Here is a 106,145-nt window from a genome sequence, read left to right as displayed (position 1 = left end):
CAAGTGCATAAAAAAGACCTGGCGCTTTCGCACCAAGTCTTTCATTAAAACCGTCAACCTATTTCAGGACGGGACAACCCTAATATCATAGGGCTTCAAATTATTATACCAAAAGAGTAAGTTATACTTTGCGGTGCATTATTTAAGAGACACTTAAAAGCGATACGTTACAGACGCACCAAGCGTTTGAGGGTTAACAACAGCCACATAGCCTGTTGGGTAACGCCCGCTTGCAGGTTCTACCGATGTATATTCCTCTTCATCAAACGCGTTGTTAATATAAGCGCTCATTAACCAATGCTCACTATCGTAACTAATTGTGGCACATGTAATTGTGTAACCACCGGCAATACGCTCTTGTGTATTAGTTAAATCACCATAATATTCATCCACATAATTAGCACTTACATTAACTTTTAAGCTATCAGTAAACCAATGCGACAACCCTAAGCTAGCTGTAAGCTCTGGTGCAGAGTTAAGCTCGTTGCCAACTGCATCGCTGTACGTGGCCGATTCATCTATTTTAGTTTTAAGTAACCCAAGCCCTGCATGGAGTTGCCTTTGCTCACCTAACATACTGTATGCTTCAAGCTCTAAACCATAGCTATGAGCATCATCAATATTAGTGATTTTTCTATCTGAACTTAACGCTTGATACCCGCCAAAGTTATTATAAAAAATGTTCGCACTAATATTAATATCACCATTATGAAGTACACTGCGCGAGCCTAGCTCGTAGGTGTTTACTGATTCTTGGTCGTAGTAGTAATACTCTTGTGCGGTAAAATCTAACGCGCCGCCACCCGAGTTATAACCTCTACGGGCGCTGGCCGATAACGTTGTTTCATCTGTAATTTCGTATTGAATCGCTAATGTAGGTAATTTTATAGTGTTAGAGTCATCTAATTGCTCAACTAACCTACTCCCCCCAAAAGCCATATCAAAATTACGAAGCTGCTCTTCGCGCTCTATTCTAAGCCCTGCGGTGAGCGTAAATGCTTTAGTTAACTTAAAGCTTGTTTCTGAATAAATTGCTTTTGAGTCACTGCTGTCGTCACCAAAATAATCTGTTGCGCCTACACCTTTAAAAAAGGGACTCGGCACGCAAGTTATTGGGGATTAGTTAGCCTTGCAGGTTTGTGCTTTTGCATGGCGGGCTCTACCCTATTACAAGCCTTGTTAACAGAGCACTATTTTAAATATTATCAAAGTATTACTGTTGATTTTAGTGCGGTAGTATTTGCACTTATATTTTACTTTAGTGCCAAAAAAGTAAAAGCAAAATCTGCTCACAATACAAGTACGCCAGTATAGTTTTACAACGGGGTTTAAGCTAACAAATTAAACCCCTTTTACTACTTTGCCCCTTTACAAAACGTCAGCGCTAAACACGATACAAACCGATATATCGCCCCCTGGTAATTAAGCTTTGGTTTAAGCTGTTATTCTATTCTTGATTAAGCTGGTCTAACCAGCTACCATTTTTAAATTGAGCATTTAAAAAAGCAATAATAAGTAATGAACACAAACGCTTCAAAGCACGTCACTATAACCTGTAACGACAGGCAAACTCTAAGCGCACACCTATTTACACCCACCAGCCCTATTAAAGGTGCGGTGATGATTGCCCCTGCAACCGGTATAAAGCAGCAGTTTTATGCAAACTTTGCTACTTACTTACAGCAACATGGCTTTGGCGTTATTACGTTTGATAACAGTGGCATTGGCCAATCGCTTAACCGCAGCATTAAAAAAAGCAAAGCCAGTTTACAAAGTTGGGGTGAGCAAGACATGCCTGCGGTACTTGAGCATTTGCAAAGGGTATTTCCTAATACGCAGTATCATTTAGTGGGTCATAGCGCCGGCGGGCAATTAGTGGGGCTAATGCATAACGCTAACGAGCTAAACTCCGCGTTTAATTTTGCTTGCTCGTCGGGTAAATTAACTAATATGAGCTTAGCGTATCAGGTTAAAGCGCACTTTTTTATGAATGGGGTTATACCCTTTAGTAATGCCTTGTTTGGTCATACTAAATCGCAGTGGTTTGGCATGGGCGAGCCACTACCTAAAGGCGTAGCTAAACAATGGCGAAAATGGTGTAACGCCCAAGGGTATGTGCAATCAGCATTTGGTGATACCGTATTCCAACACTGTTACAACACGCTTTCTATGCCCTCAATATGGGTTAATGCTACCGATGACGATATTGCTAACAATGCAAATGTTGCCGATATGCTCTCGGTTTTTCCTAAATTAAAAGCACAAACCCTAACCTTAAACCCACACGACTATGGTTTAAAGGAAATTGGCCATATGAAATTTTTTAGCAAAAAATCTGACGGATTATGGCCACTTGCGCTTAATTGGCTAAACAAACACAGTTAAAAAAGGATGCGTTTACACCGTTAATTTACGGCGTTAATTTGCTTTTTAACTGGTTTTTCACGCGTTACGAAATAGCATACGAGTGAGCCGCCAGTTACCATTATTACTCCTTGCCAAAACGAGGCACTAAGGGTAATAGATAAATAAAGCGCCGAAATAATCGCTGAAAAAACCGGCGTAAAATACGAAAGCGTACCAAGCAACATTAAGTTACCGCCAATAATAGCTTGGTTCCAAAGAGCATACCCGCTGCCAACAACCACACCAGCTAGCACAAGCGTTACGGTCGCGTGCAGTGTAAAGGTCATTTTTGGCTCGTCACTTAATCCATACAACACCCATAAGCTTAGTGCTGTGGCGATAAAAAACAGCACAATGGCATTTTGCCCATTGCTATTTTTTTGAGTAATTACACAGTAAACAGACCAAATAAAAGGCGCTACAAACGCCAATAAGTAGGCCGTTGGGTTACTGGCAAAATTGCCCATAATACTATTAAGTGATAACCCACTATCGCCACCAACGCACCAAGCCACACCAAAAAAAGCGAGTAGCATACCGGGGTAAATCCAAACACTTACTTTACTACGGTTAACCATAATACTGAGCAAAATGGTAAGTGTGGGCCATAAATAATTTATAACTGCCATTTCTACCGCTTGGTGGCGATTATTAGCAAGCCCTACAAACAGCGCTAAACACACCTCGTAAAGTGCAAATAAAGCAGTACCCCAAATAATATAGCGCTTATTAAACCCAGCAAACTTAGGCCGTCCCATTACCAAAATTAAAAACAGCGCGCTTACACTGTACATAAGTGCCGCCCCACCTATAGGGCCAAATAACTCCGAAACATCCCTGAGCAGAGCCACTAAACAACTCCATAATAAAATAGCGGCAATGCCATAAAGCGTGTATTTATGATTAGAAAAAAAGTCCATTAACTACCTAAAAGTACTACTTACGTTTGACGTTACGCTAACAGTAATTAGTGGGTTAAACAATTGTTGCTCATCATTTATTGTTATAAAGATGTTTTTGGCCTGAACTTAAGTGTTTGACCTTTTGGTCAGTAAAGTTACAATCATTCAACACGTTAAAAACAGCATCGCCATAATGAGCACACAAACAAAGCCAAATAAAAAAGAACTCACCCGAGTAAAAAACCAAACATTAATACTCGATGCCGCCGAGCAATTGTTTTCTCAGCTTGGTTACGATGGCACCAGTATGAGTATGGTTGCCAAAGAAGCAGGCGTTCCTAAGGCCAATATTTTATATTATTTTAAAAGCAAAGACGGCCTATACGAAAACGTAATAGACCGCATTATTGCACACTGGAACTTAGGCTTAGATAACGTAACCCCTGAGGACGACCCTGCGCATGTGTTGTATCACTATATTAAAAGCAAAGTCATACTTGCCGTAAACCAGCCGCTGCAATCACGTTTATTTGCCAGTGAAATACTGCGCGGCGCTCCTTATTTGCAAAACTACTTTAGAACCAACACACGCCCGTGGGTAAAACAAAAGGTAGATGTGTTTCAGGCCTGGATAGATGCAAACAAAATGGATAATGTTGACCCTTACCATTTATTATTTACCATTTGGTCAACTACGCAGTACTACGCCGACTTTCAGGCCGAAGTGTTACTGGTAATGAACAAATTAGAATACGACGAAACCGATGTGGCACAAATAACGCAATCAACTGCCCACATAATTTTAAAAGGTATTGGTTTAAAAATACCTGAGCACAGTGAGGCTTAACCCATGGATAACTTTACCACCCCAGACTTATTTGACGATCACCGCAATAGCGTACAAGTAGCCGACAGCGGCCTGCGCCACTTTGGTAAAAAAACCACATTTAGTGGCCAAGCAGTTACCGTTACCTGCCCAGACGATAACTCGTTTGCCGCCGACATACTGCATGAAAACGGCAAGGGTAAAGTACTGGTTATTGATGGCTTCGCTAGCAAACGCTTTGCTTTTATAGGCGATATTATGGCGGAGCGCGCGTTAAAAAACGGCTGGGAAGGCGTGATTATTAACGGCTGTTGCCGCGACATTGAAATACTTGCCACAATGGATTTACCGGTTATGGCACTGGGCTCAACCCCGCGCAGTACATTAAAGCGTGGCTTTGGAGATAAAAATCAAACAGTGACCATGCTTAGTACCACAATTAACCCTAACGATTGGCTATACGCCGATGTAAATGGCTTAATTATTAGCCCCAACGCATTACTATAAACGCCATATTTGCAACCAAGTTGGTGCAATCACGCACCAACTTGGTGTGTTTTCACCTCTAAATTACGCCTTCTTTAATACTTATATTTTTATAAATATCTGCTAAACCCCATACAAACCAAACAAAACCTGACCGAACGGACAACTTTATTGCATTTGGCATTGCTTTTGCTTAGCTTTTAGGCAATATAATAGCTAACCGATTAAAAAGCGGATCAGGCTCTGTAAAATAAAAATAAGATGTTACGCAGTGGGCTAAAAAATAATAATAACTAATTCGTCTTTTTAATCATCCTAAATCTGATTATAACCAGTTGGTCAGATTTACTTTATAACGAGTGGTGATATGAGTACCAAAACACATAATAATTTTACCGGTATTTTTTGTGACCATGGCCCTAACGCATGGCAAATACAAACCCACGGCAAACTTGTAAATAAGCGCCTTGCGGTAAAAGATGTATTTGCTGTTAAAGGCGAGCGCAACAGCGCAGGTAACCCAAGCTGGTTTAAAGCAGCAAAACCTGCACAGCAAACAGCAAGTGCCGTAAACAAACTAATGAATGAAGGTTGTCGCTTTACAGGCTTTACCCATACCGATGAGCTGGCCTACAGCTTAGAGGGCAATAACATTCACTATGGTGCAGCACAAAACCCAAAACTTAAAGGCCATGCAAGTGGCGGCTCAAGTATGGGCTCGGCAGCAGCTGTGGCGGCTAACCTAGCCGATATTGGCTTAGGCACTGATACTGGTGGCTCTATAAGGATACCTGCAAGTTATTGTGGCTTATTTGGTATAAGGCCAAGCCATAACGTAATTGAAAAAGATGGCCTAATACCGCTAGCGCCCCCATTTGATACCATTGGCTGGCTTACGCAAAATGCAGAGCTGCTAAGCGATGTAGGCAATGTACTGTTACCAAATCAAGCTATTAATAACGTTGATACTTTAGTTATTTGCGAGCCATTATTTGAGCTGGTTGACCCTGCATTACAAGCCCCACTTAAACAACTGCTTGAAAAAACCAAACCTTATTTTAAACACCATAAAGAATTTGAACTGCCTAACAGCAGCTTATTAAGCGAACTGGCTGACAGCTTTAGAATACTGCAAGGGCGAGCAATCGCAAAAACGCATAAAGATTGGCTTCAATTGCCAGGGCAACTTCCCCAGTTTGCTCCGGCAATTGCGGCACGTTTTAACATGGCGCTTGCCCTAACCGCCCAAGAAGAGCAAGAAGCACTAAATGTACAAACCCAGTGGCAAACACTAATCGCTAAAAACCTAAACACAAACAGCTGTTTATTTTTGCCAACCACACCCACAACTGCACCTAAATTGGGCGCCGACACAAGCGCCTTACGCATGCAAATAATCACCTTATCGGCCATTGCGGGCTTGAGCCGCTCGGCGCAAGTACACTTACCATTGGCTAATTTAGAAAATGGCCACCCGTATGGGTTTTCATTAATGATGAGCCACGGCAACGATAAAAGCCTACTTGCCTGCGTACAACAATTAGCTGCCCACTTTAAACAGGACACTCTTGCATGAGCACACACAACATTGCCTTTACTGCCCCGCATTTTGCAGCAACCGAGGCAGGCACCTTAATACTAAAACATGGCGGTACAGCCACTGAAGCCATGGTAGCGGCAGCGGCTGCTATTAGCGTGGTATATCCGCATATGAACTCAATTGGCGGCGACAGTTTTTGGCTTATTGATAACCCAAACCAAAGTATACCCACTGCCATTGATGCCTGCGGGCGCGCACCAAACGATATAAGCGCCTATAGCAATGAGCCACACATACCAGAGCGCGGCGGTTTAAGCGCGCTTACTCAGGCTGCAACACTTCGCGGCTGGCAAAAAGCCCTTGCGGTAGATGAGCACGCAGCTCTTTCACTAAGTACTATTTTAGCCCCAGCCATAAAGCTCGCGCGCGATGGCTTTACAGTATCTAAAAGCTTGCAAGCAGGCTGCGAAAAGCTTGCTACCGCTTCAAACACTAATGCTGCCTTTAAAGAGCTTTACATACCCAACGGTAAACCGTTGCAAGCGGGCCAACATTTTAAAAACCCAAAACTTGCCAATACCTTTGAGCACTTAGCCGAGCATGGCTTAAACGCCTTTTACCAAGGGCCTTTAGCAGAGTCGTTTGCAAACGATTTAGCTGCCGCAGGCAGTGCAATTACACGCGCTGATATTGCCAATACGCAGGCCGATTTAGTAACGCCGCTCAGTGCTAATTTATCGGGCATACAGTGTTATAACTTACCCGCCCCCACACAAGGCGTACATTCTCTGCAAATAATTGGCGCTGTTAATAAACTAAAACATTTAGCCAAAACAGAGGCTGATTGGATGCACTTAATTGTTGAGGCAACCAAACAAAGCTTTACTCACCGCCCTACACTTTGGGCCGACCCAGACGCGCTTGGCGATGATTATAAAAACGCATTAACTGATGAGCGCTTAAGTGCGCTTGCCAGCAATATAGATATGAGCCAAGCCAAGCAATGGCCATTTAATGCAGAGCCAGGCGATACCGTTTGGATGGCCGCACGGGATAAAAACGGCCAACTAGTAAGCTTTATTCAAAGTGTTTACTGGGAATTTGGCAGCGGCATTTTGATGAGCGAAGGCGGCTTTGTGTGGAATAACCGCGGTTTAAGTTTTAGTTTAAATAGCAACGATGCCAATGCCTTAAAAGCGCATAAAAAACCGGCTCATACACTCAACCCTGCTTTAGCAAAATTTGACGATGGTAGGCGCCTTGCCTACGGCACCATGGGCGGCGAAGGCCAGCCACAAACACAAGCTGCTGTATTTAGTGGTTACGCATGGCGTAATAAATCAATTACCCAAGCAGTAAGCGATCCGCGTTGGTTATTAGGGCGCACCTGGGGCGATACAAGCACAAATTTAAAGGTAGAGCAAAGCTTAGTAATTCAAGTTAAACATGAATTAAATCAACGTGACCACGACTGGGTAAGCGTTGATAATAACAATGAAATGATGGGTCATGCAGGTGCCATTTTAGATACGCCTACCAGCCTTGAAGCAGCCACCGATCCTCGTTCAGATGGTCGCGCAACAGTAACTACAGCAGGAACACAATGACAGAAATAATAAATCAATGGCCGATTATAGCGGCCTTAATAGCAACCGGTATTTTTGCAGGTATTTTAGCAGGCCTGTTTGGTGTAGGCGGCGGCATAGTAATTGTGCCTGTGCTGTACTTTTTACTGCAAGGCTTTGGCGTAAGCCCTGAGTCGGCCATGATGATAGCCACAGCGACATCGCTTGCCACCATAGTGCCTACTTCTATTTCGTCGATTCGCTCGCACCATGCAAAAGGCAATATCGACCTTGCTTTAATTAAATACTGGGCCCCGTTTATTTTGGTAATGGCCGTGATATGTAGCTACTTAGCTCATTCTATACGCGGTAATGCATTGGTACTTATGTTTGCCTGTATTGCCATTTTAGTAAGTTTAAACATGTTATTTAGAGCCGGCGCGCCTGCCCTTGTTAGTAAATTACCAGGTAAATTTGGCCAAGGCATTATGGCAAGTATTGTCGGTGGTTTATCGGTAATGATTGGCATAGGTGGCGGCACTATTGGCGTACCTATGCTAAACGCGTTTAACGTACGTGCTCATGTTGCCGTTGGCACCGCTGCTGTATTTGGCTTATTAATCGCGTTACCGGGCGTTATTACTTTATTAAGTATTGGTACTACACCCACCGATGCGCCGCTTGGCACGTGGGGCCTTGTAAACCTACCTGCTTTTATACTTATTATTCCGCTTACTATTTTGTTTGCCCCTATTGGCGTAAAAATTGGTAGCAAGCTAGATCAAAAACAATTAAAACGCGCCTTTGCCGTTGTATTAATGATAACGGGCATTCGTATGCTTATTCAGACTCTGGGAGCCTAAAACATGTTTAGCGACACGCAAATTCAAACTTTAAATCCGCCACAGCGATTACTCATGGGCCCAGGCCCAATAAATGCAGATCCACGCGTGCTACGTGCTATGTCGGCGCAGCTAATTGGCCAATACGACCCAGTAATGACCGGTTTTATGAACGAAACCATGGCTCGCTATCGCGAAATTTTTAAAACCAAAAACGAATGGACCATGTTAGTTGATGGTACATCGCGCGCAGGCATAGAAGCCGTTTTATGCTCTATTTTACGCCCAGGCGATAAAGTACTGGTGCCCATTATGGGCCGCTTTGGCCACTTGCTTGCTGAAATAGCCGAGCGCGTAGGCGCAAAAGTACACACCATAGAAGTTCCGTGGGGCGAGGTATTTACCCCCGAACAAATAGAAAAAGCCATTGTTGATGTAAAACCCCATGTACTTGCTATGGTACAGGGCGATACCTCTACAACCATGAACCAACCCCTTGAACACATTGGCGATATTTGCCAAAAGCACGACGTATTATTTTACTGCGATGCCACCGCTTCGATTGTAGGTAACGATTTACCCGCCGATGAGTGGAAGCTCGATGCGCTTTCGGTTGGATTGCAAAAATGTTTAGGTGGCCCGTCTGGCTCTGCCCCTTTAACACTGAGCGATAAATGCGCCGATTGGATCCAAAAACGCAAAAAAGTAGAAGCGGGTATTCGTACCGCGCAGCATACCGATGGCACCGAGCCATTTGTACGCTCAAACTACTTTGATTTAGGCATGATCATGAATTACTGGGGCGAAGAGCGCCTTAACCACCACACCGAAGCCACCAGCATGCTGTATTGCGCATCAGAATGTGCTCGCATTGTTATTGAAGAAGGCGTTGATAACTGCGTTGCCCGCCACAAGTTACACGGCGATGCCATGCTAACGGGTATTCAAGCGCTGGGCTTAAACGTATTTGGCGACTTAAACCATAAAATGAACAACGTAGTGGGTGTTTACATACCCGAAGGCATTAATGCTGACCACGTACGCGGACAAATGCTAACCGACTTTGGTATTGAAATTGGCACCTCGTTTGGGCCGCTGCATGGCAAAATTTGGCGTATTGGCACCATGGGTTACAACGCCCGTAAAGATGCCGTATTACAAACATTGGCAAGCCTAGATGCCTGCTTACACGCCAACGGCTATAAAGGCCCTAAAGGCGAAGCCGCTATTGCCGCCCTTGCCCATTATAAATAAAAAAGGATTTAGCATGACGATTGCAAGCCCCCTCCATGAGCCATTATTAAACAGTGAGCTGGCTAATAAATTTGCCGCGCGCGCGTTATTGCGCTGTAAAACGCTCAGTGGCCTATCGCAAATGCAAGGTGGCATTCACCGTGTGTATTTATCTAAAGAGCACAAAGAGTGTAACCGTGTCACTGCTGAATGGATGGCTGAGGCGGGCATGCAATCGTGGCAAGACGAAGTCGGCAATTTATGGGGGCGCTTAGCATCATCTAACCCAAACGCTAAACGTTTAATTATTGGCTCACACCTAGACACCGTACCAAACGCCGGTGCATTTGATGGTATTTTAGGTGTGCTACTCGGTATTGAAATAGCCGCCCTTGCACACACGCTTAAGCTTGATTTACCATTTCATTTAGATGTAGTGGGCTTTTGTGATGAAGAAGGCACTCGCTTTGCCACCACGTTAATTGGCTCAAAAGCACTGGCGAACGAATTTGACCCCCAGTGGTTAAATATACAAGATACAAACGGCATTAGTATGCGCCAAGCCATGCTTGATTTTGGCCTAAACCCTGATGATTACGCTAAAGCCGCCCTTAACAAAAACGAATTACTCGGTTATTGGGAAACCCACATAGAGCAAGGCCCAGTGCTTGAATCGGTAAACCAGGCGCTAGGCGTAGTAACCGCTATTGCTGGCGCCAAACGCGCTATGATCACCCTAACAGGCCTAAGCGGCCATGCAGGCACTACGCCAATGAACTTACGCCAAGATTCGTTAGTTGGCTGCGCCGAGCTTACCCTTGCCATAGAGCAACTAGCAAAAAACGCGAGTAATGGTGAAGTAGCCACCGTAGGGCAAATTCATGCTCGCCCAGGCGCTACAAATGTTATTGCCGGTAAAACGACCATAAGCCTAGATGCACGCGCACAAAATGATGCCGACCTAGCAGTATTACTTAATGCAATACATACCCGCGCCGATCAAATTGCTACATCGCGTAATTTAACGCTTGATTGGCAATGGACACATGCGGCCGACGCCGTAGCGTGCGACACTCAGATTCAACAATTGTTTAGCAGTGCCTGTAAATTGAATAACCAAGCCTCGCCTTCACTTGCCTCTGGCGCTGGACACGATGCCATGGCTATTGCCCCTATTTGCCCTGTAGGCATGCTATTTATACGCAGCCCTGGCGGGATAAGCCATCACCCCGCAGAAGCTGTTATTGATGAGGATGTAACAAAAGCCCTTAGCGTAATGTACAGCGCGCTCATGCTGTATGTAAAAGAGTTAGAAAAGTAACTAACGGTTATTAAGCGCAGGGTAGGCTATGTGTTGTTAGCTTAGCCCTGCGTATTAAACGGGGCTGTGGTTATTAATTAAAGCCAGTATTTAAAGTCGGAGTTTAAAACTTAATTAAGGCTTAAGCCAAGCTCATTTAAACTCGCTTCAAAGCGCTGCCATTTTCTATTTATTTTACGCTTAGCCGATGAGCTCACGTAATTACTAATAGGAAAAAACTCAGTATTACCAATATCATCAACAACAACACACCGCTCAATGGTGCCGTTATTATTAACACACGCTATATTGCGTGGTTTTATTTCTTTGGTGATCACTAAATTGTGTAATAAATAATCTTTTAAGTTTAATAGTGGCTCGGCTAAGGCTTCACTATTTGGCTGATTTAAATAATATTCTAGCGTTTTAGCCGGCTGATTATTTGCATCAATCACTAAGTCAAACACGTACCCTGTGCCAATATTGGTGTGTACCGTACCATGGTATCGCGCTAACAACTGCCACTGAATGTTCCGGTTACTAAGTCGCTTATAATAAGCCAGCTCTTGATCTTGCTCCTGCGAAAACCCTTCATGGCTTACTTTTATACATAAATTATGTGCCTCAGGATGCCTGTAACACGTTCTATGCGCCCCTTTACCTACAATTAAATCGTCGTTCAATGAGATCAAACCAATTTTCGTCCTAACGTAAATTTACAAATACCAATTCGCTTAATTAAGTAACCTGTTTTGAGGATTGGTATAAAACGAGGTAAATAACACGCCTTAAAATCGCACGCTTAGTATTTACATCTATTAATGCAGCTTTTATTACTATGTCAGTAATAAAGTAGGTACATTCGTTAAATAAGCCGGCCATTTTAACTATAAATTAGGGTTTATCAAGGTAAATTAAGAAAGCAGTGGGTATACAAGCGACTAAAATAGCCTTATGAAATAAGTATCACACTAGACTGGGTAATAATTAAATAAACTAAAAGTGTATGCAGCCATACATTTGTTAATTAGCGCGCTTCGTCCTAATAATAAGCATTCATAAATAGCTTAATAAAAAACGAATACGTATACTTTGATATTTTGGAAATGGAGAACATAGGATGTTAAAAAATATTTTATTTTTAATAGGTTGCATACTAATAACTATTGCAGCATGGCTTGTTTTTCAAGCTTTTGGTCAACACACTTTTTCAATAATGCTAATAATTTCTGCTGTAGTAATTTTCAAAATTGGCTGGACTAAACTTAAGCATCGAAAGTAATCTCTCGTCTATTTTGCCATTCAACATGCTTACTAAGGTTTGAATGTTAATGGCTATATACCGCACAACTATATAGCCATTTGCTTTACTTAAGCTTATTAAACCTTAGCTTAGTTACTCAATCGTTACCTTTGCATCACTTACCCATGTTTCGGTTATCGCCTCTTCGTTTTTATCAACCAAATACGCGCGTATGCTTACGGGGTCGTTATTGCTCTGTTTGTAGTCAAATGCTAATCTCCATTGGTTGGTTCCCACTATTGGGTAAGCACCAATTGGCTCCAGTATTTCGCCGTTACTGGCTTCAACAATAGGCTTTATGCCACTTTCTCTATCTAGGCCTTTAAACACTGGCCCTTCAAAATCAATCACCATTTTGTTTACGCCCTCAGGTATAGGCTGGCCAGGAATTCCGCCCTGCCCTTGGCGAGTATTAACAACACTTGCCAGTGTTTTTGATTTTGGATCGAGTGGACGCCACTCAATATCATAAGAAAAGGTAAACTCATCGCCTTTACGTACCTCTTTTTCAGGCACCCAATAGGCAACAATGTTATCAAACGTTTCATCTTTGGTTGGGATTTCGATTAGCTGCACAGCGCCTCTCCCCCAATCACCCGTAGGCTTGATCCACGCTGATGAACGCTTATTGTAAAACACGCCGTCGTCTTGGTAGTTATTAAAGTCACGGTCTCTTTGGATTAAGCCAAAGCCTTTAGGGTTTTCATCAATAAAGCTATTGGTCGACACCGACTGCGGATTATTTAACGGTCGCCAAATATACTGGCCCGACCCAGTATGAATCGCTAAGCCATCGCTGTCGTGAATTTCTGGGCGCCAGTCTTTCGCTACCGTTTTATCTTTTTCTGAGTACCAATACATGCTGGTTAGCGGCGCTATACCTAAGCGCTCTACATCGGCGCGCATATACAAATTAGCACTTACAGAGGTAACATGCCCTTTGGCCTCTTTGTTATCTTTACTTAAACCAAACCGATAAGCACCTGTAACAGAGGGCCCCTCAAGCAAAGCCCACACAGACATGCTCTCACCTTTATTTTCTGCAGGGCCTAGCCAAAATGCCGAAAAGCGTGGAAATTCTTCTGGCTCACTCATACCGGTATTAATTGCAATACCGCGAGCCGACAACCCATATTGCCCCTGAGGGCCATCAGTTCTAAAATAAGACGCCCCCAAAAACGATATCCAATCTGGTTTTATATCGGGGCGCATAATTCTAAAGCCTGCAAACCCAAACCCTTCTGGCAGGTCGTGGGCTGGGCTGTCGTCAGGCATATCAAAAAGTGCATTATTAAAAGGCAGTTCTTTAACATTGTTTTTATCATCTCTGATGAAAATACTTACCGGCTCAGGAAAATATCGCCCAGGGTAAAATAATTGTACCGGTGCCTTTTTGCCATTTGGGTAGAGGGTTTCATCTTCTTTAAAGCGTATTTTCCAATGTTCGTCATAGGTAATTTTATCGATAAGCTCAGGGGCTGGCACTTCCACAGGCGTATAAGGCTTTTTGGCAGAGGCTTTTGCCATTGCTTTTAAATCTTCAAAAGTAAACTTAGCACTTGCTTGTGCTTGCGCCGCGTGAAACGACACAGAGGAGGCAATAATAGCGGCAATAAATAACTTTAACTTCATAAAAAGTATCTCTAATAAAGGGAGTCTAAAAATAAGCGCCCAGTACGAACGCCTAACTTAAAATGCGTGTAAAGATATTACACACCGCAATATGAACTCGCGTTTACTAAAATAACGTTATTTGGCGAAGCTTCTATGCTTAGCTGTGTTTGGGGGGGTTGTGTTTGAATAGTTGTGTTTGAATAGCTGTATTTAATAAATGCGGCTGATATAGCTTTTACTTAGTTAAAGCCAGTTAGTGCTTTAAAATCGAAATACTGATCTGTGCGTCGCTGCTACGCTTAGTATAACTACCTGATTAATGCAGGCTTGTGAACAAGAACTGAGAAGTCGAGTAGCATATTCAATCCTTTTTTAGCTTATAACACCCACTTAAAAGTGTTAAGCGTGAGGAATTGCCATTACATTGGTTTGCTATGTATTAAAGGCCACCACATAAGTCTAAAAAATTCCCTGTCGAAAACGATGACTTTGCTGATGAAAGCCAATAAATAGCTTCAGCCACCTCCTCAGGTTCACCTCCACGCTTAAGAGGAATAAGCTCCTTTAACCTTTCTACTCTTTCAGGTTCACCACCATCAGCGTGCATTTGCGTATTAATTAGCCCAGGACGCACACAATTAACTCTAATTCCTTCACAGGCAACCTCTAGTGATAAACCTTTAGTGAGTGTATCTATAGCCCCTTTTGAGGCAGCATAATCAATATATTCATTCGGTGAACCTGAACGAGATGCCCCCGATGAAACGTTTACAATAACACCACCTTTTCCGCCATGGCGTGTAGACATACGCTTTATGGCCTCTCGACAGCATAAAAAGTAACTAGTCACGTTGTTTGCTAAAATAGTATTAATTCTTTCAGCTGTTAAATCCTCCAAACGCGACTGCTTACGTAAAATACCAGCGTTATTAACAAGTACTGATAAAGGGCCTAGCTCGGCATCAATTTTTTTAAACAGCCTTACCACATCATTCTCAACCGAAACATCTGCTTGGACTGTAATACAACGATTACCTGCAGCCCTAATATCGCTTGCGACAGCTTCGGCCGAAGCTAGATTAGACTTGTAATTGATACAAACCGCATACCCTTTTGATGCAAATAATTTAGATGTTGCAGCACCAATACCTCGACCTCCGCCCGTTATTAAAACCACTTTTGTGTTATTCATAAGTCATCCTTAAATAATGATGGAGGAATATAAAATGCTTTGCTAAACAATAAGTTGTTGGCATAAATTAGCAATACAGGAGTCAAACCAACTGTTTACGTTCTGCTTTACAATTTTTTATTATGCTTAATTTTCTTACTACGTAATTGAATACCAAGTTGCGTGCCTAATAAAACAGCCATTACATGCAGCAAAGCTGGAATCAAATATATTAAAGGCTCCATTGATATTTCTATCAAAATAGATAGTAAGGCACCGACACTTAAGTTAATAAACCAATAAACAGCCGCAACTAAAAGGCGTATTTATAAGGCCTCACTGTTTGCTTGTACCCTAAGTAACAATAAACAATTAAAGAGGTTCCAAACCCGAGGACGTAATGAGTATAAATGTATGATGTGCTTTGAGTCACCTCATCAAAGCCAACAATCAACGTTGCTATTGTTGATAAAGCAATTAGTAATAAATACAAGCCTACTGAAAAGAGTACAATCCTAGAGTATTTCACGATAATCCTTGAGCAATATAATTAGGCTGTAGATTTGAATGCTAACGCCTCAAGCTTCGCTGGCGTCCTGATGACTTGATTTGTGAGGCATTTTTTCAACGAAGGTTGCCTTAACCCTTTTAGATAAAAGCAAATACGGTACCCAGATTATTCCGCCTATCAGAACTCTGAAAAATTCTTTAGCAGTTTCTGGGTCCCAAAAGGGCTCATCAGGCATGGCAAGCTGTACTAGCCATGAGTCTAAGGGTATAAAAATCAATGAAATCACCACTATTAATATGTAAGTGAAGGGAAACCTATAGTTCTTGGAGAAAAATAGAAATGCTAAATATATTAGTGCAGCAAACATTGCTACGTTATATACAATTTCACCAATTATAAGTGGAGCCCAAAATGGACTGTATGCTTCCGAGCCAACGGTCGTTAAAGCTTCCCACGTACCATCACTAAATATTGGTTGGAATAAAGGAAAGGTTGTAGCAAAGAGCCTGATTGGGCCCATTACGACTCCAATACCAACTAATATAAGCCAACCGGACAGCCCTTTAAGTTCTTCATTATTACTCACGGTATCTCCTTGATGCCTAACAGCTTATTGAACACCACTTTGGGGGTTTATAACGCCCCAAAGCGGCGCATATTACATTGCTCAATAATTCCACTAAATAACTGTAATGTAAACAAGCAATTAGACAGTAGTGAAAAAGCCTTTGTTATGTTGCCCCAAAACGACTTTTAATAATGTTATTGGACAAAGTCAGAATAACTGTTTATATGCACAGTTTACTCTAAAGGTAAATTTTGCCTTTGTGCATTCAGCACGTAATTAGCTAAAGCACTAGTTAGATAAGTGAGCCTTAACATAATAATGAAACAGGCCCGCTAAAGTGTTTATGATAAAACGAATGGGTTAGTGATTTACTTTACATCAAAGTTCACATGGTCAAAGTAAGGATTACTCTCACGCGCTTTAAGTACACTAATTGTAGTGAGCACAATAAGCTTTAGCTCGCCATTTACGTTAATGGCAATGCACTCTTGTTTGAGTGCATTGCGTTTTGTATCAGTTGCTACACCACATACACTATCACCATTTTTTAAAATAAGCTCAACGCTTAAATGGTGCATACAGGCAATTTCGATGTAATCGTAATGGTTGCAACTGATCATAACGTCCTCTTTATATATTATTTAGCAGGTTTAAGTAGCATTAAAGTGGCAATAACAATTAAGTTACCTACATACCATAAATCTTTAATTACAAATTGCCCTAAACGCTCTAATAACGTGCTTGAGCTAAACGCGCCGTTTGCGGTAATTAAAAATGTTTGGGTCATTAAAAATACGCTTAAACACGCTAAGCCACTAACAATAATAAGCTTTTTATTATTAAGTAAAATGCCTATGCCAAGTAACACTGCAAATAATACATCAAACCCACCAATGATATTTGATGCGCCTTGTACGCTAAATACCGTGTATAACCACGACATAAACGGTGAGGTTTCTACTAGGCCTACAATGGCTTTGGCTTCAAACTCATAAAATTTCATGCCGCCAATCCACAGTAACACCATAGCAACCGGTATAAAGTTTAAAAGTACGTGTTGTTTGTCTGTTAGTTTATTTTTATAAAACAAAAATAAATACAAAGGGATGATAGCAAAGTATTTAATTATGCCTTGCCCACTGCCAATAATTGGAAAGCCGCCTAACTGTGCCATCCAGCGGTTACTGGCAAATAAGGTAAGCAAAGGCACTATGCTAACAACTAATGCGAGTATAACTGCAGGCACAGGCTTTATTAATTTTAAATGCGCAGCTAAGGTGGTGACTGCCAACGCAATCATCGCGGTGCCCGTGAGCAAACCTAATGTATTGTTACTGAGTAAGGTATCAAGTTCATAAAAACTAAAGGTAGCTGAGAGTGTGTTTGGGTTTGCACCTAAAGCAAACGATACACCAAGTAATGCAAAGCTGAGTGTAAGTAAAAAGGTGAGTGCGTTATTTGTGTGTGTTATGTTCATTGTGTGCCCATTAAATCTGTAATGGCTAATAAAGACCTAATTTTTACAAAAAGTGATTCAACTAAAGTTAAATTTTTTAATACAAGGAAGGGCATTTTGGTTTTTACGTTTACAAAAGCCACGCGTGAAAAGCGCGGTTATTAATTATGTCTTAGAAAACTTACTATGGTAGAGCACCTTGAGGTGGCCGGGTTATTTTTAACTGAGCAACAGCATAATGAAAGGGTTGACGAGCAATACGATTGCTCTCATCTTATACAGTTTAATGGTGAAACTATAGGTACGCTAAAGTACAAAATATGGGGTAGCCACATTGAAATAATGCAATTACAAATACACCCCAACCATCAAAATAAAGGCTACGGCAAAGGCGTTATTGAGCAAGTAATTAAAACTGCAAAGTTAAAGCCTATCAAACTAACAGTACTTAAAAACAACCCTGCTAAAGCACTTTATACTCGACTAGGCTTTAAGGTCACTGGGGAAGATAACTATGAGTACCATATGCAAACCCAGCCTATAAATAACTAAGAGCTACTCTCTTTGATCTTTAAAATCTTTTTTTCTGAAAATGGTTAGGTGCCAGCCCCATTTAAGCGAGCCTAATCTTAAAAATACAGTGGTAAAAAGTGAGCCTAAAATACACCAAATGTAATCGACTTCTATGGTAAACAGCGCAGCATAAACTAGGCCGCCTACTAAACAGGCTGAAGCATAGGGCTCGTTTCGCATAACTGAGGGTACTTCGCGGCAAATTACATCTCGTATTAGGCCGCCAAAAATCCCTGTGGTGATCCCCATTGTTATCGCTATTACCATACCTGTACCGCTTATTAAGGCTTTTTCTATCCCCATAATATTAAATAATGCCATACCTATAGCATCGACTAATAAAAAGTAATAGTTATTTACATGAGGTAAGTAACGCACAAAAAATATGGTGGCAATAATAGCGGCGTAAGTTGAGTATAAATACTCAGGCGTAGCTATCCAAAATATAGGTTTATCTAAAAGTATGTCTCTTAGCGTGCCGCCACCTAAAGCTGTAACAGTTGCTACCACCACTACACCAAAACCACTTATGCTTTTTTCATAGCCGAGCAATGCACCTGCTACCGAAAAAAATGCCACCCCAAGCAGCCCCAACACCATAAAATATTCAGCGGTCATGTGCAGTCCTTTTAAAAATTTATAAATGAGTGCATCAACTTATGTGCCAAAAATAATTAGCAAAAGCGAAAAGTGGATTTAAAAATATTATTTAAAAACAATACAGTAGTAAACGTTTAACGCGGTTGTAGGTCAGGCTTAATAAAATGTAATATTTAAAAAGGTAATTATTTTAAAAGTGAGTAGTTTTTACACATTTTTTGTTTTTAGCTGTTCAGCCTTTTTAAGCGCCCACCAGCCAATTGTTAGGGTCTGTTGACCTTTCAAGGTTAAATTTGCAGCAGCCTGTTTGGTATTTAGGCAAGGCAGAGCCTATGTGGTGTGGTTATTCCCCATAAGTAGGCGATAACGTAGCATCAATGCCAAACAGGCGCTGCCCTTCGGGTTCTGCCTAGGGACAATTTACTCTTTGTTGCTCGGTTTTTACTTAGCCCACTAGGTTACAAACCTCGCGCCGCGATTAAATCGCCCCTAGTTTGAACAAATTTAATCGGCAAGGGTCAACAGACCCTTGGCTCATTAATATACGTACGGGAAAGTAAACAACAGCAGGAATGCCAAATAACCAATTGGCAAAGCCTTAGGGCATGACATAAAACGCAACCTGCTTCACCCAATATCTAATACCAACCCGCAATAATACTTAATCATTTTTAGGGGCTAAACGTGTCGCTATCTGCGTTAAAAAATTCTCATTTAGAACAACTAAATAACGAATTTTTTGCCTAGCTATCAACACGTTTACCTATCCTCAAAATAGATCACTTAATTAAGCGGATTGGTATAAACTCTACATACTGCGCTAAAAAGTCATTAAGCGATAAGCTTAAAAATGCTAAATTATTACTGATTAAAACCCAAAGCGCATATACACCGAGCAGGCCATCGCCCACACTGCCAATATAAGATGAGTAACCAATAAATAATAACAAGCCGCGCATGGTAAGTCCCTGTTAGCTGTATCGTTAAGTTAAATAATAAACTCGCTTAGTTAATTACAGCCTTTGTTGGTTTTAGCAAGCAGAACGTCATGCACACTTGCATGTGCACCACAGTAAAAAATATAGTTAGAACAATGGTAGTTTTCATCCTTAATATTTAAACCATTCTCATCAAATTCTAACTCAAACTTACAGTTAATATCGTATTCGGGCTCTTTCTCTTCAAACACCAATTTTTTACCCTTTAGGGCTAAAGGTAATGGTTCTTTCGTCCCCTCTAGTGGGGCAGTGATAGTGCAAATATGAAAGTTAAAGCCCCAGATAAGGCCTTCTGCAAAGTATTTATCTTCTTTTTTAAATACATTTACATAGCTCCTTTTTAATTTAAAACGCTCATTACTTTTGCTTCCATCGTCGTTAAGCATAGGGATCGCGCTCGTTATTTTATCCGTTGTGGAATAACATCCTTCAAATGAGCTTGCATATGAATATCCACTAAAGATGACACTTACTAGCATCAAAAATATTAAAACCAGTTTGCTCACCACTGCTCCTTGCTGCGCTGTTAATCTTCGTCAAAAAAACGGCCACTATCATCTGTCATTTTTACTGGCAGGCCGTTATCTACCATAAAATAGTAAAAACGTAGGTCGTCAATTAAATCTGGGGCGGTTATTTCAATATCTTGGTATGTCGCGTTTTTAAACTTAAATCTTAAAATATGCTCAAAACGCTTAGTTTGGCAGTACAGTACTTCTTCAAGTTCATGTACTTTGATCGTTATACCTAATACTTCAAGCTCGCCATCAACAATTTCAACCGCATGGCATTGTTCTTTTTTCATATAATGCCATTGTAAAAATACCCTCAATAGGACAAATGCAAATAAGTATAAAAATTGATGCAGCAAAGGTTGTTCAATAAATACCTCTACCCAAAATAAAATAATAACGGCGATGAACGTATTACACCCAAGCGTCCAAAGTAGTTTTGCGCTGGGTGCTTTTTTGTACCTTGTCAGTTTTTTCATAAATCCCTTTAAAGTATTATCCTTCGCTGAGCATTGCTCATGCTAAATATTACTTACTTTTGTTCCCGCTATATGATCGTGTAAACAGCGTTTATCTTTTCCTAATATAAATGCAGGGTTTACAAATCCAGCAATAAACTGACCTACCGAAGGGACTAGTGATAGCAGCTGCATAGGTAACATGCGTTTAAAGTAAATAGTTGTAAAACTTGCTTGTGTGCCGTCTAGGTTTTCTATACGAATAGACATGCAGTATTTACCAATAGTTTGTCCGCGGTGATACATAAGGTAACCATGAAGCACTAACATAGAAAACACACCGAAGCCCCATAAAAATGCCGTTAAACTCAGATTTGGTTGGCTTAAACTTTCAAAACCGATATACATTATTACAGGTATAAAAACCGCTATACCTAATAGGCCGTCAATAATAGCAGCAACAAGCCTGTCCCCGCGTGATGCTTGTTCACCCGCTATTTTTAGGTCGGCATTGTGTGCGGGTTCTTGCGCTTCTCGGGTTTTTATAAGCTCGTCTATTTCTTTTGCTCGCTCAGGAAAGCGTTCTCGGTCAATGACTTTTGCGCTGGAGTAAAGTTCATCTAATGTGTACGTAGAAAAGTCTATTGGGGTATCCATGCTTGGGGGGATTCCTTTACGTAATTTATCTCAAAGTAGCATAGCTTTAGTAATTTATTCAATATCTTAAATTAAAGACTGGCGTAGCTTTTAGCCTTTAGTTTTTAGCCTTTAGTTTTTAACTTTTAACTTTTAACTTTTAGCTTTTAGCTTTTTGAGCATAAAAAATGGCGCTAAAAAGCGCCATTCAAAAAACAATTAAATTAAAGCGCTAGGCTTAAAATTTTCTTCGCTTTAGCTATGTCAATATCGCCATGCTCGCCAAGGGCTGTCATGCCGTTACGCTCTAGGTTGTTGGCAACGGCTTCAACCGCGTCTTCACCTAGGTCGTAATCGCCAAGTTTTGTTTTAATGCCCATTTGCTCAAAAAAGTCTTGAGTATGTTTAATGGTTGCATCAATCAGCTCGTTTTTGTCTTGCATATCAAGGCCAAATACACGCTCACCTAACTGAATAATTTTAGCGCGTTTTTGCTCTTGCTGAACAAACATTAGCGGTGGTAATACAATTGCAAGTGTTACAGCGTGATCTAAGCTATAAAGCGCTGTTAGCTCGTGGCCAATCATATGCGTAGACCAATCTTGCGGTACGCCTTGGCCAATTAAGCCATTTAGTGCCATCGTTGCCGACCACATTACGTTTGCACGAACATCGTAATCTTCTGGGTTTTCAAGGGCTTTAGGGCCTTGCTCAATTAGCGTAGATAAAATGCCTTCAGCAAAACGGTCTTGCAGTGGCGCATTAACTGGGTACGTTAAGTATTGCTCAATAACATGTACAAACGCATCAACTACACCGTTAGAAATTTGGCGAGTTGGCAGTGAGAATGTATACGTAGGATCAAGCACGGCAAATTGCGGTTGTACAATTGGCGTACCAAAGGCACGTTTTTGCTGGGTTTCTTTACGGGTAACAACTGAGTTACCGTTGCTTTCTGAGCCAGTAGCCGGAAGCGTTAATACCGCGCCAATAGGTAATGCACTTTTTACTTCTGCACCATTAACTAAAATATCCCAGCCGTCGCCTTCGTATTTTGCTGCTGCCGCTACGTATTTAGCGCCGTCGATAACACTACCGCCGCCTACAGCTAATATAAAGCTAACGTTTTGCTCTTTCACAATTTCTACAGCTTTAGAAAGTGTTTCGTAAGTTGGGTTTGGCTCAACTCCCGAAAACTCCACAAAGTCCACACCTTCAAGTGCCTTTACTACATCGTCATATACGCCGTTCTTTTTGATCGAACCGCCACCGTATAAAAACATGACCTTGCCTTGGCTTGGTACGCGGCTTGCGATCTCATTAATTTGATCTTTGCCGAATAAAATCTCGGTGCGGTTTTTAAATGCAAAATTTAACATATTTGTACTCTACTTGGTTACGGGGCTCAGCCCCTGGTGCTCATTGCTTTATAAAATGGGAATTAATAGTTAACTTTCAAGTAATTAATTACCTATTTTATAAATTAAATATGAAAACGGTTAATGTCTAACTGAACGAGCGCAAGTGTACGCCCACTTTACAATAACTAGAATTCAGTTAATCTTGCTTTACCCATCGGATTTCTGATACCTAATGTTTTATGTCTTATTTTGTACAATTACGCACCTTTGTTGAGGTATATCGTTGTAAAAACATCTCTCGGGCTGCTAAAAATTTGGGGCTGTCGCAACCAGCTGCAACCGCGCATATACAAACAATGGAGTCGGTGGTAGGTAAATCGTTATTTGAGCGGCGTCACCGAGGCGTAGAACCAAGTAATGCCGCCCACGATTTAGCAGGCCAAGTGGCAAATCACCTTGATGCTATAGAGCAAAAAGTCGCCTCGGTACGCACCCGTTCAAACGATGTGAGCGGGACGATTACACTAGCCGGGCCCGCCGAATATATTAGTTATGTTGCCTCAGCACAGCTGGCAAATTTGTTACAAGCAGGCAATGTTGATGTGGTCGTGCTGCCTGGTAATCGTGAGCAAATTTATACAGCGCTCGATACTGGCGTTGCCGATATGGCTATTACAGCCTCCCTGCCCGATAACAAAATTTATGACTTTGAAGTGCTCGACAGCGAAGAGCTAGTACTAGTGGCGCACCGTTTATTAGCGCAAAGCTTAGAGGGGCAAACCATTACGCCAGCACTTTTAAATACGCTGCCGGTGGTTAGTTACGACAGTCAATTACCGCTTATACGTCAGTATTTTGATATTGTATTTAAGCAAAGCTGTACGTCAAAAATAATTGCCCGCTGCCCCGACATACGCGCGCTCGCCGGCATAGTAAGAACCGGTGTAGGCTATACCGTGCTGCCTGATTATATATGTCATGACGATATTCAATCGGGTAGATTAATTAAACTTGGTCCGCAAGGGCCGGAAAACAATTTGTACTTAGCGTGGCGTAAAGGGGCGCTTGCCCACCCGCGGCTTAATTATGCCCGCGATGTGTTAATGGCTTTTTCTAATATTAATAAATACGCAAAATAGTTTTTTAACTTATACCAATCCGCATAATTAAGTGATCTATTTTGAGGATGGGTAAACGTGATGATAGCAAGGCAAAAAATTTGCTATTTAGTTGTTCTCGGCAATTGCTCCTGCATTGCTCTACCTTCTGCATCCATGCAGTCGTAAATGAGAATTTTTTAACGCAGATAGCGACACGTTTAGCCCCTGAAAATGATTATGTATTATTACGGATTGGTATTGAACGCTGGTTATTTTATAAAATAGCCAACCGCGCGCCATTGCCCACTGCTTTTACTTAATGTAAGGGTTTCAACCGCAAGCCTTGCTGAAAATTGCGTTTTAAATTGCACAATAAGGTATTTACCTTGCGGGGCACCAGGTAAAGATGAGTAAGCATTAGCACTTATTTGTTCTCGCGTAGCCACTTTACCTAGTGGCGCCCGCACTGTGTTTAGGGCGCTTTTCCAGTTTGCTTTACTTAATTGCGATTTAAATAGCGCATCGGCTTGTTGCCAACTTTTTGTGTATTCACCCGCATCAATTAACTGTAACCAGTTTATTGCTACGGGCATATTTTTAGTGGTTTCGGCCCACACTGAGCAGCTTATAAACAAGCATAAAATTAAAATGAGGGGTTTCATCATTCTTCCTTTTAATCTGGCGTTAAAAGTAAATATAGATACTCCAAATTACAACACATTGGTTAAATGGTTAACCCCTAATATTAAAAACTTTTGCAAATAAGTGCCTTACTCTCCTTTAATTTTTAAAACCTGCGCGTATGTGCAATCGCTTAACATAGAAAAACCATGCGAGGCTTGCTCTTGGCCTATTACAAATGGATGCGCCGCCTCGGGGGCTCTATTTTTAAGTTGCTTTATGCGCTCATACGAACCATCGCGTTTAGGGTGATTTGATATAAACACATCTACACCGGCTTGCATTGCCAGATTGCCAAAACGTTTAGCGGCGACACTGTAAGCGCTAATTCGCTCAATATCAGGCCCATAGTTTAGCCCAGTCCCTCCCCACAGGCTTAGCATATGTTTTTTGCCGTTATCGTATACTGGGAACAACAACGAAATAGTGCCAGGGGTGTGTCCAGGCGTTAAATGAACGCCAATGCTGGTATCGCCAAGCGTAATTGTATCAGCCACTTTTGTGCTTATATCTCTTGTTGGCCGTTTGCCCCAACGTGGGCTTTCAAAATCAAGCTTTGGTTGTTCTAAGCGTCGCCACTCAACCTCACTCATAACAACACGCGGTTTGTATTTATTAACTAAGTACTCTTGCCCACCGTAATGATCACCATGCCCATGGCTAATAATTAAATACTTAATATCTTCGGGGTTTAAGCCTAGTGTGAGCAAACCTTTTTCAATGTAATTTTTAGCTTGTTCGTTGTTATTTAGCGCATCAATAACAATAAGCCCTTGTGATGTTTTAACTACCCAACTTGCCACTCCACCAGTACCTACATAATAAAGGTTGTCAAACACTTGTGTAGGTTCAATCGTTGATGAGCGCCGTTTACTACCCAACTTTTTACTGCGCTTTTTACCTTCATTATTAGTGCGAACACGCTTTGTTAAATCACGTAACGGGTTTTGTATATCGCATAGGCTGGTTAACCCCGGAAACTCATCAGCGTACTGCATGCCTTTTTCGACATAATCTTGCGCTGTTAATTGTGTATTTTGCGCAATAGCTGGGTGCGTAGCTAAAAAGCTGAGTACCACAGCAGAGAATATAAATTTTGGCATAAACACCCCTTATAGTTTTGTATCTATAGCTAGCCAGTAGCGTCGGCCATCTTCTACATAGCCGTATTCATCGTAGCTGGTTGCTTTATCAAATATATTGTAAATACCAAACATAACTTTAACGTTACCGTTTACTTGCCACGCACTGCCTATATCTGCTGTTGCAATAGAAGGGGCTGAGGTTAAACGGCTAGTTATAGAGGCTGCTTCGGTTTCTTTACCGCGGTAATTAGCACGTGCCCACGTATTAATGTTATCGCTTACATCCCAGTTAATATTTAGCGTTGCTAAATGTTTAGGTATTTGCGTAAGTGGCTGGCCTTTATTGTCGCCACTGCGTTGCTCAGAAAACGTATAGCTGTAGCTAGTTGCAAGGGTAATATCTGCACTTAACATTGTTTCTATATTTAGCTCAGCCCCATAAGTTACCGCTTTATCAATATTGATGTTATAGCGGTCGGTTTCATCACCACACACTGTGATAGGACATAAAACGGTGTTAATTTTGTCTTCAAAGCTATTATGAAAAACCGTGATATTAGTTTGAAAGTCACTGTTAGCATAATACACAGCCGCTTCTTTACTGACGGATGTTTCGGGCTCTAGGTCAGCATTTCCATATAAGTCGCCACCGCGGCTGCTTTGGATCCAATTAGGGCTAAGCTCGCGTAAATCTGGCGCTCTGTAACCGGTAGCTACGCCCGATTTAAAAGTCCATGCCTCATTAATATTCCAAACTCCGTACAGGCGTGGACTCAAGTGCGAATCAAACTGCTCGTTATCATCAACTCGTAAACCCGTGGTAAGGGTAAAATCGGGGTGTAAGCTCCACTCATCTTCAGCAAATAGCGACCATTGTTTGTTATCTATTTTAGTAATAGTGGCTGCGTTTGTTGTTTTGTCATCAAGCTTTTCTTGTTCAAATGCGCCGCCTAATGTTACATGGTGGTTTTCAAGTGCAATTGACCACTGCGTATTTGCTAAGGTATTTTCGATGGTTATTTCACGGCCTTCGTTTTCAACCGACTCTTGTTGAATATACGAATGCGCAGCGCCCCAACTATAGCTACCTTTATGTGCTAACGACCACGTGCTGCGGTTATTGTTCGTTTCGCTAGAGCTATTTCGATTAGGTAACGATAGCCCCGAGGTAGAAATACGTTTTTGATCGTGTTCGCTGTATTCAAGCGATATCACATCGTGCTGGGTGGCTGTTAAATGCAGTGTACCACTGTAGCTTGTCAGCTCTTTTTCACCGTAACCGCGCTCAATTTCATCTTCTTCACGCTCTTGGTAAAGAGCCGAAAGGTTAACGCTTAATAAATCTTTTATTAATGGCCCCGCTGCATATATTTGCCCTTGGTATTCATCACCCGAATTACTGTTTTCTTGCTGTGTGGTTTCTAGGCGAACATTAGCATGCCAATTGTCGTAATTTTTACGGGTTATAACATTAATAACGCCGCCAATTGCATCCGACCCATACAACGTAGACATAGGCCCACGCACAACTTCAATACGTTCAATAGCGTCTAGTGGTGGCAGCCAATCTTGCTCAAAGCCACCGCTGCCGCTTGGTTGTGATTCACGCCCTGACTGCTTTTTACCGTCTACCAAAATAGCAGTGTACTGCGCTGGCATGCCACGCACGCTTATATCTTGTCGCGAGCCACCACCGGTAACCGTAACCCCTACAACATCGTTAAGTGCATCGGTTAAGTCTTTATAAGCGCGGTTTTCTAGCTGCTTTTTGCTAATTAAAGTAATAGAAGCTGGCGCTTGCGCTAAGGTTTGTTCAAAGCCAGAGGCGGTCACTACTATTGTTTCTATATCATTGTTAGCGTTAGCCAAAGTGTAAAATGGCGCGACAGCAATTAGAGGCAGAGCTAAAGTGTTTTTCAGAGTCATTACGTGGCATTTAATTAGTTATTTTACGTAATGATAACAATTATCAATAACCTCAGCAATTAACATTTCATTAATCCACAATAAAACTTAACCGATTAAGCTGCAGTTACTCCAGTGCCATTATTAACAATAAGCCAATTTTATTGCGTTTAATGTACAAAAAAGGCTGCATTAACTAGCAGCCTTTTTTGTATTCTGTAACGCTTAAAGTTTTAAAAATGCCATTTAACCATTAGGTTTGGGTTGTGCTCTGTTTGACCATCTACACCAAACTTATTTTTCCAATATACGTATTCTATACCTACATCAAGGCGACCTGTGTCTAGGCCAAGCATAGGAGCAATGTTGTATTTAAGTTGTGAGGTAAAGTTAAAGCCGCCTTCGCTTTTACCAAACATAGTGTCGGTACTGTCAACAATATCTAAAAAGCCATCGTATCTAAAGTTACCCTTGTTATAGCCCCACGTTACGGTTATTTGGTTGTTATCTTCACGCTCTATGCCAATATCGTCCTGAAAACGACGGTAATAAGCCACATTAAAATATTGAAACCCTGGTACATCTAACGATACGCCGCCACCTAATAAGTAGTTATTTTGATCGGTATCGCCCGAGCCATATTCTGTTTGTAGGCCTAAAAACACCCCTTTAACAAAGCTGTTTTGTGGCTTGTAAAGCGTTGGGTTTATGTTTAGCTCTCCGTATACTTCATCTGGGTTACTTAATCTATCCATAAAAAAGAAGGTACCGCCCCATGTATGCCCCGATGCATGCTCAATGGTTACTACGCTTCTGTCATCTTCCTCCCCCGAGAACGGCTCGAGGTAATCGGCGCCGGTCATGGCGGTTATACTAAAATCTGACCACAGCTCTTTTGCCGACACACTACTTGAACACACCGCGATAGCACTGACTAAGGCTAATTTTTTAATCGTTGTAATTTTCATTGTTAATCCCTTTGTTATAATTTTATTAGTCTAGTTAAGATGATCTGTACTTGCTGAATAATTTTCTGGTAAAACAAGCGTCATAACGATGGCGGTTAAACCCGATACCGTTACAGCGCTGCCAAAAATAGCGGTTACCAGCTTAGGCGCATTTATAAACATTTCGGGCACAAAGCTAACCCCTAGCCCCATACCTAAGCTCACCGCAATAATAAGTAAGCTACGACGATTTATTTTTTCGCTTGCAAGAATTTTTACCCCTGCGGCTGCCACTGTGCCAAACATGACAAGCGTTGCACCGCCTAGCACTGGTTTAGGAATATTTTGTAGCACAGCACCAATCACCGGAAATAACCCTAAAATAATCAAAATTACACCAATCCACAGGCCAATGTATCTACTTGCTACACCGGTTAATTGAATAACGCCGTTATTTTGGCTAAAAGTAGTATTAGGAAACGTATTAAATGCGGCAGCAATCATTGAGTTAACCCCATCGCCTAAAATACCGCCGCGTATACGCGCTAAATAGCTTGCGCCTTTTACCGGTAATTTAGACACCGCACAATTTGCGGTTATATCGCCTGTGGATTCAATGGCGGTAATTAGGTATAAAAAGCTAAAGGCAATCATGGCGCCAAAATCAATGTTAAAACCATATTTAAACGGTAGTGGCATGGCGATTAAATCAAATTCGCCCATTTTAAATTTGGCTATACCTAAAATAAGTGCAAGTAACCACCCTACTAACATGGCAACGACTACAGCGGTAAGCCTTACCCACTGATTTTTGCTAGCATTAAGTAATACCACCAGCGCCACCACCGAAAAGCCCACAATTAAGTTGCTTGGCGAGGCAAACTTTTCAGGCATATTAGTTAATAACCATTGCCCGCCGCCTATGTCGGTCATGCCTACTTTAATAAGGTAAACCCCAATGGTGGTGATCACCACACCGGTCACTACAGGCTTAATTACTTTGCCAAGCTTTTCTATAAAAAAGCTAATAAATATCTCTACAAAGGCTGCTAAAAAACACACAGCAAAAATGGTGGCAAGTATTTCATCGTTTCCGCCTCCAGTGGCTTTTACGGTAAAACCGGTTGCCAAAATAGTGCCTAAAAACGCAAAGCTGGTGCCTTGTACGCATATAAGCCCTGAGCCAATTGGCCCCACACGGCGAGCCTGAATAAATGTACCAACCCCCGATACAAACAACGCCATACTAATTAAATACGGTATTTCGCTACCAAGCCCCAACGCACCACCAATAATAAGCGTGGGCGTAATAATACCTACAAAACTTGCCAGTACATGTTGCAGGGCAGCAAAAAAGGATTCGGTCAGCCCTGGTTTATCATCTACTGCGTAAATTATGTCTTCTGAGATTGCTTCTTGGTTTGACATAGTCAACATCCTTTTAGCGCTTTAATATGGGCAAGGTATAAATGCCTTGCCCAAGTTTTAATTTAAATACAGTGGCGCTTATTTAAGCTGCCCTTCAACACCCTCTACATAAAAGTCCATTCCCAGTAAGGTTTTATCATCAATTGTTTGCCCGGCTTTAGTTACCAGCTCACCTTGCTGATTGTTAATTGGGCCACTAAATGGATGAAACTCCCCATTGGCAATTTTGGTTTTAATCGCCTCTACCTCGGCAACAACATTGGCAGGAATATCTTTACTCAGTGGCGCTAAGCGGGTCATACCGGCATCTATGCCTTTCCATACATTTTGCGATTCCCATTTATCATCAAGCACTTGCTGCACGCGCTCGGCGTAAAACTCATCCCAATGATGCACAGGCGCCGTAAGGTGCGCTTTTTTACCATAGCCGCTCATATCTGAGTGGTAACCAATCGCGTATATTCCAGCGGCTTCTGCGGCTTGAAGTGGGGCGGGTGAGTCGGTGTGTTGGGTAATAATATCAACACCTTGGTCGATTAAACTGTCGGCAGCTTCGCGCTCTTTACCAGGATCAAACCAGCTATTAACCCACACTACTTTTACTTTTGCGTTAGGTTTTACTGAGCGCAGGCCTAAAGTAAACGCGTTAATACCGCGTATTACCTCAGGAATAGGAAACGCGGCAATATAGCCAATACTGTCAGATTTACTCATGTGCCCAGCAATAACACCGGTTAGGTAGCGCCCTTCGTAAATACGGTCAAAATAAGTGCCCACATTTTTAGCGCGTTTATAACCGGTTGCATGCTCAAACTTTACATTAGGAAAACGTTTAGCCACTTTAATGGTCGGGTTCATGTAGCCAAACGAGGTGGTAAATATTAAATCGTGCCCGCTTTTGGCTAGTTGTGTAATAACTCGCTCGGCATCGGCGCCCTCTGGCACGCTTTCTACAAAGGTGGTTTTTATTTTTTCGCCAAATTTATCCTCTAGGTAGCGGCGGCTTACATCGTGGGTGTAAGTCCAACCAGCTTCGCCAATCGGGCTTACATATACAAACCCTACTTTTACGCTGTCTTTTGCCAGTACACTCGCGCTTAACCCTAAGCTAAGTGCTACGCCAAGCGCTGTTATTAGTTTTTTCATTGTTATTCTCCGTGTTGTATTTTTAATATCCTGTTGAAGGCTTATTGTTACTCTTTGTATAAAATTTTTAATGGCCCTTATGCCAAGGCTTACCTAGCCACATGGGTTCGTACATTTTTAGTTTTTGTTTATTTTTACTTAGCATAATCAGTACTATAAGCGTTGCACCATAAGGCAGCATGGCCAGTAAATTAGAATCCACCGCTAAGCCAAGCGCCTGTGCCACTAAGTGCATAATGCTGGCAAAACCAAATAAATAAGCGCCTAGCATTACCCGCTCAATTCGCCAACTTGCAAATACCACTAAAGCCAGTGCTATCCAGCCACGTCCCGAGGTCATGTTTTGTGTCCAAAGGGGTGTGTAAGCAAGCGACAAGTACGCCCCTGCAATACCCGCCATTGCGCCGCCAAACATCACCGCTAAATAGCGAGTACGCATTACAGGCAAGCCTAAGTTATTACCAACGCCTGGGTTTTCCCCAATGGCGCGTACCGCAAGCCCTGCCCTGTGGTATTTAAAAAATAAATAAGCACCAAGTACTAATGCCCAACTTAAATACACAATGGCATCTTGCGAAAACAGCGCTTTGCCCAGTAGCGGAATATGCTCAAACCCTGCAATTGCTAAAGTAGGTAAGGCATTAATGGTTTTGCCCTCGTAATCAACACCTAAAAATGCCGACAAGCCCGTGCCAAAAATAGTTAGCGCTAACCCGGCAGCCACTTGGCTAGCATTTAAATTAAGTGCTACAAACGCAAATACTAACGACGCCATAACCCCCACAAGCGCAGCCACGCTGAAGCCTATAAAGAGGTTGTCGCATTGGTACATGGTTATAAACCCTGCCACCGCGCCTAATAACATCATGCCCTCTTGCCCAAGGTTAAGTGTGCCGCTTTTCTCGCATACCATTTCACCTAGAGCCACCAGCAATAAAGGCGTGCCGGTGCGAATAGTGGCGTATAAAATATTTGTGATTACCTCTAAATCCATGTTTAAGATTCCTGTGCGATGGGTGTTAGCTGCGTTTTTTGTTGTTTAAATGGCAGTAACAATTTAATGCGATAACCAATAAGCACATCGCACGAGAGTAAATAAAACAGCATTAAGCCCTGAAAAATGCCGGTAATGGCATTGGGTAGGCCAATTTCTATTTGCGCCATTTCGCCGCCCATATAAATAAGCCCCATTAACAGCCCAGCCAAGGTGATCCCAAGCGGATGTAAGCGCCCTAAAAAGGCCACAATAATTGCAGCGTAACCATAACCGGGTGATATTTGCGGCACTAATTGCCCTATAGGCCCAGCCACTTCGCCAGCCCCTGCAAGCCCAGCTAACCCGCCACTAATCACTAATACACCAGCAATTAAAAGCGCACGTTTATAGCCCGCCATTTTGGCCGCCGATGCATCAAGCCCAAGTACTTGTATTTGAAAACCCACAAAGGTTTTACTAATAAACACCCAGGTGGCACACAGCGCTAATAGCGCAAATGCAAGCCCTAAATGAAGGCGAGTACCCTCAAATAAAACCGGTAGTAAGGTGCTATCGCCAAATAAGGCGCTTTCAGGAAAGTTATAGCCGTATGGGTCTTTTAATGGCCCGTGTACTGACCACAGCAACACATTAACGGCAATGTAATTGAGCATAATGGTGACTAAAATTTCATTGGTGTTTAAACGTAATTTCATAAAGGCAGCTAAGCCTGCCCACAGCATGCCACCGGCAATACCTGCAAGTAATGTAAGCCCTAATGCAAAGGAACTTGTAGAGTCAACAAAGTTAACAGCTACGGCACTGGCGCATACGCCGCCAATCAGTAGCTGCCCTTCAGCACCTATATTCCACACCGACGCTCTGTAGCACAGCGCTAAACCATAGGCACATAATAAAATTGGAATGGTCATTACTAATAGCTCGGTAACGCCGTACCAATCAGAAATAGGCGCTATGAGTAAGGTATATAAGGCATTAATCGGGTCGTGCCCTAATAAAGCAAACACCACATAACCTGTTATTAAAGTGAGTAAAATGGCTAAAACAGGAGAGAGATAACTCCATGTGTTTGAGCGCTCTACGCGGGGTTCAAGCTTTATCATGCCAGCGCTCCTTGCGGTATTATTTTTGCTGTGTTGTTTTTAAGGTCGTGATTAAAATCGCCCGCCATCCACTGCCCTAATTGCACTAGTGGTACACAGTCGGTATTTAAAATAGGTGAGAGCTTACCATCGCAAATTGCACCAATACGGTCACAAATTTTATAGAGCTCGTCTAAATCTTCTGAAATAACCAGTACTGCACAGCCTTCGTCGCGCAGCGTTAAAATAGCCTCGTGAATGGCAACTTGCGCGCCAATATCTACACCCCAAGTAGGGTGCGACATAACCAGCAATTGTGGGTTTTGCTCAACCTCTCGGCCAATAATAAACTTTTGCAAATTACCGCCCGAAAGGCTTGCTGCGTGAGTACGGTTGCTGGGGGTTTTTACGTTGTATTTTTTAATGATTTTGTCGGCGAGTTGGCTAATTTTTTGTTTTACTAAAAAGCCTTTCTTAACTAAACCACTATCAAAACTGGTAAGGAGTGCATTGTGCGCTAAGTCCATATCGGGTACTGCGCCGCGCCCTAGCCTGTCCTCGGGTACGCATGCAAGCCCGAGCCTGCGCCTTTTTAGAGGGCATAACGCATCAACAGCGGTATTTTTAAATTTTATTGCGTTGCTATTTTTTTGCGGCTCCTCTCCCGAAAGCGCTTTTAATAGCTCCTCTTGCCCATTACCGGCAACCCCTGCAATACCGACTATTTCGCCTTGTTGTACGGCAAAGTTCACGTTTTTAAGCGCAATATCAAATAACGCCTGCGCACTGGTTGATAAGTTATCGACTGTTAAAAAATCACCTGTGCCAGTCGCTCTGCGTGTTTGGTTACTTATTGGCGTGCTGTCGCCTACCATTAAGCGAGCTATTGATTCGCTGGTTTCGTTTTTAGGAATGCAATGCCCACTTACTTTGCCGGCGCGCAAAATAGTGGCGCTGTCGCAAAGCGCAATAACTTCATGCAACTTATGGCTAATAAACAACACCGAGCAGCCTTCTTTTTTAAGCGAATGCAGGGTTTTAAACAGTGCATCTACTTCTTGCGGGGTGAGTACCGAGGTGGGTTCATCTAAAATAAGCAGTTGAATATCTAATAATAAACACCTGACTATTTCTACTCGTTGGCGCTCGCCTGTTGAAAGCGTAGAGACCAACCTATGCGGGTCCAGCGGCATGCCGTACCTAGCCGATGTTTTACTAATTCTGCTGGCAAGTGTGCTGCTATGCCCTGCTAAATCGCCCAGCGCTAACGCGATATTTTGCGCAACTGTTAGGGTTTCAAATAACGAAAAATGCTGAAACACCATACCTATGCCTAATTCGCGGGCATCGGCGGGTTCTTTTATGTCCATTTTGCGGCCATTAAAAAACATGTCCCCTTGGTCAGGTTTAACCACACCGTAAAGCATTTTCATTAACGTGCTTTTACCTGCGCCGTTTTCACCAAGCAGGGCATGTACCTCACCATGTTTTATTTTTATTGTTACGCCGTCGTTGGCTATACATCCGGGGTACTGCTTTGTCATTCCCTGCATAGTAAGGCGGTATTTATTGTCCATTATTTAAACCTTTCTTTGTGCTTGTTGGTTAAATAAGCTAGCCTAGAAACTTAGCTGACCAAGCGGTCAACAATGGCATGGTATCTGCAATTAACTTACCAAGATGAAAAAGTTTTTTTCTTACCTGCTTAAAAACAACAAGAAAAAATATACGCCAAGCCTTTACATATCAGGGCTTTATAAAAGTTAAGGGGGTCTGTGTGATTACGTTTTTATTAAATGACACGCCAATAGAAGTAGAAGAATGCGCGCCGAATCTCACCATTTTGGACTGGCTTCGCACCAAAAAAGGGAAAATGGGCACCAAAGAAGGGTGTGCAACAGGCGATTGTGGCGCATGCACAATTTTAGTTGGCGAAGAAAAACTAAATTCAAACGGTGAGCCAGTTTGGCACTATAAAACCATGAATAGCTGCCTGCTTTTATTAGGTAATGCACACGCAAAACACATAGTAACCGTAGAGGCTGTAACAACTGGGCTTTACCCTACACTTAACGATTTACACCCAGTGCAACGCGCATTGGTTGAGTGCCATGGTTCGCAATGTGGTTTTTGTACCCCTGGCATAATAATGAGCATGTTGGCGCTTTATATTAATAACCCGAGTTACCCAGGTAAAAAAGCCGCTATTCATGCGCTAGGGGGTAATTTATGTCGTTGTACGGGTTACAGCCCTATTTTACTTGCCGTTGAAAAAGCTTATAGCTATGAGCGCAAAAATGAGCCTTACTCTGCCATGGCGGCACAATTTAAGGCATCACTAAATATAGGTGATGACATTCCTTGTTTAAAAAATGGACCTTGTACGTTTTATTTACCACAAAGTGCAGCGCAACTTGTTGAGCTTAAAGCGCGTTACCCGCAGGCACACTTGGTTGCTGGTGGCACCGACTTTGCCATTGAGCTTAGCCAAAACATGCTATTGCCCGATATTATTATATCGCTTAGCCAAACCAGTGAACTGTGCACTTTAACCGATAACAGCGGCGAGCTACATATTGGTGCAGCACTACCTTACAGCCAATTTATTGAAGCGTTTTACACTTACTACCCTGAGTCTAAAGAGCTGTTTGAGCGCCTTGGCTCTAACCAAGTACGTAACAGTGGCACCTTAGGTGGCAGCATAGGAAACGCCTCTCCAATTGGCGATCCTGCCCCTTTACTCATTGCACTTAATGCCACTTTAGATTTATTAAGCACAGCAGGCACACGTACCATAAACGTGGCCGACTACTTTGTTGATTACAAAAAAACAGTCATTAAAAGCGATGAAGTCATTAGCAAAATTACCGTACCTAAACGCCCAGACTCGTTAAAGCTTGCGTGTCATAAAATTTCAAAACGCTTTGAAGATGATATATCTACTGTGTGTTTAGTGCTGGCTATAGAGCAAACACAAGGCGTAATTAGCAATGCCCGCTGCGCCATGGGCGGTATGGCTGCAATACCCAAACGCGCCGTAAACATAGAGCAAAAACTTAATGCTCAGCCCTTGCAAGTAAGCACCTTTATAGATGCCGCTAGTGCTATAAATGATGACTTTGCTCCCATGAGCGATGTACGCAGCAGCGCGCATTACCGCACTACGGTAAGCAAAAACTTACTACAGCGTATTGGTATTGAGTTTTGCGGTGCACAGCCAAGCAGTAAAAATAATAACAACATTGCCATTACGAGGATTTCACATGCGTCACTTTGAAATGGATAAACTAAAAGCCCAAGGCGGAAGTGTTGGCCAATCTAATTATCACGAAAGCGCAATAAAACAAGTATGTGGCAATGCAAACTACGCCGACGATAACCCTGAGCCCCATGGCTGCTTGCACGCCTACCCTGTGCTTGCGCCTATTACCAGCGGCTTTATTAAATCAATTGATACAAGTAAAGCGCTTGAAGTGGCAGGCGTTAAACGTATTTTATCGGCCGATGATGTACCCGGTAAGCTTGATATTGGCCCAGTATTTCCTGGGGATGTGCTATTAACCAATCACGAAATTCAATACCACGGGCAACCTGTGCTGGTAGTGGTTGCCAAAAGCTACGCCATTGCGCGCCGCGCTGCTCGCTTAGTGGTTATAGAGTGCGAGCAAACCACCCCCATACTTGATATTAAAGAAGCGATTAATAAAGAGCACTGGGTAAGACCGCCACATTCACTTAACCGCGGTAATAGCGAGCAAGCAATAAATAATGCAGCCCACCAACTTAAAGGTGAAATACACATAGGCGGGCAAGAACACTTTTACCTTGAGGGGCAAATAGCACTTGCTCAGCCCGATAACGATGGCGGGATTCATGTTCAATGTTCTACCCAGCACCCAACAGAAGTGCAGCACTTAGTTGCTAAAATTTTAAAAAAGCCATATAGCTTTGTAAACGTAGAAACCCGCCGGATGGGCGGAGCCTTTGGCGGTAAAGAAACCCAAGGCGCGCCGTGGGCTTGCCTTGCAGCCCTTGCAGCTTACTACCTTGGCTGCGCCGTTAAAATGCGCCTAGCCCGCAGCGACGACTTTAAACTTACCGGTAAGCGCCACCCATTTTATAATCAATACCATGTAGGGTTTGACGAAAATGGCCTAATTGAAGGCGCTGATGTAACCGTAAATGGATTTTGTGGTTATTCGCCTGATTTATCTGATGCCATTGTAGACCGTGCAATGTTTCATGCAGATAACGCTTATTACTACCCAGCTGCAACCATTAAAGGGAATCGCTGTAAAGTAAACACCGTAAGCCACACCGCCTTTAGAGGATTTGGTGGCCCGCAAGGCATGATCATGGGCGAGCTAATAATGGACGATATAGCCGCTAAATTGGGTAAAGATCCGCTTGAGATCCGAAAGCTTAATTTATACAAAAAAGGCCGCGACACCACGCCGTATCATCAAACAGTAGAGCAGCATATTTTAAAAGATATGATAAGCCAGCTTGAGGAGTCGGGTGATTACTGGGCGCGAAAAAAGGCAATTAAAACCTTTAACGCATCATCGCCTATAATCAAAAAAGGCCTTGCGATGACGCCGGTTAAATACGGTATATCGTTTACCGTACAGCACTTAAACCAAGCGGGTGCATTAGTGCATGTATATAGTGATGGCTCGATACATTTAAACCATGGCGGCACCGAAATGGGCCAAGGGCTTAATACAAAAATAGCGCAAATAGTAGCCCATGGCTTTGGCGTTGATTTTGACGCAGTAAGCATAAGCGCTACTCGTACCGACAAAGTACCAAACACCTCGCCAACCGCCGCATCAAGCGGAACTGACCTAAACGGCATGGCGGCGCTAAACGCGGTAAATACCATAAAAGAGCGTTTAATAAACTTTATAAGTGAGCACTTTGAAGTAGACAGCCAAAGTATTGTATTTAAAGATAACCTCATTACCTTTAGTAACGGCGAAATTAGCTTTAGCGAACTTGCAAACCTTGCTTACATGAATCGTATATCGCTTTCATCAACCGGTTACTACGCCACGCCTAAAATTCATTACGATAGAGCGAAAGGCGAAGGCCGGCCATTTTTTTACTACGCGCATGGCGTAGCACTGAATGAAGTAGAAGTAGATACGCTAACAGGCGAAAACACCGTAACCCGCGTTGATATACTGCACGATGTGGGCAGCTCAATTAATCCTGCACTTGATATAGGCCAAATTGAAGGGGCTTTTGTGCAAGGTATGGGCTGGCTTACCACCGAAGACTTACAATGGAATGATAAAGGCCAGCTTGCAAGCTTTGGCCCAGCTAACTATAAAATTCCTGCAATTGGCGATACCCCAGCCGAATTTAATGTAAATTTATATAACTCGGCCAATCCAGAAACCACGGTATTTAGATCAAAAGCGGTTGGCGAGCCACCGTTTATGTTGGCCTTTAGCGTATGGAGCGCTATTCGAAATGCCATAAGCAGTGTGGCTGATTACAAATACATCGCCCCACTAGACACACCTGCCACACCTGAGCGTGTATTAAATGCAATTGAGCAAACCGCTAGCTGGTTTAAGGAGCAGCAACATGGCTAATTCAAATGAGTCGTTCCAGGGTTTTCATACGCAAAATTGGGCGCAAGCTATAAACGAGCACGAACAAAGCGGCACTAATTATGTTATTGCCACTGTGCTTGGCACCAATGGCTCAACCCCACGTGGCACGGGCTCTAAAATGGTAATAAGCGGCGAGCACATTTACGACACCCTTGGCGGTGGACACCTTGAATACGTAGTTATAGAAAAAGCCCGCGAGCTACTTGCCAAAGGCGAGGCAGCGCAAGTGATAGAGCAATTTAACCTAAGCGCAAATTTAGGCCAATGCTGCGGGGGAGCTGCCACCGTTATGCTTGAGTGCATGCAATGCGAACGCTTTACCCTCGACATATACGGCGCAGGCCATGTAGCACAGGCGCTTATTGGTATATTGGCGCAATTACCTATGCGTATACGCTGGATAGATAGCCGCGCCGATGTATTCCCGCAAGTTATTCCTAATAACGTAATAAAAGTGGTTGATGAAGAGCCAACAGAGCAAGTTAAACGCGCGCCAAAGGCTAACAATTACTTAATATTAACCCATAACCACCAGCTCGACTTTGCGCTTACACAAGCCATTATTAAACGCGCTGATGCCAATTGGCTTGGTGTAATTGGCTCAGATACCAAAGCAAAACGCTTTAAACAGCGCTTAGCCCATCGCGATTTTACCACCGAGCAAATAAAGCAAATGACCTGCCCTGTTGGGCTTGAAAATGTTACGGGCAAGCTTCCTATGGAAGTGGCAATATCAATTAGCGGGCAGTTAATTGGCCTTTATCAGGCTATGCAAACCCATGCGCCCAAACGCCAAGGCCTGCAATGGCGTGCACTTAAAAATGCCTTAATTAGCACCACGCACGAGGAAGAAAACGCATGAGTAGCTTAAAAATTAATAACCTAAATGCAGCGCAAGCTCATCAAGCATTAGAGCATTGTTGCGCCGCCCCTAACTGGGTAAGCGGTATGCTAAATATCATGCCATTTGAAAATAAAGAGCACTTATTTAACAGCGCTCAAAGCGTATGGGATAGCCTAGGCGAAAGCGATTATTTAGCCGCTTTTGAAGGCCACCCGCAAATAGGCGATTTATCAACTTTAAGTAAAAAGTACGCCGCTACAGCGCAAAAAGCGGGGCACGAACAATCAGGCATGAGTAAAGCAAACGAGCAAACCCTAAAAAAAATGATTGCGCTAAATAAACAATACCTCAGTAAATTTGGCTTTATATTTATTGTGTGTGCCAGTGGTAAAAGTGCTGAGCAAATGCTTGAACTTATTGAGCAGCGTATACACAACACCCGCAGCACAGAGCTTAATATAGCCGCGGGCGAACAAGCCAAAATAACAAAAATAAGATTGGAGTCATTGCTATGAATAAAAGCCCTATTACTACCCATATTTTAGATACCAGCACGGGCAAACCGGCTGAAAATGTAGCTGTACAATTGTTTGTATACGCTAATAACGAGTGGCAATTAATTGCTCAAGGAAAAACAAATAGCGACGGGCGAATTACCGACTGGCTCAACACAGACGTAGAATTTGCAACCTATAAACTGGTTTTTGACTTAGATAGCTATTATGAAAGCCAAGAAACACCTGCGTTTTACCCTGAGGCGCAAATTACCTTTAGATTACAAGATAAAAAACACCATCATATTCCGTTATTGCTTAGCCCATTTGGCTACTCAACGTACAGAGGCAGCTAATTATGAGCACGCAAAATAATAATAAAATGACCGTAATTTGTGCCAACATACTCGATTTTGTTGACGACCCAGCCATTGCAGGCGAAAGCGCCCATCGCTATTTTGAAAAAGGCGCGTTAGTTATTCAAAGCGGCAAAGTCGTTAACCTTGGTTACGAGCAAGACATACTGCCAAGCATTGATAAGTCAGCCACTATTATTCGCCACGATGGTAAATTAGTAATGCCCGGCATGATAGACACGCACATACACTTACCGCAAACCGAAATGGTCGGCGCGTATGGCGAGCAGCTTTTAAGCTGGCTTACCGAATACGCCTTCCCCACTGAAAAAAAGTTTACCTGTGAGTATTATTCAAAAGACATATCTAATCGCTTTTTAGATGAGCTACTGCGTAATGGCACCACTACCGCATTGGTATTTGGTACTGTGCACCCGCAATCGGTGGATGCGTTTTTTAACGAATCTCAAAAACGTAATTTACGTATGATTGCCGGTAAGGTAATGATGGACAGAAACTGCCCAGATGATTTATCAGATTGCGCGCAAACCAGCTACGATCAATCAAAAGCACTGATAGAAAAATGGCACAATGTGGATAGGTTAAGCTATGCAGTAACGCCACGTTTTGCGCCCACATCTACCCCAGAGCAACTACAAAAATGTACTCAATTATTAGAAGAATACCCCGACACCTACCTGCATACCCACTTATCTGAAAACAAAGACGAGTGCGAATGGGTAAAAGGGTTATTCCCAGAGGCTGATGATTACTTAGGCGTTTACGAGCAAGCTAAAATGGTGCGTAAACGCTCGGTATTTGCCCATAGTATTCATTTATCTGAGCGCGAGCTGTGCTGCCTTGCCGATAACAACGCGGCTATATCGCACTGCCCTACCTCTAACTTATTTTTAGGCTCGGGCCTTTTAAATTTAAAGAGATGTGAAGAGCATGGAATAAATGTGGGTATGGGTACCGATGTTGGCGCAGGCACAAGTTTTTCTATGCTACAAACAGGTAACGAAGCGTACAAAATTCAGCAGCTACAGGGTCAAAAGTTTTCAGCATTTAAAGGGTTTTATTTAGCCACCCTAGGCGGCGCGCGTGCCCTTGATTTAGAAGGCACCATAGGTAACTTTAATGAAGGCTGCGAGGCCGACTTTATTGTAATGGATTACGCGGCCACCTCCTTTTTAAAGTTCAGAATTGGCCATGCCAAAACCCTTCACGAACAGCTTTTTGCCATGATGATGCTAGGCGACGACCGCTGTATTGAACAAACCTACATTATGGGTAAAAGCGTGTATAAACGCGACGAACAAGCCCAGTTTGCACCCACACCCGATTTAGAAGAGGCATAACCCGATGGAAAACTATTTATTTGAGCTTGCTCATTTGGTGTTTAGATACTTTCACGTGGTAGCAGGTATAGCGTGGATAGGCGCCTCATTTTATTTTGTGTGGCTTGATAATAACTTACAAACACCACCACAATGGAAACAAGATAAAGGCATAAAAGGCGATTTATGGGCTATTCATGGCGGCGGCTTTTACGAAGTGGCTAAGTATCAAAATGGCCCAGAACAAATGCCCTCTACCCTACATTGGTTTAAATGGGAGGCCTACACAACCTGGATCAGCGGCGCGCTGTTATTTACGCTGTTATATTATGTGGGCGCAGATGTGTATTTACTCGATGCCAGTAAAAGTGAGCTCAGTAAGTTTGCAGCTATTGGTGCATCACTTGGTTTTATAGGCTTAGGCTATGGTGTTTATCGGTTATTGTGTAAAAGCCCGCTTGTTGAAAATGGCAAGGCATTTATTGCCCTAGGTGTAGGCTTTTTAGCGTTATGGACGTATGGGGTTGATCAGCTATTTAGTGACCGCGCAGTGTATATTCATGTTGGTGCATTAATTGGTACCTGTATGGCCGGTAATGTATATCACATTATTATGCCTGCACAGCGCTACATGGTAAGCGAAGTAGAAGCTGGGCGCATTCCTGATTCAGCGCCGGGCTTAAAAGCAAAGCAGTGCTCAGTACATAATAACTACGCCACCCTACCCGTTATATTTATTATGCTAAGTAACCATTTTTCGTATACCTATAGCCATGAGTTTGGCTGGTTAGTGCTTATTGGCTTTTTTATTATTGGTATGTGGATACGCCACTTTTTTAATTTAAAGCACCAAGGTGTTAATAAGCCTTCAGTGCTAATAAGCGGTATTGCCGCGTTTTTTGCGTTAATGCTAGCCATAGCACCGTGGCCAAGTAGTTCTGTAAACGCGAATAATGAGCTACAAGCAAGCATAAGTGATGCGCAAGCATGGGATATTATTAATAAACACTGTACACAGTGCCACAGTGAAACCCCTACATCGAAGCTTTTTCAAACCGCGCCGCTCGGCTTTAAGCTCGACTCACTTGCTGATGTAAAAAAAGCCAGTGCACTTATTCATACTCGCGCCGTTATTACCAAAGACATGCCATTGGCTAACATGACAAAAATGACTGATACAGAGCGTGAAATGCTTGGCACTTGGCTTAGCGCAGTAAAAAAGGAGCAGTAACATGAGCGAGCAATTTAAACATTACCCGCGCGATTTAATTGGTTATGGTGCACACACTCCGCATGCCAATTGGCCTAATAAAGCCCGTATAGCCGTGCAAGTAGTATTAAATTACGAAGAAGGCGGTGAAAACTGTGTACTGCATGGTGATGCAGCAGCCGAAACGTTTTTATCTGAAATAGTTAGTGCCCCGCATGTAGAAGACCGCCACATAAGCATGGAGTCTATTTACGAATATGGCTCGCGCGCAGGTGTGTGGCGCTTACTTAAACTCTTTAAAAAATACGATATACCGGTCACCATTTTTGCTGTGGCAATGGCCCTTGAGCGCCACCCCGATATAGCTAAAGCCTTTGTTGAAGCTGGGCACGAAATTGCAAGCCACGGCCTGCGCTGGATTAATTATCAACATATAGATAAACAAACCGAGCGCGAGCACATGCAAAAAGCCATTGAAATCATTCAAACGCTTACTGGTAAAAAGCCCACAGGCTGGTACACCGGGCGCACAAGCCCTAACACAGCAGCCCTTGTGGTTGAAAATGGCTCGTTTTTATATGATGCCGATGACTACAGCGACGACTTACCCTTTTACAGCATTAAAGAAGGTAAGCCACAGCTAATAGTGCCCTACACGCTTGATGTAAACGACATGCGCTTTGCTGCAGTGCAAGGCTTTAATGCCGGCGATCAGTTTTATAATTATTTAAAAGATGCCTTTGATACGCTTTATGAAGAAGGCGACCCACAAGGTGAAAACGCCCCTAAAATGATGTCTATAGGGCTGCATTGTCGCTTAATTGGCCGCCCTGGGCGCATTAAAGCCCTTGCACGGTTTTTAGAATATGCTAAATCGCATGAGCAAGTGTGGTTTGCAACGCGCGAGCAAATAGCCGAGCACTGGCTTAAAACTCATCCGTATAATACCAATCCGCAATAGTACTTAATCATTTAGTTATGCGCATTGGTATAATAAAGCCTAGATGTGAGCCGTTAAAACTAAACTCTAAGAGCTTATTAGATTTATCATAAAACAAAAAAAGCCCAGCAGTGCTGGGCTTAGTCACTTTAGGAGTAGTGGTTTACTTAGCCATAGGTAATAACACCGATATGTAACGCTGAGCCCAATTTGCTAATTCAACACGGTTACGAGAATTGGTTTTTTTAAAGGCACTGTACAAATGCGTTTTAACGGTGTGGTCACTTATATTAAGTTTATCGGCAATGGCGTTATTGCTCGCCCCTTGAGCAATTAAGTGAATAACCGATTTTTCACGTTTAGTAAGGTGCGCATAATCCCCTTTTTTTGGGGAGATATCTTCTTGTAGGCTATTAAACGAAGAGGCAACCGAGAGAATATCTGAAAACGCTTTTGATATAACCTTTCGCGTAAACCATAACTCGCCTGAGGTTATTCTAACTAGCCCTTTAAAAATAGTTTCTGGTGCATCTGATTTATAAAACACACCATTGAAATGATTTAACAGTAGATTTTTTTCGCACACGGCATTGGGCTCTACATTAAATAAGACAACTTTGTACTTTTTAGCGAGGCAAATTAAGTCGGCAGGCAGCAAATCTAACCAGTTATTTTTATCGCCATCAATTAAAAATAAATCAAACTTATCCCTTTTCTCGTTTTTAGGGATCACGTCGTCCATTTTAATATCGCCAAAAATGGCTTGCATGGTTTTTAATATAGTTGTGTAGCTTTCACTGTGAAAAGAAGATTGAAACGTGGTTTTTACAAAAACGGCGTGTGGTTGTAGCATAGATTTCGTCCTTGAAATGTTTACACCACACTACCGAATTTATTAATCACTTACAATGCACCTGGGCATTATTCATACACGGCATAAAACAATCACCAATAATATTTAGTTAATAGTTACAATAACTTAATGAAAATTAGTGAATTATTTTCATATAAAACACTGCTCTGATCAGTCTTTACATAACGTATAAAAGCGTGAGGTAACCCCGTTAGTCCAGCCGAAACCTTGCTGTACTACGTATTCTCCGCCCCCTGCTTTTAATTGAGGCACGCACACATTGTATTTTTCTAGTAGGCACTGATTAACAGAAAAGTCGCTTTCTACCATTGTTAGCCAGTTTTGCATTATACGTTTACTAAGATCACTAAAACCGTAATTATTAAGCCCTTTAACAGCAAACCACTGCAGCGGAGCCCACCCATTAGGGCTATCCCATTGCTGTGATGTAGAGGTAACGGTAGTAACTATGCCGCCGGCCTTTAAAAAGTCGCGGCTTAGTCGCTCGGCAATATGTTGAGCTTGTTGCTCAGACGCTACGTTAAAAAATAATGCAGTACTTGCGGCAGCGCTTAACACCTTAGATTGACTCGCTTTGTGATGATTATAATCAACAAAAAAGTGTTGTTGCTCACTCCACATGTATTTATTAATCAGTGTGCGGCGAGCTGCTGCGTAGTCGCTAAATAAATCGGCTTGTTGGCTATTACCTAGCAGCTTATTAAACTTACTAAGCTGTTTTTCTAGGTTATAAAGCAAACAATTAAGATCAATGGGTAATATATCGGTCGTTTGTATAGAGCTAAGTGAACTAGGCTCAGCTAGCCAGCGAGAACTAAAGTCCCAGCCAGATTCACACGCTGCACGTATATGTCGATAAAAGTCGGGCTTTTTATGCTCAGCTAAGCCCTCTGCGAGTGCCAGATCTTCTCTCAGGGATTCTGCCCTAGGGGCTGCTTCATCGTCCCAATAACGATTTAACTTGCCACCGCATGGCATTTTTACAACTCGCCTTAATGCCGTTTTCTCGTTAGTAAGCTCTTCTGCGCCTTGCATCCAAAACGCATACTCTTTTTCAAGCGCATTAACACATTTTTCAAGCCATGCTACATTATTGGTTTTACTGTGCTCGCGCTGCCATAGTAATTCAACCATAAGCGCTAAAATAGGTGGCTGTGAACGCGATAAGTAGTAACTGCGGTTGCCATTTGGAATACACCCATAATCGTTTATAAGGTCGATAAAGTTTTGCAGCATATCTTCAACAATCTCGGGTTTATTAGCATCAATTAAGCCGAGCGCTGTAAAGTAGCTATCCCAGTAGTATATTTCCTGAAAACGCCCACCAGGCACAATGTAGCTATGCTTTAATGCTAATAAAGAATCGGCTTTAGGTTTATCAGCCGCCCGTCTCAAACCATGCCACAAAGAGTTAATATAGTGCTTAACGCTTGCGGTATCTGGCTCACTTTGCATACGTAGTAAGGGAGTCGTAATAAAGTGAGCATTTACAAACTCTTTTAATTGGGCTTGATTAAGCGGTGCTACTTGCTCATAGTGTTTACACGCACTTTGCCAGCTGGTTCGTGCAGTTGCATCTGCAAATGTTTTACAGTCATCAAAAATATGTTGGGTCTGTACATCTTTAAATAACTGGCTTTCAAAAAAATTCATAACAATCCTAAATCAATTATATGCTGGCAGCGTGCTGAGAAATGGCGCGGGTGCGCTGTTTAAAAATAATCACGCTTATAAAAATTAAGCTAATGGGAATTAACGACAGGTAAAATGCGTGCTGACCACTAAAATGCTCAAATACGTAGCCTGTGATCATTGAACCAGTTGTGCCTCCAAGTGCTGAAAACACAACGATTAACCCTGTCATGGCTGCATGCTGGTGCTTTTCTAATGCGCTGAGTATTACCGAATTTAACACTGGATAAATTGGCGCCATAAAAAAGCCAATGAGGGGCAAAACAAATGCGGCCAGTGGTGCATCAAATAGGCTAGTGATTGCTGTATTAGGTAGGTTTTCAGTTAGGGGTAACGTTATAATAATAAGTAATGCCATGGCGACTAAGCATCCGCACAGAACAAAAAACCAATTAACGTGCTTAAGCACCTGCCCCGCAACTAAACGACCAAACGCTAACGCCGCTGCAAAAATACTCGCTAACTGAATACTTATAGCCACTGGCAGTTGTAAAACTTGGTTATTAAAGGTTGGCAGCCAAGTGCCTACGCCTTGTTCAATAAGGACATATAAAAATGCACTTATAATAAAAATAAGCACCAAGGGCTGATATGTTAATTTAAGCATGGCTATAAAGTCATTCAAACTAGAGTCAGTTTTATTTTTATCAATTGCAGGCGCAATCGGTGCAATAACAACACTTAGTAATACAATTAAAGTAAGCGCAGCCAACGCGTAATAAACATTGAGCCACGCATTGCTTTGGCTTGGGTCTATAAAGGCGGTAAAAATCCAATAACCACTTAATACACCCACCATAAAAATGCCTTCGATGGTGTTTAAAAGTGACGAGTGACTATTAGCATCTTCGGTTACTTGGCCAATAATAGAATAAACAGAAACTTTGACTACCGCAAAACCACAGCCTATCACTGCAAATAGCACTTTAAACATATAAAATTCGCTGATCAGTGCGGTGCTTAAGCACGCTAATGCAACGACCGCTAAAGACCCTAACACTGCGAGCTTATACCCTAATCTAGGAATGAACGAGGCAACAACAAAAGACATTACCGCAATTGATAAGTCTTTAAACCCTTCCAAAACAGACGCCTCAGTTTTGCTAACGCCCAGTGTGTTTATTGCCTGCAAAATGACTGTTCCTACGCTATTTAATAATATTGCGAAAATAAAATAGCTTGCAGCAATTGCTAGTGTGATTTTTGTTTTACTCATAGCTTGCCTTACTTATAACGCAGTGCGCCATAACGATTAAAGCTAACACCTTTGGGTAATTAGCGTGTGTGTTTGTGTCAGTGAACGTTGAGTTTAGTGTAGAATAAAAATCAATGCAATCGTTTGCATTTCAAGTTTTAAAATTTGTATCTATCATTCATAAATCAGCGTTTACTCGATTGGCGAGTTATTAATTCTATATCAATAACTTGAGATTCAACTTTTTGACCCATAAATTGTTGCATAAGCTTTTTAACTAAAAGTTCAGCCGCTAATTGAGTATTTTGTTTAATTGTTGAAAGCGACGGATGGCTAATATCTGCCATTGCTATATCGTCAAAGCCCACCAATGCAACATCGTTAGGGATACTGACATAGCGCTCTTTTAACGCCTTCATTGCACCTAAGGCAACCATGTCGCTACAAGCCATTATTGCATCAAAGTAGAGCCCTTTTTCGCGTAATAGACTATTAATTTCTTGATACGCCGAACTACTCGTAATATCAATAGAAACAACGTGCTGCTCTAGTTTATGCGTAGATAGCGCAGCTGCATAACCACGGTGTCTTTCGCTAATTTCACCGTGCTCTGGGTCGCCTAAAAATAAAATATTTTTTGCACCATGTTCGATTAAGTGCGCAGTGGCTTGCATTCCACCTAGGTAGTTATCACTGCCTACAATAGGGTAATTACTGGGTGTTTTAGGGTCTCCCCACACAACCAAAGGGATCCCCGCTTTAGCAGCCGCCTCTATATTGCGCTGATCTTTACCTTGCCCAACCACAATAATGCCATCGGCCCTTCGGCCATTAATAAAGTAATTAGCCCAATCATGCTGCGCCATTATTGAATTAGACAATAAAAGCTCTAGCCCTTGTTGATTAAGTGCAAGATTAATTTCGCTAACCACTTTAAGTAAAAATGGATCGCTAATCGATTGTTCGGTTTGTTCATCTAAGTTAATGATAACAGCAACAACATTTGTTTTTTGCGTTCGCAAGCGGCTTGCAGCGGTGTTTAAACTAAAATTATGCTCTTTAGCGAGTTGTTTTAATTTATCGCGTGTTTCTTGTTTTATTAACGGGTTGTCATTTAAAGCACGCGAAACCGTAGAGGTAGACACCCCTGCCAGCTTTGCTAAATCAGCTAATTTTATTTTTTTGTTATCCATGAAAACCCTGAGCCGCGTTGTATTAACTAATGTTTAATGTAACTAGCTGACAATATAGCATTATTAATTTTTTCTGGCTTGCCTCACAGGCTAAAAAAGCCATACCTAGGCTTTTACGCTCAATATTTCTACAAATATAATTCATAAATAATTTACAAATAAATATTGCAAACGTTTGCATTAATCTTTAAGGTTTCATCATATACAGCCTGTTTACATAAAAACTTTGTATGCAGCGCAGTAAAACACACACTGTTTAACACACTAAAAGCGGGATCACACATGACATTCAATAAAGCAAAAAGTACATTAGCGTGCGCTATAACTTTAGCCTTGAGCTCACACGCCACCTTTGCACAAGAGCAAGCACAAGAAACCAAGGTAGAGCGAATTGTTGTTTCAGGCACACCTACCGGGGTCGGCATCAGAAAAATAGATGCAGGCTACGCTGTTACAAATATTGATAGCCAGCAAATTATTAAACTTTCACCTAAAAGCACTGCCGATCTGTTTAAAGCCGTACCTGGGGTTTGGGTAGAAAGCTCAGGGGGTGAATCTGGTGCCAATGTATTTGTACGTGGTTTTCCTGGCGGCGGTGACGCCCCATTTTTAACCTTAAGTATTGAAGGGTCACCCGTTTACCCAGCCCCTACATTATCGTTTTTAGAAAACTCTTCACTTTTTAGAATTGATGAAACGATTGAGACCATGGAGGCTTTACGCGGTGGGCCGAACCCTGTTTTATCAAATGGCCAACCGGGTTTAACAACTAACTTTAGGCTAAAGCGCGGTGGTGAAGACACCGAAGGCTTATTTAAATACACAACATCTGATTACGACCTACAACGAGTAGATGCTGTTATTAGTGGTGAAATTACTGACGATTTATACTTTATGGTTGGCGGGTATGTAAAAAGCTCTCCGGGTATTCGTGATGCAGGTTTTACCTCTGAGAAAGGCAGCCAATTTACCATTAATATCACTAAAGATTTAGATAACGGCGAGCTTAATTTTTATACCCGTCAAACAGATGACCATGGTGCATGGTACTTACCTACCCCACTTAATATTGAAGGGATTGACGCAGAATATACTCAACTTGGCACATTAAACCGCCAAGCAACAATATTCACAGGCCCTGATGCACAAGCACATGATATTGACTTAGGGGATGGCCGAGGTTGGGACGGCCACGTAACAGGCGGTAGCATTAAACTAGATCTTGATAATGGTTGGCAATTTTCTGACCGCTTCAATATAACTAAAGGGGATGCCAATACATACGGGTTGGTGCCAAGTGGCTCAGCAACCACGGTTGGTGCAGTTGCCGATAACGGGCAAACCGCATTTGGTGCAGTAACCAATACTGAGTACGCAAGCGACACCCCAATACAACAACTTGGCCGCTGGGTTGTTTTAAAAGAAATTAGCTCATTTACAAACGATTTAGCGTTTTCAAAGCAATTTGATGATTTATCAGCCACGTTTGGTTACTACACAGCCAGTACATCGGCAAACGATTGGTGGAGTTTAGGTAATACGGCTTACCACGTACTAGAAGCAGGCGGCGAGTCGCTAACTGGCATTGAGTGTAATCAAAGCACTGATGGCTGCGATTTTAACCACGATATTAGCTCAACAGGTGATGCGCGCACCAATGCGTTTTATGTAACAGCTCAATACAAATTTGCCGAGGACTTTACCTTAGATGCAGGCGTGCGCCACGAAAGTCATGAAGTAGAATACAGTGTTGATGAAGGCCTTGATGGAATTATTACCAAAACAGTTAACTATGATGAAAGTAAAACATCGTGGACCACGGGGATTAACTATTCAATAAACGATGACATGGGTGTATTTGCACGCGTAAACCGTGGTTATAAAATGCCTTACTTTGACGACTTTAGAGATAACTTTAGCGCTTATGAAGGCGGCGAAAAGCTAATTAAAGAAGTAACCCAAGGCGAATTTGGCTACAAGCTAATTTCTGACTCTACAGACTTTTACGCTACCTTGTTTGTTAACGAAGTAAAGGGCGATACATTTGTACGCCGCCCAGGTGTACCTGCAGAAATTTTAACAAACGAAGCGTACGGTGTTGAGCTTGATTATAACTTTAATCATCAGTCGGGTTTTTCGGTTAATTTAAATACCACACTACAAGAAACCGAAATAACGCAAAGCCCAACCAATGAAGGAAATGAATCTCAGCGTCAGCCAAAGTGGCAAGTGCGTATCACACCTAGCTACGACTTTGAGCTACAAGGTATGTATGCCACGTTATATGGCACACTGTCGGCTGTTGATGACCGCTTTGGTAACAACGAAAACACGGTGACTCTTGATGGCTACGAAAAAGTAGACTTAGGTTTAATTTTAGAACCTATGGAAGGCATAAAACTACAACTGGCCATTGATAACTTAACGGATGAGCAAGGTATAACAGAGGGCGACCCACGTAATGCCGATGCCCCAAATGGCCGCTATATTATGCCACGCACTACGCGCTTTAGTGTAAGTTATGCGTTTTAAACACACTTAATACTAAAGGGAGCTTGGCTCCCTTTATTTTATTTTTTCTTTAAGTGTATTAAGCGCCTCTACCGAAAAGCCCCTATCGTAAAAATGTAAAATTTTACCTTTGCTATCTATTAAAACAACGCGAGTATTGTTTGGGTTTTTATTACCTGTAAATTTTTGCACAGCTTCACCATCTTCATAAATAGTGATTACCCCGCCCCACAGCTCTTTTGGAATGCCCTTGCGCATACCGCTGTCTATAAATGTACTAAACATACGCGGGGCCATACCTGCTATGGTAGGCAGTTCGTAAGTGGGTAATGTAACCCCTGTCATGTCTAAGCCAATTAACCAACGGTCTATGTCAAATTGGCTATCTTGTTTATAGCCAATGAGTAACAAGGTTTTATCGGCTTTAAAATCACTCGGTATGGTTACGCTTTTCTCATCTAGGCTTTGGCCGCTAATGGTTGGAAACTGCTTACCGGTAATTTGCTGATTTGGGTATTGAGCTGAGCACGCACTAAGCATTAACACCATAAATGCGCTGGCTATTATTTTAATCATTTTAAAACCTTACACTGTTATAAATATCATACTCATACGTGTATGAGGTAAAACACGTTTAAACCGTTTGCAATTTTAAATACGCTTTAAACTCTCGAAGTGCCATGGGCTTGGCATATTTCCAGCCTTGGCCATAATGTACGCCAGCTTGTTTTAGTATGGCTTCTTGCTCATTTGTTTCTATGCCTTCTGCTACACAGGTGTAGTTAAACTTACGTACCAACGCCATAATATTGGGGATCATTGAGGCCTTTAAGCCTTGTGTTGTTATGTCTTGTACAAAGGTGCGGTCAATTTTAAGTTGATGAAAGCTCAAGTTTTGTAGATTTTTTAAGTTAGAGTAACCCGTACCAAAATCATCTATCGATAAATTAAAGCCCGCCTCAACCAGCCTTTTAAAGTGGGCATGGGCAACTGTTGAGTCTAAGTATTCGTCTTCTGTTATTTCTAAACAAATAATAAAGCGCGAATCGGTGAGTGCCGGTATGTCTTTTAAAAGCGCAATATTGCCTGTTTCTACATCGTAGGGAAAAATATTAATAGAAATTTTAAAATTGCGCGGTAATGCCTCAACGGTGGTTAGCTCATGTAGTACTTTTTCAATCATGGCTTGGGTAAAGCGCCACGTTAAATTGGTTTTTCTGATAATAGGAATAAATTGATCAGGAAATAAAACCCCGTATTTATCTTCAAAACGGGCCAATGCCTCACAGCCAACCACTTTACCCGTTTGCAAACAAATAATGGGTTGGTAGGTCCAATAAAATGAGCCCTTTTTAAGGCCTTTGCGCACACGCGTGATAGTTGAGCGCCTAGCCGCTAAGCTATAGTCAATTAACAGTCCACTTGATACACCCGCTAACGAAATTAAAATAAGCGAAATAATCAATAAAAATTGATTATCAGCAAAAAATTGGCTCCACGGAAGTTGTGCGGCTGCGCAGTACCCGGGGTTATTAGTACTGCATTTAATAATTGATTCATAAGATAAAAATGAGTGATTTTTTACCTGCTCATAAACCCCTTTAGCCCCCGCTAAATGAAACGTCTCGCGCGTATTTTTATAAAGTACTTCCCACTGAGGAGAAACAATTACTTTATCATTAAAAGCGCGCGTATCGACTATTAAATTGTAATTACCTTGCCTTACAATTATCACTTCCATTGCACGGCCACTAAACAAAAGTAAATACAATTGTGGTTCGTACCTTACGCGCACAGGTTTATTATCGTATTTATCAATTCGAATGTAGTCGGGAGGATTATCGGTAATTGTAGCTGCCAGCTTTCCTGCCCCGGTGGTGCAAACCAGCTCATTATTTGTAAAAAAGCCAATATCTATCACGTATTGTGCATCAAACAACGCGCGGCGCATTTCTATCAATGTATTGTTATTACATTGTTTAGCGTTTGCGTTATTTAGGCGGGTTAAAATTTTTCTACGTTCTGTTGCGGCAGCATCTATGTGTTGAACAATATAATTTGAATCTCGCGCTAACTGCCTACTTAGCTTTTGTGCAGCAAAGTACATCAGTGTGCTAGCACATATAATAAAAACCACGACACCGCTTAATACTGCAATTAAAGACCTACGTTGATATTGTTTCATAACACCTTTTTAAAGAAGCTGTGTGTGAGTCAGGTGCAATAATAATTGCATATCTGGGCATAAAAGCAATCAAGCTTGTAAAATAATTAAAGCAAATTACGTTTTTAATTTATTGATTTGTTTGCATTATAATTGCAAAACCAGGTGGCTGAGTATACCGCTAAGCTGCTTATGGCCTTGGCTATTTAAATGTATACCATCGCTCCCTAGGGGGGCGTTAAGGTGTGATATATCAACGTAATTAAGCGCGTGCTCGTGTGCTACACGTTTAAAGAGAGTGTTTAAGGATTGTAACTTTTGATCACAGTTTAAATAAATATGGCTTAATCCATGCTGAGGGTTAATAAATAAAGGACCAATAACAATTATGTTTGGTAAGTTAGCAGGCGAGTAAAATTGTTTAATAGAGCCAATAAAATGCGTAAGGCCGGTGGCTATATCTGTTGGGGCTAAGTTAAAACGCTTTTTTAAATCGTTAGTGCCAAGTGCAATAATGAGCGTGTGTAAAGCGTGTTGCTGCAAATCGGGTTTTAAATAGCGAATACCATTAAGCTCCCCCGCAAAAGGCGGGTTATTCACAAGCGTACGGTTTGGCTGCCCCGACTCTATTACGCTAAAGCCGCTGCCTAGCTGTTGCTGTAACCGCGCGGTCCAACGGGTCTTTTCATCATAGCGCTTACCTGTTTCGGGATTTAAACCCCACGTATTAGAGTCGCCAAAGCAGAGTATATTTTTTGTTATTTGCGTCATTAAAATGGATTGAGCGTATAGCCTTGTTGTTGAAGTTGTGCGTGCGCGGTCATCGCAGAAAGCGACATTTTCACGCCATCAATGAGCAATTCAGGCGTTACTTTAAAGTGAGTTGCCGATTGCCCGCACACATACACCTGAGTGTTATTAGCAAGTAGCTGCTCAATTAACGCTTGGTTTTTATTGTCATCACTAAAGCGTTTTTTATATTCGCTGTTAGCTAACACATCAACGCTTGCGCTGCCGTGCACAACTAATGCAAGTTGAATGTTTTCAGGCTTTACACCATGCGCTACATGCATGTTAATAAAACGCGCTAACGAATTTATTGAATTATTTTGCTCGCCTTTTTTAGCACCATCGGCAACATCAAATGCTATTTTAAATACCGTAGAGCTATTAATTTTGTCATGCTTTGGTATATTATAATAATTACCAAACCCGTTAATTGATTGCTCATTAGCATTAATAAACGGGCTAAAAAGCAGCACTAACCCTAGTAAATATTTCATAAAACAATCCTGTGTTTTTAAGCGTATTACTAAACTACCAGAGACAACCAAAAAAGGCTGCAATTTAAGCAACCTTTTGGGTACTTTTATGGTGATGATTAATAAACTGCATACCTAAATAACTAAACGTATTTTTAAATTGCTCTACAAAACACGCCGGCGCTTCAGTTGATGACGCATTAGAAAGCACTGAAAAATGCTTACTACGCAGCGTTCGTAACTTTGGTTTTAATGCTTCATCGTCCATGTAGTCGGTTATTCTATCAATAAATAACTTCATTTGTACCGTGGTGCTGTACCAATAAACGGGTGAGGCAAACACCCAGTGGTCATACTTTAATAGTGCTTCAAATACAGCGTAAAAGTCATCGCTTTTATAGTTTTTGTTATAACAGTACGGCGCTATTTTATAATCATCTAAACATATTATCCTTACATCGTTTTGCTCAGCAAAGCTGTTAACGTGTGCCTGCGTATTACCATCTTTACGTGCGCTTGAGTAAATAATAACAGTGCTGCGTTTAAGTTTTTGTTGCATTTAGTTAGCTCCTTTTTTAATGTTGAAAGAAGCTTAAAACCTCAACTTATATTGAGGTCAACCGGAAATTTAAAACAATGCCAATAGATCAAAAAAAACTAACCGAGGCTAACCTAACCGTAGGTTATGTCGCTAAGCGCAGCGGCGTAAAAGTATCAACCCTACACTTTTACGAAACAAAAGGACTCATACGTAGTTGGCGAAATAGCGGCAACCAACGCCGCTATAAAAAAGATGTGCTGCGCCGTATAGCGGTAATAAAAGCCGCACAAGCCATGGGAATAACACTTGATGAAATTAAACACACCCTGGCCACATTACCTGAGCAGCGCACTCCCACACAAAAAGACTGGTCAGCCCTTTCAAAGCAATGGCAAGCACAGCTTGATGAGCGCATAGCGTATATGCAGCGCCTACGCGACCGCGTAGATGGCTGTATTGGTTGTGGGTGTTTATCTATGAGTAAGTGCCCTATTTATAACAAAAACGACCACTTAGGCGAAAACCAAAGTGGTGCTGTGCTGTTAAATTCATCTAGTTAGCATTAAAGGTACATTTATCGGCAAGTCGCATTGATAATTAGCTACAATATAAGTACTCTATCATGTCTAAAAAGGAAGCAATTATAAGGATATAGTGTTGGAACCTACTAACCCAGCTCCACCCAATAACAACTCTAAAAACCCAGCTACAACACAAAAATTGGCACAGGCCTTAAAAACGGTCGATAACAAAGAGCTTAAAAGTACTGGCTTTTGGCTAAATCAATTTTTTATGGTGATCTCTACTATTTTTGGCGTGTACTTAGCCGCTCAAAGCGGTTTAGAACAGGCACTTAAATTTGATAACTTTAGCAAAATGGAAGATAACTATTATTTACGTACCTCATTGTTTGATGAAGTAACCGATAATGTTAAAAGTGTGAGTGAATATGCAGCGCTTTTAGCTAAAAGCCCGCCAAAATCTGAAATGGAATATTTTAAGCCAACGCTTGAAAAATACATATGGCAAACAATGCAATACTCGCCAACAACGCTTGAAACTCCCAGCGAACTGTTGACCCAAATACGCCGTTTTTACTCTCGTTCAGAGTTTTTAATTAATGCAGCCGTTAGCAGAAAAACCTCAGCTAAGCATGCTGCAAGTGAGCTTAAAAAAATAGCAGAACAACTAAAAACGACTACCCTTCCTCGATTAAAAAATAGTGCCGAACATTTGAAAAAAGAGCTGCAACAAAACGATATTTCAGTCGGCTCATTAAAGGAGTTAACACATGCCAACTAAACGCTGCCCTCATTGTAAAGATCATCCATTAGAAGTAACCCAATATCAAGGTGAAGAAATTGACATCTGCCGAGAATGCGGTGGCTTATGGTTTGAAAAAAACGAAGTTAACAGGATGATCAGCGAAATAAATGAAGGGCCAGAAGGTGATAAATTTGAAACTCATTTTGGAGAATCTTTAGGTGTTTCAGAACTTGATTGCCCAGATTGTAGTAAAAGTTTAGAGCGTTTTCATCTTCTCGAGGCCTATCATACCGAAATTGATGTATGTAGACATTGTGATGGCACATGGATTGATAGAGACGAGTTAGAAAGCGTAGAAAAAAGCCCTGAATTAAAAAACAGCTTAAGTGAGCTCAATCAAAAAGTAAGTTGGAAAACCTATCTTTTTCAATTTTTAACGCAAATGCCAGTTGAATATAATATAAAACCACAAAAATCACCGTGGGTGACCCGCAGCCTTATTGCTTTAAATACACTCATTTTTGCACTGTATTTTTCAAATCCAAATGCCTTTAATTATGTTATTGATAATTTTGCGATGACACCCGCAGATTTAAGCCAAGGCAAAGAGTTATGGAGTGTTTTAACGTGTGTATTTTTACATGGCTCTATTATGCACTTAGTAGGCAATATGTATTTTTTACATATAGTTGGCGATAACCTGGAAGATGTATTAGGTCATAAGCGCTTTTTAATGTGGTATTTAGTGTGCGGATTACTTGCCTCGTTTGCTAGCTTCATAGTAAGCCCTATGTCGGCAATTCCTGGGGTAGGTGCAAGTGGTGCAATTGCTGGTTTATTTGGTATGTACTTAATGTGGTTTAGGCATGCAAGCCTTACTTTTATGTTTGTAATTTACCAGAAAAAGCTTTCTGCGGTGTGGTTTTTCGCGATTTGGTTAGGGTTTAATATTTTTGGTGCAATAACAGGCCCAGATGGAATTGATTATGGCGCACATATTGGTGGGTTTATAGCAGGCTTAATTATTGGTTACTTATTAAAAAACAAAATTTTAGAAGGAAACCCAATAATTCGTTTGCTTAATCAAAGCGAAGCACAGTTAAAACGTTAACAATTGCTATAAAGCCACTGATAGATAAACATTAGTGGCTTTATAAAGCTAACTTAATCCCTAGCGTATACACCGCGTATAAACTGTATAATACTGGCCAGTATCTTTTATCGGTATATCGTAAGTTTCAGCCTCTTCACTGAGGTCGCATTCAAAGTGATTTAGCATATCAGAAAGTAGCGCTTGCTCTTGCGTGAACTGTATTGAAGTATCCCAAAGTATTGAATCTTCATCTTTTTTATTTCCAATATAAATACTCTGTAGCAAGGAGCTATTAAAAAACATATTTGAAGGATTAGAGCTGCGTATAGTTTTACTTTTAAAGTAAAAATTTCCATTACTATCGCTTATTACTTCATCTGTGTAGGTATCACCATAAATGAGCTCTCGGGTAATTTTAACACCCGCCTGCGGCTCCCCATTTTTTACTAGCCGGCCTTTTATTTGCAGTGATAGTGTTACATCTTGTTTGTTAAAAAAGCCAAACATATCTGCGCATCCTTGTATCGGAAATAGTAAAAATAAAATAAGCGTTAAAGTGACACCTGCTAACCTTGAACTAGTCATAAAAGTCCTTTTTGTGTTTATATTTTTAGCCTACCAGAAAAAATACCGACAGTATGCTCGCTACATTTAAAATAATACATAGCCATAACACCACTATAAAACGACGTTTTTGCGATTTATGCCTAAGCCATTGCTGTGCAATGAGTGCGCCGGGCCAACCGCCTAGTAACGACAGTAACTGAAGCATGCGCTCGGGTGTGCGGTTTACTTTTTTATGCGCTGATTGTTTAGCTTGTCGTTTATCCCATGCGTACATTATAAAAGTAAAAAAGCTTAAACCTGTAAAGTAGCTTGGTATATAAATGCTCATATTATAAAGCCAATGAGCTTGCCATACTGCGACCAAAAAAAGCAGTGAGAAGGTGATTAATGTTTTCTTTATCAATTCATGATCGCCTATACTAAAAAGAGTTAAACCAAAATAATAAGAGCCAAATTATGACATACTTTAAAGCCCTATTTTTAGTATTATGCTTATACGCCTTTAATAGCTACGCCGCTGATACCCCAAGTAACCTTGATAAAGAACTCGCTGTATTTAAACCTTATTTAGGTACATGGCAGGCCGATTTTGACGTACCTAAAGGTGCAAAACCTGTACAAGATGTTGGCCACTGGGAGCGCGCATTAAATGGTAAAGCTATACATACCAAGCACTCTATTAATGAAGGTGAGTATGGTGGGGAATCAATGATTTTTTACGACAGTAAAAAAGAGTCATTGGTGTTTTACTATTTTACTACCGCAGGTTTTTACACAAAAGGCACCATGAAAGTGCTCAGCCCTACCCAATTTGTAGCGTATGAAGAGGTAACAGGCAGTAAAGAAGGTATTACTAAAGTGCGCTCGATCAGCGAGCTAAAAAACGATACGTTTGTAGTTTCAACTTCTTATTTAAAAAAGGGTGAGTGGACTAAGCCCGAGCAGCGTACTTATACACGCAGCACTAAAGCCGTTAAATTTAAATAATGGCCATTCGCTTAAAACACAAAAAGGCAGCCTAAGCTGCCTTTGTTATTTATAAAACCGCTATTATTTAGCAAACTTTTTAAATGGTTCGTCAACTGGTGTATCAGCAAGGTGGTTAGTGTAGTTGCTCATTACTTTTTGCGATAAGCCTACAACAATTTCTAGTAGTTGCTGTTTACCGTAACCTGCTGTAAAAAACTTCTCAATTTGCTGATCGCTAATTACGCCGCGATCGCGTGTCATTGCAAGCGTTGTTTCACGCAGTGTTTCAAGTTTTGCATCTGCAAGTGGTGTTTTGTTTACTAGGGCATCAACAATATCTTGGTCTACATTCATTGAAGCGGCAATTGCGCTGTGTGCTGGTACACAGTAATGACACTCGTGCTCAACATTAATTGTTTGCCATACCACAGTTAGCTCTTCTGCGTTAAACGAGGTGTTTTGAAATAACTCATGCAGTACTTGGTAACCTTTAAGTAGCGTAGGCGCTTCTGCCATTACGGCATGAAGGTTAGGTAACATGCCAAATGCTGCTACTGAATCAGCCATAAGCGATTTTGACTCTTCTGGTGCGTTGTCTTGGGTATATAACGTAAATTCTGCCATGTTCTGCTCCAATAAATTAATGTGTTTGAGTAACCTGGTGTCAGGTTAAGTAACTTCGAGACACATACTATTTGATTTTGAGCGACTGTTCAAGTTAAAATTGAGCATACGTTCAAAATAGTTGAGAATAAAATGGCAAACAAAGTTAAATTTGAGCGCGATAATGTAATTCGCGTTGCAAGCCAATTGTTTTGGGAAAAGGGGTTTAACGCCACCTCAACCCGCGATTTACAAGAAGCCATTAACATGCGCCCAGGCAGTATATATGCAGCGTTTGGCTCTAAAGAAGGCCTATACAGCGAGTCTTTAAAAGACTACACAGTACAAATGAAAAGCCAAATTGATGGGTTTTTAGCAAGTTCTGACTCTGTTTTAGGTGGTTTGCGTGCGTTTGTAGAAAACGTAATTATTAAAACCAAAGACTGTAGCCCAAGTGCTATTTGTATGTTGGTAAAAGCAAACAGCGAATTTGCAGAAAAAGACGCCTCGTTATACGAGCTAAGCCTAGATCTATCAGCAAAGTTTGAAGCCTACTTAACCACCTTGTTTGCTCAAGCCATTAAAAATAATGAGCTAAGCAGCAACCTTACCGCGCTTGAATACGCGCAGTTTTTTCAGGTGCAATTTACTGGGCTGCGTGGCTATTTTAACCGCCCAGGGGTTGAGCAATTAGCGCAGCCGATGATCAACCAAATGTTTGCCTTGATCAAAAAACTATAACGTTTCGCATTACTAACTTCTAAAAAGTCTCAACTAAAAAAAGCGGCTAATTCGTGTGAATTAGCCGCTTTTTATATTTGCTAGGGTTTGAGCTTTACTTACGTTTTAAGTTTATTAAGCTCGCTATCTTGCTGCGCTACCAATGCATTAAGCGCTTCGCTACTATCGCCAGCTTGGGTAGATAAATCAGCAAGTTGCGATGCAGCATCTGAAATAAGCGTAAGGTTACGATTTATCTCTTCAGTTACTAAGCTTTGCTCTTCGGCGGCGGTGGCAATGTGGGTAATTTGATTAGTAATTTCATCTACTTTTACTACCACACTGTGCAGCGCGTCAAACGCCACTGAGGTTTCGTCTACTGCGCTTTGCGCGCGTACTACGCCTTTTTCAATTACGGTTGATGCATTACCTACTTCTAACAATAAGCTATCTATAAGTTGGCTAATATCATCGGTAGATGAGCGTGTTTTAGACGCCAGTGCACGTACTTCATCGGCAACTACCGCAAAGCCTCTGCCGTGCTCGCCAGCGCGTGCTGCCTCAATGGCGGCATTAAGTGCAAGTAAGTTGGTTTGCTCTGAAATGGTTCTGATCACATCTAAAATTTGCGTAATATCTTTACTACGCGAAGCCACTTTTTCAACCGCTTGGTTGGCTTCTTTTATTTCTTCAGACATGGTTTTCACTTGGCTCATAGCCGATGACAAGCTCGACTCACTGCTAACCACTAAACCATTTATTTCATCCGCTTGTTGAGCAGATTGCTCAGAGGCTCTGGCAACTTCAAGTGCGGTGGCGCTCATTTCGTTCATAGCGGTTACTACGCTTTCAATTTCTTGAAACTGCGATTGCACATTATGCTTGGTATCAATAGCAATATGCTGTGCTATTTCGCCTTGCTGTTTTGTTTGCGACGATACATCTTTAAGCTCTGCAATTAAGCCACGTAGCTTAGCTAAAAAGGCATTAAAACCACCCGCAAGCGCAATTAGCTCTGCGTGGGTATCAACATGGAGTGTATGAGTTAAGTCACCTTCTGAGCTGGCAAGGTTATCTACACGTTGTTGAATTTGCTCAAGGGGTGCAACCACAGTGCCCACTACCACTTTCATAATAATAAAAGCGATTAAAGCAATAACAGCACCGGTTATTAAAATAACAACACCGAGCTGATTGGCCGAGTCGCTCATGTTTTTAGCTAAGGCATTAGGCCCCTCTAGCGCTAAATTACTTGGCACTTCAATAAGTAGGCTCCACTGAGTGTTAGCCAGCTTAATATTAATTGGGTAGTTAACTAAATACTCGCTAGGTGTTTTAAAAAGGCCATGTTGCCCTTTAAATTTAACCAGCTCACTGTAAGTGTTACTACTAACTGCCTCTTTAAATGGGCGGCCTAATTTAGATTTATAATGACTGCTGCCTACAATTAAACCTATGTCACTTAAAAGTGTTACTTTTGCTTGGCCGTTATAAAGTTCGCTCGAAAGTTTTTCGGTTAAGCCCTGAAACGTAGGGAGCGTTAAATCAACGCCTGCTAAACCAATAAAGCGGCCCGATTTAGTAATAGGTACGGTTAAAGAGGTAAGCATAACCGAATCGCCAGAAGGTATTTCGTAAAGGTAAGGTTCCATAATACAGGGCTTAAGTGTATCTTTTGCGCATAAATACCAATGCGCTTCACGAATACCAAATTCGTTTAACGAGGTCAGGTATTTATCGGCAGCGTTAGCTACTTTTTGCTGCTCAATAATGCCGTTTTGGTCACGCGTTATATATACTTCTAACGTGCCATCGCCATTAACTGAGTGTTTATATCCTTGCTTAAATTGCGCGTCTTGCCCATCAAAGGCATTGGCTTCAAACTGCGAATAAATTGACGATAAAAACCGATTTTTTTCAAGTATAGAGCGGTTAATGCTCACTACCGTGTCGCGGTTTAATGTTTGAGTATTAGCCGCATCACCAAGTAATGCAGCTAATGAGTTTGGAATTCGGTAAGCTTCGTTGATAAATCCGGCAATTTTTTCGCCGTAAGCAGCCGCGTTTGCGTTAAGCTTTTGCTCAACTTCGGCCACGATATAATCTTCAGATTCTTTAGCGAGCGCCTCGCTGTTTGATGACATTTGCCACCATAAAACCCCAGAAAGTACTAATACTGTTAAAAATGTACTCCCTACAGTTATCCATAATAACTTTTTTGCTAACGTGAGTTCTCGCACTTAAATTACCTTTTGTTAAAACACCCCTACAGTTTAATATACAAACTGCATCAAGCCATCAATAACATAAAATAATTTAAGTTTTTTGAACAATTAGGCCTAACGCTTGGCCAAAATAGCAGTGGTTATCGTGGCACCTATGAGTAAAGCAACGCTCACCCACAAACACGCTACAAAGCCATAAACCTGAAACACCCACCCCGAAAGCACCGTGCCCAGTAAACGCCCCATGGCATTGGCCATATAATAAAAGCCAACATCAAGCGATACACCATCGCTTTTAGCAAAGCTGACAATTAAGTAACTATGCACAGATGAATTAACGGCAAATACACCGCCAAAAATAAGCAAACCTATAATCAGCGTGGCATGCACGGCCACATCAAGTTGCATAAAAAGAGCTAACAGTGCTGTTACACCACTTAGCAGCAACACCCATAAATAGGCATGTTTAACGGTATCAACGTTTGAGTTACTGGTGCCGGTAATACGCGGCGCTTGCGATTGCACACCACCGTAGCCAATTACCCAAAGTGCCATAAAGCCACTTACCCACCAAAAGTTCCAGTTAAACTGCTGGGCTAAATAAATAGGTAAAGCCACTACAAACCATACATCACGCGCGGCAAACAAGCATAATCGTGCTGCACTTAATAAATTTATTGCACGGGATTTAGAAAATAGCTCTTTAAACTTAGGCTTATTTTTAGCCTTGCCCATGTCGCCTTTTAAAAATACAACGCTAATAATCCACGCAATAGTGAGTAATAAAATTAGGGCTTTTAAAGCACCTACAAAACCCAGTACCGTAAGGAGTAAACCACCTAAAAAGAAGCCGACCCCTTTTAACGCATTTTTTGAGCCCGTTAAAATAGCCACCCATTTATAGAGCTGGCCTTGGCCGCTTTCTCCCTCGGGCACTAAGTGTTTAATGGCGCTTTTGGCGCTCATTTTATTTAGATCTTTTGCTATGCCGCTAAGCGCTTGCGCCGCCATAACATAAGCCACTGTAAGCCATTCACTTGGCGCACATAACATGGCAAGCGCCATTATTTGCAGCGCCAAGCCAAAGTTCATGGTTTTATTAAGGCCTAAATGAGCCCCTAGCCAACCGCCCACTAAATTGGTGATCACACCAAAAATTTCGTAAAACAAAAACAGCATGGCAATCGCCAGCGCACCATACCCTAACTGATGAAAATGCAGCACCACCAGCATACGTAGTGCGCCATCGGTTAAGGTAAATGCCCAGTAATTACCGGTAATTATTAAATACTGTTTTATTGCTGTAGGTAAATTAGCGAGTTGCTCAAACATGGTTAACGCCCTTAAAACCTTAAATTAATGGTTAAACCAAGTCACTTTTAGCAACTTTAAGCATAAGCTCGGCAGTACGATTAGCGTAGCCCCATTCGTTATCGTACCAAGCGTATAATTTAAGCTGGGTATTATTAATAACCATGGTAGAAAGCGCATCAATAATGCTACTGCGTGGATCGGTTTTGTAATCAATCGATACCAGCGGTTTTTCTTCGTAACCTAATACGCCAGCAAGCTCGTTTTCAGACGCTTGAGCAAACCATTCATTCACCTCAGTGGCAGTTACACCACGCTCAAGCTCAAATACACAGTCAGTAATAGATGCGTTAGTTAAAGGTACACGCACAGCATGGCCATTTAACTTACCTTTTAGCTCAGGGAATATATGCGTAATAGCTGTTGCACTACCGGTTGTGGTAGGTATTAAACTTGTCCCGCACGAACGAGCACGACGTAAGTCTTTATGTGGCGCATCAATAATAGTTTGGGTATTGGTAATATCGTGAATAGTGGTCATTGAGCCGTGCTTAATGCCTACTTTTTCTTGCAGTACTTTTACAATAGGCGCTAAACAGTTAGTCGTACACGAAGCCGCAGTCACAATTTTGTGCTCATCTGGGTTATATAAATTATCGTTAACGCCCATAACCACATTTAAAATGCCGTCTTCTTTTACCGGAGCGGTTACCACAACGCGCTTAACACCTTGTGCTAAATATTGATTTAACAGCTCAGTGGTTTTCATTTTACCGCTGGCTTCTATCACTACATCGCAATCAGACCAATCGGTATCGCTAATGGTTTTGTTATTGGTAACGGCAATAGTGTGTTTGCCCACACTAAAGCTATTTTCGTTTGCTGTAACATTTTGGGCTAAACGCCCGTGCACTGAGTCAAACTCTAATAAATGTGCATGTGTTTTAGCATCGCCCGCTACATCGTTTACTTTAATAAATTCTACTTCTGGCCACTCTAGTGCTGCGCGCAGTGTTAAACGTCCCATACGGCCAAAACCGTTAATACCTACTTTAATTGTCATAATAAATACCTTTAATAAAGTTATATCAATTTGCTTAATTAACAGCAGCTTGCTGCACGCTCAGGGCGATTACCCATAGCATTGAGTCGATTTAAATCGTCGTTATAAAACGCAGAATTTTCGTTTTTGGTTTGTGCTATTACGCTAAGAGCCCACTCCGGCAAGGCTTTATTAATGCTGTAATACACCCATTGATTTTGCTTACGGTCGCTCAATAGGCCACACTGCCTAAGTTGCGCTAAATGGCGCGACACTTTAGGTTGGCTAAGTTCAAGCGCAGCAACAAGCTCACACACACATAGCTCTTGCTCATGGCTAATTAATAACATGGCTTTTAAGCGCGTATCGTCGGCTAAGCATTTGTAAAATTGAAGTGGGTTGAGTTGTTCCATAGCATCCTCGTTTAGTTAGTGTGCATACAATAAAACAAAACGAGGATATATGAAATAGTGAATATACGATTTTTCGTATATTTATTTAAAAGCCCGCTTCAATTAATGTGATCTCTAGTAAACTGCAGCGCACAAAAAAGCCCAGTGGCAAACCCCTGGGCTTTTGTAACGTTTTAGTATGAGCATACTTGTTTTATCGCTACTGCCATTTAAAGCCTTATGCTAACAAGGTATTTACGCAGCTCTGTGCGATAAAAAGATGCCCTACGCTTTGCTCTACTTCACGAGCAAATTCTAAATCAATAAGCAGATACGTTATACATTGTGACTGCACAGTAGCTATTGAGGTAATTACCACTAAGTTGCAAAAGAAAGCGCAAGATGATCAAGTAATGCTCGTATTCTTGCCGGTAAGTGGCGGTTTGAAGCATACACTGCATTTAGCTCCAATATGCTTGCTTCGTAGGGTTCGAACAGTAACTGCAATGAGCCGTCTTTTACGTAAGGCTCTGTCACGTATTGTGGGCCCATGCCTATTCCTAGCCCTTGGGAAGCCATGTGGGTTACTGCTCTGGGGGAGTTAGAAGCAAAATCGCCGTTAACATTAACGGTGAACGTATTGCCATCTTCCTTGAACTTCCAGTTTTCAGGGTCGTTTTGAGAAGTTTGCAATAAACAATTGTGTGTCGCCAGCGCACGGGGATGGCTTGGTGTGCCATTGCGCTTTAAATACTCAGGAGAGGCAAAAAAAACAATACGCATATCCATCAATTTTTTTGCGATCAGCGTTGAATCCTTCAACGGCCCAAACCTCACAGCAACATCCACACCTTCATCGATGATAGCCACATACTGATCAGACAGGTTCAACTCAACATTAATTTTCGGATGCTTGGCTAAAAATGGGGCCAGTGCATCGACTAATTTAGTACTGCCAAATGCGGTAGGTGCGGTTAAGCGAACCGTGCCAGACAGATCAGACTGCCGATGCTGAATGACATCTTCTAGCTCTTCAAATTGTTCCAACAAAGGAACGCATCGCACAAAATACGCCTGCCCAGTTTCGGTCAACGTAATACTTCGCGTAGTACGGTGGAACAACAAAGCACCGTGTTTTTGCTCCAGCTGAGCAATGTATTTACTCGCCAGTTTAGTGCTTATGCCTAGTTGCTTAGCACCACCTGTGAAAGATTTTTGCTTTGCCACCGCAATAAACGTGCGCATGCCGTCAAGTGTATCCATAAGAGCTCCTTATATTGCTCTGTGTAATGCTTCGCCCAATTTATGAACATTCTGTACATAGTGATTCTATAAATCAACATATTGTTCATAAGAAACGCAGCGCCTAATATTTACCCATGCCACAACAGGTCAGTGGCTAACAGCAAAAGTCATCAGTTAACGATTAAATAAGGTAAATATCATGTCAAACGCCATTAAAATTCACGGTTTTCCATTATCCGGCCATGCCCACCGAGTAGAGTTATTTGCAAGTGTTGCAGGCATAGCCCATGAAGTTATTTATGTAGACTTACCCGCGGGGGAGCATAAACAAGCCCCCTTTTTGGCTCTCAATCCATTGGGTGTAGTACCAGTAATTGAGGATTCAGACGTGGTAATCCACGATTCAATATCAATTTTGATTTACTTGGCACGCAAATATGCCCCTTCATATATTCCGCAAGATCTTGCCAACGAAGCTGAGATGCATCGTTTTCTTGCCATGTCTGCAGGAGAGATATCCTACGGCCCTGGTGCAGCGAGGTTAATTAATGTTTTCAACTCGCCGGTTGACCCTGTTTTCGCTAAAGAAACTGCAGCAAAAGCCCTAACAAAATTGGAACAACAACTCGATGGCAATGACTTCTTGGTGGCAAATAAAGTGAGCTTGGCTGACTTTGCGATATACAGTTATGTCGCCCACGCTCCCGAGGGTGATGTATCTCTTGACCCATATCCGAATATACGTCGCTGGTTATCTAACGTAGAAGGGTTAAGCGGTTTCGTTCCTATGCAGGCTACAAAAGCGGGACTGGTAAAGTAAGTGTTTGTTTTAGCGGCTCTGCCTTTCAATGAATAGGTTTGAGCCCGACATTCTTTTGCATCACCAGTTTAATATTTTTGGCAAATGCTTTTCCGGCGCACTGCGCTAATGGAGTCATTATGAACACACACATTACTTCAAGTGCTTTTCACGAAGGTGAACAGCAAATGCAAAGACGTGCCGGAAGTTACGAAAAAATGCGTACTATTGGCCGCCGCGCGATCCGCGAATTTATGCCAGATCAGCACAGGCAGTTTTTCCAACAACTGCCGTTTATGGTGCTGGGTAGTACATCAGATAAGGGGCAACTTTGGGCGTCAATTTTGCCTGGAAAGCCCGGCTTCGTGCAGTCCCCTTCCCCGACTCAGCTCACAGTAAACACCCCAATTTTATCAGGTGATCCATTAGCAGCAGCAATCACACAAGGTGCTCGATTGGGTTTATTGGGGTTAGAAATGTCGACCCGGCGTAGAAACCGCGTCAACGCTTGTGTTACCAGCGCAGCGAACAACCAGTTTGCTTTAGAGGTTGAGCAATCTTTTGGCAATTGTCCGCAGTATATTCAAACTCGCGACCTTCACTTTATCCGTTCGCCAGATGCGCCATACAAGGCCCCACGCGCTAAAACGTTTTTTGAACTAAGTGATAGCCTAAAGGCCTTTATCCGCCAAGCGGATACATTTTTTGTTGCCAGTTCTGCGGGTCACGAACCTTCAAACGAAGTAAACCGTCAGCTATCTGCCCATAATGCTATGGGGGTTGATGTGTCACACCGTGGCGGCATGCCAGGTTTTATAAAGGTTGACGAAAACACCCTCACCATTCCTGATTATGCAGGGAATAACTTCTTCAATACGCTGGGTAATTTCGTATTAAACCCCAAGGCAGGGTTACTGTTTGTTGATTTTACCAGCGGCGATGTTTTTATGTTAACCGGCACGGTTACCTTGCTGGAGAGTGACTCACCGATAATTAAAGGGTTTCAAGGTGCGCAGCGGGGCTGGCAATTTACCCTAACCCAAGGGGTGACATTAAAAGCGACACTGCCATTTCGCGCTCAATTCGATAGCTATTCTCCCAATTCTGAAGCAACGGGTACTTGGTCACAGGCAGAAGCAATCGTTAAAGCACAAGCTAAACGCAACCAGTGGCGCGCATTTACCGTCAGTAAAATCGAAGACGAGAGTAGTACAATCCGCTCATTTTATTTACAGCCAAAAGATGACTCTCCCGTACTGCCATTTTCCCCTGGGCAACATTTAACCCTGCGTATTAAACAGCAAAACTCTGACAGTTGGATTGTGCGCAATTACACTGTATCCAGTGCCCCATCGCAAAGTGGTTATCGTATTTCAGTAAAACGTGAAGAGTATGGTGTGATATCAAGTACCTTGCATTCTCGACTATCGATTGGCAGTGAAATACAGATTAAAGCACCAAGCGGCCATTTTTTTATCGATAACACACAACAGCGCCCAGCCATTTTAATAGGTGCGGGTGTGGGCATAACGCCAATGGTGGCCATGGCAAATGATGCCATTAATGAAGGTATACGCACTCGCTATATCCGCCCAATGGCAGTTATTCAAGCGGCCAAAAACAATGAGCAACGTGCTTTTTATGCAGAACTGAGCAATATTGCCAAACGTAGCGCTGGGCGTATTCAGTATTATTCTGTATTAAGTGATATTCACTACGCTCAGACAGAGAGTTCTGCGGCGTCGAACGATTACACTTCCCAAGGGCGAATTAGCCAAAGCTTGGTAATGGACGTACTCAATGCAATGGCCACAGAGCATAGCGTCGATTTCCCGTCGCTGTTCGACAAAGACTTTTATCTGTGTGGCCCCCAAGGTTTTATGCAAAGTATGTATGACTTACTGATTGGCATTGGGGTAAAAGATGAAGATATTCATGCCGAAGCGTTTGGGCCATCGTCTTTAGCCCGTCAATCAACAGATACCAGCAACCACGCTGAGCTAGAGGCTAAATCTGCTGTGATAAAGTTTGCCCACTCAGGTATTGAACAAAGCTGGTACAAGGGTGACAAGCCCCTGCTCGACGTAGCCGAAAGCAAAGGACTTACGCCACCATACAGTTGCCGCAGCGGCCAATGTGGCTCATGTGCGGTTAAACTAAAAAGTGGTGCTGTAACGTATCGCACCCAGCCAAGTGCCCATATTGACCCATCAGACGTATTGTTATGCTGCGCTGTGCCAGCGAAAGATTCCGACACTGTTATATTAGATTTGTAGCTAAATTAAACAGGCTAATATTCAAAGTCACTTATTGATGAAACCTATACAAGTTTTCCAACGTTACTTTACCCAAAGAGGATTTAAACATGAGTACACGCCCACCACTGCCCCCTTTTACCCGCGAAAGCGCCATCGAAAAAGTGCGCCTAGCAGAAGATGGCTGGAACAGCCGTAATCATGAAAAGGTATCACTTGCTTATACAGTGGATACCAAATGGCGTAATCGCAGTACTTTCGTGAATAACCGCGAAGAAGCCGCTGCATTTTTAAAAGGAAAATGGGAAAAAGAACTGGAATATCGCCTGATAAAAGAGTTATGGGCCTTCACTGAAAATCGTATAGCCGTGCGTTACGCGTATGAGTGGCACGACGACAGCGGCAACTGGTTTCGCTCCTACGGCAACGAAAACTGGGAATTCGATGAAAATGGCTTAATGCAAAACCGCTTTGCTTGCATCAACGACTTACCCATCAAAGAATCAGAGCGCAAATTTCACTGGCCCCAAGGGCGCCGCCCCGACGATCACCCAGGACTGTCGGAGTTAGGGTTGTAAGCACACCTAATACATCCGATACAAACGATAAAGCCTGCCCTCTATCGGCGTACATGCAGAACGCCTTAACCCTTTTCATCCTCCCAACATTTTTCAGCATTAAAGAGCTGCTTACTTAATCACTGCAAGACAAATACAGCTGTGTCAATTGATGGTACATGGGTTAATTTAATCATGCTGTTTTCATATATTTATAACGTTATTGAATAAACTTTGCTTACAAAAAAGCCCAGTGGCAAACCACTGGGCTATTACAATGCTAAGTGATCAGTTAATTAAATAACCGAAAGTTCTACTTCAATGTTACCGCGTGTAGCGTTTGAGTATGGGCATACTTGGTGTGCTTTATTTACCAGCTCTTGCGCTGCTGTTTTATCCATATCACCGAGTGATACAGCTAATTTTACTGCAATGCCAAAACCGCCTTCAATCGCGCCAATAGATACTTCAGAGTTAATGTGTGTATCACTTGGTAGCGCAATTTTTTCGCTACCGGCTACAAATTTTAGTGCACCAATAAAACACGCTGCATAACCAGCTGCAAATAATTGCTCTGGGTTTGTGCCTTGTCCGTCGTCACCACCTAGCCCTTTTGGGGTTGATAAGTTTACATTTAAACGGCCATCGTCTGATTTAGCTACACCTTCACGGCCACCGGTTGCAGTTGCTTTTGCTGTGTAGGCAACGTTTTGTAATACATTCATAGTGAACTCCAAAGTTTATCAATTAATTTAGTTTGCATGCAAAATAATAGGTCAAGTAATTAGAGATTGCAAATACTTTGCATGCAAATTAAAATATTTTGTGAGTTGAAGGTATTAACGCACTAGGAGTTAGGTATGTCATTTGAGCAATTAAAATTAAAAAATCAGCTTTGTCATAGGTTATATATGGCATCAAATAGCATTGCACGTGCTTACCGTGAGCCTTTAGCTGCACTTAATTTAACGTATCCGCAGTATGTAGTAATGATGGCGCTGTGGGAGCAAGACAAAATAACCATAGCGCAGCTAATAGATAAAACCGCTATTGATGGTGGCGCTATGACCCAAATACTCAAAAAAATGACCGAAAAGTCTCTGCTGGCTGTTATTAAAGATGAGCACGATAAGCGTAAGCGCCTAATTCAGCTTACCCAAAGTGGGCAAGCCCTTAAAAACGAAGCTGCTGATATTCCGAAAAATATATTATGTAAGTTTGAAAGTGTAGACCCCACACAAGCCAAACAGCTAATGCAGCTGCTTGATTTAGTAATAAGCGATTTAACAACTAAAAACGATGATGAGTTAGCCAACTAACGCGGTTATTTTTTGTTGAATAAACGCCCTAAATGCGCTGATCACCGGGGTCATTTGGCGTCGGTCGGCGTACATCATATAAAGCGGTAGCGGATCGCTTTGCCACTCGGGGCATAAATGAACGAGTTGCCCGCTTGCTAAATCATCAATTACATCTAAGTACGACTTATACGCAATGCCTTTGCCCTCTAGCGCCCAGCGCCGAACCATTTCGCCATCGTTAACTATGTGTTGGCAATTTAGCTGCACTTTTTGCACTGCGCCATTTTTATAAAATCGCCACTCTTTAAACACCTCGCCAAAGCGCATAAAGGTAATGGTGGTGTGCTGCGTTAAATTAAGTGGATGTGTAAGCAATCCATTTTTAGCAATATAGTCAGGAGAGGCCACTAAAATACGCGCATTATTTAAAAAAAGCGGCGCTGCAATTAACTGCGAATCTTTTGGTACACCAAAGCGCAGCGCAATATCAATCGATTGGCTGTAAATGTCGCTTACTTCGTCACTCAAGTGCAGTTTAAGTTTTACATGCGGGTAGTGTGCTAAAAACTCATTAAGCCATTCACTTAGTTTATTGCGCCCTAAGTCGCACGGAGCCGATACCTGTAGCGTTCCCGTTACTTCGCCCACTGCGGTTTGTACTGCAGCTACCCCTTGTTGAATAAGCGAAAGGGAGTCTTTGGCGTAACTTAAAAACTGCTCCCCTGCCACACTTAAGCGTAAGCTGCGAGTAGAGCGAATAAACAGGACGTTTCCTAAGTCTTTTTCTAGGCGCTTAATAGCTGCACTTACCGCCGCTGGGGTTTGCTCGTTTTGCCGTGCGGCTTCAGAAATACTGGCGCAACTGGCTACATCTATAAAAGTTTGAATATCGTTAAATGATCGCATATTTTCAATTAAAATTTGAAAGTGCTTTAGTTTTTCATGTCTTTTTCTATTTTTCAACTGAGCTATAGTGCTTATAAGTTAAAAACACTTGGTTAAAATCATCAGGAACGCACATGAAAGCATTTGGCTACACCAAAAACACTAAAACGCTTACAGCAAGCTCTATACAAGCAATTGAGCTTGATACCCCAGCAGCCAGCGGGCACGACCTACTTATCGAAGTAAAGGCTATTTCGGTAAACCCTGTAGATACAAAAATACGCGCAAATGTAGCGCCAGAGCAAGGCTACAAAGTATTAGGCTGGGACGGCGTAGGCGTTGTAAAAGCCGTTGGCGAGTCGGTATCGTTATTTAATGTGGGAGATCGTGTATTTTACGCTGGCGATTTATCGCGCCAAGGTAGTAATGCGCAATTTCAATTAGTTGATGAGCGTATTGTAGGCCATGCGCCTAAAACATTAACCGACGCACAAGCCGCAGCGCTGCCGCTAACCAGTATTACCGCTTACGAAATGCTGTTTGAGCGCTTACAAGTGCCTAAAAATAAGCAAAATACTCAGCAATCTATTTTAGTTATTGGCGCTGCAGGTGGCGTTGGCTCTATTTTGGTACAGCTTGCCAAACAGCTTACTGGGCTAAACGTGGTAGGTACTGCATCGCGCGAGCAAAGCGTAACCTGGCTTAAAGAGTTAGGAGCGGATCATGTGTTCAATCATACTAAAAATTTAAACGAGCAGCGCCTAGAGCTTGGTTTAGCTGAGTTTGATTACGTTATTAGCTTAACCCATACCGACCAATACCAAGATCAAATAGTAGAGTGTATTAAACCCCAAGGTAAATTTGCGCTAATAGATGACCCTTCATCGTTCGATATTTTAAAATTTAAGCGTAAGTGTATATCGGTGCATTGGGAGTTTATGTTTACCCGCTCGCTATTTACTACCGCCGATATAACAGCGCAGCACACCTTACTTAATGAAATTAGTAAGCTGATAGACGCAGGTACACTTAAAACCACGCTTGGGCAAAATTTAGGATTAATTAACGCCGCTAATTTATATAAAGCGCATCAAATTTTAGAATCGCACACCTCACGCGGTAAACTTGTTTTAGAAGGCTTTGAAGCATGAACCAGATTAAAAAAATACTTTTAGCAGCAGCCTGCAGCACCGCATTTTTAACCAGCAGTGCATTTGCTAATACCCAACCTACGCACACCGATTTAAAAACAGTAGCTACATTCGACGCGCAGCACCCACCAGGTAATATTGCTATTACGCCCTCGGGTCGTAAGTTTTTATCGGTACATGGTTTTTACGGCCAAAAACAAAAAATTATGGAGCTATTAAGCGATGGCACCACCAAACCCTACCCTAATGAAGAATGGGCATACGCGTATAAAAACGGCAAAGGCTTTTACGACGTACTTGGCATAAATGTATCTGCCGATGGCGTGTTATGGATGCTTGATACATCAGGCCCTGATCATGCTGGGCGTTTAGTCGGTTGGGATACCAACAAAGAGCAGCTGCATAAAATAATTTATTTAGCTAAACCCACCATTACCGACACCTCGTTTTTAAACGATTTAGTTATCGATAATAAACACGGCGTTGTATACATTGCCGACACCGCACAAGGCAGCCAAGCCGCTATTATTACCGTAAATTTAAAAACAGGTGAGGCGCGCAGAGTATTACAAAATAGTCCATACACCACAGCCGAAAACATCGACATGGTCATTGAAGGGCGCACCATGAAACTAGGCGGCCAACCAGCACGTTTAGGCGTAAACCCAATCACACTCGACCCAAGCGAACAGTGGCTTTACTTTGGCTCTATGTCTGGCACATCGGTTTATCGTATTGCCACAAGCGATATTAACAATAAAAGCCTGAGCGCAAGCGCCCTTGAAAGTAAAGTAACGCGTTACGGCACTAAACCCATTTCAGATGGCATTATTGTTGATGGCGGCGGTAATGTGTATGTTACCGACATAACCAACGGCGCAATTGGTGTAGTAAAACCAAGCGGTAAATACCAGGTATTATTTAAAGACGAGCGCTTAAGCTGGCCTGATGGCTTTAGTTATGGCGCCGATCATAAAATATATTTTACCGTAGATGAGCTACATCGCTCGCCAGTATTAAATAACGGTAAAAACGCCAGCCAAGGAAAATTTAGTGTGCTGTCGTTCGACCCACTAGTAAAGGGTAAAGTAGGGCGCTAAATACAGCGTATAAACCATACGCCACGCACCCGCTGCGTGGCTTTTTGGTGCAACTTTTAAGCCTTTTAGCCCCAAAGTGGTGCTAAGCGCTCAAAAGTTATTTTTAGTGTTTTAATAAATATCTGATTTGTATTCATAAAATATTCAATTAACAGTTGGCATAATTCTTTCAAAGTACAGATGTGTTCAGTGAAACTTTCAAGGAAAATACCATGGCTAACCTATACCACACCCTTTACCTAATTTGGCGTTTAGACATTAGCGTATGGCAGGTAAACGATCCGAGTAATACCCATACTACGTGCGACAAAGAGCGAGTTTACAGCCGATAAATTTCGTATTTATAGGCTTTGCAAGCGCGGCCATTGCGTTGTATTGTTAAGTAACTAAAAACAATATGATTGGAACGTGTATGCACGCCTTAGAAGTAAATTTTGATGGCTTAGTTGGCCCTACTCACAACTATGCGGGTTTATCGTATGGTAACGTTGCCTCGTTAAATAATGCGGCAAGTTTTTCAAACCCTCAAGAAGCTGTGTTACAGGGCCTTGAAAAAATGAAAGCCATGCACGACAAAGGCCTAACACAAGGTGTGTTTGCGCCCCACGCACGCCCCGATTTAAACGTACTACGTCGCCTAGGTTTTACCGGCAACGACTCGCAAGTTATTCATAAAGCATTTAAAGCCGACCCTATTTTATTGCGCGCGTGTTATTCGGCCTCTGCAATGTGGACCGCCAATGCCGCTACTGTTTCTCCATCGCCAGATACCCTCGATGGCAAAGTGCATTTTACCTCAGCTAATTTAAACAATAAGTTTCATCGCTCGCTAGAGCCAGCTACAACTACCCGCTTACTAAAAGCCATGTTTAATAACGATAGCTACTTTGCACACCACACGCATTTACCCGATCAAGGCTTTTTTGGCGACGAAGGCGCGGCTAACCATACCCGACTTTGCGACAGCCACGGCGAGCAAGGCCTAGAAATGTTTGTATTTGGCGCAAGTGCCTTTAACAGCCAATTACCAAAACCGGCTAAGTTTCCTGCAAGGCAAACACTAGAAGCCTCAGAAGCCATTTGCCGATTACATAACTTAAAAGAATCGAGCCAAATTTTACTGCAGCAAAACCCAGATGTAATAGACCAAGGCGTGTTTCATAACGATGTAATTGCAGTAGGTAACGCAAACGTACTGCTTTGCCACCAGCAGGCATTTTTAAACCAACACGATGCCCTGCAAGAAATTCGCGATGCCTACACCGGCAGCAAACAGTTATACATAATTGAAGTACCTACCGATAAAGTAAGCATTAGCGATGCAGTAAGCAGTTACTTGTTTAATAGCCAATTAGTAACCCTAGATGATGGCTCAATGCTATTAGTAGCGCCACAAGAGTGCCAACGTAATAGCGCAGTAAACGCCTACATTGAAGAAATGATTTTAGCGGATAACCCAGTAAACCAAGTGCAGTTTTTTGACCTGCGCCAAAGTATGCAAAATGGCGGCGGCCCTGCCTGCTTACGTTTACGTGTAGCCCTTAACCAACAAGAGCTAAGCGCAGTAAACCCAGAGGTTATTTTAACCGATACTAAATACACACAGCTTTGTGACTGGGCAAAACGTAACTACCGCGATAAGTTAGGCGCAAGCGACTTTGCCGACTCAGCCCTACTCATCGAAAGCTACCAAGCACTGGATGAACTAACCCAACTGCTTAATTTAGGCTCGGTATACGACTTTCAATTAGAAGGTTAATACTCGTCAGCAAAAAGCTAATACAAAAATAGCGAGCCAAGGCTCGCTATTTTTATTTGTGTTTGTGCTAATAGAGTTTAAGTTTCTTTACTTACTGTTATTGCCGATGCCATCGACTCAGATATATGCAGCGTTCGCTGCGGAAACGGAATACTCAGCCCCGCGCCTTCTATGGCCTCTTTAACGCGTTTATTTAAATCCCACACAGTTTGCCAGTAATCGCCATTTACAGCCCATGCACGTAATTGAATATTTACTGCGCTTTCGCCTATTGAGGTAACCATTACTTTAGGTGCTGGCTCTGCGAGTAATCGGCTTTCTGATTCGGCAACTTCTTTAAGTACATTTAAGCCAACATCAATAGAGTCGGCGTACGAAATTCCCACCACTATATCCATGCGCCTTTTACCGTTACGGGTAAAGTTTTTAATGTTGCCGCCCCACACTTTTCCGTTAGGTGATGCGATATAAAGGCCGTCGGTGGTTTTGAAAATGGTTGTAAATAAGTTTATTTCGTTCACTGTGCCAAGCGTGCCGCTCGCATCTACAAAATCGCCTATTTTAAATGGCCTAAGTATGAGTAGCATAATGCCTGCTGCAATATTACTTAAGGTGTTTTTAAGCGCCAAACCAATCGCTAAACCCGCCGCGCCCATTAGCGCTATTAAGCTTGCCGTATTAACGCCAAAAATATCTAAAATAAACAGCGCAGCAATTATGTAAACTAAATACCCCGCAATGCTCGATAAAAGCGGCAGTAGCGTTTCGTCTACTTTTTTTAATGGCGACTTAGAATTTTTAATCGCTTTTTTTACTGAACGCGCAATAAGCGCACTCGCAACTAAAATAGCCAAGGCTAATACCACTTTGTAACCTAAAGTGATGATTGTTTCTGAATGGCTTTGCCAAAACACAATAAGTTTATCTTTCATACATATTCCAACTATGGGCTGATTATCAGCAAGAATTAAATCTATACACTTCAAAAGAAGTGGCGGGAGTATATAGTAAAAATTTTAAAGCGATAGCATTAAAATAAGTGGAAGGTGTGCCTATATCAGCAAATTAATTGGGCAAAGTTTTCTTTTTTTCGCTTAAACTTTCACGCTTAAAACCTTAGTGCTCACAAACTATTTAACCTATGGCGTACATACTTTTGTTCAAAAATGCGCAAAGTAAAATAAAGATTAATTTCAAGTAACTATTCTAAAAACCAGTTCAATCTAAATTCAGCTTAGCTCTTCTACAATCCGCTTTATAAACTAAAGGAGTAAATCATGAATTTTAAATCAACATTAGTCAGCAGCGCCGTTCTTTTTGCATTAGCCGGGTGTGGCTCTTCAAGTGATGACAATGACACAACACCGCCACAATCTAGCGACAAGTCAACCTTTAGCCTTGGTGTGTCAGATGCGCCGGTTAGTGGTTTAAAAGCGGTTAACGTCGTGTTTGATTCAATCACTATTAAAACACAAGGCGATGAAGAATTTAGTTTTGAAACCCGAAGTGAAGCTGACGCATCTCAACCACAAATGGTTAATTTACTCGATTACACCGGGGACGATGTTTTTGAGCTGCTTGACGATCAAGAAGTGCCAGCAGGCGAATACTCGTGGATCCGCGCTCAGGTTATAAATGGCGATACTAATAACCTTAGTTTTACATCTCACGTAGTATACGAAGACGACAGCATTGCTCCGCTCGTGGTTAAAAGAAAAGGGAATGATGGTGTAGGCGAAATACAACTCGATGGCTTTACACTTAACCAAACTGATAACGACTTTGTTTTAGAATTTGACCTAAAAAAATCGCTGGTCGATCCCCAAAATAATGAGGAGATCTTTTTAAAACCTAGAGGCGTACGATTACAAAATCTTTCTGAGTCACAAGAAATTGAAGGCACAGTAAGCCAAGCGCTTATTAATAACTGTGAAACAGACAATATCGCCACTGCTGCTGCAGATTCAACGTTTGGACACGCCGTATATTTATATTCATCAGATGCTCAAATACCTAAAGATATATACGAAATAGATGAGCAAACCCCAGAAGATGCTCCACTTGCGACCGCAAATATTGTATTTGATCAAGACGATAACCAATATGAGTTTGAGCTTGCTTTCATTACACCGGGAGACTACCAACTTGGCTATACGTGCACCGCACATATAGACGATGCAGAGCTAGAAGATACAGATTTCTCTGTTTATCAACTTAAGCAAATTAGTGTACCGCAAACTGAGGACCTTTCAGTTAGCTTTGACATAACACAATAAACGTATAGCGCACTTTAAGGTGCGCTTTTTTTATAAAAAGTATAACAAAAACGAACACTCCACCTTTGCAAAAACCCATTAAAGCCACTCACCTAACATCATCCAAATAATTCATTCGAAAAGTGACCTGCATTCAAGCCCCGTTAACCCAGAACTGGTACAGTCAATAGCACGTATTAGTTAAACCGTTCTTATCATTTTGAATATGTAAACATAGGAGAAATAATCATGGCGAAAGAAAAAGTAGTTCTAATTACAGGTGCCTCTAGTGGCATAGGTGAAGCGAGTGCAAAAACATTGGTTAATAACGGCCATAAAGTCATTCTTACCGCCAGAAGTGAAGATAAATTAGCTGAACTAGTTGAGTCGTTAGGTGAAGATAACGCACTGAGTGTACCCGCAGATGCCACCGACTTTACCGAACTTGAAAACGTAGTAACAAAAGGGCTTAAAAAATTTGGCCGACTAGATGCCGCATTCGCCAACGCAGGTATGGGCGTTTCAACCGCAGGCACTGAAAAAGGCGACCCCGATGAATGGTCAACCATGATAGACATAAACATTAAAGCCCTGCTATGGACGGCAAAAGCAACCCTGCCTCATTTACGCCAAAACAAAGGCCACTTTATATTAACCAGTTCAGCCGCTGGCCGTAAGCCAATAAAAGGCTCTATTTATGGCGCAACTAAATGGTTTGCTTACGGGTTTGGCCAAAACTTAGCTGAGGAAATGAGCGAGTGGAATGGCCGCTGTACCACCATAGCCCCAGGCATGGTAAACACCCCATTTTTTGATGAAGCAAAGCCCGACAAACTCGACCCACAAGATGTGGCCGACGCCGTACTGTTTGCAATAGAAGCAAACCAGCGCAACAACGTCCGCGAAATTTATTTAATGCCAACTAATTAACGTTGTTTGGTTAAATTTGAGCTGTCAGGTTTAATGCCAATGGCGTTAAACCTGACGGTTGTTTTTGATAAATACTGGCTGGATAGTATGAATAATTTAAGATGGATGTCTTGTTTATTTATCTTGTTTATTTAGTAATGGTAACGGCACGAGATAACTGTAATTGCTGTATCATCCACGGCATATACCAAACGATTTGTATCATCTATTCTACGAGACCAAAAGCCTGAAAGATTTTCTTTGAGGGGTTCCGGTTTTCCAATCCCATCAAATGGAGAACGCTTAACATCAGCAATTAGCTTATTTATACGTTTCAAGGTTTTCTTATCTTGAGTCTGCCAGTAGACATAACTATTCCAAGCTTCATCAGTCCATGATAATAACCTGTTACTCATCAATAAGTTCTCGTGGAGTCGTTTTGCCCGCTTTATACTGCGCAATTGAACGGTTTAAATGTTCAGCGTTCGCTGGAGAGCGAAGTAAATGAACAGTTTCCATAAGGCTGTTGTAGTAATCTAATGACATTACAACCGCATCTTCAGTGTCACGACGAGTGATTACTGTCGTATCTGCATCATTAATTACATTATCCAAAACGGTTTTTAGACTATTTCGGGCTTCGGTAAAAGACACTATTCTCATTTTGCACCTCACTTGTACATTATATAAGACAAGTTTAGCTTGAAAATTATTACATGTACAGGATACTGTGCATTACTTTGTTGTGGTAGCAAATTTCTAAATAAAGCGCACGGACATAAGATCTAAAATTCGAGCTGGCAGCAATGCGCACATGCTATTGTCCTTGTGAGCAGCTTATTATGAACTAGCTCAAAATTAATATGATTGTTAGCAGTTTATAACAACAACGTCTGCATCTTTAAAAGTCTCTCTTGCATACTCAAAAGTGGGCTTCGCTAAACGATCGCTTGGTGCCCAAATATCAACAGCTTTATCACTCGCATTGAAAAAACTGACATAATTACCAGCTAACTGGATTTTAGTAACCGAAGACTTAGGAATAGTTTTCCCGTACTTTTTATTTAATCTAGCAACGGGTAAGTGAAAAATGAACACTTGCTCTCCCATGTCTACCAACACTTTTTCGGGATTATAATGCTTAGACCCATAACTAAAATACAAAGATGTTACGCTAACAATAAAGCAAATTAATAAAAACCATTCCATACACTACTCCTTGAACTATTAACGCCGCCATAACCAGTAGCTGTGTGCTAGCACTCTTTAGGCTGTCCTGCCACAAGTGGCGATGATTGGATGCTTTGTTAGCTATCGAAATACACTTAGGCCAAAAGGTGCAAACCTGCCACGCTGCTGACTCCGTAAGCCCATAAAGTTTCAAACGCAGAGCTTAAAAAAATACGAGTACGAGCAGTTATTGTTTTTACCATAGACACCCCCTTTTTACTGTTGTCGTTTGCCAAAGGAACTAAACGAATGGTTAAGTAACGAAGTAAAATTAATAAAAGGGCTACAGAGCCAACAATCGCTAGAGGAATTGAACCTCCACCTAATACCCCTATTGGCCTAAATGTACTTTGCTAAATGTTACCTCCTAGATAGCTAACGCCCGCTTAAGTGGTAAGCAACGCAATACGATGTTTCCGCATACCACCTAAATCCCTAAATTTAACGCATTGTAAAAATGCCACGCGTTGCGAATCCGTCTTAAAGCGTTTGCTATGTTTCTTTTAGGGCGAATACTGGAATTGTTCCTTTCCATTCTGTGTCATCTCCCCACTCTAATTCGATATCAATTAGCAACATTGAATGCACCAATTGCATTGATTGAATAGAAACTTGAACAAACCTTTTTACAAAAGGTAGTGACCTACTTTCACCAGATAGACCATGCTTTTTCATCGGAATCAACGACAGTCGAATGAACTCCATTTTTATCAAGCGCGCCATAAGCTCAAATTGGTTATGATATTGATTGTAATATGAACTTACTTTAGATCCCAACCAAGGAGATTCTTCAATTTCTCCCTTAATTAACCCCATAGATGTACTGAGACGTTGAATGGCAGCTTCTTTACCCGAAATACGTGTAAGACCATTTTCTAAGCACAAATCACCATCAGGTCCCAACCTTAGATCAGAGCCAATATGGTTTGGGTCTTCAACAGGCAGCTTATCTGCAACAGAAAGATAAAGAAAAGTTCCGTTATCCTGTTTGAGCGAGATTGATAGCAATTTTCGAGCATCACCTTGTGATTCAATAACAGCAAATTTGTCATGCTCATTTAGGTTATTGAATTCCAATATATATTGATTAAGATGACTAATTTCGCCAATAACCATATCTACCAATTCAAACACCCACTTACTCGAATCAACTATGCTCCATCGCACATTGATCATTAAGTTGTCTCCCAATTGCAAAAAAGTAGCACTTTGAGCTACTTTCTCCACACTAGGATCTCGGAGTGTTTCTGCTGCCTTATATTCAGCTTCTTGCTTCCACTGCCTTAGAGTATCGATGGAATAAATTGTATAATCTGAATCAATAAGAGTGCCGTGGTCCTTGCACATCCATATTCCGTTTGTAATCGATCGTCTTTCTTCTGTTGACATGCGTTGATCATATCGAGGTCCATTTGGAGCCGCCGCGCATATATGTGCGGCAGTTCCATTATTTATTCTTTTTTTAGGATCTGCCGAATCCGGACCTACTGTATTTTTACCACAACCAGGAAAAGAACAGCGCCAAGCAACTCTCTCAGCCATTGTTCTTTTGGTTGTTTCTGTAAACTCGTCTCTACTTTTGCTCACTTACAAACTCCAATTAGAAACATAACAATTTAGTCTACGACATTTGTCGTTTTACAAACCGACAAATGTCCATATAGCACAGTGATTTTATCCTAGCTATAAAATAAACACCTGTAAACAAATAGTTAGCTTCGCCTTACTTTTCCTAAATGCAGCAAAACCCCAAAATGGAGGAGATCAACAATGCCAGGCAAATCGCTGTTTAGTTATACTGGCTGCTTAATTAAGAGGTTCTATTTTAAACACCTGCGTTTAAACCAGTAACGCATACCCCCTTTAACCCTTAATCTTGTAACTCGTTGTTGTTTATAAAATTAGTTAAAAATCACAATCTACTTCTATTGAACCCTTTGTATTTTTACTTCATATTAGCTGAACTACCTTTCAATTATTAGGCTGTTATGTCAGTTTTAAAATTTAGCCAAGCACTTATTTTTACCCTTGCTAGTACCCTACCGCTTATAAGCCACGCGGCGCTTAATAAAAACGAGCGTGAAATAGTAAAACAAGTTGAGCAAAACATGCCGCAAGCGCTTAAAGAAATAGAACAAGCGGTAAACATTAATAGCGGTTCGCTTAATATTGAAGGCGTAAAAAAGGTGGGCGCGCTTGCAAGCGAGCAACTAAAAGCCATTGGTTTTAAGGTTGAGTGGCTAGATGGCAGCGCTTTTAACCGCGCAGGGCATGTATTAGCTGCGCACAAAAGTAAAAACCCCGATGCAATAAAAATACTGATGATCGGCCATCTTGATACCGTGTTTGCTAAACACGATAACTTTACTACCTATAAACAAATTGATGAACACACCGCCAGCGGCCCAGGTGTAGCCGATATGAAAGGCGGTAACACAATTATAATTACCGCACTTAAAAGCCTGCAAGCGCTCAATTTACTTGAAAACGTAAGCATCAAAGTACTGCTTACCGGCGATGAAGAAAGCAGCGGTCGCCCACTTAGTTTATCTAAACAAGCTATTGTTGATGCTGCAATTTGGGCTGACGTAGCGCTAGGTTTTGAGAACGGCGATAACAATATTAAAACCGCGATGGCGGCGCGCCGTGGCTATACCGGCTGGACGTTAAATGTAACGGCCAATGCTGCACATTCATCGCAAATATTTAGTGACAGTGTGGGCTATGGCGCTATTTACGAGGCGTCGCGTATTTTAAATGACTTTAGAGAGCAACTAGCTACACAACCTAATTTAACCTTTAACCCGGGGCTTATTGTGGGCGGTACTGATGCACAGTACGATAGTGCTAACTCGTCAGCCACGGCGTTTGGTAAAAGTAACGTAATTGCGCAAACCGTGCATGTAGCGGGTGATTTACGGGCGCTTTCGCCAAAGCAGGTAGAAGGCGCTAAAAAAGTGATGCAGCAAATAGTGGCTAAAAGCTTAAATGGTAGCCACGCTGAGCTTATTTTTGAAGACGGCTACCCACCAATGGGGCTCACCAAGGGTAATAAAAAGCTGCTTGCACTGTATAGCCAAGCAAGCCAAGACTTAGGCTATAACAAAGTGGAGGCTGCAAACCCACGTAATGCCGGTGCTGCTGATATTTCGTTTGCTGCAAACCATGTTGATATGGCGCTTGATGGCCTAGGCCTAATGGGCAGTGGCGCACACACTAAAAACGAAACCGCCGATTTAACCTCGCTTAATAAAAACACCACTAAAACAGCACTGCTTATTTACAGATTAGGGCAGTTATAGACGCAGGCTTAGCCTTTATGGGTTAATAGGCTCTAACCGTTTGCCTGCTACTTGTAATGCAAACTTACGCAACGTTTTAAGCTGCGGGCTTTCGGTTTGCCAATAGTGCCAATACAAAGGTGTATCAATATAATATTCTGGGAATAAATCGACTAACTCCCCTTTTACCAGCGAGTCTCCTAGCTGTAAGGTAGGTAATAGCCCATAACCTAGGCCTGCTATCATGGCTTGTTTAAATCCCTCTGACGAAGGGTAAATATGGGTAAACAGTGGGGCTGAGCCATTAATATCTTCTAAAAATTGGTGTTGTAGCTTGTCATACTCACTAAATACCAAGCACGGTAAATGCGCTAATTGCGAAAGCTCAGTAAGCTTATGTTGTTTTATAAAATCGGGGCTTGCAATGGCTTTGTAGCGTATGGCGCCAAGCGGGCTTACCAGCCCGCCATTAACGGGCTCGGGGGATGAGCTAATACACACCATAACCTCGCCGTCTTTCATTCTTTTATGAGCAATGGATTGATCTTCACTAATGACTTCAAAGCGTAATTTGCACGCAAGCTCTGTATCTAATACGGCGAGTGCTTCGGGCAGCCAGGTGGCAAGCGAATCCGCATTAGCAGCAAGCTTTACGCTAAGCGGGGTGTTTAAATCTGTGTGCTCGTTAAGTGCCTCTACATTGAGGGCCACTTCTAGCTGCAATACTTGCTGTAAATGGTTAAGTAAACGTTTACCAAGTGCAGTGGGCGTTGGCGGCTGGGTTCTTATTAATACGGGTTCGCCTAGTTTGGCCTCAAGCTGATGAATACGCCTGCTCACCGCCGATTGGGTAATAAATAATTTTTTTGAGGCCTTTTCAAATCCGCCTTCACTTATAACGGCACTAAGCGCATTGAGTAACTGGTAATCAATCATGAGTTTTACGCATATAACAATAAATATATTCATTGGATTTGTAACAGAATCCCCCCTACCCTGCAAGGCATTGGATAACGGGTTTTATTTGAGTGGATTTGAAGTATGTCGTTTTTGTCGGGTGTGATGTTAGGGCTAAGTTTAATTATTGCCATTGGGGCGCAAAATATTTGGATTTTAAGCCAATGTATGGCGGGCGCTAACCGTTTTGTTTTAGCTGCGGTTTGTATACTTTGCGACGCCACGCTAATTATTGTAGGTGTATTTGCCGCTAATGAGTTAAAGCTATGGCTGCCGGGGTTATTACCGTGGTTAACGTGGGGCGGTATAGCTATGTTACTTTACTTAGCATTTGGCTCTGCGCGCAGCGCAATTAAAGGCACATCGGGGTTAAAAGTAACTCAGGTAATAAAAGTGAGCTGGTGGAAAACTGCCCTTGCGGCCTTTGCTATAAGCTTACTAAATCCACATGTTTATTTAGACACCGTATTACTGCTTGGCAGCATTGGCGCATTACAACCCGCGCCTATGCACTTTGCTATTGGTGCTTGTGTGGCCTCTGTTATTTGGTTTAGTAGCTTAGTGTTGTTTGCGCCAAAATTAAAAAAGGTTTTAAGCTCCCCGTTTAGATGGCGCGTATTTGATAGCTGTATTGCGGTTATTTTATGTTTTGTAGCGTTTCAGTTATATAACGTGCCAAGCCAATAAGCCAAAACAGCGGTAGTTATGTATTTAACTACCGCTGTTGTTAGCCGTTTTTTAAAAGACTAAGACATTATTTTATAAAGTAATTCTCGCACTGTGGCCGGTTCAAACGGTTTATCGCAAATGGCATCAACTCCTGCTTGCGCAATATTAGCTAGGTGAGTGTCGTTTGCCTCTGAGCTCACCATTAAAATAGGAATATGCGAGTAAGCATTTGAGCCACGTACTGTTTCGGTTAGTTCGCGTCCATCCATTTCTGGCATGTTGTAATCGGTAACGATTAAATCGAACGATTGCTCACTAAGGTGCGCTATGGCTTCTTTTCCGTTTTCGGCTTCTACGGGTTCGGGGATCCCCATGCCAGCAAGTACGCGTATTATGTGTTTACGAGCAAAGCGGCTGTCGTCTACTACAAGTACGCGAAGTAGCGTTACATCAAAATGATCAAGCTCTACTTCTTCTTCGCTTATTATATCGAGGGTTGCTTTGAGTGCGCGAGTAATGGCTTTTGCGCTAAAAGGCTTAGGTAAAATAGCCAACACACCGGATTGGCGTAGTTGCTCAAGGTACTTTTTATTACGCTCGCTCGATATAAGCATAAAAGGTTGATGTTCAGTGGCGGGCTTAAGTCTTATTTTTTGCAATAATGAGTCGGCTGTGCCGTCTGATAAGTACATCGAGCTTATTACTAGGTCTGGGTGGTAACTTTCAAGTAACGATAAAACCTGCGCTTGAGTAGCCGCAGTTTCTACTTGTTTAACACCACTTTCTGCAAGCGATTTTATTATTATTTTTTGCTGAACCTCTGAAGGCTCTACAAGTAAAATGGACAAGTTTGCTATTGCAGTTAGGTCGCTCATTCAAGTCTCTTTAGTATTGTTATAATAAGGATAATAATAACATTATTGACTCGTTAATATTATATAAAGAGATTGTAATATTTAAGAAAACATTAGCAATCTCTTTAAAATATAGCACTTTCTAATTAGATTGGATGTATTCTAATGCATTCATTTTTTTGTACGTTACATTGCTGTGCATTATGTGAACAGGGTTAGGGTCTACCACTTCTACAGGTATGTCGTAATTACGGGCTATTTCTAATGCCATTTGGGTGATATTTACACTAAACGAGGTGCCCATAAATACAATTTTATCGGCGTTTAGCATACGCTGTTGTGCTTCGGTTATTCTGTAAAGCTCGGTGTAAAATTCATCGAACAACAACACAAAAGGCTTAAACGAATGACTAAGCTCCGGTGTTTGGTTTTGAATATTAAATAGCTCAAAAAGAGACTCATGCAGGCGGCTTTCATCTACACTATCCCACGGAGTCATAAGCGGTTTAACGGCTTCGCCTTGCTCATGAAATAACGTCATTTGATCGAGCCTGCCGTGTATAGCAATGTAATTTTTGTTACCGGCTTTGCCATCAAGGCCATCTATATTTTGGGTTATTAAGTTTTTATCGCTCAGCCAATGGTGTACTTCATTCGGGCCATGGTTACGATAGGCAGCAAAACGGTTGTAATACCAAGCTAAAAACTCGCGTGGATTATTTTGATACATAGCGCGCGTGGCCATTTCCATGGGCGTATAATTTTTACTGCCTATAGTCCAAAAGCCATCTTCACCTCTAAATGTAGGTATGCCACTGGCCGCGCTTACCCCTGCACCGGTAATGTAAAGTGTATTCACTGTGTTACCTCGTACCCTAATACATCGCTTATTACTTGCTGTTGATTATTCATGCCGCCAATACGATATAAAGCCCCATTGTGCTCAAGTAGGCCACGGTGATCCATACTGCCAATAGCTACATTAGGTAATACCTGCCACGTGTTTTGCTTTATATCAAAACGCCACACATGGTTGCTTGCCGGAGCGGGCTTTTTATTGTAGCCAATACCATCATAGTTATAGGGGTTGTTAGAGCCGCCCAGCATGTAAATATTGTTATTGTAGCTAGTAGCAGCCATACGGTAATGCGACTCCCCCGTAGGGTGGGGCAAAGTACGCCAGTCTATTTTTAGTGGATTGTTGGCATTTATTGTGCCTTTTAAACACTGCGCAACACCTGCAAACGAGCGGCGAGAATCTGGATTTGCTTGGGTTTTAACGCCATCGCAAATAACAATAGTATTACCACTAATAGCAGCCGCTTGGCCAAATACTGGCTCACCTAAAAAAGGCGACGCCTGCTGCCATGTATTGTTTTTAGTATCGTACACTTGTACTAAATTTACGTTGCCATCGTTATGCCAACCGCTAATAAGGTATATGTAACGCTCTTTGTAGCTTAGCGCTACGCTGTCATCAACTGGTACTGGCATGCTCGCAAGGTGTTTATACGTATTGTTTTTTATATCGAAACGGTACACATCGGGGCTTGAAATTTCAGTATGATCGCTATCTACCGTGTAGCCACCAAAAATATAAGCGTATTCACCTAGGCCAACAGCAGTACTAGCTAAGCGCCCCTTTAATGGCAAACTTGAAGGCACACTCGCTTGTTGCTGCCAAGCGCTGTCGCCTAGTTTTAGTGAAAATACCTTATTGTGTACATCTGTGTGTTGTTTGTTTTTACCAAGCCCCATAAAACTCAAAAAATAGCGTTGGTTTTCAACAGTAACCTTAGCTACGGCATTGTTTGCAACGGGTTCGGGTAAAGCAGGAAGGCTTGCTAGCGCAATAGAAAAAAGAAGGCTCATAAAAACAAATAATATAAAAGTGACTAATACACTTAGGGTAAATTATTTTGCCTGTATGAACCAGCTAACTATAAGTAATTTACCTTATTAATGCGTGTGTTTAGGTGTGCTGCGTTTTACAAACCATCTAATAATTAATGATATAGCCAGCGAGCTAAATGAGATAAGCGAATTTACAAGCAGCGCCTAATTTACACGCCTTATTACTTGATTTTGAGGCTTTATTTATTAATTTTATTTAAAAACTACAAAACTTTAATAATTTAGCGTTAAATTTTAAAACACCCTTACTACTTAGTAATTTATGCTAGTTAGCTTAATAAAGTGTACTTTTAGCAATATAAAGTATGCTAATATTTTGTGGTAACAAATGTTTTACAAAAATATATCCTGTTTTTGATTTTTGATCCCTGTGGAGAAACCTAGGTGAAAATACCTAAAAAGCTATTGTGCTCACTTATTATTGCCTCACCAATACTTGCTGCAGAACCATTAAACGACGATGACTTAGACCTTGACGCGTTAATGGGAATGGATGTTCAAGCAACTTCTGCAATGAAACGAGCACAGTCGGCCTTTAACACCGCCTCTTCTATTTATGTGCTAAGCAAAGAGCAAATTACAAGTTCGGGCGCTACCTCTATTCCTGAGGCATTAAAAATGGTGCCAGGCCTTACCGTAAGACAACTTGATAACAATCAATGGGCTATTTCTGCACGCGGTGTTGCTTCACGGTATTCCAGCAAATTATTAGTAATGATAGATGGGCAAAGCCTATACACCCCCAAATTTGCGGCTGTGTATTGGGAGTCGTTGCATGTGCCTTTATACGATATTGAACGTATTGAGGTTATTCGTGGTCAGGGCGGGTTGTTATGGGGTAATAACGCAAATAACGGCGTGATCAATATCATTACTAAAAATAGCTTAGATACACGCAACACTTACGCTAAAGCAATTACAGGTAATCAAATAAATGCCGACATAAGCCTTCGCCATGGTGGTGATATTTCTGATATTGGTAGTTACAGGGGCTACTATAATACTAAAAATACCGCACCTTCTAAAAAAGGCAGCCGCATTAAACCTAATGACTTTACTAAACAGCACGCTGGCGGCTTTAGAGCTGATTTTACGCCAAGCGATGAGTGGTCAATCCTCCTGCAAGGGGATCATACCCACACAGAGCACGGCCAAAACCTTACTGGGGTAGTAGATGCGTCTAACCGCAGTCAGCAGTTTCCAACTATTGCAGATAGGCGCGATACGCGATTAATGACCCGTGTTGAGCATCGCCTTTCAGATAATGCAAACCAAATGCTGCAAATGTCATGGCTTAAACAACATGGTGAACAACCCTATATAAATGAAGATTTTGAATCGATTGACGTTGATTATCAAATGAACTTTATTACCGGATCACTCCAGGTAGATTGGGGGCTTAATTATCGATTTAATGATATTTCTTTTCAAGACAGCATTTTTATTAATAGCGATAAAGACCTAGAAGACCTTCATCAATACGGTGCTATGCTGCAAGCGCAATACAGTGTTATTCCTGATACGTTAAACCTCATTGTAGGCACAAAAATAGAGCATAACGATTTAACCGGTTGGGAAAACCAACCCCTTGCCCGCTTTACCTATCAGCCAAATAGCGAGCACCTAGCATGGGGTTCAATTTCACGTAGTGTGCGTATTCCTACATTAATTGAATTTAACGATAACTTTAGAGTAAATGGCCAAAAAATCTCAGACGTAATTGGCATGCAGTCGGGTATTGCTGAAATAGATCAATACCATATAGCTACATTTTTAAATGGTAACGATAACGTAAAAGCCGAAAATTATATCTCGTACGAGCTAGGCTACCGTATATCAAAGGCGGAGTGGTCTTTAGATGTTTCTGCATTTAATACGCAAGCGGATGATGTTGCCGTAATTAGTTTAAACCCCCATGTAGAACAATTTATACCTGCATTAAACTTTTACTTAGCCGGGGAAGTGTCACAAGCATTTGCGGCGCTTCAAACAACAAGCTTAGATTACGACTTTGTTTCGGTAGGTGAAACCACCACAACCGGCGGTGATTTATTGTTCTCGATGCAACTAATGGACGACTTAAGCAGCGAAGTTGGTTACAGCTATACAAAAATAGATTACGACTTACCTAATGCAACGCGCCCTACTATTGGCTACGACTCAGTAAACAGACAATTATTTACTAAACTGAATTACCAATTAACTGAGCAGCATTCTATTTTTGCCACGCTAAGAGCCGAAAACTCAAGTACTTACAATACAGATAACTACACCGCTGTAGACCTTACATGGAACTGGAAAATAAACAATAACTGGGCCACAGCAGTATCAGGCAAAAATTTATTTGCAGGCTCACACATAGAATACGCCAATACTCGCGAAACATTTACGGTTCCTAATTACATAGACGAGTGTGTTACGTTTTCTGTTAGTGCAACATTTTAAGAGAGCCAATGCTTAAGCCTTTAAATCGATTGCTTTACCTATTTTTTTGCCTTGCGCTTTGTACAAGCTCAAGCGCGTTTGCGGTGCAAAAAGAATATGTGCTTAAAGCAGGCTTTTTATATAACTTTGCCCGCTTAGGGCAATGGCAATCTGCACCCGAAAACGGCTCCGACTTTTTAATTTGTAGCCCCGACAGCCAATTTATAGCAATAGCAAATGCCGCCCTAGAAAACAGAAAAGTACATAAACGCCACTTACGAAATAAACTAACTCCCCTCGAGGCAACTGCACTTGAGGGCTGTGATATAGTATTTATTACCGATAATACCTATAACATGTGGTTAGATGCCCACCCCGCGCTTAATTTAAAAAATACAATGATAGTTGGCGAAACCGATGGCTTTATAGCCGCACAAGGACATATTCGATTTTTTCTTTCAAGTAGTAAGGTGCGCTTTGAAGTTGCCCCAAGCAAGCTTAAAAAAGCAGGCATTACTATGAGCTCAAAAGTGCTGCGCCTAGCACGTGTAGTTGAGGGGTAAATAATGAAAAACTACTTCTCACTCAACTCAATGAGTAAAAAGCTGCTGTTTATTTTAATGAGCGTTGCGCTTATTTCTACGGCTACCGTTACTGCTGTTTTTAGCGCGTATGAGCTAAAAACCGCAAAACAAGAACAAACACAAAGCCTAAAATCACTCTCGCAAATATTAGCCCCCAATATTAGTACTGCTTTAATATTTTACGACACCGCCGCAATAAAAGAGCTGATTGAGCCGCTGTTAATGCGCTCCGACATTGTATCGGTAGAAGTGATAAACAATTTGAGCCAACAAATTGCAAGCGTAACCTCGCCTAAATACAGCCAAGAAAGCTCAGCCCCGCATACAATAGAAGTAAAAACACCATTAACAATTGACGCTCAACGCTACGGTACGCTGATTGTGCGCGCCGACGACAGTGACTTAAACGACAGAGCCGCTTTTTATGGCCGGTTTATTATTGTATTAATGATTTTTAGCTTTATTTTAAGTTTGCTTGTATCGCTAATGCTCAGAAAGCGTTTTTTAAACCCCATTTTATATTTAGCACAAACAGCAGAGCAAATTACCTCATCTAACGACTATAGCTTACGTGCAAAAGAGCTTTCAAAAGATGAAGTGGGTAAGCTAACTAGCTGTTTTAATGCCATGCTACAAACTATAGAACAGCGCGATAACCTGCTAGAAAACCAAGTAAAACGCAGAACAAAAGAGCTCGAAAATGCGAATGTTCAGCTGCATCAATATGCCTATCAAGATGGCTTAACCGACCTACCTAACCGCCGTTATTTTTATGAGCACCTGCAACAGCTTGTAAGCACACCTGAACAACCATTTTCTTTGGTATTTATTGATTTAGATGGCTTTAAAGAAGTAAACGATAGCTTAGGCCACGACTTTGGTGATTTATTACTTCACGAAGTGGCTAAGCGACTTCGCCGATGCTTAAAACAGCAAGACATAGTGGCGCGCTTAGGCGGTGATGAGTTTACCCTAATACTAAAAGGAATAAGCGATACAACAGCGGTTTCGCACATTGCACACGATGTAATGAAAAGCCTGACCCGAACAATAACCATAAAAAACGAACATGTGCAGGTAACCGCGAGTATAGGCGTGGCGTTTTTTCCGCATGACGGCATATCGGTCGAAACCTTAGTTAAACGAGCCGACCAAGCGATGTATTTGTCAAAAAGTAAGGGGCGAAACAGGTTTGAGTTTTTCTCATACGAAATGGAAGAACTGGCGATTGAAAAGCGCCGCCTTATAGAAGAAATACGCATTGGCTTAAATAACAACCAATTTGAACTTTACTATCAGCCAATATGGGACCCCCATTCACGTACGCTAAAAAAAGCAGAAGCGCTGATCCGTTGGAACCACCCAGAGCGAGGTATTATTGGCCCTGTTGAATTTATCGATATAGCAGAGCAAAATGGCTTGATAAAAGAGCTAGGTGAATGGGTTAAATCGCAAGCTGTTCGCGATGCGGTGCAGTTTAATAAACTAAGCTATACACCGGTGCAAATTAGTGTAAATACCTCGCCTTTAGAAATTGATCGCGACGGTGTTTGGGTTACCCAATGGGTAGAGGCGTGCAAACTTTATAATTTGCCACCTCATACTATATTAATTGAGATAACTGAAAACAGCTTAATGGACCCAGATAACGCGATTCAGCATCATTTAAAACGCCTTAATGCGCTTGATATAGACATTGCCATTGATGATTTTGGTGTTGGGTACTCATCGCTTGCGTACTTGCAGCAGTTAGACATTGATATACTTAAAATAGATCAATCGTTTATACAAAATATTGAAGCCAATAGCAGCAGTATAGCGCTAATTAAAGCCATAATTACTATGGCGCATAACTTAGGGGTAGAAGTGGTCGCCGAAGGGGTAGAAACACCAAACCAACAAGCACAATTAATCGCGTTGGGCTGTGATTACATTCAAGGCTACTTATATTCTAAACCGCTTTCAAAGCAAGATTTTATAAATAGCCATCTGCAAATAAAAGCAACCGTTGAATAACCTACAACCAGCGCGGTACGGTTTGCTTATATTTTAGGTAGTCATTATTAAAACGCGTGACTAAATGCGCTTCTTCAACGGCTATTTGTTTATAAAGCGCATATAAGCCCACAGCAAGGCAAATTAAGCTAAATAAGCTTGGTAATGCTAAAAAGAACCCCAGCTGAGCAGTTGCCACACCGACATACATAGGGTTGCGCGAAAAACTATATAACCCGGTAGTTTTAAGCGTTTGAGGCCCATTTGGGTCTATACCCGAGCGCCAAAGTGACGCCATATGAAAATGAACAACCATACTGAGCACAAAGCCCGCCGTGAGCATAATATTGCCAAACATAACACCCGGCCACCCATTTAAGGTATAAAACATACCTAAGTAGTTATCGGTGGCAGGCACAAACACACGCAGCACACACACAAACCATATAGCAGCTCTAAAAAACTTAAACGCCATATGATTCCACCAGCTAGTACAAAACTTAGCGCCAGGAAAAATAACACCCGCAGGCGTTGAACGGTTTTTATAAATAATTCTAACGGTGTAAAACCCCGCCACAAACGTATAAAAAAGCGCTAAATACACACGCGTAAATTCGATTAGTGAAGCAGAATCATCTATCAACGGTTGGTAACTCATTAATTTATTTTCTTCATCCTTTTATAATAATTTCATCATAATAGTCATGCTATTCATTAACAAGGTTAGTGTGCTAAAAACGTATAGTGGGCTTTTATTTAAAAGCTATAATTTATACCCGCGTAGTAGCGCCTACCTGAGTAACTTGAACTTAATAAACGCGCATCGCTATCATTACCTAAACGCGTAACTGTTTCCGATTTAGTTAAGTTAATAACAGAAGCTGTTAAGCTTAAGCCATCAGATATATTAATGGCGGCATTTACATCAACTTGCTCGTAAGGGTCTTGGTATACATTTAAACCGCTGTTTAAGCCAAGTACTGTTTCGCCGCGTTTATTGTACGACGCGCGAAGAGTAAAGTACTCGCCTTCGTAATAAGCAGAGGTGTTGTACTGGTATTTAGCGCTTCCAATTAATGGCGATTGGCCAAATTCTTCACCATTTACACTTACATCGGCTTTATTGGTTTTGTTATAGGTGTAATTAGCATAAAAACCAAAACCACCTGCAAATGCATGTTGAATAAATACTTCGGCCCCTTTTGATACCGCATCGGTGCCGTTACCCACTGTGCTGTATGGCGCAACGGTAATTACACCGCTCTCTACTATATTTTCTTTGCCTGCAAAATCTTGCTGCATATCTATTACCAGCGGCACAACAAAGTTATCAACCTTTTTATGAAACAGCGCTAACCCCAATGCAGAGCCCTCGGCGTAATAATATTCAATAGATAAATCGGCCTGCACTGATTCAAAAGGTTTTAAATTTTTATTACCGCCACTGCCACTAAAGCCCGCAAGCTCGTTGAATGCCGCTCTGTCTTCTGCCCATTCATCTGATACAAACGTGATACGCTGCTGCGAGCCTAAATCGCTGTAATCTGGTCGCGCCATCACTTTAGCAATAGCGCCTCTAATTACTAAATCGTCGGTGGCATCCCACGCTATGTTAAAGCTTGGCAGAATTTGTGTGTCGGTGTTTTTTTGTGTAACCAACTGATAGTCTTCTACAAAACGCGCATCGCCAGTTACCGGCTCGCCTGTTTCATCATTGGTGTGATCAAGTTGATAAGTATATAAATCGGTAGAAGAGGTTAAGGTTTTAGTTTGTACTACGCGCACACCTAAATTACCTCTTACTTCACTAAATTCAAAATCGCCTTGGATGTAAAACGCTGATGTTTTTTCTTCAATATCGTATACAAAGTTATCTTCTATGCGGGTATAAGGCGTGTAGTTATCGGTTACTAAATCTCGGTATTTATCCCAATCTATGCTGGGCATTTGGTTTATATTAAACCCGCCAACTATATTGGTTTGATTAATAAACACATCCTCGGCAAGTGGCATACCGCCATTCCATTGGTAGCTATCAAATTGCGTTATACCTTGCTCACTCGCTTCACCTGCAGCAATATCAAAGTTAGGATCTAAAAAAAACGTATTACCGGTCTCGCGGTGTAAATTGGCATGGCGATATTTAGCCCCGGTTCTAATCGTTTTTAAAAACCCCCAATCAACATAAAAGTCGATGTCGGCTTGATAATAATCCTCTTCGAGTTCGCTGCGCACAAAGCTTGAATTTGACGAACCAGCATCACGCCCGCCGCCCAAGCCACTTTGCAAGTTAGCTAATGTGTTGGGGTCAATACTCAGCGATACATTATTTTCATTTAAAGACCACGCTGCGCTTTGCGATGCGTTTTGAATAATGGTTTCGTTTTCGCCGGCGTTTGAGCTTTTATAAGCGGCTTCCCAGCTTTCTTCAGGGCCGCCCTCAGATTGAGTGTTACCAATAACAAAGCGGGCTTTAAAGCTATCGCCTTCGTAGGTTAAATTAAAATCGATAGTATCGGAGGTAGACTCTTCTCGTACATAACTGCCACGCATCCACGGAAATTGCATATCGTTTTCAACACCGCTAGCACTGGCATTATATTGCATACCCGTTGCAATGGTGCCTGTTTCGTCTAGGGTTACTGCGGTTAAAAAATCAGGATTAAGTGACCACTCAGGAATATCAATGACTGATTCGGTTCGGTCTTGTCCGAGTGTAAAGCCAAAGTAGTTAAACCCTAGTTCTAAACGATTAGTTGGGCGCCATTGTGTACTAAATTGAATACCTTCACGCTCACGTTTTTCATTAAGCACAGAGCCACGTACAACTTGCGGAAACCACACGCCATCATAACGATTACCGCTGGCATCACTTATCGTATCCCACCCGTTATTATTATCAACGGCATTACCATTAATATCAGTCGGTTGACCGCCACCCGTGTAACGCCATACATTTGCATCGGTGCTGCCTGTTAAAGTGCGATTAGTACGCTCTTGATAGGTATAACCTACTAATACGCCAAAGGTGTCGTCGTCATTTTTCCACGAATATAAGCCACTAAATTGCGGCTGGTACTCTTTTGTCACATCGGCGTAAGTAGATTCAACGTTAAATACACCTGAGTTTGCCTCCATGCTTAAAGGCTTGCGGCTATGCATTAATACTGTGCCGCCCACGCCGCCTTCATCTAAACGCGCTTCGGGCGATTTATACACTTCTACGCTTTCTATCATGGCAGAGGGCAGTAAAGTGTAATCGAACGAGCGTGAAGGCTCTCCAGGTGATGAGGCTATAAAATTGCCATTAAGCTGAGTGAATGTAAGCTCAGATGATAAACCACGAATACTCACCGATGCCCCTTCTCCGCCATCGCGTTCAATAACAACGCCGGGGACACGCTGCAACGAATCCGCTACATTTTTATCAGGAAATTTGCCAATATCTTCGGCAGTAATTGCATCCACCACAGAGCCAGACATACGCTTAACATCTAAGTTCTCAGCCATGCTTGAGCGTATACCCCGTACTTCAATTACTTCCATATTTTTTTTAAGCAGTGTTTTAGCGTTTTGTGAGGCAGCATCATCAGCTAAGCTAAATGGGCTTGAGGTAATAAGTGATGCACAAAATAAAGATTTATATACTTTAGATAAAGGATAATGACGTAGGCAATTAATCATTTTTTACAGCTATTCCATTTACATTGCTTAGGCTAAGCAAATCAGTGATCCATTAGCGTATTGCAGTACGTAATGGCAAATTGCTGCAAAGTTTACATGGCGAAACTTAATGTATTGTTAACGCTTGGCTTAATTTAGTCTCAACTGTGGTTAAAAAATAACTCACACCTCACTATTTATTCTTATTAGGGTTTATGCGCCCGTTTTTAAGCTATTTAATGCTACCTAAAGTGGAAATAACCCCTTGTTATAAAAATATTACCCGCCGCTTTACTTCACCTGAACTCCGATTAAGAGATTTACTAACAAATTGAATTCCAGTGATAGTTAAATTTATTTTCTCTAGCCAGAGATAGGTTTATTACCCACAGTTCAAATTATTTAATATGTGCCGGTACGCATTCTTGTTAAAGCAAAAAACCGCTTTCGCGGTTTTATTTTATGCTTGTTGTTTTAACGTATTTACTCAATCAGTTATTAGAGTTTAATTGGCTGGTAAATTGGCCCACCGCATTAACCACTTTTTGGGCTCCATCTTGAATTTCTGCCATAACCTCACCCGACTCTTTAGAAAGCGCTAAACCTTGCTCTGCTTTTTCTTTGCCTTGCTCAATAACCGCTACCGTACTTTGAGTTTGTGACTGATTACGCTGCACCACTTCCACAATTTCTTCTGTTGCTTTTGATGTTCTTGACGCTAAATGCCTTACTTCATCAGCAACCACAGCAAACCCGCGCCCTTGCTCTCCTGCACGCGCAGCCTCTATTGCAGCATTGAGTGCAAGTAAGTTGGTTTGCTCGGCAATACTACTTATGCTTTGTACTATGCTGGCTATTTGTTGAGATTGTTGATCCAGCGCCGAAATTTCGTTAGCTGCTTGCTCCATGTTTACAGCCAGCTCGTTCATAACAGATACGGTTTCTTGTAATACGCAGCTGCCACGCTCTGCGGTTTTATCTGTTTCTGTAGAGGTGCCATAGGCTATTTCGGCTGCTTGCGAAATAGCAATTTCACGGTTTACTTGCTCAGTAATTACGGTGGCAAATTTCATTACCTTATAAAGCTGATCCGCATCATTTGATATAGGGTTGTAGGTGGCTTCTAACCAAATTACATTGCCATATTTATCTATGCGTTTAAACCTGTCGGCAATAAATTGGCCTTGCCTAAGCTTGCTCCAAAACTGTTGGTATTCAGCCGAATTAGCTTCTTCGGTTTCACAAAACACCCGGTGATGCTGGCCAATTATTTCTGATTCACTGTACCCCATGGCTGACAAAAACTGATCGTTTGCCGTTAACACATGCCCCTGTAAATCAAACTCAATCACAGCCATAGAGCGATAAATCGCTTTTATTGTGTCGCTTTGTTCTCGAGAGGTTGTAATGGTTTTAGTAAGTACAGTGCCAAACACCGAAAAATACAATAATTGATTTTGCTCACCCACCACTGGGTGCACAATTAATCTTAGCCACTCTGCATTACCATCTTGGCGAACAAATTCAATAGCCCCACTCCAGTGGCCTTCTTTTTGGAATGCTTTTTCAAGTTCTTCGTATTCAGGTGATAACCGCGACTGATCAGCAATAAAATCGCCTAGCTGATTATTTGTTAAATTATCTTCGTTATAACCTAATGCGTTTAAAAAGTTATCGTTAGCATGCGAAATTCGCCCATCATAAAGTACATTAAGTACCAGCATTTCTTTGTAAAGCCCTTCCCACACTTGCTCTAAAGGGTACAACTGGGCTTTTAAAGCGGCTATTTCGTTTTGCTTACCTTTTGAAAAAAACATTAATTTCCCTACCAAAAAACACTAAATCAAGTTACTTCCAGTATAGGAGGTATTAATGATAACGCGATAATTAATAAGTAGTTTAAGCTATTTTTTTGCTAAAATTGTAAGCATATGTTCCTTTTTATGTGCTCAGCCTTCACTTTCAACTAGGTTTACATACTTTTGTGCGAGCTGCTCAAGTGACTCCCTATTTAAAGGATCGCTTTTAATGCAATTAATAGGGCACACTATGACACACGTTGGTTTATCGTAATGCCCCACACATTCAGTGCACTTATCTGGGTCTATTTGATAAGTTTTTGACCCCATAAAAATCGCGCTGTTGGGGCACTCATCTACACATACATCGCAGTTAATGCACTTGTTATTTATAAGTAAAGCCACTTTGTAGCCCTTTCAATTAAAATTAATTTAAAACAATGAGTTAATAAAATAAAAAGTATTTATAGGCTATTTTTTAAGCCGTATTAGTTTAATAAAAAACCACTATTTTTTATTAAATCGTAGCACACATTCGTAACACACTTTTTTGTTTTTAGATGTGAGCCTCAACCGCACATTATGCCTATTTTTCTATGTTGCTTTGTTGATTTAAGTCAATAGAAATCGCCGTAAGGCTGTTATTTCTTTAGGTTTTATCAAAATGAAAAAATCATTATCAACGCTTACAAAAGCCCAATACACAAAAGCTAAACTAGAATGGAAACAGCTAAAGTCGCCTTTTTCTATGTATAATATAAATCGGTGTGCTACGCTGGCCAAAAAAATCATACTTTACGAAGAGGAATGTGATTTAAAACAAGGCGTTAAAACAAAGCGCACTAGGCGGTTGTCAAAATATGACGCGCAACACCACATTCGACTAATTTTTTCCAAATCTGGTAATGTCATTTACTATTCTAACTTCCCTAAAACCTCTGACATAGCAAATACAAAGTTAGGTGAAACGCCCGAATTAACAATAACAAAAGCATGTAAGCTTACTGCTCAAATGCAGGAGGGAGTATTAAACAACCACACTGTTAAAACAGTTTTTAATGCTTACGAGAAAAGCCTAATTGAGCGCCATAACACTGCGCCGACAAAGTTTGCAGCGTCATCTCTTAAAACATACCAATGCATGTTGAAAAAACTCAGGCAACATTTTCCACTTAATCAATCATTTAAATCACTTACAGCGGGCGAGTTAGAAAAGATTATTGATCGCATTATTGTGGCAGAGTCAAATACTCAGGCAATCGTACTTTTTGCACAAATTAGGAGGGTATGGAAATTTGCCAAAAACAAATTTAACTCTGGTAAAAATCCAGCAACTGACATTGATGACTTTTATGTATCTGACCGAGTAGAAAGCCCTAGACCTTGCCAAGCATATACTGATCTCGATTCGATAGCTGAATTATGGATTAACCTGGCATCAGCGCCAAATATACATCAAAAGAACGCTGCTCGATTTATGATTTTAACAGGTATACGCCCAATCAACATTCCGCAGATGAAATGGGAGTGGCTCAATAGTATCGATTTCCCTACGTTAATTACCTTTCCAGCATCCGTTGTTGGTGTGCGTGGCGAAATGAAAAACCAAAAAGAATACAAGTTGCCATTAACCAAAGCTATGCGTGCGATTATTTTGGAACAAAGAGCGTGGATGGAAAATGCGCTTCCGAACTGTAATCCTACTCATATATTTCTTCAGCCACGGGACGTTAGAAAGCCATTTGCAAAAAGATCGTTAGATAAGGTGATAAAAGATTATTCACCCGTTGATGCAGTAAAAGGTGATCAAAGAAATATTGTAATGAAAGGATCTGCTGGAGCCTTTTGCACAATGTGTCGAAGCTTTTTTAAATCCAACACAAAAGCGATTATGGTTGATAACGGCTACCATTTTAGACATGCAGAAGAACTAACCCGACTAGCGCTTCATCACCTTAGAAAAAACGATGATCCGAATGGGCTTAACTATGATAGGTCTGAAGAGTTATTTGGAACCTCTACAAAATTAAAATTTAATGTTTTTAAAATTCATGAAGTAAGTATTTTGAAAAGAGCGAAGGAGCTTGAAAGCCAAAAAATGAGACTTACCGGCATGCAAAGTAATCAAGCTAAAAATCTTAAAGAAAATAACGTAAAAAAAGCCCTGAGAGATAGAATTAAAGCTTATTTAGTTTACAAAGGTAGCTATGTAAATTTCATCAACCAGCCACTTGGAGACACTGGAAGGACAACAAAAGATTTAATATTAACAGCAGAGGGAAGAGCTGTCGTTGAGAGATATTTAGATGCCCATGAGGCCAAAGCAAAAAATAATTAAAAAAAGTTTAATTTCGACTTACCAAAGTTTTTGTAAAAAAAACTAATTTCATATCATTGCCTTATTAGAGCGATACCTCATCAATTATTTGAGGATTTTAACTTTTTTAAGGTTTTTATATTAATGGCAACATCAGTATTAAATTCAGTAAAACCATGTGAGGTCACGATTAAAAGTCGTGACCTTTGCATGGCTGAATTTAATGCATTTAAGCCACCGTACAATGACGAGTCAATGGAAGAGCTAGCCAGTCTTGCGACTATTATATTGGCGCAAGAAAAAGGAAAAAGACTTTCAAAATATCAACTTAAAGATCAAATAAGAATTGTCTTCCAGCATGATGGCATTATTAAATTTTTTACTCATTTTAAAAAAGAACATGGCATAAAAAACACAAAGATTGGTGATTCTAATGATATGAGTTTTTCAGCAGCGAAATTAAAAGCGGCCGAAATATACAAAAAGAACACCTCTAATTACACATTCGAATTTGTAGTGAGTAAACAAATAGAAAACTTACAGGCAATTAATAAACATAGCCCTAGCAAGTTAGCTAGCACCACAGTAAAAACATACACCTCTTACCTTAATGCAATTCAAAATGCCTTTGGTAAAAATACGTTATTTCAGACTATTACGCCTGAGATAATAGAAGCAACGCTTGACCAACTACTAACAGAGAAAAGTGGCCCGCATGTGGCTAAGCAATTCGAGCAGATGAAAAAACTGTGGGTATTCGCAAAAAATAAGTATAATAACGGCACTAATCCATTCCTAGAAGTAGACAATAATTATATATCGTCTAGAACTTCGAAGCCTATTGCTTGTAAGGCCTATACTGATATATCTCTAATTTCTCAGCTATACATAAACCTAAAAACATCTAAAAATAATACATTAATAAATGCCGTACTACTGATGATGTTTACTGGGCTAAGACCCATAAATATTTGTAACTTGCGCCTGTCGTATATAGATGATTTAGATAATCCTAAGTTTTTAACGTTTCCTGAAACAACCCATACCACTCGCGGTGCTATGAAAAACCAAAAAGAGTTTAAAATACAACTCACACCCGAGATGAAAAAAGCAATACAGCAAGAATTAAAATTAAACCCAGACACAAACCGTACCTACTTATTTTGCAAGGTTAAAGACGACTCAAAACCCATCAGTAAAGAGAGTTTAAACCGAGCTCTTAAATATCATGCGCCAAAAAACATGGTGGCGGCCCCGCGAGATAACATAAATATAAAAGGCTCAGCCGGAGCATTTCCAACACTACTTCGCAGCTTCTTAAAATCGCACATGAAAGAAGTGCTAACTAAAAAAATTGGGTCATCAACAATTGCTGAAATTGAGTCTAAAAAAATGCTTCATCACTCTGTTTCAGAGCACGATCCGATGAGTAAACATTATGACCACTCGAATAAAATATATAACACTGATATTAAAGCACTTTATAAAAACTTTTCCCTTTTTGAGAAGGAAATACTTAAAGAAGTAAAAATACAGACTAAGTTAAAAAACAAAACGGTTAAAAAATCATTTTTAAAATTAGATTATTCAAATAAATTTATCGCCAAAGTCAAAAGTACAGTAAGTGCTTATTCAACTATCTGGTGTAATATAACCCAGCAAGCCCAAAAGCTTAAAAAGAGCCGCCCTTTACAAATACTAGAGTAGCATTTACATATAGCTATCCAACTTTTTCTTTGCTTACAAAACCTATAAAGGGCTTTACTAGGTGGTGCAGATTGATTTCTTCTAAAAGCAGGGGTATCAAAAATATCCGATGCTTTTCGCTCAGTGGCGATCACTTTAGAACGTGACTCATTTTTAGTCTCATTCAGTATTAATGCCTAGCCAGTAAATTAATTTGTGCAATTGCGCATTCCATTTTAATTCGTGCTGAGCTATTGGCTGAATGAACGGCTATTGTCGGTGGTACAAAACCATCAATAAACACTGCCCGCTCAATCCAAAGTAAAACGTCATAGCCAGTGCCTTTATTATCATTTCCTAAATCATGATCAAGGCTGAGCTGTTTTACTTTGCCGCTCTTCAAAAATGCAATCACTTCGTCAGGCCAATAGGCTCGTAACCAACCGGCTGGTGCTTCTCTTTCATCATCTAAATATACATTCATAGGTTTATCTCACTGAAAAATGTATTCAGACTCTGAAAGCAATAACTAACAACCCTTTAAGCTATATAATAATAGTTATTTTTCAGATGGTGCTGGAACTTGATTACGTATAAACGCTGGTATGTCAAAAATATCAGAAGTTTGGGGTTTAGCTCTTGCAGCTGACGATTGTTCGACTTCGCTACTAGGCGCTTTATTGAAAGGTTCAACAATCATCTTAGCACTTGCACCGGTTGCGATGATCAACAGCTCATAATTAGTTGATAAGCTCTCTATTTTAGAGACGCCACAAATAACTAACGCATTAGGGCTTACCTGATGGCGTACTGTATCGGTAATGAGATTATAACTGCCCAGGGAAATTTCATCTTTGCAATTAACTTGTATTATCACCCCCGTACTTGATGACATATCCACTTGATTAACTAGCGGGTTGTTTAGCGCCGCATCAAGTGCAGTAGTGAGCTCACTTTCTTCATCGCATTTACCAACACCCAGTACCGCATCGCCCTGGCAGTCCATAATTTTGGCAAAATCATTCAAATCAACGTTGATCAAACCTTGAAAACAAAGCATGTCTATTAATGATTTTATCAGTGAATGAAGTATTTGGTTGCTATGCTTAAAGGCGTCAAATAAACCAATATCATTACCTAGCACTTCAATAAGTTGATCGTTTGGGAGAGTAATAACAGCATTAGCATGCTCTTTAAGCTCATTTAAACCTGCTTGCGCTATATTACTCCTAAACTGCCCTTCACTACTAAATGGTAATGTAGCAACAAATATAATGGGCTTACCTTGCTCACTAGCAAGTTGTGCAATGTAAGGGCTGGCGCCAGTCCCAGTACCACCACCCAACCCTGTTGCACACAGAATTATATCGCAACCATTAATGAGCGTTAAGAGCTGCTCTTTACTCTCTTCTGCCGCTTGTAACCCAACTTTAGGGTCTGCGCCGGCACCGTAACCATGAGTGAGCTCAGCACCTATAAGCACAGCTTCATCACTTTGTGTATGCTCAAGCACTACTTTATCGGTATTAACACTGTACAAGTGCGCCTGATCAGACTCGCGTTGCTCAAAAATACTGTTAAGCGTATTACAACCGCACCCACCAATACCAAATACACCGATTGATAAACCATCATTCTGCTGAATTAATTGAAACATAACACCTCCTTCATCTTTAAAAGGAGCATAACAAACAGGTGCGTCAATTTTTGACGCACCTAAATTAGTTGGAGTTATTTATAAATGTTAGCGGCCGCTTTAAGCTTGCTAACAATTCTTTGTCGCAGCTTTTCAGGTTTAATCACTTCAAGCCAATGAGCATATTTAAGCAACTCATCGGTTAATTGCTCGGTATCAATAGTTTGGTAGGTAAGTAATACGTTTTTTTCATCAATACTTTGCTTATCGGTCATCTCGCCAAGCTCAATAAATCCTTGATTAACCGCAGAGTGTTTGGGAGCTTTTACGATAAGCTCAATACACTCTTGGTTCATGCCTTTATTAATAGCACTGCGCAACGTTTTTAGTTGTTCAGTACTCGGTTCTCTACGATTTTTTTGTAGTACATGTACATTACGAATGCGATAAACCGGCATTTGATAGCATTTATCGTGAAGTTGCCCCACCATAAACTGCGCCATTAAAACGCCGCCTTGTTCAACTAAGTTGTAAAAACTCAACTCAGCAAACTTCAACCAATGTGCTTCATCGTAAAGTACCCTATAAAGCTCAGCGCTCACGACACGCTTATGCTTAATCGCATGCTCAATTTGCTCAACTAACTGAGTATCAATATTCACTTTTAATGACGATTTTGGAAGGGTTGCAAGCCAACTAGGTACATGACCATTAAAACGTTTAAGAGCCTGCTCTGCTTTAATACGTACCGACTGTTTAACATCTTTGGGGACAGATTGCGGTATTAACTGCTCTAGCAACAAGTAATGTTGAGCCACTTCACTGCCCATTATTTTCGCATTACCACCTCGCCACTGCGCATTGATAGACCAACCATACGGCTTACTACGCGTGTCTTTTTCAAGCCCAAAACAACCTTGATCGTAAAGTGATTGGAGGTCTCGCTGGAGCATGCGGGTTGGAATATCAAAGCCACGTTCAATCATTCTTTGTTGCAATTTTTGAGTTGAAATAGAGCTTGGTGCAATTGGCACAAGCTCTAAAATTGATAAATGGCGGCGTGAACTCATTTTGCATTACCCATTACATAAAGGTGATATAAAACATCATGGCTTTTTATCTTCTACAAAAAATTAAGATGCTGATTCAACCTAACAAATTACACCCATTAAAATTCTACGCAGTGTAGTGGTCAACTAATTTTGGCCACAGTTTTAGAATCTTGGTATCTAACCTCAGATTCATTTGGCGCTAAACCAG

General features: G+C 41.5%; 97 protein-coding genes and 1 pseudogene. 40 read left to right on the top strand and 58 right to left on the bottom strand.

Annotation, left to right across the window (positions count from 1 at the left end; translation table 11 throughout):
* Positions 1-153: 153 nt before the first annotated feature.
* Positions 154-1,104, bottom strand: coding sequence for a TonB-dependent receptor (locus MTF64_RS15960; protein WP_248451978.1), 951 nt, complete (start codon positions 1,102-1,104; stop codon positions 154-156).
* 414 nt (positions 1,105-1,518) lie between these two features.
* On the opposite strand from MTF64_RS15960, the gene MTF64_RS15955 reads away from it, so the two are divergent.
* Positions 1,519-2,385: an alpha/beta fold hydrolase gene (locus MTF64_RS15955; protein WP_248451977.1), complete on the top strand. Its 867-nt coding sequence runs from the start codon at positions 1,519-1,521 to the stop codon at positions 2,383-2,385.
* A 20-nt stretch (positions 2,386-2,405) separates the two neighbouring features.
* Here the strand turns inward: MTF64_RS15955 and yddG are convergent, their stop codons facing one another.
* Positions 2,406-3,326, bottom strand: coding sequence for an aromatic amino acid DMT transporter YddG (gene yddG / locus MTF64_RS15950; protein ID WP_248451975.1), 921 nt, complete (start codon positions 3,324-3,326; stop codon positions 2,406-2,408).
* A gap of 175 nt (positions 3,327-3,501) precedes the next feature.
* On the opposite strand from yddG, the gene MTF64_RS15945 reads away from it, so the two are divergent.
* From MTF64_RS15945 to MTF64_RS15915, 7 genes are all read left to right on the top strand, one after another.
* Positions 3,502-4,155 (top strand): TetR/AcrR family transcriptional regulator, encoded by a 654-nt coding sequence (locus MTF64_RS15945; RefSeq protein ID WP_024032802.1) that lies wholly within the window; start codon positions 3,502-3,504, stop codon positions 4,153-4,155.
* A gap of 3 nt (positions 4,156-4,158) precedes the next feature.
* On the top strand, positions 4,159-4,641 hold the full coding sequence (locus tag MTF64_RS15940; protein WP_054981718.1) for a putative 4-hydroxy-4-methyl-2-oxoglutarate aldolase: 483 nt from the start codon (positions 4,159-4,161) through the stop codon (positions 4,639-4,641).
* A gap of 346 nt (positions 4,642-4,987) precedes the next feature.
* Positions 4,988-6,196, top strand: a complete 1,209-nt coding sequence (locus MTF64_RS15935) for an amidase family protein (RefSeq protein ID WP_248451973.1) — start codon at positions 4,988-4,990, stop codon at positions 6,194-6,196.
* Positions 6,193-7,767 (top strand): gamma-glutamyltransferase, encoded by a 1,575-nt coding sequence (locus tag MTF64_RS15930; protein ID WP_248451970.1) that lies wholly within the window; start codon positions 6,193-6,195, stop codon positions 7,765-7,767. The genes MTF64_RS15935 and MTF64_RS15930 overlap by 4 nt, the downstream gene beginning before the upstream one ends.
* On the top strand, positions 7,764-8,588 hold the full coding sequence (locus MTF64_RS15925) for a sulfite exporter TauE/SafE family protein (RefSeq protein WP_004587085.1): 825 nt from the start codon (positions 7,764-7,766) through the stop codon (positions 8,586-8,588). The genes MTF64_RS15930 and MTF64_RS15925 overlap by 4 nt, the downstream gene beginning before the upstream one ends.
* Before the next feature lie 3 nt (positions 8,589-8,591).
* Positions 8,592-9,821, top strand: coding sequence for an alanine--glyoxylate aminotransferase family protein (locus MTF64_RS15920; RefSeq protein WP_004587084.1), 1,230 nt, complete (start codon positions 8,592-8,594; stop codon positions 9,819-9,821).
* Positions 9,822-9,834: 13 nt separating this feature from the next.
* A complete protein-coding gene (locus tag MTF64_RS15915; RefSeq protein WP_248451969.1) occupies positions 9,835-11,121 on the top strand; it encodes an allantoate amidohydrolase in 1,287 nt (428 codons plus the stop codon).
* Positions 11,122-11,231: 110 nt separating this feature from the next.
* Here MTF64_RS15915 and MTF64_RS15910 read toward each other — a convergent pair whose 3' ends face one another.
* The 6 genes from MTF64_RS15910 to MTF64_RS15885 all read right to left on the bottom strand — a co-directional run bounded on the left by MTF64_RS15910 (position 11,232) and on the right by MTF64_RS15885 (position 17,744).
* On the bottom strand, positions 11,232-11,792 hold the full coding sequence (locus MTF64_RS15910; protein WP_164834669.1) for a YrbL family protein: 561 nt from the start codon (positions 11,790-11,792) through the stop codon (positions 11,232-11,234).
* Positions 11,793-12,496: 704 nt separating this feature from the next.
* On the bottom strand, positions 12,497-14,035 hold the full coding sequence (locus MTF64_RS15905) for a glucan biosynthesis protein (RefSeq protein ID WP_248451968.1): 1,539 nt from the start codon (positions 14,033-14,035) through the stop codon (positions 12,497-12,499).
* Between the two features lie 421 nt (positions 14,036-14,456).
* The gene (locus tag MTF64_RS15900) at positions 14,457-15,209 is read right to left on the bottom strand and encodes an SDR family oxidoreductase (protein ID WP_248451967.1); all 753 of its coding nucleotides are present in this window, start codon (positions 15,207-15,209) and stop codon (positions 14,457-14,459) included.
* A 557-nt stretch (positions 15,210-15,766) separates the two neighbouring features.
* Positions 15,767-16,285, bottom strand: coding sequence for a DUF2569 domain-containing protein (locus MTF64_RS15895; protein WP_248451966.1), 519 nt, complete (start codon positions 16,283-16,285; stop codon positions 15,767-15,769).
* Positions 16,286-16,635: 350 nt separating this feature from the next.
* Positions 16,636-16,887 (bottom strand): Rho-binding antiterminator, encoded by a 252-nt coding sequence (locus tag MTF64_RS15890; protein WP_248451965.1) that lies wholly within the window; start codon positions 16,885-16,887, stop codon positions 16,636-16,638.
* Positions 16,888-16,904: 17 nt separating this feature from the next.
* Positions 16,905-17,744 carry a DUF417 family protein gene (locus tag MTF64_RS15885; protein ID WP_248451964.1) on the bottom strand — a complete coding sequence of 280 codons (840 nt, stop codon included), beginning with the start codon at positions 17,742-17,744 and terminating at the stop codon, positions 16,905-16,907.
* A gap of 165 nt (positions 17,745-17,909) precedes the next feature.
* Here MTF64_RS15885 and MTF64_RS15880 point away from each other — a divergent pair, with 165 nt between their 5' ends.
* Positions 17,910-18,275: a GNAT family N-acetyltransferase gene (locus MTF64_RS15880; protein WP_248451963.1), complete on the top strand. Its 366-nt coding sequence runs from the start codon at positions 17,910-17,912 to the stop codon at positions 18,273-18,275.
* 3 nt (positions 18,276-18,278) lie between these two features.
* Here the strand turns inward: MTF64_RS15880 and MTF64_RS15875 are convergent, their stop codons facing one another.
* The 6 genes from MTF64_RS15875 to MTF64_RS15850 form a co-directional block, all read right to left on the bottom strand.
* Positions 18,279-18,914 carry a trimeric intracellular cation channel family protein gene (locus tag MTF64_RS15875; RefSeq protein WP_058547789.1) on the bottom strand — a complete coding sequence of 212 codons (636 nt, stop codon included), beginning with the start codon at positions 18,912-18,914 and terminating at the stop codon, positions 18,279-18,281.
* A 761-nt stretch (positions 18,915-19,675) separates the two neighbouring features.
* Positions 19,676-19,855 carry a hypothetical protein gene (locus MTF64_RS15870; protein WP_064387091.1) on the bottom strand — a complete coding sequence of 60 codons (180 nt, stop codon included), beginning with the start codon at positions 19,853-19,855 and terminating at the stop codon, positions 19,676-19,678.
* A gap of 50 nt (positions 19,856-19,905) precedes the next feature.
* The gene (locus MTF64_RS15865; protein WP_248451961.1) at positions 19,906-20,400 is read right to left on the bottom strand and encodes a hypothetical protein; all 495 of its coding nucleotides are present in this window, start codon (positions 20,398-20,400) and stop codon (positions 19,906-19,908) included.
* 20 nt (positions 20,401-20,420) lie between these two features.
* A complete protein-coding gene (locus tag MTF64_RS15860) occupies positions 20,421-20,885 on the bottom strand; it encodes a hypothetical protein (protein WP_248451960.1) in 465 nt (154 codons plus the stop codon).
* 42 nt (positions 20,886-20,927) lie between these two features.
* Entirely contained in the window at positions 20,928-21,521 is a 594-nt protein-coding gene (locus MTF64_RS15855; RefSeq protein ID WP_248451959.1) for an RDD family protein, read from the bottom strand.
* 203 nt (positions 21,522-21,724) lie between these two features.
* A complete protein-coding gene (locus MTF64_RS15850) occupies positions 21,725-22,879 on the bottom strand; it encodes an iron-containing alcohol dehydrogenase (RefSeq protein ID WP_064387095.1) in 1,155 nt (384 codons plus the stop codon).
* A gap of 221 nt (positions 22,880-23,100) precedes the next feature.
* Here MTF64_RS15850 and MTF64_RS15845 point away from each other — a divergent pair, with 221 nt between their 5' ends.
* Positions 23,101-24,000: a LysR family transcriptional regulator gene (locus tag MTF64_RS15845; RefSeq protein ID WP_248451958.1), complete on the top strand. Its 900-nt coding sequence runs from the start codon at positions 23,101-23,103 to the stop codon at positions 23,998-24,000.
* Between the two features lie 230 nt (positions 24,001-24,230).
* Here MTF64_RS15845 and MTF64_RS15840 read toward each other — a convergent pair whose 3' ends face one another.
* The 9 genes from MTF64_RS15840 to MTF64_RS15800 form a co-directional block, all read right to left on the bottom strand.
* Positions 24,231-24,626, bottom strand: coding sequence for a DUF4019 domain-containing protein (locus MTF64_RS15840; RefSeq protein ID WP_248443452.1), 396 nt, complete (start codon positions 24,624-24,626; stop codon positions 24,231-24,233).
* Between the two features lie 105 nt (positions 24,627-24,731).
* Positions 24,732-25,745: an MBL fold metallo-hydrolase gene (locus MTF64_RS15835; protein WP_248451957.1), complete on the bottom strand. Its 1,014-nt coding sequence runs from the start codon at positions 25,743-25,745 to the stop codon at positions 24,732-24,734.
* A 9-nt stretch (positions 25,746-25,754) separates the two neighbouring features.
* Positions 25,755-27,653, bottom strand: coding sequence for a TonB-dependent receptor (locus MTF64_RS15830; RefSeq protein ID WP_248451956.1), 1,899 nt, complete (start codon positions 27,651-27,653; stop codon positions 25,755-25,757).
* 212 nt (positions 27,654-27,865) lie between these two features.
* Positions 27,866-28,600: a DUF5020 domain-containing protein gene (locus tag MTF64_RS15825; RefSeq protein ID WP_248443449.1), complete on the bottom strand. Its 735-nt coding sequence runs from the start codon at positions 28,598-28,600 to the stop codon at positions 27,866-27,868.
* Between the two features lie 30 nt (positions 28,601-28,630).
* Positions 28,631-30,007, bottom strand: coding sequence for a nucleobase:cation symporter-2 family protein (locus MTF64_RS15820; protein WP_248443448.1), 1,377 nt, complete (start codon positions 30,005-30,007; stop codon positions 28,631-28,633).
* Between the two features lie 78 nt (positions 30,008-30,085).
* Positions 30,086-31,153, bottom strand: a complete 1,068-nt coding sequence (locus tag MTF64_RS15815; RefSeq protein WP_248451955.1) for a BMP family ABC transporter substrate-binding protein — start codon at positions 31,151-31,153, stop codon at positions 30,086-30,088.
* 67 nt (positions 31,154-31,220) lie between these two features.
* Positions 31,221-32,147 (bottom strand): ABC transporter permease, encoded by a 927-nt coding sequence (locus MTF64_RS15810; protein WP_029773012.1) that lies wholly within the window; start codon positions 32,145-32,147, stop codon positions 31,221-31,223.
* Between the two features lie 2 nt (positions 32,148-32,149).
* On the bottom strand, positions 32,150-33,253 hold the full coding sequence (locus tag MTF64_RS15805; RefSeq protein WP_248451954.1) for an ABC transporter permease: 1,104 nt from the start codon (positions 33,251-33,253) through the stop codon (positions 32,150-32,152).
* Entirely contained in the window at positions 33,250-34,809 is a 1,560-nt protein-coding gene (locus MTF64_RS15800; protein ID WP_248451953.1) for an ABC transporter ATP-binding protein, read from the bottom strand. Before MTF64_RS15800 ends, MTF64_RS15805 begins: the two co-directional genes overlap by 4 nt.
* A gap of 200 nt (positions 34,810-35,009) precedes the next feature.
* Here MTF64_RS15800 and xdhA point away from each other — a divergent pair, with 200 nt between their 5' ends.
* From xdhA to puuE, 8 genes are read left to right on the top strand one after another with little or no spacing between them, the layout of a single operon-like run.
* Positions 35,010-36,509 (top strand): xanthine dehydrogenase small subunit, encoded by a 1,500-nt coding sequence (xdhA, locus tag MTF64_RS15795; protein WP_248451951.1) that lies wholly within the window; start codon positions 35,010-35,012, stop codon positions 36,507-36,509.
* Positions 36,496-38,835, top strand: coding sequence for a xanthine dehydrogenase molybdopterin binding subunit (gene xdhB / locus MTF64_RS15790; protein WP_248451950.1), 2,340 nt, complete (start codon positions 36,496-36,498; stop codon positions 38,833-38,835). The genes xdhA and xdhB overlap by 14 nt, the downstream gene beginning before the upstream one ends.
* Positions 38,828-39,718: a xanthine dehydrogenase accessory protein XdhC gene (gene xdhC, locus MTF64_RS15785; protein WP_248451949.1), complete on the top strand. Its 891-nt coding sequence runs from the start codon at positions 38,828-38,830 to the stop codon at positions 39,716-39,718. Before xdhB ends, xdhC begins: the two co-directional genes overlap by 8 nt.
* A complete protein-coding gene (gene uraD, locus MTF64_RS15780; RefSeq protein WP_248451948.1) occupies positions 39,715-40,215 on the top strand; it encodes a 2-oxo-4-hydroxy-4-carboxy-5-ureidoimidazoline decarboxylase in 501 nt (166 codons plus the stop codon). Before xdhC ends, uraD begins: the two co-directional genes overlap by 4 nt.
* Entirely contained in the window at positions 40,212-40,550 is a 339-nt protein-coding gene (uraH, locus tag MTF64_RS15775) for a hydroxyisourate hydrolase (protein ID WP_024032837.1), read from the top strand. The genes uraD and uraH overlap by 4 nt, the downstream gene beginning before the upstream one ends.
* A 2-nt stretch (positions 40,551-40,552) precedes the next feature.
* Positions 40,553-41,911, top strand: coding sequence for a guanine deaminase (guaD, locus tag MTF64_RS15770; RefSeq protein ID WP_248451946.1), 1,359 nt, complete (start codon positions 40,553-40,555; stop codon positions 41,909-41,911).
* Positions 41,912-41,915: 4 nt separating this feature from the next.
* A complete protein-coding gene (locus MTF64_RS15765; RefSeq protein ID WP_121638310.1) occupies positions 41,916-43,121 on the top strand; it encodes a urate hydroxylase PuuD in 1,206 nt (401 codons plus the stop codon).
* Position 43,122: 1 nt separating this feature from the next.
* Positions 43,123-44,061, top strand: coding sequence for an allantoinase PuuE (gene puuE, locus MTF64_RS15760; RefSeq protein WP_054981688.1), 939 nt, complete (start codon positions 43,123-43,125; stop codon positions 44,059-44,061).
* A gap of 142 nt (positions 44,062-44,203) precedes the next feature.
* Here the strand turns inward: puuE and MTF64_RS15755 are convergent, their stop codons facing one another.
* From MTF64_RS15755 to MTF64_RS15740, 4 genes and pseudogenes are all read right to left on the bottom strand, one after another.
* Positions 44,204-44,893 (bottom strand): response regulator transcription factor, encoded by a 690-nt coding sequence (locus MTF64_RS15755; RefSeq protein WP_154945735.1) that lies wholly within the window; start codon positions 44,891-44,893, stop codon positions 44,204-44,206.
* A gap of 171 nt (positions 44,894-45,064) precedes the next feature.
* Complete coding sequence (locus tag MTF64_RS15750) at positions 45,065-46,567, bottom strand: trehalase family glycosidase (RefSeq protein ID WP_248451944.1); 1,503 nt, start codon at positions 46,565-46,567, stop codon at positions 45,065-45,067.
* Positions 46,568-46,583: 16 nt separating this feature from the next.
* Complete coding sequence (locus MTF64_RS15745) at positions 46,584-47,822, bottom strand: MFS transporter (RefSeq protein ID WP_248451943.1); 1,239 nt, start codon at positions 47,820-47,822, stop codon at positions 46,584-46,586.
* Positions 47,823-47,986: 164 nt separating this feature from the next.
* Positions 47,987-48,997 (bottom strand): annotated as a pseudogene (locus tag MTF64_RS15740) (LacI family DNA-binding transcriptional regulator); the annotation flags it as partial.
* A gap of 279 nt (positions 48,998-49,276) precedes the next feature.
* On the opposite strand from MTF64_RS15740, the gene MTF64_RS15735 reads away from it, so the two are divergent.
* Entirely contained in the window at positions 49,277-51,526 is a 2,250-nt protein-coding gene (locus MTF64_RS15735; RefSeq protein ID WP_248451942.1) for a TonB-dependent receptor, read from the top strand.
* 33 nt (positions 51,527-51,559) lie between these two features.
* Here the strand turns inward: MTF64_RS15735 and MTF64_RS15730 are convergent, their stop codons facing one another.
* The 5 genes from MTF64_RS15730 to MTF64_RS15710 form a co-directional block, all read right to left on the bottom strand.
* Positions 51,560-52,081, bottom strand: coding sequence for a hypothetical protein (locus tag MTF64_RS15730; RefSeq protein ID WP_248451941.1), 522 nt, complete (start codon positions 52,079-52,081; stop codon positions 51,560-51,562).
* A 58-nt stretch (positions 52,082-52,139) separates the two neighbouring features.
* Positions 52,140-53,690 (bottom strand): EAL domain-containing protein, encoded by a 1,551-nt coding sequence (locus MTF64_RS15725; protein ID WP_248451940.1) that lies wholly within the window; start codon positions 53,688-53,690, stop codon positions 52,140-52,142.
* 126 nt (positions 53,691-53,816) lie between these two features.
* A complete protein-coding gene (locus MTF64_RS15720) occupies positions 53,817-54,440 on the bottom strand; it encodes a GDSL-type esterase/lipase family protein (RefSeq protein WP_248451939.1) in 624 nt (207 codons plus the stop codon).
* Complete coding sequence (locus MTF64_RS15715) at positions 54,440-54,952, bottom strand: DsrE family protein (RefSeq protein ID WP_248451938.1); 513 nt, start codon at positions 54,950-54,952, stop codon at positions 54,440-54,442. Before MTF64_RS15715 ends, MTF64_RS15720 begins: the two co-directional genes overlap by 1 nt.
* A 64-nt stretch (positions 54,953-55,016) precedes the next feature.
* Positions 55,017-55,490, bottom strand: a complete 474-nt coding sequence (locus tag MTF64_RS15710) for a flavodoxin family protein (protein WP_248451937.1) — start codon at positions 55,488-55,490, stop codon at positions 55,017-55,019.
* Between the two features lie 77 nt (positions 55,491-55,567).
* Here MTF64_RS15710 and soxR point away from each other — a divergent pair, with 77 nt between their 5' ends.
* The 3 genes from soxR (at position 55,568) to MTF64_RS15695 (ending at position 57,849) form a co-directional block, all read left to right on the top strand.
* Entirely contained in the window at positions 55,568-56,032 is a 465-nt protein-coding gene (soxR, locus tag MTF64_RS15705) for a redox-sensitive transcriptional activator SoxR (RefSeq protein WP_029773642.1), read from the top strand.
* Positions 56,033-56,129: 97 nt separating this feature from the next.
* Entirely contained in the window at positions 56,130-56,774 is a 645-nt protein-coding gene (locus MTF64_RS15700; RefSeq protein WP_248451935.1) for a hypothetical protein, read from the top strand.
* A complete protein-coding gene (locus tag MTF64_RS15695; protein ID WP_248451933.1) occupies positions 56,764-57,849 on the top strand; it encodes a rhomboid family intramembrane serine protease in 1,086 nt (361 codons plus the stop codon). The genes MTF64_RS15700 and MTF64_RS15695 overlap by 11 nt, the downstream gene beginning before the upstream one ends.
* A 60-nt stretch (positions 57,850-57,909) precedes the next feature.
* Here the strand turns inward: MTF64_RS15695 and MTF64_RS15690 are convergent, their stop codons facing one another.
* Both MTF64_RS15690 and MTF64_RS15685 read right to left on the bottom strand, forming a co-directional pair.
* Positions 57,910-58,416: a transthyretin-like family protein gene (locus MTF64_RS15690; protein WP_248451932.1), complete on the bottom strand. Its 507-nt coding sequence runs from the start codon at positions 58,414-58,416 to the stop codon at positions 57,910-57,912.
* A gap of 25 nt (positions 58,417-58,441) precedes the next feature.
* A complete protein-coding gene (locus MTF64_RS15685) occupies positions 58,442-58,801 on the bottom strand; it encodes a DUF1294 domain-containing protein (protein WP_248451931.1) in 360 nt (119 codons plus the stop codon).
* Between the two features lie 53 nt (positions 58,802-58,854).
* On the opposite strand from MTF64_RS15685, the gene MTF64_RS15680 reads away from it, so the two are divergent.
* On the top strand, positions 58,855-59,385 hold the full coding sequence (locus MTF64_RS15680; RefSeq protein WP_055255511.1) for a hypothetical protein: 531 nt from the start codon (positions 58,855-58,857) through the stop codon (positions 59,383-59,385).
* Positions 59,386-59,448: 63 nt separating this feature from the next.
* Here MTF64_RS15680 and MTF64_RS15675 read toward each other — a convergent pair whose 3' ends face one another.
* Entirely contained in the window at positions 59,449-59,991 is a 543-nt protein-coding gene (locus MTF64_RS15675; protein ID WP_248451930.1) for a carboxymuconolactone decarboxylase family protein, read from the bottom strand.
* 132 nt (positions 59,992-60,123) lie between these two features.
* On the opposite strand from MTF64_RS15675, the gene MTF64_RS15670 reads away from it, so the two are divergent.
* Positions 60,124-60,711 (top strand): TetR/AcrR family transcriptional regulator, encoded by a 588-nt coding sequence (locus tag MTF64_RS15670; RefSeq protein WP_024032893.1) that lies wholly within the window; start codon positions 60,124-60,126, stop codon positions 60,709-60,711.
* Between the two features lie 98 nt (positions 60,712-60,809).
* Here the strand turns inward: MTF64_RS15670 and MTF64_RS15665 are convergent, their stop codons facing one another.
* From MTF64_RS15665 to MTF64_RS15645, 5 genes are all read right to left on the bottom strand, one after another.
* Positions 60,810-62,930 carry a methyl-accepting chemotaxis protein gene (locus MTF64_RS15665; protein ID WP_121638297.1) on the bottom strand — a complete coding sequence of 707 codons (2,121 nt, stop codon included), beginning with the start codon at positions 62,928-62,930 and terminating at the stop codon, positions 60,810-60,812.
* Positions 62,931-63,029: 99 nt separating this feature from the next.
* Positions 63,030-64,247, bottom strand: a complete 1,218-nt coding sequence (arsJ, locus tag MTF64_RS15660) for an organoarsenical effux MFS transporter ArsJ (protein WP_029773649.1) — start codon at positions 64,245-64,247, stop codon at positions 63,030-63,032.
* Between the two features lie 31 nt (positions 64,248-64,278).
* Positions 64,279-65,289, bottom strand: coding sequence for an ArsJ-associated glyceraldehyde-3-phosphate dehydrogenase (locus tag MTF64_RS15655; RefSeq protein WP_248451929.1), 1,011 nt, complete (start codon positions 65,287-65,289; stop codon positions 64,279-64,281).
* Between the two features lie 38 nt (positions 65,290-65,327).
* Entirely contained in the window at positions 65,328-65,681 is a 354-nt protein-coding gene (locus tag MTF64_RS15650; protein ID WP_006794425.1) for a metalloregulator ArsR/SmtB family transcription factor, read from the bottom strand.
* A gap of 357 nt (positions 65,682-66,038) precedes the next feature.
* Positions 66,039-66,923 (bottom strand): LysR family transcriptional regulator, encoded by an 885-nt coding sequence (locus MTF64_RS15645; protein WP_248451928.1) that lies wholly within the window; start codon positions 66,921-66,923, stop codon positions 66,039-66,041.
* A gap of 181 nt (positions 66,924-67,104) precedes the next feature.
* Between MTF64_RS15645 and MTF64_RS15640 the strand changes: the two genes are divergently transcribed.
* From MTF64_RS15640 to MTF64_RS15630, 3 genes are all read left to right on the top strand, one after another.
* Positions 67,105-67,725: a glutathione S-transferase gene (locus MTF64_RS15640; protein ID WP_064387147.1), complete on the top strand. Its 621-nt coding sequence runs from the start codon at positions 67,105-67,107 to the stop codon at positions 67,723-67,725.
* Positions 67,726-67,844: 119 nt separating this feature from the next.
* Positions 67,845-69,980: a pyridoxamine 5'-phosphate oxidase family protein gene (locus tag MTF64_RS15635; protein WP_248451927.1), complete on the top strand. Its 2,136-nt coding sequence runs from the start codon at positions 67,845-67,847 to the stop codon at positions 69,978-69,980.
* Between the two features lie 89 nt (positions 69,981-70,069).
* Positions 70,070-70,537 carry a nuclear transport factor 2 family protein gene (locus tag MTF64_RS15630; protein WP_008306371.1) on the top strand — a complete coding sequence of 156 codons (468 nt, stop codon included), beginning with the start codon at positions 70,070-70,072 and terminating at the stop codon, positions 70,535-70,537.
* Positions 70,538-70,812: 275 nt separating this feature from the next.
* Here the strand turns inward: MTF64_RS15630 and MTF64_RS15625 are convergent, their stop codons facing one another.
* Positions 70,813-71,241, bottom strand: a complete 429-nt coding sequence (locus tag MTF64_RS15625) for an organic hydroperoxide resistance protein (protein WP_004587024.1) — start codon at positions 71,239-71,241, stop codon at positions 70,813-70,815.
* A gap of 135 nt (positions 71,242-71,376) precedes the next feature.
* Between MTF64_RS15625 and MTF64_RS15620 the strand changes: the two genes are divergently transcribed.
* Positions 71,377-71,835, top strand: a complete 459-nt coding sequence (locus MTF64_RS15620) for a MarR family transcriptional regulator (RefSeq protein ID WP_121638292.1) — start codon at positions 71,377-71,379, stop codon at positions 71,833-71,835.
* On the opposite strand, the gene MTF64_RS15615 is transcribed toward MTF64_RS15620, so the two are convergent.
* Positions 71,824-72,723 (bottom strand): LysR family transcriptional regulator, encoded by a 900-nt coding sequence (locus tag MTF64_RS15615; protein WP_248451925.1) that lies wholly within the window; start codon positions 72,721-72,723, stop codon positions 71,824-71,826. The genes MTF64_RS15620 and MTF64_RS15615 overlap by 12 nt on opposite strands.
* Before the next feature lie 113 nt (positions 72,724-72,836).
* Between MTF64_RS15615 and MTF64_RS15610 the strand changes: the two genes are divergently transcribed.
* The 3 genes from MTF64_RS15610 (at position 72,837) to astB (ending at position 76,712) form a co-directional block, all read left to right on the top strand.
* Positions 72,837-73,853 (top strand): zinc-binding alcohol dehydrogenase family protein, encoded by a 1,017-nt coding sequence (locus MTF64_RS15610; RefSeq protein WP_248451923.1) that lies wholly within the window; start codon positions 72,837-72,839, stop codon positions 73,851-73,853.
* Positions 73,850-74,953: an L-dopachrome tautomerase-related protein gene (locus tag MTF64_RS15605; RefSeq protein WP_054981669.1), complete on the top strand. Its 1,104-nt coding sequence runs from the start codon at positions 73,850-73,852 to the stop codon at positions 74,951-74,953. Before MTF64_RS15610 ends, MTF64_RS15605 begins: the two co-directional genes overlap by 4 nt.
* Before the next feature lie 412 nt (positions 74,954-75,365).
* The gene (astB, locus tag MTF64_RS15600) at positions 75,366-76,712 is read left to right on the top strand and encodes an N-succinylarginine dihydrolase (RefSeq protein WP_248451921.1); all 1,347 of its coding nucleotides are present in this window, start codon (positions 75,366-75,368) and stop codon (positions 76,710-76,712) included.
* Positions 76,713-76,789: 77 nt separating this feature from the next.
* Here the strand turns inward: astB and MTF64_RS15595 are convergent, their stop codons facing one another.
* Positions 76,790-77,644 carry a mechanosensitive ion channel domain-containing protein gene (locus MTF64_RS15595; RefSeq protein WP_248451920.1) on the bottom strand — a complete coding sequence of 285 codons (855 nt, stop codon included), beginning with the start codon at positions 77,642-77,644 and terminating at the stop codon, positions 76,790-76,792.
* A 345-nt stretch (positions 77,645-77,989) separates the two neighbouring features.
* Between MTF64_RS15595 and MTF64_RS15590 the strand changes: the two genes are divergently transcribed.
* Positions 77,990-78,988, top strand: a complete 999-nt coding sequence (locus MTF64_RS15590; protein WP_248451919.1) for a DUF4382 domain-containing protein — start codon at positions 77,990-77,992, stop codon at positions 78,986-78,988.
* A 228-nt stretch (positions 78,989-79,216) separates the two neighbouring features.
* Positions 79,217-79,897 (top strand): SDR family oxidoreductase, encoded by a 681-nt coding sequence (locus MTF64_RS15585; RefSeq protein ID WP_004587015.1) that lies wholly within the window; start codon positions 79,217-79,219, stop codon positions 79,895-79,897.
* 131 nt (positions 79,898-80,028) lie between these two features.
* On the opposite strand, the gene MTF64_RS15580 is transcribed toward MTF64_RS15585, so the two are convergent.
* From MTF64_RS15580 to MTF64_RS15565, 4 genes are all read right to left on the bottom strand, one after another.
* Positions 80,029-80,292 (bottom strand): Txe/YoeB family addiction module toxin, encoded by a 264-nt coding sequence (locus MTF64_RS15580; protein ID WP_024032911.1) that lies wholly within the window; start codon positions 80,290-80,292, stop codon positions 80,029-80,031.
* Entirely contained in the window at positions 80,285-80,539 is a 255-nt protein-coding gene (locus tag MTF64_RS15575) for a type II toxin-antitoxin system prevent-host-death family antitoxin (RefSeq protein ID WP_055016076.1), read from the bottom strand. Before MTF64_RS15575 ends, MTF64_RS15580 begins: the two co-directional genes overlap by 8 nt.
* A 207-nt stretch (positions 80,540-80,746) precedes the next feature.
* A complete protein-coding gene (locus MTF64_RS15570; protein ID WP_248451918.1) occupies positions 80,747-81,085 on the bottom strand; it encodes a hypothetical protein in 339 nt (112 codons plus the stop codon).
* A gap of 513 nt (positions 81,086-81,598) precedes the next feature.
* Entirely contained in the window at positions 81,599-82,693 is a 1,095-nt protein-coding gene (locus MTF64_RS15565; protein ID WP_248451917.1) for an HNH endonuclease, read from the bottom strand.
* Between the two features lie 401 nt (positions 82,694-83,094).
* Between MTF64_RS15565 and MTF64_RS15560 the strand changes: the two genes are divergently transcribed.
* Complete coding sequence (locus MTF64_RS15560) at positions 83,095-84,408, top strand: M20/M25/M40 family metallo-hydrolase (protein WP_248451916.1); 1,314 nt, start codon at positions 83,095-83,097, stop codon at positions 84,406-84,408.
* Positions 84,409-84,423: 15 nt separating this feature from the next.
* Here the strand turns inward: MTF64_RS15560 and MTF64_RS15555 are convergent, their stop codons facing one another.
* Positions 84,424-85,323, bottom strand: coding sequence for a LysR family transcriptional regulator ArgP (locus MTF64_RS15555; protein ID WP_248451915.1), 900 nt, complete (start codon positions 85,321-85,323; stop codon positions 84,424-84,426).
* 105 nt (positions 85,324-85,428) lie between these two features.
* Here MTF64_RS15555 and MTF64_RS15550 point away from each other — a divergent pair, with 105 nt between their 5' ends.
* Entirely contained in the window at positions 85,429-86,031 is a 603-nt protein-coding gene (locus MTF64_RS15550) for a LysE family transporter (RefSeq protein WP_024032917.1), read from the top strand.
* 59 nt (positions 86,032-86,090) lie between these two features.
* Here the strand turns inward: MTF64_RS15550 and MTF64_RS15545 are convergent, their stop codons facing one another.
* From MTF64_RS15545 to MTF64_RS15535, 3 genes are all read right to left on the bottom strand, one after another.
* On the bottom strand, positions 86,091-86,888 hold the full coding sequence (locus MTF64_RS15545; protein WP_248451914.1) for a response regulator: 798 nt from the start codon (positions 86,886-86,888) through the stop codon (positions 86,091-86,093).
* A gap of 121 nt (positions 86,889-87,009) precedes the next feature.
* Positions 87,010-87,726 carry a Sir2 family NAD-dependent protein deacetylase gene (locus MTF64_RS15540; protein WP_248451912.1) on the bottom strand — a complete coding sequence of 239 codons (717 nt, stop codon included), beginning with the start codon at positions 87,724-87,726 and terminating at the stop codon, positions 87,010-87,012.
* Entirely contained in the window at positions 87,723-88,739 is a 1,017-nt protein-coding gene (locus tag MTF64_RS15535; protein ID WP_064387160.1) for a kelch repeat-containing protein, read from the bottom strand. The genes MTF64_RS15540 and MTF64_RS15535 overlap by 4 nt, the downstream gene beginning before the upstream one ends.
* A gap of 426 nt (positions 88,740-89,165) precedes the next feature.
* Between MTF64_RS15535 and MTF64_RS15530 the strand changes: the two genes are divergently transcribed.
* The 3 genes from MTF64_RS15530 to MTF64_RS15520 are packed head-to-tail and all read left to right on the top strand — an operon-like array spanning position 89,166 to position 93,805.
* The gene (locus MTF64_RS15530; RefSeq protein ID WP_248451911.1) at positions 89,166-91,226 is read left to right on the top strand and encodes a TonB-dependent receptor; all 2,061 of its coding nucleotides are present in this window, start codon (positions 89,166-89,168) and stop codon (positions 91,224-91,226) included.
* An 8-nt stretch (positions 91,227-91,234) separates the two neighbouring features.
* Positions 91,235-91,768, top strand: coding sequence for a YfiR family protein (locus MTF64_RS15525; protein WP_095206797.1), 534 nt, complete (start codon positions 91,235-91,237; stop codon positions 91,766-91,768).
* 3 nt (positions 91,769-91,771) lie between these two features.
* Complete coding sequence (locus tag MTF64_RS15520; RefSeq protein WP_248443385.1) at positions 91,772-93,805, top strand: EAL domain-containing protein; 2,034 nt, start codon at positions 91,772-91,774, stop codon at positions 93,803-93,805.
* Between the two features lies 1 nt (position 93,806).
* Here MTF64_RS15520 and MTF64_RS15515 read toward each other — a convergent pair whose 3' ends face one another.
* The 4 genes from MTF64_RS15515 to MTF64_RS15500 all read right to left on the bottom strand — a co-directional run bounded on the left by MTF64_RS15515 (position 93,807) and on the right by MTF64_RS15500 (position 99,651).
* The gene (locus tag MTF64_RS15515; RefSeq protein WP_121638275.1) at positions 93,807-94,442 is read right to left on the bottom strand and encodes an isoprenylcysteine carboxylmethyltransferase family protein; all 636 of its coding nucleotides are present in this window, start codon (positions 94,440-94,442) and stop codon (positions 93,807-93,809) included.
* A 98-nt stretch (positions 94,443-94,540) separates the two neighbouring features.
* A complete protein-coding gene (locus MTF64_RS15510; RefSeq protein WP_248451910.1) occupies positions 94,541-97,468 on the bottom strand; it encodes a TonB-dependent receptor in 2,928 nt (975 codons plus the stop codon).
* Positions 97,469-97,938: 470 nt separating this feature from the next.
* The gene (locus tag MTF64_RS15505; protein ID WP_248451909.1) at positions 97,939-99,264 is read right to left on the bottom strand and encodes a PAS domain-containing methyl-accepting chemotaxis protein; all 1,326 of its coding nucleotides are present in this window, start codon (positions 99,262-99,264) and stop codon (positions 97,939-97,941) included.
* 132 nt (positions 99,265-99,396) lie between these two features.
* Positions 99,397-99,651: a YfhL family 4Fe-4S dicluster ferredoxin gene (locus MTF64_RS15500; RefSeq protein WP_024032926.1), complete on the bottom strand. Its 255-nt coding sequence runs from the start codon at positions 99,649-99,651 to the stop codon at positions 99,397-99,399.
* Between the two features lie 259 nt (positions 99,652-99,910).
* On the opposite strand from MTF64_RS15500, the gene MTF64_RS15495 reads away from it, so the two are divergent.
* Positions 99,911-101,584 (top strand): hypothetical protein, encoded by a 1,674-nt coding sequence (locus tag MTF64_RS15495; protein ID WP_248451908.1) that lies wholly within the window; start codon positions 99,911-99,913, stop codon positions 101,582-101,584.
* 123 nt (positions 101,585-101,707) lie between these two features.
* Complete coding sequence (locus MTF64_RS15490; RefSeq protein WP_248451907.1) at positions 101,708-103,270, top strand: tyrosine-type recombinase/integrase; 1,563 nt, start codon at positions 101,708-101,710, stop codon at positions 103,268-103,270.
* 169 nt (positions 103,271-103,439) lie between these two features.
* Here MTF64_RS15490 and MTF64_RS15485 read toward each other — a convergent pair whose 3' ends face one another.
* The 3 genes from MTF64_RS15485 to MTF64_RS15475 all read right to left on the bottom strand — a co-directional run bounded on the left by MTF64_RS15485 (position 103,440) and on the right by MTF64_RS15475 (position 105,955).
* The gene (locus tag MTF64_RS15485; protein WP_033011193.1) at positions 103,440-103,733 is read right to left on the bottom strand and encodes a cyclic-phosphate processing receiver domain-containing protein; all 294 of its coding nucleotides are present in this window, start codon (positions 103,731-103,733) and stop codon (positions 103,440-103,442) included.
* 75 nt (positions 103,734-103,808) lie between these two features.
* Positions 103,809-104,906 (bottom strand): cell division protein FtsZ, encoded by a 1,098-nt coding sequence (locus MTF64_RS15480; RefSeq protein WP_248451906.1) that lies wholly within the window; start codon positions 104,904-104,906, stop codon positions 103,809-103,811.
* Positions 104,907-104,980: 74 nt separating this feature from the next.
* Complete coding sequence (locus tag MTF64_RS15475; RefSeq protein WP_248451905.1) at positions 104,981-105,955, bottom strand: WYL domain-containing protein; 975 nt, start codon at positions 105,953-105,955, stop codon at positions 104,981-104,983.
* Positions 105,956-106,145 lie beyond the last annotated feature (190 nt).

The organism is Pseudoalteromonas sp. 2CM41L (assembly GCF_023161905.1).
GTDB classification, from domain to species: domain Bacteria; phylum Pseudomonadota; class Gammaproteobacteria; order Enterobacterales; family Alteromonadaceae; genus Pseudoalteromonas; species Pseudoalteromonas atlantica.
The sequence above is the reverse complement of the archived record's forward strand: the minus strand, read 5'-3'. Positions and strand labels throughout refer to the sequence as shown.

Bases quoted from the DNA above. Each gene is read 5' to 3' on its own strand.
- MTF64_RS15715 (WP_248451938.1), bottom strand. From the start codon at position 54,952: ATGAAATATTTACTAGGGTTAGTGCTGCTTTTTAGCCCGTTTATTAAT.
- MTF64_RS15810 (WP_029773012.1), bottom strand. From the start codon at position 32,147: ATGGATTTAGAGGTAATCACAAATATTTTATACGCCACTATTCGCACC.
- MTF64_RS15830 (WP_248451956.1), bottom strand. From the start codon at position 27,653: ATGACTCTGAAAAACACTTTAGCTCTGCCTCTAATTGCTGTCGCGCCA.
- uraD (WP_248451948.1), top strand. From the start codon at position 39,715: ATGAGTAGCTTAAAAATTAATAACCTAAATGCAGCGCAAGCTCATCAA.
- MTF64_RS15920 (WP_004587084.1), top strand. From the start codon at position 8,592: ATGTTTAGCGACACGCAAATTCAAACTTTAAATCCGCCACAGCGATTA.
- MTF64_RS15630 (WP_008306371.1), top strand. From the start codon at position 70,070: ATGAGTACACGCCCACCACTGCCCCCTTTTACCCGCGAAAGCGCCATC.
- MTF64_RS15900 (WP_248451967.1), bottom strand. From the start codon at position 15,209: ATGAATAACACAAAAGTGGTTTTAATAACGGGCGGAGGTCGAGGTATT.
- MTF64_RS15845 (WP_248451958.1), top strand. From the start codon at position 23,101: ATGTCTTATTTTGTACAATTACGCACCTTTGTTGAGGTATATCGTTGT.
- MTF64_RS15735 (WP_248451942.1), top strand. From the start codon at position 49,277: ATGACATTCAATAAAGCAAAAAGTACATTAGCGTGCGCTATAACTTTA.
- xdhB (WP_248451950.1), top strand. From the start codon at position 36,496: ATGCGTCACTTTGAAATGGATAAACTAAAAGCCCAAGGCGGAAGTGTT.
- MTF64_RS15675 (WP_248451930.1), bottom strand. From the start codon at position 59,991: ATGGCAGAATTTACGTTATATACCCAAGACAACGCACCAGAAGAGTCA.
- xdhC (WP_248451949.1), top strand. From the start codon at position 38,828: ATGGCTAATTCAAATGAGTCGTTCCAGGGTTTTCATACGCAAAATTGG.
- MTF64_RS15515 (WP_121638275.1), bottom strand. From the start codon at position 94,442: ATGAGTTACCAACCGTTGATAGATGATTCTGCTTCACTAATCGAATTT.
- MTF64_RS15475 (WP_248451905.1), bottom strand. From the start codon at position 105,955: ATGAGTTCACGCCGCCATTTATCAATTTTAGAGCTTGTGCCAATTGCA.
- MTF64_RS15635 (WP_248451927.1), top strand. From the start codon at position 67,845: ATGAACACACACATTACTTCAAGTGCTTTTCACGAAGGTGAACAGCAA.
- MTF64_RS15525 (WP_095206797.1), top strand. From the start codon at position 91,235: ATGCTTAAGCCTTTAAATCGATTGCTTTACCTATTTTTTTGCCTTGCG.
- soxR (WP_029773642.1), top strand. From the start codon at position 55,568: ATGCCAATAGATCAAAAAAAACTAACCGAGGCTAACCTAACCGTAGGT.
- MTF64_RS15585 (WP_004587015.1), top strand. From the start codon at position 79,217: ATGGCGAAAGAAAAAGTAGTTCTAATTACAGGTGCCTCTAGTGGCATA.
- MTF64_RS15730 (WP_248451941.1), bottom strand. From the start codon at position 52,081: ATGATTAAAATAATAGCCAGCGCATTTATGGTGTTAATGCTTAGTGCG.
- MTF64_RS15750 (WP_248451944.1), bottom strand. From the start codon at position 46,567: ATGAATTTTTTTGAAAGCCAGTTATTTAAAGATGTACAGACCCAACAT.
- MTF64_RS15580 (WP_024032911.1), bottom strand. From the start codon at position 80,292: ATGAGTAACAGGTTATTATCATGGACTGATGAAGCTTGGAATAGTTAT.
- MTF64_RS15575 (WP_055016076.1), bottom strand. From the start codon at position 80,539: ATGAGAATAGTGTCTTTTACCGAAGCCCGAAATAGTCTAAAAACCGTT.
- MTF64_RS15905 (WP_248451968.1), bottom strand. From the start codon at position 14,035: ATGAAGTTAAAGTTATTTATTGCCGCTATTATTGCCTCCTCTGTGTCG.
- MTF64_RS15915 (WP_248451969.1), top strand. From the start codon at position 9,835: ATGACGATTGCAAGCCCCCTCCATGAGCCATTATTAAACAGTGAGCTG.
- MTF64_RS15930 (WP_248451970.1), top strand. From the start codon at position 6,193: ATGAGCACACACAACATTGCCTTTACTGCCCCGCATTTTGCAGCAACC.
- MTF64_RS15720 (WP_248451939.1), bottom strand. From the start codon at position 54,440: ATGACGCAAATAACAAAAAATATACTCTGCTTTGGCGACTCTAATACG.
- MTF64_RS15480 (WP_248451906.1), bottom strand. From the start codon at position 104,906: ATGTTTCAATTAATTCAGCAGAATGATGGTTTATCAATCGGTGTATTT.
- MTF64_RS15495 (WP_248451908.1), top strand. From the start codon at position 99,911: ATGAAAAAATCATTATCAACGCTTACAAAAGCCCAATACACAAAAGCT.
- puuE (WP_054981688.1), top strand. From the start codon at position 43,123: ATGAGCGAGCAATTTAAACATTACCCGCGCGATTTAATTGGTTATGGT.
- MTF64_RS15590 (WP_248451919.1), top strand. From the start codon at position 77,990: ATGAATTTTAAATCAACATTAGTCAGCAGCGCCGTTCTTTTTGCATTA.
- MTF64_RS15815 (WP_248451955.1), bottom strand. From the start codon at position 31,153: ATGAAAAAACTAATAACAGCGCTTGGCGTAGCACTTAGCTTAGGGTTA.
- MTF64_RS15505 (WP_248451909.1), bottom strand. From the start codon at position 99,264: ATGTTTTTTTCAAAAGGTAAGCAAAACGAAATAGCCGCTTTAAAAGCC.
- MTF64_RS15710 (WP_248451937.1), bottom strand. From the start codon at position 55,490: ATGCAACAAAAACTTAAACGCAGCACTGTTATTATTTACTCAAGCGCA.
- MTF64_RS15820 (WP_248443448.1), bottom strand. From the start codon at position 30,007: ATGTCAAACCAAGAAGCAATCTCAGAAGACATAATTTACGCAGTAGAT.
- MTF64_RS15850 (WP_064387095.1), bottom strand. From the start codon at position 22,879: ATGTTAAATTTTGCATTTAAAAACCGCACCGAGATTTTATTCGGCAAA.
- arsJ (WP_029773649.1), bottom strand. From the start codon at position 64,247: ATGTTTGAGCAACTCGCTAATTTACCTACAGCAATAAAACAGTATTTA.
- MTF64_RS15835 (WP_248451957.1), bottom strand. From the start codon at position 25,745: ATGCCAAAATTTATATTCTCTGCTGTGGTACTCAGCTTTTTAGCTACG.
- MTF64_RS15550 (WP_024032917.1), top strand. From the start codon at position 85,429: ATGTCGTTTTTGTCGGGTGTGATGTTAGGGCTAAGTTTAATTATTGCC.
- MTF64_RS15840 (WP_248443452.1), bottom strand. From the start codon at position 24,626: ATGATGAAACCCCTCATTTTAATTTTATGCTTGTTTATAAGCTGCTCA.
- MTF64_RS15935 (WP_248451973.1), top strand. From the start codon at position 4,988: ATGAGTACCAAAACACATAATAATTTTACCGGTATTTTTTGTGACCAT.
- MTF64_RS15855 (WP_248451959.1), bottom strand. From the start codon at position 21,521: ATGGATACCCCAATAGACTTTTCTACGTACACATTAGATGAACTTTAC.
- yddG (WP_248451975.1), bottom strand. From the start codon at position 3,326: ATGGACTTTTTTTCTAATCATAAATACACGCTTTATGGCATTGCCGCT.
- MTF64_RS15485 (WP_033011193.1), bottom strand. From the start codon at position 103,733: ATGAATGTATATTTAGATGATGAAAGAGAAGCACCAGCCGGTTGGTTA.
- MTF64_RS15490 (WP_248451907.1), top strand. From the start codon at position 101,708: ATGGCAACATCAGTATTAAATTCAGTAAAACCATGTGAGGTCACGATT.
- MTF64_RS15870 (WP_064387091.1), bottom strand. From the start codon at position 19,855: ATGCGCGGCTTGTTATTATTTATTGGTTACTCATCTTATATTGGCAGT.
- MTF64_RS15615 (WP_248451925.1), bottom strand. From the start codon at position 72,723: ATGCGATCATTTAACGATATTCAAACTTTTATAGATGTAGCCAGTTGC.
- MTF64_RS15755 (WP_154945735.1), bottom strand. From the start codon at position 44,893: ATGCTACAACCACACGCCGTTTTTGTAAAAACCACGTTTCAATCTTCT.
- MTF64_RS15655 (WP_248451929.1), bottom strand. From the start codon at position 65,289: ATGACAATTAAAGTAGGTATTAACGGTTTTGGCCGTATGGGACGTTTA.
- MTF64_RS15880 (WP_248451963.1), top strand. From the start codon at position 17,910: ATGGTAGAGCACCTTGAGGTGGCCGGGTTATTTTTAACTGAGCAACAG.
- MTF64_RS15955 (WP_248451977.1), top strand. From the start codon at position 1,519: ATGAACACAAACGCTTCAAAGCACGTCACTATAACCTGTAACGACAGG.
- MTF64_RS15925 (WP_004587085.1), top strand. From the start codon at position 7,764: ATGACAGAAATAATAAATCAATGGCCGATTATAGCGGCCTTAATAGCA.
- MTF64_RS15620 (WP_121638292.1), top strand. From the start codon at position 71,377: ATGTCATTTGAGCAATTAAAATTAAAAAATCAGCTTTGTCATAGGTTA.
- guaD (WP_248451946.1), top strand. From the start codon at position 40,553: ATGAGCACGCAAAATAATAATAAAATGACCGTAATTTGTGCCAACATA.
- MTF64_RS15510 (WP_248451910.1), bottom strand. From the start codon at position 97,468: ATGATTAATTGCCTACGTCATTATCCTTTATCTAAAGTATATAAATCT.
- MTF64_RS15695 (WP_248451933.1), top strand. From the start codon at position 56,764: ATGCCAACTAAACGCTGCCCTCATTGTAAAGATCATCCATTAGAAGTA.
- MTF64_RS15765 (WP_121638310.1), top strand. From the start codon at position 41,916: ATGGAAAACTATTTATTTGAGCTTGCTCATTTGGTGTTTAGATACTTT.
- MTF64_RS15745 (WP_248451943.1), bottom strand. From the start codon at position 47,822: ATGAGTAAAACAAAAATCACACTAGCAATTGCTGCAAGCTATTTTATT.
- MTF64_RS15945 (WP_024032802.1), top strand. From the start codon at position 3,502: ATGAGCACACAAACAAAGCCAAATAAAAAAGAACTCACCCGAGTAAAA.
- MTF64_RS15885 (WP_248451964.1), bottom strand. From the start codon at position 17,744: ATGAACATAACACACACAAATAACGCACTCACCTTTTTACTTACACTC.
- MTF64_RS15625 (WP_004587024.1), bottom strand. From the start codon at position 71,241: ATGAATGTATTACAAAACGTTGCCTACACAGCAAAAGCAACTGCAACC.
- MTF64_RS15800 (WP_248451953.1), bottom strand. From the start codon at position 34,809: ATGGACAATAAATACCGCCTTACTATGCAGGGAATGACAAAGCAGTAC.
- MTF64_RS15605 (WP_054981669.1), top strand. From the start codon at position 73,850: ATGAACCAGATTAAAAAAATACTTTTAGCAGCAGCCTGCAGCACCGCA.
- MTF64_RS15725 (WP_248451940.1), bottom strand. From the start codon at position 53,690: ATGAAACAATATCAACGTAGGTCTTTAATTGCAGTATTAAGCGGTGTC.
- MTF64_RS15545 (WP_248451914.1), bottom strand. From the start codon at position 86,888: ATGAGCGACCTAACTGCAATAGCAAACTTGTCCATTTTACTTGTAGAG.
- MTF64_RS15560 (WP_248451916.1), top strand. From the start codon at position 83,095: ATGTCAGTTTTAAAATTTAGCCAAGCACTTATTTTTACCCTTGCTAGT.
- MTF64_RS15570 (WP_248451918.1), bottom strand. From the start codon at position 81,085: ATGGAATGGTTTTTATTAATTTGCTTTATTGTTAGCGTAACATCTTTG.
- uraH (WP_024032837.1), top strand. From the start codon at position 40,212: ATGAATAAAAGCCCTATTACTACCCATATTTTAGATACCAGCACGGGC.
- MTF64_RS15940 (WP_054981718.1), top strand. From the start codon at position 4,159: ATGGATAACTTTACCACCCCAGACTTATTTGACGATCACCGCAATAGC.
- MTF64_RS15645 (WP_248451928.1), bottom strand. From the start codon at position 66,923: ATGGATACACTTGACGGCATGCGCACGTTTATTGCGGTGGCAAAGCAA.
- MTF64_RS15670 (WP_024032893.1), top strand. From the start codon at position 60,124: ATGGCAAACAAAGTTAAATTTGAGCGCGATAATGTAATTCGCGTTGCA.
- MTF64_RS15890 (WP_248451965.1), bottom strand. From the start codon at position 16,887: ATGATCAGTTGCAACCATTACGATTACATCGAAATTGCCTGTATGCAC.
- astB (WP_248451921.1), top strand. From the start codon at position 75,366: ATGCACGCCTTAGAAGTAAATTTTGATGGCTTAGTTGGCCCTACTCAC.
- MTF64_RS15805 (WP_248451954.1), bottom strand. From the start codon at position 33,253: ATGATAAAGCTTGAACCCCGCGTAGAGCGCTCAAACACATGGAGTTAT.
- MTF64_RS15690 (WP_248451932.1), bottom strand. From the start codon at position 58,416: ATGACTAGTTCAAGGTTAGCAGGTGTCACTTTAACGCTTATTTTATTT.
- MTF64_RS15650 (WP_006794425.1), bottom strand. From the start codon at position 65,681: ATGGAACAACTCAACCCACTTCAATTTTACAAATGCTTAGCCGACGAT.
- MTF64_RS15640 (WP_064387147.1), top strand. From the start codon at position 67,105: ATGTCAAACGCCATTAAAATTCACGGTTTTCCATTATCCGGCCATGCC.
- MTF64_RS15555 (WP_248451915.1), bottom strand. From the start codon at position 85,323: ATGATTGATTACCAGTTACTCAATGCGCTTAGTGCCGTTATAAGTGAA.
- MTF64_RS15860 (WP_248451960.1), bottom strand. From the start codon at position 20,885: ATGAAAAAACTGACAAGGTACAAAAAAGCACCCAGCGCAAAACTACTT.
- MTF64_RS15520 (WP_248443385.1), top strand. From the start codon at position 91,772: ATGAAAAACTACTTCTCACTCAACTCAATGAGTAAAAAGCTGCTGTTT.
- MTF64_RS15535 (WP_064387160.1), bottom strand. From the start codon at position 88,739: ATGAGCCTTCTTTTTTCTATTGCGCTAGCAAGCCTTCCTGCTTTACCC.
- MTF64_RS15595 (WP_248451920.1), bottom strand. From the start codon at position 77,644: ATGAAAGATAAACTTATTGTGTTTTGGCAAAGCCATTCAGAAACAATC.
- MTF64_RS15610 (WP_248451923.1), top strand. From the start codon at position 72,837: ATGAAAGCATTTGGCTACACCAAAAACACTAAAACGCTTACAGCAAGC.
- MTF64_RS15680 (WP_055255511.1), top strand. From the start codon at position 58,855: ATGACATACTTTAAAGCCCTATTTTTAGTATTATGCTTATACGCCTTT.
- MTF64_RS15825 (WP_248443449.1), bottom strand. From the start codon at position 28,600: ATGAAAATTACAACGATTAAAAAATTAGCCTTAGTCAGTGCTATCGCG.
- MTF64_RS15875 (WP_058547789.1), bottom strand. From the start codon at position 18,914: ATGACCGCTGAATATTTTATGGTGTTGGGGCTGCTTGGGGTGGCATTT.